The 112,780-nt window shown below is 65.1% G+C and carries 103 protein-coding genes, 4 tRNA genes, 2 pseudogenes and 1 riboswitch; of the genes and pseudogenes, 53 read left to right on the plus strand and 56 right to left on the minus strand.

Translation table 11 applies throughout. The features are described 5' to 3' along the window. Both GKC28_RS13140 and GKC28_RS13145 read right to left on the minus strand, forming a co-directional pair. A pseudogene (locus tag GKC28_RS13140) lies at window positions 1-220 on the minus strand (NAD(P)(+) transhydrogenase (Re/Si-specific) subunit alpha); the annotation flags it as partial. Between the two features lie 137 nt (window positions 221-357). Further along, window positions 358-810 carry an isoprenylcysteine carboxylmethyltransferase family protein gene (locus GKC28_RS13145; protein ID WP_174147361.1) on the minus strand — a complete coding sequence of 151 codons (453 nt, stop codon included), beginning with the start codon at window positions 808-810 and terminating at the stop codon, window positions 358-360. A gap of 351 nt (window positions 811-1,161) precedes the next feature. Between GKC28_RS13145 and GKC28_RS13150 the strand changes: the two genes are divergently transcribed. From GKC28_RS13150 to kynA, 4 genes are all read left to right on the plus strand, one after another. Further along, the gene (locus tag GKC28_RS13150; RefSeq protein ID WP_174147362.1) at window positions 1,162-1,914 is read left to right on the plus strand and encodes an SDR family NAD(P)-dependent oxidoreductase; all 753 of its coding nucleotides are present in this window, start codon (window positions 1,162-1,164) and stop codon (window positions 1,912-1,914) included. Further along, complete coding sequence (locus tag GKC28_RS13155; protein ID WP_174147363.1) at window positions 1,914-2,291, plus strand: MmcQ/YjbR family DNA-binding protein; 378 nt, start codon at window positions 1,914-1,916, stop codon at window positions 2,289-2,291. Before GKC28_RS13150 ends, GKC28_RS13155 begins: the two co-directional genes overlap by 1 nt. A gap of 81 nt (window positions 2,292-2,372) precedes the next feature. Continuing rightward, the gene (kynU, locus tag GKC28_RS13160; protein ID WP_174147364.1) at window positions 2,373-3,566 is read left to right on the plus strand and encodes a kynureninase; all 1,194 of its coding nucleotides are present in this window, start codon (window positions 2,373-2,375) and stop codon (window positions 3,564-3,566) included. A 148-nt stretch (window positions 3,567-3,714) separates the two neighbouring features. Continuing rightward, window positions 3,715-4,548 (plus strand): tryptophan 2,3-dioxygenase, encoded by an 834-nt coding sequence (gene kynA, locus GKC28_RS13165; RefSeq protein ID WP_174147365.1) that lies wholly within the window; start codon window positions 3,715-3,717, stop codon window positions 4,546-4,548. Window positions 4,549-4,581: 33 nt separating this feature from the next. Here the strand turns inward: kynA and GKC28_RS13170 are convergent, their stop codons facing one another. Further along, entirely contained in the window at window positions 4,582-5,163 is a 582-nt protein-coding gene (locus tag GKC28_RS13170; protein WP_174147366.1) for a TetR/AcrR family transcriptional regulator, read from the minus strand. 92 nt (window positions 5,164-5,255) lie between these two features. Between GKC28_RS13170 and GKC28_RS13175 the strand changes: the two genes are divergently transcribed. The 4 genes from GKC28_RS13175 (at window position 5,256) to GKC28_RS13190 (ending at window position 8,913) form a co-directional block, all read left to right on the plus strand. Further along, a complete protein-coding gene (locus tag GKC28_RS13175) occupies window positions 5,256-5,720 on the plus strand; it encodes a (2Fe-2S)-binding protein (protein WP_174147367.1) in 465 nt (154 codons plus the stop codon). Window positions 5,721-5,723: 3 nt separating this feature from the next. Continuing rightward, window positions 5,724-7,964 (plus strand): molybdopterin cofactor-binding domain-containing protein, encoded by a 2,241-nt coding sequence (locus GKC28_RS13180; protein ID WP_174147368.1) that lies wholly within the window; start codon window positions 5,724-5,726, stop codon window positions 7,962-7,964. 141 nt (window positions 7,965-8,105) lie between these two features. After that, window positions 8,106-8,465 (plus strand): metalloregulator ArsR/SmtB family transcription factor, encoded by a 360-nt coding sequence (locus GKC28_RS13185; protein WP_174147369.1) that lies wholly within the window; start codon window positions 8,106-8,108, stop codon window positions 8,463-8,465. Continuing rightward, complete coding sequence (locus GKC28_RS13190; protein WP_174147370.1) at window positions 8,443-8,913, plus strand: SRPBCC family protein; 471 nt, start codon at window positions 8,443-8,445, stop codon at window positions 8,911-8,913. Before GKC28_RS13185 ends, GKC28_RS13190 begins: the two co-directional genes overlap by 23 nt. Before the next feature lie 61 nt (window positions 8,914-8,974). Here GKC28_RS13190 and GKC28_RS13195 read toward each other — a convergent pair whose 3' ends face one another. The 3 genes from GKC28_RS13195 to GKC28_RS13205 form a co-directional block, all read right to left on the minus strand. Continuing rightward, complete coding sequence (locus GKC28_RS13195; protein ID WP_174147371.1) at window positions 8,975-9,754, minus strand: gamma-glutamyl-gamma-aminobutyrate hydrolase family protein; 780 nt, start codon at window positions 9,752-9,754, stop codon at window positions 8,975-8,977. A 102-nt stretch (window positions 9,755-9,856) separates the two neighbouring features. Next, entirely contained in the window at window positions 9,857-10,285 is a 429-nt protein-coding gene (locus GKC28_RS13200) for a heme-binding protein (RefSeq protein ID WP_174147372.1), read from the minus strand. A 114-nt stretch (window positions 10,286-10,399) separates the two neighbouring features. Beyond that, window positions 10,400-12,547: a malate synthase G gene (locus GKC28_RS13205; protein WP_174147373.1), complete on the minus strand. Its 2,148-nt coding sequence runs from the start codon at window positions 12,545-12,547 to the stop codon at window positions 10,400-10,402. A gap of 222 nt (window positions 12,548-12,769) precedes the next feature. On the opposite strand from GKC28_RS13205, the gene pepN reads away from it, so the two are divergent. From pepN to GKC28_RS13220, 3 genes are all read left to right on the plus strand, one after another. After that, a complete protein-coding gene (gene pepN, locus GKC28_RS13210) occupies window positions 12,770-15,322 on the plus strand; it encodes an aminopeptidase N (RefSeq protein WP_174147374.1) in 2,553 nt (850 codons plus the stop codon). Then, window positions 15,315-15,773: a hypothetical protein gene (locus GKC28_RS13215; RefSeq protein WP_174147375.1), complete on the plus strand. Its 459-nt coding sequence runs from the start codon at window positions 15,315-15,317 to the stop codon at window positions 15,771-15,773. The genes pepN and GKC28_RS13215 overlap by 8 nt, the downstream gene beginning before the upstream one ends. A 160-nt stretch (window positions 15,774-15,933) precedes the next feature. Further along, window positions 15,934-17,205 carry a hypothetical protein gene (locus tag GKC28_RS13220; protein WP_174147376.1) on the plus strand — a complete coding sequence of 424 codons (1,272 nt, stop codon included), beginning with the start codon at window positions 15,934-15,936 and terminating at the stop codon, window positions 17,203-17,205. 29 nt (window positions 17,206-17,234) lie between these two features. Here the strand turns inward: GKC28_RS13220 and GKC28_RS13225 are convergent, their stop codons facing one another. Then, window positions 17,235-19,592 carry a Tex family protein gene (locus tag GKC28_RS13225; RefSeq protein ID WP_174147377.1) on the minus strand — a complete coding sequence of 786 codons (2,358 nt, stop codon included), beginning with the start codon at window positions 19,590-19,592 and terminating at the stop codon, window positions 17,235-17,237. Window positions 19,593-19,877: 285 nt separating this feature from the next. On the opposite strand from GKC28_RS13225, the gene gatB reads away from it, so the two are divergent. The 3 genes from gatB (at window position 19,878) to GKC28_RS13240 (ending at window position 23,494) form a co-directional block, all read left to right on the plus strand. Continuing rightward, complete coding sequence (gene gatB, locus GKC28_RS13230) at window positions 19,878-21,389, plus strand: Asp-tRNA(Asn)/Glu-tRNA(Gln) amidotransferase subunit GatB (protein ID WP_174147378.1); 1,512 nt, start codon at window positions 19,878-19,880, stop codon at window positions 21,387-21,389. 197 nt (window positions 21,390-21,586) lie between these two features. Further along, window positions 21,587-22,828: a peptidase T gene (gene pepT, locus GKC28_RS13235; RefSeq protein ID WP_174147379.1), complete on the plus strand. Its 1,242-nt coding sequence runs from the start codon at window positions 21,587-21,589 to the stop codon at window positions 22,826-22,828. Window positions 22,829-22,996: 168 nt separating this feature from the next. Next, window positions 22,997-23,494 carry a DUF4177 domain-containing protein gene (locus GKC28_RS13240; protein ID WP_174147380.1) on the plus strand — a complete coding sequence of 166 codons (498 nt, stop codon included), beginning with the start codon at window positions 22,997-22,999 and terminating at the stop codon, window positions 23,492-23,494. Between the two features lie 41 nt (window positions 23,495-23,535). Here GKC28_RS13240 and GKC28_RS13245 read toward each other — a convergent pair whose 3' ends face one another. Further along, window positions 23,536-23,790: a BolA family transcriptional regulator gene (locus GKC28_RS13245; protein ID WP_174147381.1), complete on the minus strand. Its 255-nt coding sequence runs from the start codon at window positions 23,788-23,790 to the stop codon at window positions 23,536-23,538. A gap of 106 nt (window positions 23,791-23,896) precedes the next feature. On the opposite strand from GKC28_RS13245, the gene GKC28_RS13250 reads away from it, so the two are divergent. From GKC28_RS13250 to GKC28_RS13270, 5 genes are all read left to right on the plus strand, one after another. After that, window positions 23,897-24,520 carry a DnaJ domain-containing protein gene (locus tag GKC28_RS13250; protein WP_174147382.1) on the plus strand — a complete coding sequence of 208 codons (624 nt, stop codon included), beginning with the start codon at window positions 23,897-23,899 and terminating at the stop codon, window positions 24,518-24,520. A 409-nt stretch (window positions 24,521-24,929) separates the two neighbouring features. After that, complete coding sequence (gene cobS / locus GKC28_RS13255) at window positions 24,930-25,916, plus strand: cobaltochelatase subunit CobS (RefSeq protein WP_174147383.1); 987 nt, start codon at window positions 24,930-24,932, stop codon at window positions 25,914-25,916. 166 nt (window positions 25,917-26,082) lie between these two features. Next, complete coding sequence (gene cobT / locus GKC28_RS13260; protein ID WP_174147384.1) at window positions 26,083-27,960, plus strand: cobaltochelatase subunit CobT; 1,878 nt, start codon at window positions 26,083-26,085, stop codon at window positions 27,958-27,960. A 367-nt stretch (window positions 27,961-28,327) separates the two neighbouring features. Further along, window positions 28,328-30,118: an aminopeptidase P family protein gene (locus GKC28_RS13265; protein ID WP_174147385.1), complete on the plus strand. Its 1,791-nt coding sequence runs from the start codon at window positions 28,328-28,330 to the stop codon at window positions 30,116-30,118. A gap of 62 nt (window positions 30,119-30,180) precedes the next feature. Beyond that, window positions 30,181-30,522, plus strand: a complete 342-nt coding sequence (locus tag GKC28_RS13270) for a DUF427 domain-containing protein (protein WP_174147386.1) — start codon at window positions 30,181-30,183, stop codon at window positions 30,520-30,522. Between the two features lie 177 nt (window positions 30,523-30,699). Here the strand turns inward: GKC28_RS13270 and GKC28_RS13275 are convergent, their stop codons facing one another. From GKC28_RS13275 to ftsW, 14 genes are all read right to left on the minus strand, one after another. Continuing rightward, window positions 30,700-30,891, minus strand: a complete 192-nt coding sequence (locus GKC28_RS13275; protein WP_174147387.1) for a hypothetical protein — start codon at window positions 30,889-30,891, stop codon at window positions 30,700-30,702. Window positions 30,892-31,086: 195 nt separating this feature from the next. Then, complete coding sequence (locus tag GKC28_RS13280; protein WP_174147388.1) at window positions 31,087-32,769, minus strand: chloride channel protein; 1,683 nt, start codon at window positions 32,767-32,769, stop codon at window positions 31,087-31,089. Window positions 32,770-32,857: 88 nt separating this feature from the next. Then, the gene (gene recN / locus GKC28_RS13285; RefSeq protein ID WP_174147389.1) at window positions 32,858-34,507 is read right to left on the minus strand and encodes a DNA repair protein RecN; all 1,650 of its coding nucleotides are present in this window, start codon (window positions 34,505-34,507) and stop codon (window positions 32,858-32,860) included. Between the two features lie 27 nt (window positions 34,508-34,534). Then, window positions 34,535-35,383, minus strand: coding sequence for an outer membrane protein assembly factor BamD (locus GKC28_RS13290; protein ID WP_174147390.1), 849 nt, complete (start codon window positions 35,381-35,383; stop codon window positions 34,535-34,537). A gap of 239 nt (window positions 35,384-35,622) precedes the next feature. After that, window positions 35,623-36,558 (minus strand): UDP-3-O-acyl-N-acetylglucosamine deacetylase, encoded by a 936-nt coding sequence (lpxC, locus tag GKC28_RS13295; RefSeq protein WP_174147391.1) that lies wholly within the window; start codon window positions 36,556-36,558, stop codon window positions 35,623-35,625. A 211-nt stretch (window positions 36,559-36,769) separates the two neighbouring features. Continuing rightward, window positions 36,770-38,506: a cell division protein FtsZ gene (gene ftsZ, locus GKC28_RS13300; RefSeq protein ID WP_174147392.1), complete on the minus strand. Its 1,737-nt coding sequence runs from the start codon at window positions 38,504-38,506 to the stop codon at window positions 36,770-36,772. A gap of 386 nt (window positions 38,507-38,892) precedes the next feature. Beyond that, a complete protein-coding gene (ftsA, locus tag GKC28_RS13305; protein ID WP_174147393.1) occupies window positions 38,893-40,227 on the minus strand; it encodes a cell division protein FtsA in 1,335 nt (444 codons plus the stop codon). A gap of 1 nt (window position 40,228) precedes the next feature. Further along, a complete protein-coding gene (locus tag GKC28_RS13310) occupies window positions 40,229-41,122 on the minus strand; it encodes a cell division protein FtsQ/DivIB (protein WP_174147394.1) in 894 nt (297 codons plus the stop codon). Then, a complete protein-coding gene (locus tag GKC28_RS13315) occupies window positions 41,110-42,030 on the minus strand; it encodes a D-alanine--D-alanine ligase (protein WP_174147395.1) in 921 nt (306 codons plus the stop codon). The genes GKC28_RS13310 and GKC28_RS13315 overlap by 13 nt, the downstream gene beginning before the upstream one ends. Window positions 42,031-42,324: 294 nt before the next feature. Then, complete coding sequence (murB, locus tag GKC28_RS13320; RefSeq protein WP_174147396.1) at window positions 42,325-43,248, minus strand: UDP-N-acetylmuramate dehydrogenase; 924 nt, start codon at window positions 43,246-43,248, stop codon at window positions 42,325-42,327. 126 nt (window positions 43,249-43,374) lie between these two features. Then, complete coding sequence (locus tag GKC28_RS13325; protein WP_174147397.1) at window positions 43,375-43,629, minus strand: DUF2484 family protein; 255 nt, start codon at window positions 43,627-43,629, stop codon at window positions 43,375-43,377. Window positions 43,630-43,633: 4 nt separating this feature from the next. Then, entirely contained in the window at window positions 43,634-45,031 is a 1,398-nt protein-coding gene (murC, locus tag GKC28_RS13330; RefSeq protein ID WP_174147398.1) for a UDP-N-acetylmuramate--L-alanine ligase, read from the minus strand. 5 nt (window positions 45,032-45,036) lie between these two features. Next, the gene (locus tag GKC28_RS13335; protein ID WP_174147399.1) at window positions 45,037-46,128 is read right to left on the minus strand and encodes a UDP-N-acetylglucosamine--N-acetylmuramyl-(pentapeptide) pyrophosphoryl-undecaprenol N-acetylglucosamine transferase; all 1,092 of its coding nucleotides are present in this window, start codon (window positions 46,126-46,128) and stop codon (window positions 45,037-45,039) included. 25 nt (window positions 46,129-46,153) lie between these two features. Beyond that, complete coding sequence (gene ftsW, locus GKC28_RS13340) at window positions 46,154-47,320, minus strand: putative lipid II flippase FtsW (RefSeq protein ID WP_174147400.1); 1,167 nt, start codon at window positions 47,318-47,320, stop codon at window positions 46,154-46,156. Window positions 47,321-47,556: 236 nt separating this feature from the next. Here ftsW and GKC28_RS13345 point away from each other — a divergent pair, with 236 nt between their 5' ends. The 3 genes from GKC28_RS13345 (at window position 47,557) to GKC28_RS13355 (ending at window position 49,553) form a co-directional block, all read left to right on the plus strand. Then, on the plus strand, window positions 47,557-48,738 hold the full coding sequence (locus tag GKC28_RS13345; RefSeq protein WP_174147401.1) for an NAD(P)/FAD-dependent oxidoreductase: 1,182 nt from the start codon (window positions 47,557-47,559) through the stop codon (window positions 48,736-48,738). 66 nt (window positions 48,739-48,804) lie between these two features. After that, window positions 48,805-49,098, plus strand: a complete 294-nt coding sequence (locus GKC28_RS13350; RefSeq protein ID WP_174147402.1) for a putative quinol monooxygenase — start codon at window positions 48,805-48,807, stop codon at window positions 49,096-49,098. A gap of 5 nt (window positions 49,099-49,103) precedes the next feature. Beyond that, entirely contained in the window at window positions 49,104-49,553 is a 450-nt protein-coding gene (locus GKC28_RS13355) for a MarR family winged helix-turn-helix transcriptional regulator (RefSeq protein ID WP_174147403.1), read from the plus strand. A 237-nt stretch (window positions 49,554-49,790) separates the two neighbouring features. Here GKC28_RS13355 and GKC28_RS13360 read toward each other — a convergent pair whose 3' ends face one another. Next, window positions 49,791-50,687 carry a LysR substrate-binding domain-containing protein gene (locus tag GKC28_RS13360; RefSeq protein WP_174147404.1) on the minus strand — a complete coding sequence of 299 codons (897 nt, stop codon included), beginning with the start codon at window positions 50,685-50,687 and terminating at the stop codon, window positions 49,791-49,793. 92 nt (window positions 50,688-50,779) lie between these two features. On the opposite strand from GKC28_RS13360, the gene GKC28_RS13365 reads away from it, so the two are divergent. Beyond that, window positions 50,780-50,944, plus strand: a complete 165-nt coding sequence (locus GKC28_RS13365) for a hypothetical protein (protein WP_174147405.1) — start codon at window positions 50,780-50,782, stop codon at window positions 50,942-50,944. Window positions 50,945-50,951: 7 nt separating this feature from the next. On the opposite strand, the gene murD is transcribed toward GKC28_RS13365, so the two are convergent. Beyond that, window positions 50,952-52,352, minus strand: coding sequence for a UDP-N-acetylmuramoyl-L-alanine--D-glutamate ligase (gene murD, locus GKC28_RS13370; RefSeq protein WP_174147406.1), 1,401 nt, complete (start codon window positions 52,350-52,352; stop codon window positions 50,952-50,954). Between the two features lie 130 nt (window positions 52,353-52,482). On the opposite strand from murD, the gene GKC28_RS13375 reads away from it, so the two are divergent. Next, entirely contained in the window at window positions 52,483-53,397 is a 915-nt protein-coding gene (locus tag GKC28_RS13375) for a glutaminase (protein WP_174147407.1), read from the plus strand. A gap of 486 nt (window positions 53,398-53,883) precedes the next feature. Here the strand turns inward: GKC28_RS13375 and mraY are convergent, their stop codons facing one another. The 8 genes from mraY to GKC28_RS13415 form a co-directional block, all read right to left on the minus strand. Beyond that, entirely contained in the window at window positions 53,884-54,966 is a 1,083-nt protein-coding gene (mraY, locus tag GKC28_RS13380; RefSeq protein ID WP_174147408.1) for a phospho-N-acetylmuramoyl-pentapeptide-transferase, read from the minus strand. A 21-nt stretch (window positions 54,967-54,987) separates the two neighbouring features. After that, window positions 54,988-56,388 (minus strand): UDP-N-acetylmuramoyl-tripeptide--D-alanyl-D-alanine ligase, encoded by a 1,401-nt coding sequence (gene murF, locus GKC28_RS13385; RefSeq protein ID WP_174147409.1) that lies wholly within the window; start codon window positions 56,386-56,388, stop codon window positions 54,988-54,990. Then, a complete protein-coding gene (locus GKC28_RS13390) occupies window positions 56,385-57,872 on the minus strand; it encodes a UDP-N-acetylmuramoyl-L-alanyl-D-glutamate--2,6-diaminopimelate ligase (protein ID WP_174147410.1) in 1,488 nt (495 codons plus the stop codon). Before GKC28_RS13390 ends, murF begins: the two co-directional genes overlap by 4 nt. Window positions 57,873-57,889: 17 nt before the next feature. After that, on the minus strand, window positions 57,890-59,674 hold the full coding sequence (locus GKC28_RS13395; RefSeq protein ID WP_174147411.1) for a penicillin-binding protein 2: 1,785 nt from the start codon (window positions 59,672-59,674) through the stop codon (window positions 57,890-57,892). Continuing rightward, a complete protein-coding gene (locus tag GKC28_RS13400) occupies window positions 59,671-60,036 on the minus strand; it encodes a cell division protein FtsL (protein WP_174147412.1) in 366 nt (121 codons plus the stop codon). The genes GKC28_RS13395 and GKC28_RS13400 overlap by 4 nt, the downstream gene beginning before the upstream one ends. Further along, entirely contained in the window at window positions 60,033-61,025 is a 993-nt protein-coding gene (gene rsmH, locus GKC28_RS13405) for a 16S rRNA (cytosine(1402)-N(4))-methyltransferase RsmH (protein WP_174147413.1), read from the minus strand. The genes GKC28_RS13400 and rsmH overlap by 4 nt, the downstream gene beginning before the upstream one ends. Window positions 61,026-61,028: 3 nt before the next feature. After that, entirely contained in the window at window positions 61,029-61,532 is a 504-nt protein-coding gene (gene mraZ, locus GKC28_RS13410) for a division/cell wall cluster transcriptional repressor MraZ (RefSeq protein ID WP_174147414.1), read from the minus strand. Between the two features lie 845 nt (window positions 61,533-62,377). Continuing rightward, window positions 62,378-63,442: an Mrp/NBP35 family ATP-binding protein gene (locus GKC28_RS13415; protein WP_174147415.1), complete on the minus strand. Its 1,065-nt coding sequence runs from the start codon at window positions 63,440-63,442 to the stop codon at window positions 62,378-62,380. A 342-nt stretch (window positions 63,443-63,784) separates the two neighbouring features. Here GKC28_RS13415 and GKC28_RS13420 point away from each other — a divergent pair, with 342 nt between their 5' ends. Beyond that, entirely contained in the window at window positions 63,785-63,994 is a 210-nt protein-coding gene (locus tag GKC28_RS13420; protein ID WP_174147416.1) for a DUF1127 domain-containing protein, read from the plus strand. 396 nt (window positions 63,995-64,390) lie between these two features. On the opposite strand, the gene GKC28_RS13425 is transcribed toward GKC28_RS13420, so the two are convergent. Beyond that, entirely contained in the window at window positions 64,391-66,748 is a 2,358-nt protein-coding gene (locus tag GKC28_RS13425; RefSeq protein WP_174147417.1) for an ATP-dependent helicase, read from the minus strand. Window positions 66,749-66,951: 203 nt separating this feature from the next. Here GKC28_RS13425 and GKC28_RS13430 point away from each other — a divergent pair, with 203 nt between their 5' ends. From GKC28_RS13430 to GKC28_RS13440, 3 genes are all read left to right on the plus strand, one after another. Then, window positions 66,952-68,742, plus strand: a complete 1,791-nt coding sequence (locus tag GKC28_RS13430; protein WP_174147418.1) for a sensor domain-containing diguanylate cyclase — start codon at window positions 66,952-66,954, stop codon at window positions 68,740-68,742. 81 nt (window positions 68,743-68,823) lie between these two features. After that, entirely contained in the window at window positions 68,824-69,969 is a 1,146-nt protein-coding gene (locus GKC28_RS13435) for an alpha-hydroxy acid oxidase (RefSeq protein WP_174147419.1), read from the plus strand. 323 nt (window positions 69,970-70,292) lie between these two features. Further along, complete coding sequence (locus tag GKC28_RS13440; protein ID WP_174147420.1) at window positions 70,293-73,685, plus strand: pyruvate carboxylase; 3,393 nt, start codon at window positions 70,293-70,295, stop codon at window positions 73,683-73,685. Between the two features lie 128 nt (window positions 73,686-73,813). On the opposite strand, the gene GKC28_RS13445 is transcribed toward GKC28_RS13440, so the two are convergent. Beyond that, window positions 73,814-73,999, minus strand: a complete 186-nt coding sequence (locus GKC28_RS13445) for a hypothetical protein (RefSeq protein WP_174147421.1) — start codon at window positions 73,997-73,999, stop codon at window positions 73,814-73,816. A gap of 156 nt (window positions 74,000-74,155) precedes the next feature. Between GKC28_RS13445 and GKC28_RS13450 the strand changes: the two genes are divergently transcribed. The 7 genes from GKC28_RS13450 to GKC28_RS13480 all read left to right on the plus strand — a co-directional run bounded on the left by GKC28_RS13450 (window position 74,156) and on the right by GKC28_RS13480 (window position 78,667). Further along, a tRNA-Gly gene (locus tag GKC28_RS13450) sits at window positions 74,156-74,230 on the plus strand. Between the two features lie 143 nt (window positions 74,231-74,373). Beyond that, on the plus strand, window positions 74,374-75,333 hold the full coding sequence (locus GKC28_RS13455) for a DNA cytosine methyltransferase (protein WP_174147422.1): 960 nt from the start codon (window positions 74,374-74,376) through the stop codon (window positions 75,331-75,333). A 144-nt stretch (window positions 75,334-75,477) separates the two neighbouring features. Beyond that, complete coding sequence (locus tag GKC28_RS13460) at window positions 75,478-76,380, plus strand: NaeI family type II restriction endonuclease (RefSeq protein ID WP_174147423.1); 903 nt, start codon at window positions 75,478-75,480, stop codon at window positions 76,378-76,380. Then, window positions 76,365-76,778, plus strand: a complete 414-nt coding sequence (locus GKC28_RS13465; RefSeq protein ID WP_174147424.1) for a very short patch repair endonuclease — start codon at window positions 76,365-76,367, stop codon at window positions 76,776-76,778. Before GKC28_RS13460 ends, GKC28_RS13465 begins: the two co-directional genes overlap by 16 nt. 90 nt (window positions 76,779-76,868) lie before the next feature. Continuing rightward, a tRNA-Gly gene (locus tag GKC28_RS13470) sits at window positions 76,869-76,943 on the plus strand. Between the two features lie 144 nt (window positions 76,944-77,087). Further along, a tRNA-Gly gene (locus tag GKC28_RS13475) sits at window positions 77,088-77,162 on the plus strand. A 152-nt stretch (window positions 77,163-77,314) separates the two neighbouring features. After that, window positions 77,315-78,667, plus strand: coding sequence for an aminotransferase (locus GKC28_RS13480; RefSeq protein ID WP_174147425.1), 1,353 nt, complete (start codon window positions 77,315-77,317; stop codon window positions 78,665-78,667). A 79-nt stretch (window positions 78,668-78,746) separates the two neighbouring features. On the opposite strand, the gene GKC28_RS13485 is transcribed toward GKC28_RS13480, so the two are convergent. Further along, window positions 78,747-78,986, minus strand: coding sequence for an Lrp/AsnC family transcriptional regulator (locus tag GKC28_RS13485; protein WP_174147426.1), 240 nt, complete (start codon window positions 78,984-78,986; stop codon window positions 78,747-78,749). Between the two features lie 173 nt (window positions 78,987-79,159). Between GKC28_RS13485 and hisB the strand changes: the two genes are divergently transcribed. Continuing rightward, complete coding sequence (gene hisB / locus GKC28_RS13490) at window positions 79,160-79,747, plus strand: imidazoleglycerol-phosphate dehydratase HisB (protein ID WP_174147427.1); 588 nt, start codon at window positions 79,160-79,162, stop codon at window positions 79,745-79,747. 1 nt (window position 79,748) lies between these two features. Continuing rightward, window positions 79,749-80,387: an imidazole glycerol phosphate synthase subunit HisH gene (hisH, locus tag GKC28_RS13495; protein ID WP_174147428.1), complete on the plus strand. Its 639-nt coding sequence runs from the start codon at window positions 79,749-79,751 to the stop codon at window positions 80,385-80,387. Window positions 80,388-80,452: 65 nt separating this feature from the next. On the opposite strand, the gene GKC28_RS13500 is transcribed toward hisH, so the two are convergent. Next, complete coding sequence (locus GKC28_RS13500) at window positions 80,453-81,184, minus strand: AraC family transcriptional regulator (RefSeq protein WP_174147429.1); 732 nt, start codon at window positions 81,182-81,184, stop codon at window positions 80,453-80,455. 122 nt (window positions 81,185-81,306) lie between these two features. Between GKC28_RS13500 and GKC28_RS13505 the strand changes: the two genes are divergently transcribed. Both GKC28_RS13505 and GKC28_RS13510 read left to right on the plus strand, forming a co-directional pair. Then, window positions 81,307-81,843, plus strand: coding sequence for a peroxiredoxin-like family protein (locus GKC28_RS13505; RefSeq protein WP_174147430.1), 537 nt, complete (start codon window positions 81,307-81,309; stop codon window positions 81,841-81,843). Window positions 81,844-81,948: 105 nt separating this feature from the next. Beyond that, window positions 81,949-82,200 carry a WGR domain-containing protein gene (locus GKC28_RS13510; protein WP_174147431.1) on the plus strand — a complete coding sequence of 84 codons (252 nt, stop codon included), beginning with the start codon at window positions 81,949-81,951 and terminating at the stop codon, window positions 82,198-82,200. 19 nt (window positions 82,201-82,219) lie between these two features. On the opposite strand, the gene GKC28_RS13515 is transcribed toward GKC28_RS13510, so the two are convergent. Beyond that, entirely contained in the window at window positions 82,220-82,606 is a 387-nt protein-coding gene (locus GKC28_RS13515) for a DUF2147 domain-containing protein (protein WP_174147432.1), read from the minus strand. Between the two features lie 134 nt (window positions 82,607-82,740). Between GKC28_RS13515 and hisA the strand changes: the two genes are divergently transcribed. Continuing rightward, window positions 82,741-83,463: a 1-(5-phosphoribosyl)-5-[(5-phosphoribosylamino)methylideneamino]imidazole-4-carboxamide isomerase gene (hisA, locus tag GKC28_RS13520; RefSeq protein ID WP_174147433.1), complete on the plus strand. Its 723-nt coding sequence runs from the start codon at window positions 82,741-82,743 to the stop codon at window positions 83,461-83,463. A gap of 35 nt (window positions 83,464-83,498) precedes the next feature. Beyond that, a complete protein-coding gene (locus tag GKC28_RS13525; RefSeq protein WP_174147434.1) occupies window positions 83,499-83,789 on the plus strand; it encodes a hypothetical protein in 291 nt (96 codons plus the stop codon). A gap of 30 nt (window positions 83,790-83,819) precedes the next feature. On the opposite strand, the gene GKC28_RS13530 is transcribed toward GKC28_RS13525, so the two are convergent. Next, complete coding sequence (locus tag GKC28_RS13530; RefSeq protein WP_174147435.1) at window positions 83,820-84,266, minus strand: DUF302 domain-containing protein; 447 nt, start codon at window positions 84,264-84,266, stop codon at window positions 83,820-83,822. Between the two features lie 210 nt (window positions 84,267-84,476). Between GKC28_RS13530 and hisF the strand changes: the two genes are divergently transcribed. Further along, window positions 84,477-85,238, plus strand: coding sequence for an imidazole glycerol phosphate synthase subunit HisF (gene hisF / locus GKC28_RS13535; RefSeq protein ID WP_174147436.1), 762 nt, complete (start codon window positions 84,477-84,479; stop codon window positions 85,236-85,238). Window positions 85,239-85,249: 11 nt separating this feature from the next. Then, window positions 85,250-85,567 (plus strand): phosphoribosyl-ATP diphosphatase, encoded by a 318-nt coding sequence (locus GKC28_RS13540; protein WP_174147437.1) that lies wholly within the window; start codon window positions 85,250-85,252, stop codon window positions 85,565-85,567. A gap of 332 nt (window positions 85,568-85,899) precedes the next feature. Here the strand turns inward: GKC28_RS13540 and GKC28_RS13545 are convergent, their stop codons facing one another. The 3 genes from GKC28_RS13545 to rlmB form a co-directional block, all read right to left on the minus strand. Beyond that, window positions 85,900-86,370 carry a CoA-binding protein gene (locus GKC28_RS13545; protein ID WP_174147438.1) on the minus strand — a complete coding sequence of 157 codons (471 nt, stop codon included), beginning with the start codon at window positions 86,368-86,370 and terminating at the stop codon, window positions 85,900-85,902. Window positions 86,371-86,575: 205 nt separating this feature from the next. Next, entirely contained in the window at window positions 86,576-87,037 is a 462-nt protein-coding gene (locus tag GKC28_RS13550) for a YHS domain-containing (seleno)protein (protein WP_174147439.1), read from the minus strand. Window positions 87,038-87,131: 94 nt separating this feature from the next. Beyond that, window positions 87,132-87,908 carry a 23S rRNA (guanosine(2251)-2'-O)-methyltransferase RlmB gene (gene rlmB / locus GKC28_RS13555; RefSeq protein WP_174147440.1) on the minus strand — a complete coding sequence of 259 codons (777 nt, stop codon included), beginning with the start codon at window positions 87,906-87,908 and terminating at the stop codon, window positions 87,132-87,134. Between the two features lie 120 nt (window positions 87,909-88,028). On the opposite strand from rlmB, the gene GKC28_RS13560 reads away from it, so the two are divergent. Further along, window positions 88,029-88,112 (plus strand) — tRNA-Tyr (locus GKC28_RS13560). 131 nt (window positions 88,113-88,243) lie between these two features. On the opposite strand, the gene GKC28_RS13565 is transcribed toward GKC28_RS13560, so the two are convergent. The 12 genes from GKC28_RS13565 to bioB form a co-directional block, all read right to left on the minus strand. Further along, on the minus strand, window positions 88,244-88,762 hold the full coding sequence (locus tag GKC28_RS13565; RefSeq protein WP_174147464.1) for a DUF2478 domain-containing protein: 519 nt from the start codon (window positions 88,760-88,762) through the stop codon (window positions 88,244-88,246). A 62-nt stretch (window positions 88,763-88,824) separates the two neighbouring features. Beyond that, on the minus strand, window positions 88,825-89,487 hold the full coding sequence (locus tag GKC28_RS13570) for an NnrU family protein (RefSeq protein WP_174147465.1): 663 nt from the start codon (window positions 89,485-89,487) through the stop codon (window positions 88,825-88,827). Between the two features lie 123 nt (window positions 89,488-89,610). Further along, on the minus strand, window positions 89,611-91,647 hold the full coding sequence (locus GKC28_RS13575; RefSeq protein ID WP_174147441.1) for a proline/glycine betaine ABC transporter permease: 2,037 nt from the start codon (window positions 91,645-91,647) through the stop codon (window positions 89,611-89,613). After that, window positions 91,647-92,699, minus strand: a complete 1,053-nt coding sequence (locus GKC28_RS13580; RefSeq protein ID WP_174147442.1) for a betaine/proline/choline family ABC transporter ATP-binding protein — start codon at window positions 92,697-92,699, stop codon at window positions 91,647-91,649. Before GKC28_RS13580 ends, GKC28_RS13575 begins: the two co-directional genes overlap by 1 nt. Before the next feature lie 10 nt (window positions 92,700-92,709). After that, the gene (locus tag GKC28_RS13585; protein WP_174147443.1) at window positions 92,710-93,675 is read right to left on the minus strand and encodes an ABC transporter substrate-binding protein; all 966 of its coding nucleotides are present in this window, start codon (window positions 93,673-93,675) and stop codon (window positions 92,710-92,712) included. Between the two features lie 382 nt (window positions 93,676-94,057). Beyond that, the gene (locus tag GKC28_RS13590) at window positions 94,058-95,026 is read right to left on the minus strand and encodes an ABC transporter substrate-binding protein (RefSeq protein WP_174147444.1); all 969 of its coding nucleotides are present in this window, start codon (window positions 95,024-95,026) and stop codon (window positions 94,058-94,060) included. Window positions 95,027-95,188: 162 nt separating this feature from the next. Next, window positions 95,189-95,980 carry a malonyl-ACP O-methyltransferase BioC gene (gene bioC, locus GKC28_RS13595; RefSeq protein WP_174147445.1) on the minus strand — a complete coding sequence of 264 codons (792 nt, stop codon included), beginning with the start codon at window positions 95,978-95,980 and terminating at the stop codon, window positions 95,189-95,191. Next, window positions 95,980-96,594 carry a pimeloyl-ACP methyl esterase BioG family protein gene (locus GKC28_RS13600; RefSeq protein ID WP_174147446.1) on the minus strand — a complete coding sequence of 205 codons (615 nt, stop codon included), beginning with the start codon at window positions 96,592-96,594 and terminating at the stop codon, window positions 95,980-95,982. Before GKC28_RS13600 ends, bioC begins: the two co-directional genes overlap by 1 nt. Window positions 96,595-96,597: 3 nt before the next feature. Further along, entirely contained in the window at window positions 96,598-97,896 is a 1,299-nt protein-coding gene (gene bioA, locus GKC28_RS13605) for an adenosylmethionine--8-amino-7-oxononanoate transaminase (RefSeq protein WP_174147447.1), read from the minus strand. After that, entirely contained in the window at window positions 97,893-98,519 is a 627-nt protein-coding gene (gene bioD / locus GKC28_RS13610) for a dethiobiotin synthase (RefSeq protein ID WP_174147448.1), read from the minus strand. The genes bioA and bioD overlap by 4 nt, the downstream gene beginning before the upstream one ends. Continuing rightward, a complete protein-coding gene (locus tag GKC28_RS13615) occupies window positions 98,516-99,655 on the minus strand; it encodes an 8-amino-7-oxononanoate synthase (protein WP_174147449.1) in 1,140 nt (379 codons plus the stop codon). The genes bioD and GKC28_RS13615 overlap by 4 nt, the downstream gene beginning before the upstream one ends. Next, window positions 99,655-100,632, minus strand: a complete 978-nt coding sequence (gene bioB / locus GKC28_RS13620) for a biotin synthase BioB (protein ID WP_174147450.1) — start codon at window positions 100,630-100,632, stop codon at window positions 99,655-99,657. Before bioB ends, GKC28_RS13615 begins: the two co-directional genes overlap by 1 nt. A 213-nt stretch (window positions 100,633-100,845) precedes the next feature. Next, window positions 100,846-100,974, plus strand: a riboswitch (TPP riboswitch). A 137-nt stretch (window positions 100,975-101,111) separates the two neighbouring features. Between bioB and thiC the strand changes: the two genes are divergently transcribed. The 8 genes from thiC (at window position 101,112) to GKC28_RS13660 (ending at window position 108,571) form a co-directional block, all read left to right on the plus strand. Then, window positions 101,112-102,926, plus strand: a complete 1,815-nt coding sequence (gene thiC, locus GKC28_RS13625; RefSeq protein ID WP_174147451.1) for a phosphomethylpyrimidine synthase ThiC — start codon at window positions 101,112-101,114, stop codon at window positions 102,924-102,926. Continuing rightward, window positions 102,923-103,891 (plus strand): FAD-dependent oxidoreductase, encoded by a 969-nt coding sequence (locus GKC28_RS13630; RefSeq protein ID WP_174147452.1) that lies wholly within the window; start codon window positions 102,923-102,925, stop codon window positions 103,889-103,891. Before thiC ends, GKC28_RS13630 begins: the two co-directional genes overlap by 4 nt. After that, window positions 103,860-104,057 (plus strand): sulfur carrier protein ThiS, encoded by a 198-nt coding sequence (thiS, locus tag GKC28_RS13635; RefSeq protein WP_174147453.1) that lies wholly within the window; start codon window positions 103,860-103,862, stop codon window positions 104,055-104,057. The genes GKC28_RS13630 and thiS overlap by 32 nt, the downstream gene beginning before the upstream one ends. 1 nt (window position 104,058) lies before the next feature. Further along, window positions 104,059-104,826, plus strand: a complete 768-nt coding sequence (locus tag GKC28_RS13640) for a thiazole synthase (protein ID WP_174147454.1) — start codon at window positions 104,059-104,061, stop codon at window positions 104,824-104,826. Continuing rightward, window positions 104,826-105,431, plus strand: coding sequence for a thiamine phosphate synthase (locus GKC28_RS13645; protein ID WP_174147466.1), 606 nt, complete (start codon window positions 104,826-104,828; stop codon window positions 105,429-105,431). The genes GKC28_RS13640 and GKC28_RS13645 overlap by 1 nt, the downstream gene beginning before the upstream one ends. Further along, window positions 105,428-106,396, plus strand: a complete 969-nt coding sequence (locus GKC28_RS13650; protein ID WP_174147455.1) for a HesA/MoeB/ThiF family protein — start codon at window positions 105,428-105,430, stop codon at window positions 106,394-106,396. Before GKC28_RS13645 ends, GKC28_RS13650 begins: the two co-directional genes overlap by 4 nt. After that, window positions 106,393-107,097 carry a hydroxymethylpyrimidine/phosphomethylpyrimidine kinase gene (locus tag GKC28_RS13655; protein ID WP_174147456.1) on the plus strand — a complete coding sequence of 235 codons (705 nt, stop codon included), beginning with the start codon at window positions 106,393-106,395 and terminating at the stop codon, window positions 107,095-107,097. Before GKC28_RS13650 ends, GKC28_RS13655 begins: the two co-directional genes overlap by 4 nt. Before the next feature lie 115 nt (window positions 107,098-107,212). Continuing rightward, complete coding sequence (locus tag GKC28_RS13660; protein ID WP_174147457.1) at window positions 107,213-108,571, plus strand: amidase; 1,359 nt, start codon at window positions 107,213-107,215, stop codon at window positions 108,569-108,571. A gap of 6 nt (window positions 108,572-108,577) precedes the next feature. Here GKC28_RS13660 and GKC28_RS13665 read toward each other — a convergent pair whose 3' ends face one another. Then, a complete protein-coding gene (locus GKC28_RS13665) occupies window positions 108,578-109,567 on the minus strand; it encodes a hypothetical protein (protein WP_174147458.1) in 990 nt (329 codons plus the stop codon). 167 nt (window positions 109,568-109,734) lie between these two features. Here GKC28_RS13665 and GKC28_RS13670 point away from each other — a divergent pair, with 167 nt between their 5' ends. Beyond that, window positions 109,735-110,226: a hypothetical protein gene (locus tag GKC28_RS13670; RefSeq protein WP_174147459.1), complete on the plus strand. Its 492-nt coding sequence runs from the start codon at window positions 109,735-109,737 to the stop codon at window positions 110,224-110,226. A gap of 378 nt (window positions 110,227-110,604) precedes the next feature. Here GKC28_RS13670 and istB read toward each other — a convergent pair whose 3' ends face one another. Both istB and istA read right to left on the minus strand, forming a co-directional pair. Further along, window positions 110,605-111,333, minus strand: coding sequence for an IS21-like element ISPkr1 family helper ATPase IstB (gene istB / locus GKC28_RS13675; RefSeq protein ID WP_174147460.1), 729 nt, complete (start codon window positions 111,331-111,333; stop codon window positions 110,605-110,607). Beyond that, window positions 111,263-112,623, minus strand: a pseudogene (istA, locus tag GKC28_RS13680) (IS21 family transposase); the annotation flags it as partial. The gene istB and the pseudogene istA, both read right to left, overlap by 71 nt. Between the last annotated feature and the right edge of the window lie 157 nt (window positions 112,624-112,780).

A 112,780-nucleotide genomic window follows, 5' to 3' on the forward strand; every position in this document is an offset into this window, starting at 1 on the left:
CCTGGGCGACGATATCGCAGGCTTTCCACAGCGCCGCCGGGGTCTGGATGATCTCCACCCCCGCGGCCTCATAGGCGGCATCGGAAAACCCCGCCGCCGCCCCCGCCCCGGTCTCCACCGCGCATTCATAGCCCAGTTTCTGCAGCTGCACCGCAGACTCCGGCGTCATCGCAACCCGGTTTTCACCCGGGAATGTTTCTTTTGGTGTACCTATTTTCACCTTTTGGTTCCCCTCGTCTTGCCCGCGCCAGCAACGCCCGGGTTCGGATCACAATAATTCTCTCTACATTGCGCAATTTTATTGCGCAAGGATTTTGCCGCATTGCCGCAAAGTCATGCCGCATTGCCGCATTGACGTCACATCCAGCGACGCACCTTTTGCTCGTACCGGGCCCAGTCCACCCGGAATTCACGCCGCATCCTGTTTTCCTCCGGGATGACAAAGCGCTTCTCGAGCAGCCACAGGAAGACCGGGATCAGCGGCAGCGACAGGACCGCATCGAACCACAGGATGAGGCCTGCCAGGATCAGAACGTCGCCCAGGTAGATCGGGTTGCGGCTGCGGCTGAAGATCCCCGATTGCACCAGGCGGCTGGGTGTCCGATGCGGGATAACAGTGGTGTTCTGGCGCCGCATCTCAGAGATTGCCAGCAGCGCCAGAAGGATGCCGCCGCCGGTCAGAATACCTGCCAGAAATTCCGCCCAGGCCCCGCCGAAGGAAAGGCCGAAGGAGAAACGGTCCGCCTGAAGCCAAGCCGCCGCAACAAACACGGCCAGCCAGACCGGCGGCACATCCAGCCACCGTGTCATGCCCTGCCCTCTTGCAGAATTCTGTTTGCATCAACACGCATCGCGGGCAACTTTCCCTTATCCGGCCTGCTCGTCCAGCCCGCTTCGGCCGGGATTGAAAGAAAAGGACAATTTGCCCCACATGCCGCGAAAACGGCGAATCCGTTCCCGCATGCGGCATGATCCTGCATAGTTTCGTCCGGATGCCTATGTATTTCTTTGTGTACTGAGCAGAGCCCCGGCCGCGCTCAACGCAGCTGCTGCCGCTGAAACGCGCCTTTCCCCGTGCCAATGGCACCGTAACGGCACGGCGGGCTTGCCACACGACGGTGCCCGTATAGGCTGAACGGTAAAACAGGGAGGCCGGACTTCATGGCATTGCAAGGCAAACACGCGCTGGTCACCGGCGGCGGAACAGGGATCGGGCTGGCCATCGCCCGGGGCTTGGCCGCAGAGGGAGCACAGGTCACCATCACAGGCCGCAGGCAGGAGGTGCTGGACGAAGCTGCAACCGAAGGGCTGCATCCGCTGGCAATGGATGTGCGCAGCGAAGAAGACGTGGCGGTCAAGGTGGGCGCAGCGATGTCGGCCCGCGGCCCCATCCAGATCTGCGTTGCCAATGCCGGCGTTGCCGAGGGCGCCGCGCTGCACAAGACCTCGATGGAATTCTGGCGCAACATGATGGCAACAAACCTGGACGGCGCCTTTCTGACCATCCGGGAGTGCTTCAAGTCGATGCGCCAGACCGATTGGGGGCGGGTTATCAGCGTCTCCTCCGTCGCGGGCATCAGAGGGCTGAAGGGGGCGTCCTGCTATTCCGCCACCAAACACGGGCTGATCGGCCTGACCCGGGCGCTGAGCGAGGATTACCTGGGTACGCCGTTCACCTTCAATGCGCTGTGTCCTGGCTATGTGGACACCCCGATTGTCGAGCGCAACATCACCTCGATCGCCCAGCGCGCAGGCCTCAGCGCGGTAGAAGCGCTGGATGTGATGGTCAATGCCAACCGCCACAAGCGGCTGATCGAGCCGGAGGAAGTCGCCGCCGCCGCCTTGTGGCTGTGCGGGCCGGGATCCGGGTCAGTGAATGGACAATGCATCGAAATCTCGGGCGGACAGATGTGATGGACCGCAAGGCATTCAATGAATTCTGCGCCACCTTCCCCGCCGCAGAGCATGTGGTGCAATGGGGCAATTCTGACGTCTGGAAGGCGGGCGGCAAGCTGTTTGCGGTCTGCGGCTGGGCCGATGGCAAGGACGCCTTCACCTTCAAGGCCGGAGAGATTGCCTATGAGGTGCTGCAGGAGCGCCCCGGGGTCCGCCCGGCGCCCTATCTGGCGTCGCGGGGCATGCAATGGCTGCAGCAGTTTGATGTCGACGGCCTGACGGATGCGGAGCTGAAAGAACAGATCACCCTGTCCTATCAGATGGTCACTGCGAAGCTTTCGAAGAAGAAGCGCGCCGAGTTCGGGATACCGGACCCGCAGCCCGCGGGCGGCTAAGCACTGGACAGAACGGCCCGGATGCGGTAGCAAACCGGAAAAGCTTCAAGCTTAAAATACCCATCAGACGTGAGGCCCTCCATGACCGATTTTGCTGCGACCAAGGCGACGTTCGACCTGCCCGAAGGCGTGATCTACCTGGACGGCAACTCGCTGGGCCCCCTGCCCCGCGCCGCCAAGGAGCGGGTCGGAGCGATGATGCAGGACGAATGGGGCCAGATGCTGATCACCGGCTGGAACAAGGCCGGCTGGATGGACAAGCCCAAGGCGCTGGGGGACCGGATCGGGCGGCTGATCGGGGCGGAGCCCGGCCACGTTGTGATGGGTGACACGCTGTCGATCAAGGTCTATCAGGCGGTCGCCTCGGCGCTGGAGCTGAATCCGGGCCGCAAGGTGGTGCTGTCGGACAACGGCAACTTCCCCACCGACCTGTATATGGCAGACGGGCTGCTGAAGTCGCTGGGGCCGGACTACGAGCTGCGGGTCGTCGACCCGGAGGCGGTCGAGGACGCCATCACCGACGAGATCGCGGTGCTGATGATCACCGAGGTGGACTACCGCACCGGCCGCAAGCACGACATGAAGGCGCTGACCGAGAAGGCCCACGCCCTTGGCGTGCTGACGGTCTGGGATCTGGCCCATTCCGCGGGCGCCATTCCGGTGGATCTGGCCGGGTGCAAGGCGGATTTCGCGGTGGGCTGCACTTACAAATACCTGAACGGCGGCCCCGGCGCGCCGGCCTTCATCTATGTCTCGCCGCGCCACGCGGAGACCGCCCGCCCCGCCCTGTCGGGCTGGCTGGGCCATGAGGCGCCCTTTGCCTTTGACCTGGATTACCGGCCGGGCCAGGGCATCGACCGGATGCGCGTCGGCACCCCGCCGATCCTGCAGCTGACCGCGCTGGAGGCGGCGATGGATATCTGGGACATGGCGGATATGGATAGCGTGCGCGCCAAGTCCATCGCGCTGTGCGACCTGTTCATCGCCGAAGTTGAGAAGAGCTGCCCGCAGCTGGAGCTGGCCTCACCCCGCGATCCGGCCTTCCGCGGCAGCCAGGTGTCGTTCAAGTTCGACGAGGGCTATGCCGCAATGCAGGCGCTGATTGCCCGCGGCGTGATCGGCGACTTCCGGGCGCCGGATATCATGCGGTTCGGCTTCACCCCGCTGTATATTGACGAGGGCGACGTGCGCGCCGCGGTCGAGATCATTGCAGATGTCATGACAAACGCCCTGTGGGACCGGCCGGAATACATGGTCCGCCACGCGGTCACCTGATGCGCCGATCCCGCTCATACCATCTGCCGCTTTGCCGCCCGGCGGGCTGGGTCGCGCTGTGGCGCCGCCTGGCCCAATGCGGCACCCTGAACCGGAGGACGGCTTCCTTTCCCTGACTTATGCTACATTTAGGAAAAGGAAAGATCCGATGACCCAACCCTACGATCCCGCCGACGACGGCGCCCAGATGTCCTTTGACGGGCGCATGTCCTATGGCGATTACCTGTCGCTCGACATGCTGCTGAACGCGCAGAAGACATGGACCAATACCCATGACGAGATGCTGTTCATCATCCAGCACCAGACCTCAGAACTGTGGATGCGGCTGGCCATTCACGAAATCAGCGCCGCCCGAGAACGGCTGCTGGGCGGCCAGGCGCGGCAGGCCTTCAAGATGCTGGCGCGGGTGGCGCGCATCTTTGAGCAGCTGAATTCCGCATGGGACGTGCTGCGCACCATGACTCCCTCAGACTACACCGCCTTCCGCGATGAGCTGGGCCAAAGCTCCGGCTTTCAGTCGCATCAGTACCGGCTGATCGAATTCATGCTGGGCAACCGCAACAAGGCGATGCTGCGCCCGCATGCCCACCGCCCGGACATTCTGGAGCTGCTGGAGGCAGAACTTAAGCAGCCCTCGCTTTATGATGTTGCGCTGAAGGCGCTGGCGCAGAGCTTTGCGCTGCCGGAGGAGGTGCTGAACCGCGATGTGTCGGAAGCCTATCAGCCGCACGAGGCGGTGCAGGCCGCCTGGACCGAGGTATACCGCGACACAGAGGCCCATTGGGAGCTGTATGAGCTGGCAGAAAAGCTGGTGGATTTCGAGGACTACTTCCGCCGCTGGCGCTTCAACCATGTGACCACGGTGGAGCGCGTCATTGGCTTCAAGCGCGGCACCGGCGGCACCGGCGGCGTCAGCTATCTGAAACGGATGCTGGAAGTGGAGCTGTTCCCCGAGCTCTGGCACCTGCGCACCGAGCTGTGAAATAGTTGACGGGCCGCACTGACGGCCCGTTCATCACCGGGGCGTCAGCCCGGCCCCGGCCAGGGCTGCCAGCTGGCGCACCCCGGCTTGATACTCGGCATAGTCGCCGGCCGTTTGCTTGATCCCTTTCAGGGAGGCGCAGATGGTGCGGGCGACTTCTACGGCATCGCCGCTCAGAACCGCCCGGCCTGCCTGGGCCTCCTTCTGCAGCCAATCGGCATAGATCCCGCTCAGGTCGGCTTCACCCTCCGCAATCACCTCGCCCGCGACGCTCTTGGTGATCTCGAACAGCTCCATCCCGTGCGGCGAGGACATCATCATTTGCACGCCCTCCCCGGCCTGGCCCTGGAACGCCGCCAGCAGCCGCTCCGGCAGCGGCCCCGGCTCCGCCAGCGCCGCCCGCACCCCGGCAGCCGCGGTGCCGTAATAGGCGGCTACCAGCGCCCGGAAAATCGCGTCCTTGTTCTTGAAATGCAGATACAGCGCCGGCCGCGACATGCCCGCGCCCTTGGCGATGTCATCCATCGAGGTCTTGCGGAATCCATAGGTGGAGAACGCCGCCCAGGCGGCCTCCAGGATTGCCTGCTGTTTCGGATCAATGCCTGCCATGTTCATGTTTCCGCTTCTGACATTGTTTGTAAAAAATGTCAATTGACACCCTGACAAAACCCGTTATTTTGTCAGGAGCACAGCTAGGGAGCCCCGCCATGCCAACAGACCTGCGCATCAATGGAAAAACCCACCAGGTGGACCTGCCTGATGATGTTCCCCTCCTCTGGGTTCTGCGGGATGAGGTTGGCCTCACCGGCACCAAATTCGGCTGCGGCGTGGCCGCCTGCGGCGCCTGCACCGTGCATATTGACGGCGAGGCGGTACGCTCCTGCCAGGTGGCACTGTCGGACGTCTGGGGAGAGGTGACGACGATCGAGGGCCTTGGCACACCTGAGGCGATGACTGTCCTCCAGCAGGCCTGGGTCGAGCACCAGGTGGCCCAGTGCGGCTATTGCCAGTCCGGCCAGATCATGCAGGCGGCGAGCCTGCTGGCGGCGAACCCGGCACCCTCGGACGCGGAGATTGACGAGGCGATGCAGGGCAACCTGTGCCGCTGCGGCACCTACCCGCGCATCCGTGCCGCCATCCATTCCGCCGCCCAGAAGATGCAGGAGGCGTAACCGATGGCCAGCTTCAAGAAAATCGCCCGCCGCAGCTTCCTGATCGGCTCTGCCGCCATTGTCGGCGGGGTTGCCTTTGGCGCCTATTACGTCAGCCGCCCGGCCCCGAACCCGCTGAAACCGGCAGAAGGCGAAGCGGCGTTCAACCCGTTTGTGATGATCTCAAGCGAAAAGATCACCCTGATCGCCCCACGCGCCGAGATGGGCCAGGGCGTGCACACCACTTGGGCCGCGCTGATCGCCGAGGAACTGGACGTGACTCTGGATCAGGTGGAGGTCATCCACGGGCCTGCCGCCACGGCCTATTACAACTCTGCCCTGCTGGGGGAGGTGATCCCCTCCAAGGGCTACGACAAGTCCCGCTTCATGCATTCGCTGGGCGAGGCGCTTGGCCATGCAGGCAAGCTGATGGACATGCAGGTGACCGGCGGCTCCTCCTCGATGAAGGACGGGTATGAACGGATGCGGGCCGCGGGCGCCTCTGCCCGGGAAACGCTGAAACTTGCAGCGGCCAACCGGCTGGGCATTGCCAGCAGCCAGCTGTCCACCAAGGACGGCAAGGTGATTGCGCCCGGCAACATCGAGATTGCTTATACCGATCTGGCTGCTGAGGCCGCCGGGCTGGAACCGGTCGAGGCCCTGTTGCGCCACCGCAGCGAATGGAAACTGCTGGGCAAGGCGCAGCCGCGTGTGGACATGCCCGGCAAGGCCACCGGCACCGCAGAGTTCGGTATCGACGTCCGCCTGCCGGGGATGAAGTTCGCAGCCCTCAAGGCGAACCCGCACCTTGGCGGCACCATGAACGGCTTTGATGCCAGCGAAGCGCTGCAGATGCCGGGCGTTGAAAAAGTTGTGGACCTGGGCAATGGCTATGCCGTTGTCGCGAACAACACATGGCTCGCCATCCAAGCCGCCGAGGCAGTAGTGGCAGACTGGGTCCCCGCGCCCATTCCGGCGACGCAGGGCGAAATCCAGGATGCCATCCGCGCCGCCTTTGACGCCGAGCCGAACTCCACCCTGCGCGATGATGGCGATGTCTCGGCACTTCCCCAGGGCGCGCAGGAAGTCTCCGCCGAATACGAGGCGCCTTTCCTAGCCCACGCGACGATGGAGCCGCTGAACGCCACTGCCCTGTTCGATGGCGGCAAACTGCAGCTCTGGAGCGGCAACCAAGGGCCGCTTCTCACCCGCAACCACTGCGCCGATGCTTTGGGGATTGATGCGGAGCAGGTCGAGGTGAACACTCCGCTGATGGGCGGCGGCTTCGGGCGGCGCGGCGAGATGGACTTCTCAGTCTACGCCGCCAGGCTGGCGCGGCAGATGCCGGGCACCCCGGTGCAGCTCACCTGGAGCCGGGAAGAGGACATGACCCACGACTTCTACCGCCCCGGCGCCATGGCCCGGATGCGGGGCGCGGTGAAGGACGGCAGCGCGGTGCTGCTGGACGGCCAGATCGCCAGCCAGGCGCTGACCCCGCAGCTGATGAACCGCTGGTTCGGCATGACCCCTGCCGGCCCGGACACAACGCTGGTCGACGGCGCCTTCAACCAGCCCTACGGCATCCCCAACTTCCGCATCCGCGGCCACGCCGCGGAGCTGCAGGTCCCGGTTGGCGCCTGGCGGTCTGTCGGGGCGTCCTTCAACGGCTTCTTCATGGAGAGCTTCCTGGACGAGATGGCCCATGCGGCCGGCGCCGACCCGCTGGAGTTCCGGCTGGCCCTCACCCGCCAGGAATGGGCGCCAGCAGCCGCGGTGCTGGAAGCGGTCAAGGAGATGTCCGGCTGGACCGGCAAGACGCCTGACGGCGTGGGCCGAGGCGTCGCCATGACCTACAGCTTCGGCACCCCGGTCGCCCAGGTGATCGAGGTGGCAGAGGAAGACGGGCTGATCCGCCTCAGGAAGGCCTGGATCGCCGCCGACCTGGGGGTCGCGCTCGACCCGCAGAACTTGGAAGCACAGATGTTCGGCGGCATGGCCTATGGGCTGTCAGCGGCGATGTTCGGAGAAATCACCTTTGCCGAAGGTGCTGCGGAGCAAGGCAACTTCCCCGATTACGACGCCATCCGCATGCACACCATGCCGCAAGTGGAGGTGCGCATTCTGGAAGAGCAGACCCATATCAGCGGCGCGGGCGAACCCGGCACCCCGCCGGCCGCCCCGGCCCTGGCAAATGCGCTGTTCGACCTCACCGGCAAGCGCGCGCGGCGGCCGCCGCTGATGCATGATTTCGATCTGCTCATCTGACCCGTTTCCACTCACCAAGCAGCAGCTGCGGCCCGCCTTTGCGCGGGCCGCAACCGTTCCGGATGCCGGCTCCGGAATAAAAGATAGCCGGCCACCTAAGTTTCTCTTGACCGGAACCGCGCGCTGATAATACTTAGGCGCATGGCTAAGCATGATCCGGACCTCGATCTCCTGTTCACCGCGCTTGGCGACCCGACCCGGCGCGCGATCCTGTCGCGGCTGGCGCGCGGCCCCGCCAGCGTGAGCGAACTTGCCGCGCCGCACGACATGGCGCTGCCCTCCTTTCTGGGCCACCTGAAGAAACTTGAGGACGCCGGCCTGATCGCAACTGCCAAATCCGGGCGCGTCCGAACCTGCACACTTCTGCCGTGGGCATTGCGCCCCGCCCGGAACTGGCTGGATGAGCAGAAGGCTGTCTGGGAAGAGCGGCTGGACCAGTTCGACGACTACGTAATGCAACTCATGAAGGAACGCCAACATGGACCTGGATCCGAAGACTGACCTCAGCTTTACCCGCAGCCTGGCGGCGCCGGCGCCGCTGCTGTGGGAGTGCTGGACCACACCCAAGCACATCTTGCAGTTTTTCATCCCCGCGCCGCACAAGGTGACTGCCTGCGACATCGACCTGCGGGTTGGCGGCCGGTTCAACACGACCTTTGAGGTCGAAGGCAACGAGATGCAGAACACCGGTGTCTTCCTGGAGATCATCGACCAGAGAAAACTTGTCTTCACAGACAACTACAGCGAAGGGTGGAAGCCCGCGCCGGACCCGTTCATGACCGCGATGTTGCTGTTCGAGGATGACGGCAAAGGCGGCACAACCTATACCGCAATTGCCCGCCACAGGTCCGCGGAGGCGCGGGAAACACATGAGAAGATGGGCTTCTACGATGGTTGGGGCACAGTTGCGGAGCAGCTCGAAGCCTACGCCAGAACACTTATCCGGTAACGCCGCCAGGGCCTGGTCCCTGCCGAACGGCGCCTGCGGGCAATCGCCGCGGCAGCGGTCTTCAGGCTGACTTCTGCAAACCGGCCTGCGGACCGCCTTGTGCCCAGGCCCTGACAGCCGTGCCAAAGGCTTCGAACAGCGGCCGAGACACCGGGTCTGCGGCTGCTTCCCACTCCGGGTGCCATTGCACCGACAGGGTGAAGCCCGGTGCATCCTTGATATAGACAGCCTCCGGCGTGCCGTCCGGTGCGTGGCCGTCGATGACAACCCGCGCGCCGGGGCGCTTGATACCCTGGCCGTGCAGGGTGTTAGTCATCACTTCTTCGGCGCCGAACAGGCGGTGGAACACCCCGCCGGAGTTGAATTTGACGGTGTGGCGCAGGGCGAATTTTTCCTCCAGCGTGCCGTCCGGCGGCATCCGGTGGTTCATCCGCCCCGGCAGGTCGCGGATTTCCGGGTGCAGCGTGCCGCCCATTGCCACGTTCACCTCCTGAAAACCGCGGCAGATGCCTAGGAACGGCTGGCCGCGCTCGACGCAGGCGCGTACTAGCGGCAGGGTGATAGCATCGCGCGCCCGGTCAAAGGCGCCATGCGCCTCGGTCTCGGCCTCGCCGTATTCGTTGGGATGCACATTGGGCCGCCCGCCGGTCAGCAGGAAACCGTCGAATGTATCCAGCAGTTCCGCCACCGTCACAAAGCGCGGGTCCGAGGGGATCATCAGCGGCATGCACCCCGCCACCTCGGCAATCGCCTCGGAATTCATCGTCCCGCCCGCATGCACGGGATACTGATCGTTCAGCAGATAGGAATTGCCGATAATGCCAACCTTGGGTCGCGCCATGTGCTGCTTGTCTCCGTTTCCTGACAGAAAACCTAGCTCTGCCAGTGGCCGGGTTCAACCGCAGTGACGGCGCAACAGATTGTTCACAGGCGCACGGGAGGGTCAGATTTCGCCTTGCAGGCCAGCAGCTTCGATGCCTGCCATTGCAGCAACCGCATCATTGTCGGAGGTGTCGCCGGTGACGCCGACCGCGCCGATCACCGCCCCCTCCGCGCCGCGCACCAGCACGCCGCCCGGCACCGGCACCACCTGGCCGCCGTATACGCCATTCACCGCCGCCATGAAATAGGCCTGCGCCTCTGCCCGCGCCATCTGGGCGCTGCCCGCCATGCCCAGCATCACCGAGCCGTAGGCCTTGCCATGCGCAATCGGGAAACGGCCCGGCGCGGCGCCGTCCTCGCGCTCGAACGCCTGCACATGGCCGCCGGCATCCAGCACCACCACCGACAGCGGCTTCAGGTTCAGTTCGCGCCCTTTCTTCAAGGCCACCCGGATAATGGTGCGCGCCTGTTCCAGTGAAATATCAGCCATGGGTCCTGCCCCTTCCGTTCGCGTGACGTTACGGAACAGAAAAGGAGGCCAAAAGGCCCCCTTTGACTACCCCTTTCTGCGGGGAAACTGTTTCATCCGGTCAGTTTGCCGCGGTCAGCCTGCGGCTTCCCGGGCCTTCAGCTCCAGGCGGCGGGCGTGCAGCACCGGCTCGGTATAGCCCGACGGCTGCACCCGGCCCTTGAACACCAGATCGCAGGCCGCCTTGAAGGCAATGGTGTCATAGCCCGGCGCCATCGGGCGGTAAGTATTGTCGCCGCGGTTCTGCTCGTCCACCACCTTTGCCATCTTGCGCAGAGAGCCCATCACCTCCTCCTCGGAAACAACGCCATGGTGCAGCCAATTGGCGATGTGCTGGGCGGAAATCCGGCAGGTGGCGCGGTCTTCCATCAGGCCGACGTCGTTGATGTCCGGCACCTTGGAGCAGCCGACGCCCTGGTCGATCCAGCGCACCACATAACCCAGGATCCCTTGCGCGTTGTTGTCCACCTCGCGGGCAATCTGGCGCGGAGTCCACTTGCGGTAGGTCGCCAGCGGGATTTCCAGGATGCCATCCACATGGGCGCGGCGGCCGACCTCTTTCAGCTTGGCCTGCACCGCCAGCACATCCACCTTGTGGTAATGCAGCGCGTGCAGGGTTGCAGCGGTCGGGCTCGGCACCCAGGCGCAGTTGGCACCGGATTTCGGGTGTTCGATCTTCTGCTCCAGCATCGCCGCCATCATGTCGGGCATTGCCCACATGCCCTTGCCGATCTGCGCCTTGCCGGACAGGCCGCATTCCAGGCCGATATCCACATTCAGGTTCTCATAGGCGCCGATCCAGGCCTTGCGCTTGATGAAGTCCTTGCGGGAGAACGGCCCCGCCTCCATCGAGGTGTGGATCTCGTCGCCGGTGCGGTCCAGGAAGCCGGTGTTGATGAAGGCCACCCGGTGCTTGGCGGCGCGGATGCATTCCTTGAGGTTCACCGAGGTGCGGCGCTCCTCATCCATGATGCCGATTTTCACCGTGTGGCGCGGCAGGCCCAGGATATCCTCGACCTTGCCGAAGATCCGGTCGGTAAACGCGACCTCTTCCGGCCCGTGCATCTTGGGCTTCACCACATAGACTGAACCAAGGGCCGAATTGCCGCCGTCGCGTTTCAGGTCGTGCTTGGCGATCAGGACGGTGATAAGCGCGTCCAGAAGCCCCTCGTAGGCCTCATTGCCGTCTTTATCCAGCACCGCCGGGTTGGTCATCAGGTGGCCGACGTTGCGCACCCACAACAGGGCGCGGCCCTTCACGGTCTTGGCAGTGCCATCCGGCGCGGTGAAACCGAAATCGGGGTTCAGGCGGCGGGTGATGATCTTGCCGCCCTTTTCCAGGTTGGTCTCCAGGTCGCCCTTCATCAGGCCCAGCCAGTTGGAATAGGCCAGCACCTTGTCTTCGGCATCGACGCAGGCGACCGAGTCCTCGCAGTCCATGATCGCCGACATCGCGCTTTCCAGCCGCACATCGGCCAGACCGGCCTGATCGCGGGCGCCGATCGCATGGGCGCGGTCAAAGACCAGCTCCACGTGCAGCCCGTTATTGCGCAGCAGCACGGATTCCGGCGCCTTGGGGTTGCCGCGGTAGCCTGCAAATTTCTCCGGCTGCGCCAGCGGCAGGTCGTCGACCAGCAGCTGACCGTCCTGCACATGGTAGCGCCGCACGTCGGCGTGGCTGGCACCGTTGACCGGGAAGGCCTCATCCAGGAACACCCGCGCCCGCGCCACAACGCGCGCACCGCGGCCCTTGTCATAGCCGCCCTTGGGGGCCGGAGAGCCCATGGCGTCAGTGCCATAGAACCCGTCATAGAGGCTGCCCCAGCGCGCATTGGCCGCGTTCAGCGCATAGCGGGCGTTGGTGATCGGCACCACCAGCTGCGGCCCAGGCACCGATGCGATCTCGGGGTCCACATTCTGCGTTTCGATCTCGAAATCGCCGCCTTCCGGCAGCAGATAACCAATATCGCTCAGGAACGACTTATAGGCCTCGTGGTCGTGCGGCTTGTCGCGGTTGGCGATGTGCCAGGCGTCGATCTTGGCCTGGATCTCTTCCCGCTTGGCCAGCAGCGCGCGGTTTTCCGGGCCAAAGCCGTTCACCAGTTCCGCCAGCCCCCTCCAGAATGCCTCGGCCTCGATCCCGGTGCCCGGCAGCGCCTGTTTCTCGATGAACTCCGCCAGCTCCGGCGCAACCTGAATTCCCTGTTTTTCGACCCGGCTCATGACTTGCTCCTTCCGGCGGTACACCACTGTATGCTGACATCTAACTAGGGCAGAAGTTTCCGGTCAGCAACAAAACACCCCATCGGCGAAACCGAACTCAATTTCTTGATTTTCAAGAAAGTGCTGCGGATTTTCCTGAACCCGCAATTCTGCCGCCAATCCGCTTGCAGTCCCGCCCCCATCCTCTACACCTGAACAGAAGCAGTGCAGAGGAGAACGAGAATGGCCAAAGACACGCCCCAGACCTTCTACCTGAAAGACTACACCCCCTTCGGGTTCGACGTCGAAAGCGTTCACCTGACCTTCCGCCTGGCGCCGGAAACAACGCGCGTCCTCAGCAGGATCCGCTTTGCACCGAAACCGGACGCGGCGGACAAGACGTTCTTCCTGTACGGCGAGGAACTGCAGCTGATCTCGGCCAAAATCGACGGCCAGGCGGTGACGCCGGAACTGGTGGACGGCGGCCTCAAATGCGCGGTGCCCAGCGCTCCCTTCACCTGGGAGGCCGAGGTTGAGATCAACCCGGCCGGCAATACCGCGCTGGAGGGGCTTTACATGTCAAACCGCATGTACTGCACCCAATGCGAGGCCGAGGGCTTCCGCAAGATCACCTATTACCCCGACCGGCCCGACGTGATGTCCACTTTTACCGTGCGGATCGAAGGTGACGAGCCGGTGATGCTGTCAAACGGCAACCCCGTGGGCGCGGGCGAAGGCTGGGCCGAGTGGCACGATCCCTGGCCGAAACCGGCCTATCTGTTTGCGCTGGTGGCGGGCGACCTAGTGAACCACCCCGGTTCCTTCACCACCAAATCCGGCAAGGAGGTGGAGCTGAACATCTGGGTCCGTCCGGGTGATGAGAACAAATGCGCCTTTGGCATGGAAGCGCTGAAGAAGTCGATGAAATGGGACGAGGACGTCTACGGGCTGGAGTACGACCTGGAGCTGTTCAACATCGTTGCCGTCGATGACTTCAACATGGGCGCGATGGAGAACAAGGGCTTGAACATTTTCAACTCCTCCTGCGTTCTGGCGTCGCCTGAAACCTCCACAGATGCCAATTTCGAACGTATTGAGGCGATCATCGCCCATGAATACTTCCACAACTGGACCGGCAACCGCATCACCTGCCGCGACTGGTTCCAGCTCTGCCTGAAGGAAGGCCTGACCGTCTTCCGCGACGCCCAGTTCACTGCTGACATGCGCTCTGAACCGGTGAAGCGGATCGACGATGTGATCACCCTGCGCGCCCGCCAGTTCCCGGAGGACAACGGCCCCCTCGCCCATCCGCCGCGCCCGGAAGCCTTCCAGGAGATCAACAACTTTTACACCGCCACCGTCTATGAAAAGGGTGCCGAGGTGATCGGGATGCTGAAGCGGCTGGTGGGGGATGAGAGCTACTACAAGGCGCTGAAGCTCTATTTCGAACGCCACGACGGCCAGGCCTGCACTATCGAGGACTGGCTGAAGGTGTTCGAGGACGCAACCGGGCGCGACCTCAGCCAGTTCAAGCTGTGGTACAGCCAGGCCGGCACCCCGCGGGTCAAGGTTACTGAAGACTATGCCGGCGGCACCTATACCCTGACATTCGAGCAATCGACACCTCCGACGCCCGGCCAGCCCGACAAGGCACCGCGGGTCATTCCGATGGCGGTGGGCCTGCTGTCGCCCAACGGCGACGAAGTCCGCGCGACTGAGGTGCTGGAACTGACAGAAGCCAAGCAGAGCTTCACCTTCGAGGGGCTCGCCTCCAAACCTGTGCCCTCGATCCTGCGTGAATTCTCCGCCCCGGTGATCCTGGAGCGCGAGACCAGCAACGCCGAGCGCGCGTTCCTGCTGGCCCATGACACCGACCCGTTCAACCGCTGGGAGGCCGGCAACGCGTTGGCCAAGGAAACCCGCGTGGCGATGGTGCTGGACGGGGCTGCGCCTGATGCCGCCTATCTGGATGCGCTGGAGAAACTGGTGCGCGACGACGAACAGGACCCGGCCTTCCGCGCCCTGGTGCTGTCGCCGCCCAGCCAGTCGGACATCGCCCAGACCCTGTATGAACGCGGCTATACCCCAGATCCGCAGAAGATCTACGACGCGGCTGAAACCTTCACCCAGACCTTGGCGCAGCAGCTGGAAACCAGCCTGCCCAGGCTGTATGCGGCGACCACGGTCGAAGGCTCTTACTCCCCGGATGCCGAAAGCGCCGGCAAGCGCGCCCTCAACGGCCGCATCCTGTCGCTGCTGACCCGTCTGGACGGCGGCGAGCAGGCCGCGCGCCAATACGCTGCCGCGGACAACATGACCCAGCAGTATGCCGCCCTTGCCGCGCTGATGAAGGCTGAGAAGGGCGAGGTGCAAAGCCGGGCCTTCTTTGAGCAATGGCAGGACGACCGGCTGGTGATGGACAAATGGTTTGCCCTGCAGATCGCCTGCGCCGCGCCAGAGAAGACCGCCGCCACCGCAAAGGCCCTCACTCAACACGCGCTGTTTGACATGAAGAACCCCAACCGCTTCCGCGCCGTCTTTGGCGCGCTGGCGGGCAACCATGCGGGCTTCCACCATGCCAGCGGCGAGGGCTACCAGCTGCTGGCGGACAACCTGATTGCGCTGGACAAGCTGAACCCGCAGACCACCGCCCGCATGTGCGCGGCTTTCCAGACCTGGAAGCGCTACGACGCGGGCCGCCAGTCGCTGATCCGCGCCCAGCTCAGCCGGATTGCAGGCACCGAAGGCCTCAGCCGCGACACCAATGAAATGGTCACCCGGATCCTGGATGCCTGAGGCCCCCGGCACACAAGTCCCGGCGGAGGACTACAGCTTCTCCCGCCGGGGCCGCTCTGCCGCCGTCATCATGGCGGCGGGCGGCTGGCTGGCTGCGCTTCTGGTGCTCTGGCTGGTTCTGGATGCGGCCCTGTGGCTGGTGGTCATCCTGGCCCTGCCCGTTCTGCCCGCCATTGCCGACCTGATCCGCAACCCGTTGTCCGGGCTGAAAATTTCCCGGCACCGGATCGATTGGTTCAGCGGCAAGCTGACCGGACAGGCACAGCTGGACGAGATAGACCGGGTGCGGTTCGACACCCGCTGGGACTTTTCCGTGCGCGCCACGCTGATCCTGAAGAGCGGCAAACGAATCCGCCTGCCGCAAGAAGCCACCCCGCCGCATGACGAGGCTGACGCGGAGTTTCAGTTGCGCGGTATCCGCACCGAACGCCACCATTTCACTGCGTTCTGAGTCCGGCCGTCAAAACCCCGCGAATTCCAATTCGGATTTTAAACAGCCTTGCGCGATTAACCGCCCGCAGGCGTTAACTTCCTCAGTGCCGCCATCTTTGCGCCCCATTGCCTGACGAAACTGGCAGCAACGATAAGCTGCCACCCATCAGGAAGCACAAATGCTCACACAGTCTCGACAGGCACTGGATCTTTTCTCCCGGATTTCAAGCCTGGTTTCCAGCCGGTCCCGGCCTGGTGCACGCCAGGCTCCAGCCCCTGCGGAACAGCCTTTCTCCCGGCGCCCCGAAGACAGCCTGTCCATTCCGGTGCTGCGCGCGCAGGACGCCCCCGAAGGCACCCAGGCCCAGGATCGCGGCCAGTTTCTGGCCCGTCAGGAACGCTGGGACGACCTGTCACGGCAAATCCGCGAGGCCGACGAAACCCGCGCCGCCACCCGCTGCGGAATGCCGCTGGCGGATCTCATCGCCTATGGCGCCCGCGCCGATGTGGTGACCGCCACAGAACACGCGCTGGCCGAACATCAGGACGCCCGCAGCCGCGCCCTGATCCGCGGGCTGATGGCCTTTGAAACGCTGCGCGCGGAGAACCGGCACGACCCGTATCTGACAGCCCTGGTGGCACTCGCCCACATTGACATCGGCTGGGCCTGGCGCGGAACCGGCGGCCAGGATACGCCGCCATCGAACCAGCGCCGCTGCGCTGCCCATTTCGACCGTGCCGCCGCGCTGCTGGAGCCCATTGCCGGGGACAGCCGGCGCAGCCCGTTCCTGCTGGCAGCACAGTGCGCGCTTTTTGCAGGCCGCAGCGGCGGCACCCTGCAGGTGGCGGACACCTACAGCGCGCTGATTGACCTGGCCCCCGCCAACCACCGCCACATGCGGGCGCTAGGCACCCATATGCTGCCGCGCGGTTCCGGCTCTTACGCCGCGCTGGAGCTGGAGGCGCGCCGCGCCGCTGCCCGCACTGAAGACACCTGGGGCGCGGGCGGCTACACATGGGTTTACTTCGATGCCATCACCATCGACAGCCAGGCCTGCGCCCGTGTCGATACCCGTTTCTTCCTGGATGGGCTCCGCGACATCGTCCAGGCCGACTCCTCGCAGGAAATGATCAATCTGCTGGCCGCCTATTGCACCGTTGCCCTGCCCAAGGAGACGGGGCAGGATCTGCAGGCCGACGAGCCGCGGCTGCAGATTTCCGCGGCCGCTGACTGGCTGATCCGCGATCACCTGACAGAGCTTCACCCGCTGGTCTGGGCGCACGCCGAGGAAGGCTTTGACAACAGCGCTCTGGTCCGCTCCGTCAGCCGCTTTGCCGCCCGCGGGCACGCAGGCGCGCTGCAAGCCATCGCCAACCAGTTCCGGCAAGAGATCGAAAGCGGCCAGAAGGTCGCCTTCACCGAACAGGGGCTGCACCTCAGCCCCGCCTGAAACGGAAAACGGGGCCTCCGCCCTGCCCCTCACTTCTTCTTGAAGGCATCCATCAGCGCGGCGCCCAGCGCACCGGTGCCTTGATCGCGGCTTTGGCCACCCTTTGGCCCGGCGGAGGCCCGGCCCTTGCCGGGCCCTTGACGTCCGCCCGGTTTGCCGCCGCGGCGCGGGCCTGCTCCCTTGGCCGGACCGCGCGCATCGCGGTCCTCCTTGGCGGAGGCACCGCCGTCCTTCTTCATGGTGAGCCCGATCCGCTTGCGCGGCACGTCCACCTCGGTAACGGTGACCTTCACCACCTGGCCGGTCTTCACCACTTCATGCGGGTCCCTCACGAAGCGGTCTGCCAGCTGGCTCACATGCACCAGCCCGTCCTGATGCACGCCGATGTCAACGAACGCGCCAAAGGCCGCGACGTTGGTCACGGTGCCCTCCAGCACCATGCCGGGCTTCAGGTCGGTGATCTCCTCCACCCCGTCCTTGAAGGCGGCGGTCACAAAGGACGGGCGCGGGTCGCGGCCCGGCTTTTCCAGTTCCTGGAAAATGTCGCGCACGGTGGGCAGGCCGACCCCGCCGCCGGCGAAATCCTCTGCCCGCAGGGATTTCAGCGCGGCGCCATCGCCCATGATCTGGCGGATATCGCGCCCGCAGGCGGCCACGATCTTGCGCGCCACATCATAGCTTTCAGGGTGGACCGAGGACGCATCCAGCGGCTCCTTGCCGTCCCGGATGCGCAGAAAGCCAGCGCATTGCTCAAACGCCTTGGGACCCAGCCGGGAGACCTTCAGCAGCTCCTTGCGTGACTTGAACGCGCCGTTCACATCCCGGTGCGCCACAATCGCCTCTGCCAGCCCGGGGCCAAGGCCCGAGACATGGCTCAGCAGCGGCGCCGACGCCATGTTCAGGTCCACACCCACCGCGTTCACCACATCCTCGATCACCGCTTCCAGAGATTTCGACAGTTTGTGCTGGTCCACGTCGTGCTGGTACTGGCCGACGCCGATGCTCTTGGGTTCGATTTTCACCAGCTCGGCCAGCGGGTCCTGCAGGCGGCGGGCAATCGACACCGCGCCGCGCAGGGACACGTCCAGATCGGGGAACTCCCGTGCCGCCAGCTCGGAGGCGGAATAGACCGAGGCACCGGCCTCGGACACCACCACCTTGGCCGGCGCCTTGATCTTGGCCGGCAGGTGTTTCAGCACCTCAGCCACCATCCGCTCCGTCTCGCGGCTGGCGGTGCCGTTGCCGATGGCGATCAGCTCCACCCCGTGTTCCGCGATCAGTTTCACGATCGACACCTGCGCCCCGCGCAGATCGTTCTTCGGCTGGAACGGGTACAGGGTCTCGGTGGCCACCAATTTCCCGGTTGCATCCACCACTGCCGCCTTGACGCCGGTGCGGATGCCCGGGTCCAGCCCGAGGGTCGGCCGTGCACCGGCCGGAGCTGCAAACAGCAGATCCTTGAGGTTGCGGGCAAAGACCTGAATGGCGTCTTCCTGTGCCCGCCCGCGCAGATCGCCCATCAGCTCCAGCATCATCGACAACGACAGCTTCACCCGCCAGCACCAGCCCGCCACCTTGCGCAGCCACTTGTCGCCCGGCCCCTGGCCGCCCGCGCCCAGCTCCGCCGCAACCATGGCCTCAGCCTTGGCGGCGCCCTCTTCCGGCTCCGGCCCCACGTCCAGCGTCAGCACGCCCTCGTTTGAGCCGCGCAGCATCGCCAGCGCCCGGTGCGAGGGCACATCCGCCCAGCGCTCGGAATGCTCGAAATAGTCGGAGAACTTGGCGCCCTCCTGCTCCTTGCCCTCAACCACCTTGGCGGTGAGCACCGCCTCCCGCTGCAGGAATTCCCGCAGCCGGCCCAACAGCGTGGCGTTTTCGGTCAGCCGCTCGGTCAGGATATCCCGCGCGCCATTCAGCGCGTCCTTCACCGTGGCCACCGCCTCGGTAATATACCCTTCGGCCAGCTTCTCCGGGTCGGCGCTGCGGTCGGCCAGGATGGCATCTGCCAGCGGCTCCAGCCCGTTTTCGCGGGCGATCATCGCCTTGGTGCGCCGCTTGGGCTTGTAGGGCAGATAGATGTCCTCCAGCTGCGCCTTGGTCTCCGCCTTGGCGATCGAGGCCGCCAGATCGTCGGTCAGCTTGTCCTGCCCCTTGATCGACTCAAGGATTGCCGCCCGCCGCTTTTCCAGCTCGCGCAGGTACTCCAGCCGCTCCGCCAGGGTGCGCAGCTGAGTGTCGTCCAACCCCCCGGTCGCCTCCTTCCGGTAGCGCGCGACAAAGGGCACGGTGGCGCCTTCATCCAGCAGCGCAACCGCGGCGCTGACCTGCTTGGCGGCGGCACCGATTTCCGTGGCAATGGTCTGGCTGATGCGGGCGGATGTGTCCAAGGCGGCCTCCTTAAATTCTGCTCGGGCTGCCAGTTCTAGCCCCGCTGGTGCGCGCCGCCAAGAGGCACAATCAAGACCAGGCGACCAATCGCTAAGGGCAGCGCCCGTCCCGAGGGTGGGCGTGAAGCGCCCGCCCATGGGGGCGGGACGGGCGCTGCCCGGGCCTGCGGCCCGCGCAAAGGGGGTATCGATGTGCCCTCCGGTACTTCATTGCCCCCTTGCCCCTGCCCGCGCACGGGCCTAGAACGCTTGCCAACCAAGGACATTCGGATACGGCGGAAAACCATGCTCGACCTGACATATGAACTCCCCAAGCCCAAGGTGATCGCGGGCGCCAAGCATGACTGGGAACTGGTCATCGGCATGGAGGTGCATGCCCAGGTCAGCTCCAATGCCAAGCTGTTCTCCGGCGCCTCCACCAAGTTCGGCGCCGAGCCGAACTCCAACGTGGCCTTCGTGGACGCGGCGATGCCCGGCATGCTGCCGGTGATCAACGAATACTGCGTCGAGCAGGCGGTGCGCACCGGCCTGGGCCTGAAGGCGGACATCAACCTGTGGTCGGCCTTTGACCGCAAGAACTATTTCTACCCCGACCTGCCGCAGGGCTACCAGATTTCCCAGCTTTATCATCCCATTGTGGGCGAAGGCGAAGTGCTGGTGGAACTGGGCGACGGCACCGCGCGCACCGTGCGGATCGAGCGCATCCACATGGAGCAGGACGCGGGCAAATCGATCCACGACATGGACCCGCATATGTCCTTTGTCGACCTGAACCGCACCGGCGTCTGCCTGATGGAAATTGTCTCCCGCCCCGACATCCGCGGGCCGGAGGAAGCCGCCGCCTATATCGCCAAGCTGCGCCAGATCATGCAGTATCTCGGCACCTGCGACGGCAACATGCAGAACGGCAACCTGCGCGCCGACGTGAACGTCTCGGTCTGCCTGCCGGGCCAGTACGAGAAGTACCAGGAAACCCAGGACTTCTCGCATCTCGGCACCCGCTGCGAGATCAAGAACATGAACTCGATGCGCTTCATCCAGCAGGCGATCGAGGTGGAGGCCCGCCGCCAGATCGCCATCCTCGAAGCTGGCGGCGAGATCGTGCAGGAAACCCGCCTCTATGATCCCGACAAGGGCGAGACCCGCTCCATGCGTTCCAAGGAAGAGGCGCATGACTACCGCTATTTCCCCGACCCGGATCTGCTGCCGCTGGAAATCGAGCAGGCCTGGGTCGATGACATCGCCGCCAATCTGCCGGAGCTGCCGGACGAGAAAAAGGCGCGGTTCATCAACGACTTCGGCCTCTCCGACTATGACGCGTCGGTACTGACCGCGGATGTGGAATCGGCGGCATTCTTCGAGGAAACCGCCAAGGGCCGCAGCGGCAAGCTGGCTGCAAACTGGGTCATCAACGAGCTGTTCGGCCGCCTGAAGAAAGAAGACCACGCGATCACCGAATCCCCGGTTTCCCCGGCCCAGCTGGGCGGCATCATCGACCTGATCGCCTCCGACGCCATTTCCGGCAAGATCGCCAAGGACCTCTTTGAGATCGTCTACACCGAAGGCGGCGACCCGGCGCAGATCGTCGAAGAGCGCGGCATGAAGCAGGTGACCGACACCGGCGCCATCGAGACCGCTCTGGACGAGATCATCGCCGCCAACCCGGCGCAGGTGGAGAAGGCCAAGGTGAACCCGAAGCTGGCGGGCTGGTTTGTCGGCCAGGTGATGAAGGCCACCGGCGGCAAGGCCAACCCCAAGGCGGTGAACGAGCTGGTCGCCAAGAAACTGGGCGGCTGATTCCCGCGGGACAGGAATTTCGAAAGGGCGCCCCTCGCGGCGCCCTTTTTTGTGCCGGAAACGGGGGTGACATGCGTGCACCCCCTGTACACCCCCTGTGCACCAAGCGGTGCCTATTCCCGCCGCTGCAGCGGATTTCCCCGCCTTGACCTTCCCCGCGACAGCGGCTTTGCTCCTGCCAAAATCCCGGAGGTTTCATGCAGACCAATTTCGATCAGGAACTCGAGGACCGTCTGGTGCGCTACGCCGCCATAGACAGCCAGAGCGACGAGACATCCGCCGCCACTCCCAGCACCGAAATCCAGTTCGATATGCTGAACCTGCTGGTGGCGGAGCTGCAGGAGATTGGTGCCGCCGACGTGACGCTGACGGAATACGGCGTGGTGCTGGCGACCATCCCCGCCACCGCGCCGGGACCGGCCATCGGCCTGCTGGCCCATGTCGACACCGCACCGCAGTTCAACGCCACCGGCGTCAAGCCGCGGGTGATTAAGGGCTACGATGGCGGCGACATCACCTACCCCGACAACCCGGACCTGGTGCTGTCGCCGCAGAAATCGCCCTACCTCGCCTCAAAGCAGGGTGACGATCTGATCACCGCCTCCGGCCTGACCCTGCTGGGCGCCGATGACAAGGCGGGCGTCGCCATCGTGATGACACTGGCCCGGCATCTGCTGGCAAACCCGGGCAGCAGGCACCCGAAGATTCGCCTCGCCTTCACCCCGGACGAGGAAATCGGCCGCGGCGTCGGCGAACAGCTGCCCAAGGATTTGGGCGTCGATTTTGCTTATACGCTGGACGGCGGCGAGGCAGGCGAGATCGTCTATGAGAGCTTCTCTGCCGACCGCGCTGTGGTCACTGTCAAGGGCGTGTCGATCCACCCCGGCTGGGCCAAGGAAAAGATGGTCAACGCCGCGCATCTGGCAGCGAAGATCGTGCAAACGCTGCCGCAGGCCACGATGACTCCTGAGACGACGGACGGGCGCGAAGGCTTCCTCCATATCACCGACATGAACGGCGGCTCCTCGGAGATGGAGATCAAGCTGATCCTGCGCGACTTTGAACTCGACGGGCTGGCCGCCAAGGGCGATCTGCTGCGCAAGGTCTGCGAGGCCGTGCAGGCCTCGGAACCGCGGGCCAAGATCACGTGCGAAATCTTCCCGCAATACCGCAACATGCGGTACTGGCTGGAAAATGACATGACCCCGGTGGAGCTAGCCCTTGCGGCCTGCAAGGCGCATGGGATCGCCCCCATCTCCGCCCCGATCCGCGGCGGCACCGATGGCTCGCGGCTGACCGAGTTCGGGGTGCCAACACCCAATATCTTCACCGGCATGCAGAACGTGCACGGCCCGCTGGAGTGGATTTCGGTGCAGGACATGGCCAAGGCCACGGAAGTCTGCCTGACGCTGGTTCAGTTGGCGGCGGCAGAGGGGTGAAACAGCCGGGGAACCGGCATTTTGCGTATGTCCCGGTCGGGAAACGCGTGATTTCCGGACTGTTTGCCGCAACCGGAAACGGCGAACGGCCGCGCATTGGCAGTGCCCCCGGCCCCTTGACCGTTCCCCCCATTCCGCTAAACCTGCGGCCTCAGACAGGAGACGTTCATGCAAGCATTTGAGTATAAGGTTGTCCCCGCCCCGGCCAAGGGCACCAAGGCCAAGGGGGTGAAGACACCGGAGGCGCGCTTTGCCAATTCGATCGAGATCCTGCTGAACGAAATGGCCGCCGAAGGCTGGGAGTTCCAGCGCGCCGAGCTGCTGCCGAGCGAGGAGCGCTCCGGCATGATGGGCTCTGCCACCAACTGGCGCAACGTGATGGTGTTCCGCCGTGCGCTGGCAGCGGAGAAAAAGCCCGCCAAGGCGCCGGAAACAGGCCGCAAGGAGCCCGCCGCGCCGTCGGTGGAATTCCGTCACAGCGAACCGGAAACACCGCGGCTGACGGCCGCCGCAGGCGATCCCGAGGCGCCGCCGGAAGCGGAACAGGTGCCCGGCCCCGGCGCGGCAAAAATGCAGGCCGATGACGGGGTCGAGGAGCTGAGCCCGGTCTCCGGCATGACCGCAGCGCTGAAGGCGCGGGCCGGTCTGAAAGACGGCGACAAGTAACCCCGGCAAACGGCGGGCGCTTCCGCCCGCCGCAGCACGCCTCAGACGCCGATATCCAGCGCCAGCGCATGGATGCGCGGCACGATATCGCCCAGCGCCTTGTGCACTGCGCGGTGCTGCTGCACCCGGTTCATGCCCTGAAAGGCGCCCGCGCGGATCATCACTGCAAAGTGGCTTTCGCCGGAGCCGTCATCGCCGGCATGGCCCGCGTGTTTGTGGCTTTCATTGACCACCTCAAGCGCGGTTGGCTCAAACGCCGCTTGCAGCGCCGCTTCCATTTCCTGCTTCATGCTCATTTTCTGCTCATCCCCATCTTTTTTGCCTGCGCCCCCTTCAATCTGGCGCCCCTTAGACTAAACTGCTGCCTCCGAGTCGAACAGATGCGTCTAGAAGGTGCGCCCCATGAGCAAATCCGATCCCTTTGGCTTCGATATGTCCGTCCGCTCCGCCAAGAAGAAGAACCCGCGCGGGCGGCGCGCAGCCACCGGTGCCTCCGAGACGTCCCAGCGCGTGTGCGACAAGGACGGCTGCCAGGAAGCCGGCAAATTCCGCGCGCCCAAGGCGCCGGATGTGCTGGATGACTTCTACTGGTTCTGCCAGGAGCACGTGCGCGAGTACAACAACCAGTGGAACTTCTTCGAAGGCACCACCGAGGCGGAGCTGAACGCGCAGCGCTCCAAGGACAAGGTCTGGGAGCGCGAAACCAAGCCGATGGGCGACCCGGAAGCGCGCGCCTGGGCGCGGCTGGGCATCGAGGACCCGCACCAGGTGCTGGGCGCCAACGCGACGCAGAACCCGGGCCGGGCCGCTAAGACGGGCCGCCGCCTGCCCCCCACCGAACGCCGCGCCATCGAGATCCTGGAGGCCAAGGACGACTGGTCCAAGGCCGACATCCGCAAGGCCTACAAGAAGCTTATCAAGGTGCTGCATCCCGACATGAACGGCGGCGACCGCAGCCAGGAGGAGCAGCTGCAGGAGGTCCGCTGGGCCTGGGACCAGATCAAGGACAGCCGCAGCTTCAAGTGAGCCAGGGGCAGATCAGCGGAAGGACGGGCGGCAGCAGCCGCCCTTTTTCTTTGTGATTTCAGCGGTTGCGATGCGCGGTCTTTTGCCGAAAGTTTATGATAGAAACTTTATTTCTTTGACGCATGCCGCCCCGACCGGTTACGCAAGGACATGCCGGATGCAGCTGTCCCCCCAAAAGCTCGACATAACCGGCAAAATGCGCCCCCTGCTGCCCGGCTGGGGGCGCTTTGACGCCGGTGGGCCGGCGATGATCCGGCCTGCCTGCGCCGCTCAGCCTGTCCAGTTCCGCACCAATCGCTGTCTCAGCTGGTTTGCCGCGACGGTTTCCCTTGCCCTTGGCCGCCAGATCAGGCACCAATCCCGCGAATTGGCCCCTGAGACCAGGGAAGAGGGATAAGGACCGACTGCGATGACCGATGGCTTTGTGGATATGAATGCGAAACCGACCGAAGCGATTTCGGTGCGCGATGTGTTCGGGATCGACACCGACATGACGGTCAAGGGCTTTGCCGAGGGCTCCGAGCGGGTGCCGGCCATGGACCACACCTACAAGTTCGACCCGGAAACCACGCTGGCGATTCTGGCCGGCTTCAGCCACAACCGCCGCGTGATGATCCAGGGCTACCACGGCACCGGCAAGTCGACCCATATCGAACAGGTCGCGGCGCGGCTGAACTGGCCCTCCGTGCGGGTGAACCTCGACAGCCACATCTCCCGGATCGACCTGATCGGCAAGGACGCGATCAAGCTGCGCGACGGCAAGCAGGTCACTGAATTCCACGAGGGCATCCTGCCCTGGGCGCTGCGCAACCCGGTTGCGATCGTGTTCGACGAATACGACGCGGGCCGCGCCGACGTGATGTTCGTGATCCAGCGGGTGCTGGAGCATGACGGCAAGCTGACCCTCTTGGACCAGAACGAGATCATCACCCCGAACCCGTTCTTCCGCCTGTTTGCCACCGCCAACACCGTCGGCCTGGGTGACACCACCGGCCTCTATCACGGCACCCAGCAGATCAACCAGGCGCAGATGGACCGCTGGTCTCTGGTCTCGACCCTGAACTACCTGAGCCACGACGCCGAAAGCGCCATCGTGCTGTCCAAGGCGCCGCATTACAACACCGAGAAAGGCCGCAAGACCATTTCCCAGATGGTGACCGTTGCCGACCTGACCCGGACCGCCTTCATGAACGGCGACCTGTCGACCGTGATGTCGCCGCGGACAGTGATCAACTGGGCCCAGAACGCCGAGATCTTCCGCAACGTGGGCTATGCCTTCCGCCTGTCGTTCCTGAACAAATGCGACGAGCTGGAGCGCCAGACCGTGGCCGAGTTCTACCAGCGCTGCTTCGACGAGGAGCTGCCGGAGAGCGCCGCAAGCGTTTCGCTGGGCTAACTGGTAAAATGCCGCCCGGCCGCAGGCCGGGCAGCGCCCGACCCGCCCCCCACGGGGCGGGCGCTTCTCGCCCACCCCGCCGGGCCGGCCGCTGCCCTATCCGCAGCACACTCGCTGGACTTTCAATCAGGCAAGGGCGATGCTGACTGGCGGAAAAGGTGCGACCATGAAAAAGCCGAACGATAACCCAGCCGATCCGTTCAAGAAGGCCCTGTCTGAGGCCACCAAGGTGATGGCCAATGACCCGGAGCTGACGGTCAGCTACACGGTCGACCCCTCGGGCCTGTCGGGTGACACCATGCGGCTGCCGCAGGTCTCCCGCCGGATGACCCGCGAGGAAGTGCTGCTGGCCCGCGGCACCGCCGACGCGCTGGCGCTGCGCCACAAGTTCCACGACGACGCCACCCACGCCAAATACGTGCCGCAGGGCGAAATGGCCCGCGATCTGTATGAGGCGATGGAAACCGCCCGCTGCGAGGCGATGGGCGCCCGCCACATGCCCGGCACCGCGTCCAACATCGACGTGAAGATCCGCAACGAGTCGATCCGCCGCGGCTATGACCAGATGAAGTCCTCCTCCGAGGCGCCGCTGGCGGCGGCCGCGGGATATCTGGTGCGCCATCTGGCAACCGGGCGCGAGCTGCCCGAGGGCGCGGGCAACATCATGGAGCTGTGGCGCGGCTTCATCGAATCCCAGGCCGGCGGCACGCTGGAGAACCTGGACGAAACCATTGCCGATCAGGCCGCCTTCGCCAAGCTGGCGCGGCAGGTGATCTCTGATCTGGGCTATGGCGACCAGCTGGGCGACGACCCGGATGAGCTGGACGACGACGCGGGCGACGAGGCTGAGGACAGCGCCGAGGAGCAGCAGGACCCGGACAGCACCGGCCAGGACGATAGCGAGGAGGAGCAGGCCGACGCTTCCCCCGAGCAGAGCCAGGAGCAGCAGCAGGACGAAAGCCAGGCCCAGGTCTCAATGGACGAGATGGCTGATGATGATCTGGCCGAGGACACCGAGATGCCCGACGGCGAGGCGCCGCTGGAACCGCCTGCCCCGCCGCCGGTCTCCGACGCCGACCCGGACTACAAGGTGTTCCTGGATGCCCATGACGAGGAAATCAACGCCGAGGAGCTGGCCGAGCCGGCCGAGCTGGAGCGCTTGCGCGCCTATCTCGACCAGCAGCTGGAGCCGCTGAAGGGCGCAGTCTCGCGGCTGGCGAACAAATTGCAGCGCCGCCTGCAGGCGCAGCAGAACCGCAGCTGGGAGTTCGACCGCGAGGAAGGCATCCTGGATGCCGGCCGTCTGGCGCGGGTGGTTGCCAACCCGACCACGCCGCTCAGCTTCAAGGTCGAAAAGGACACCGAGTTCCGCGACACCGTGGTGACGCTGCTGCTCGACAACTCCGGCTCGATGCGCGGCCGCCCGATCTCCATCGCGGCGATCTGCGCCGATGTTCTGGCCCGCACGCTCGAGCGCTGCAACGTGAAGGTTGAGGTTCTCGGCTTCACCACCCGCGCCTGGAAAGGCGGCATGGCGCGCGAGGCCTGGCTGAACGACGGCCGTCCGCAGCAGCCCGGCCGCCTCAATGACCTGCGCCACATCATCTACAAGGCCGCCGACGCCCCGATGCGCCGCACACGCACCAATCTGGGCCTGATGATGAAAGAGGGCCTGCTGAAGGAGAACATCGACGGCGAGGCGCTGGAATGGGCGCACCGGCGGATGGTGGCGCGGCGCGAGGCCCGCAAGATCCTGATGGTGATTTCCGACGGCGCGCCGGTGGATGATTCGACGCTGTCGGTGAACCCGGCGAACTATCTGGAGAAACACCTGCGCGACGTGATTGCCATGGTGGAAAAGCGCAAGCAGGTGGAACTGCTGGCGATCGGCATCGGCCACGACGTTACCCGCTATTACCAGCGCGCGGTGACGATCACCGATGTTGAGCAGCTGGCCGGGGCGATGACAGAGCAGCTGGCCGCCCTCTTTGACAGCGACCCGCGCGCCCGCGCCCGCGTCATGGGCATCAAGCGCGCCAGCTGATCCCGCACCGGAAACGGCCAGGGCGCGCTCCCGCGCTTTCAGCCTGCATCAATGATGCCGCCCTCAGCCTTGGGCGCCGCCGCGCGCTGATGCGCGCGGCGGCGCCGGATGCCTGTATCCGGCGCTTGGCCCAACGGGCCGCAGGGCATCTTGGATGCGCCAAGGCCGGGCGGGAGCGCGCCCCGGGTTAAGCGTCTCCTGTTCGTTCCGTCAGGTCCCGGCAAATCTCTCTGCCGCCGCCCTTGCCAGCAGCAGGGCGATTTGGGACAAGAAGGGGCGCGCGGCTGCTCAGCCCCGCGCCTTTTCTTTGCCGCGGCCACCGGGATTTCCCCTGCTGCCGCCCCGCCCTTCTGCAGGAGAGACGCCGATGTACCAGACCTTCGATGTGACTGCCCGCCCGGAACAGGGCCCGCCGTGGCTGGCCGCCCTGCGCAAGGAACTGGCGGCGGAAGGTCTCGACGGCTTCCTGGTGCCCCGCGCCGACGCGCATCAGGGCGAATACGTGGCGCCGCATGACGAGCGCCTGTCCTGGCTCACCGGTTTCACCGGCTCCGCGGGCTTTTGCGCAGTGCTGCAGGGCATTGCCGGCGTCTTCATCGACGGCCGCTACCGCACCCAGGTGAAACGTCAGGTGGCGGCGGACTACACGCCGGTGCCCTGGCCCGATGTGCAGCTGGCGGACTGGCTGAAGGAACAGCTGCCCAGTGGCGGCAAAGTGGGCTTTGACCCCTGGCTGCATGCCGCCGGACAGATCACCTCGCTTGAAAAGGAGCTGAAGGGCAGCGGCATCACCCTGGCGCAATGCGAGAACCTTGTGGACCGGATCTGGGAAGACCAGCCCGCCCCGCCGATGCAGCCGGTGGCGGCACACCCGCTGGACTACGCAGGCGAAAGCGCCGCAGACAAATGCGCGCGGCTGGCCAAGGACCTGCGTGAAGCCGGACAGGCGGCAGCGGTCATCACCCTGCCCGACAGCATCATGTGGCTGTTGAACATCCGCGGCAGCGACGTGGCCCGCAATCCGGTGGCGCATGGCTTTGCCATCCTGCACGGCGACGCGCGGGTGGACCTGTTCATGGCGGCGGAGAAGCTGGCAGGGCTGCAGGGCCATTTCGACAGCTCCGTCACCGTGCACCCTCCCGAGGACTTCCTCAAGGCCGCCGGGGCGCTCAACGGCTCCGTCGCCGCTGATTCCGGCACCGTGCCGCAGATCGTGGCCGATGCGCTTGGCGAACGGCTGGTGCCCGCAGGCGACCCCTGCGCCCTGCCCAAGGCCCGCAAGAACGCAGCCGAGATCGAAGGCAGCGCGGCTGCCCATCTGCGCGACGGTGCCGCCATCGTGGAGATGCTGGCCTGGCTGGATGCGCAGGCCCCCGGCACCATCACTGAGATAGATGTGGTGAAGAAGCTGGAAGGCCTGCGCAGCGAAGATCCGGCCCTGCGCGATATCAGCTTTGAAACCATCGCAGGCACCGGCGAGAACGGCGCCGTCATGCACTACCGCGTGACCGAGGAGACGGATACACGGCTGGAGGACGGCCACCTGCTGGTGATGGACAGCGGCGGCCAGTATCTGGACGGCACCACCGACATCACCCGCACCATCGCCATCGGCCCCCCCGGCGCGGAGGAGCGCGCCGCCTTCACCCGCGTGCTGCAGGGCATGATCGCCATGTCCCGCCTGCGCTGGCCCAAGGGGCTGGCGGGCCGCGACATCGAATGCATCGGCCGGATGCCGCTGTGGCTGGCCGGGCAGGATTTCAACCACGGGCTCGGCCACGGCGTCGGTGCCTACCTCAGCGTTCATGAAGGACCGCAGCGGCTCGCCCGCACCAGCCATGTGCCGCTGGAGCCCGGGATGATCCTGTCGAATGAGCCCGGATACTACCGGGAGGGCGCATTCGGCATCCGCATCGAGAACCTTCTGGTTGTTGAGACCGCCCCGGCCCTTGACACCAGCGACCCGGAGCGCGACATGCTGTGCTGGCGCACGCTCACCTTTGCCCCGGTCGACCGGCGGCTGGTGAATGCCTCCATGCTGACAACAGACGAAAAAGACTGGCTCAACAGCTATCACCAGGAGGTTCTGGCAAAAATCGGCCCGCTGCTCAGCCCCGCCGCAAAGGCGTGGCTTGATGCCGCAACCGCCCCCTTGTGACACGGCAGTGTTACATAGGCTGAACACAAGACGACACGAACGAAGAGAATGGGAAAACACGCATGACCACTATCCGCATCCGCAAGGCCGAAGGCACCTGGACTGTCCGCTCTGGCGGCGCCGTATTGGGGGAGACCGCCAATGCACTGGAGCTGTCCGAGGGCGATCTGGATCCGGTCATCTATTTCCCGCGCGAAGACATTGCGATGGCGTTCCTGGACCGCACCAGCAAGACCACCCATTGCCCGCACAAGGGCGACGCCAGCTACTTCTCGATCGCCAACAAGTCTTCGGTGACGGAAAACGCCGCCTGGAGCTATGAGGATCCCCAGGGAGAGGTGGCGGAGATCAAGGGCCACCTGGCTTTTGTGCTCAGCGATTCCGTCAAGGTGGAGCAGGTCTGAGCAAGCCCGCCGGCTGCGGTGCCGCCCCTGCGGCGCCCCGCCAGAGGGCGGGCAGTCTGAAACATCCCGCACCGGCGCCCTGGCGCCGGTGTTTTATTTGCGGGGCCGCGCAGAACAGCAGCGGCTATCTGCCGCTGCAAGCAGCGCCCGCTTATTGCTGCAAAAGGCTTGGGAGCGTCAGGTGAGCACGGCCCGGCTGAGGTTCTGTCTGGCTTGCTCCAGAGAGTCGCCTGCGCCGAGAATGTCCGTTTCCCGCGCGCACTGAATCGCGTAGTTGATCACCGCTTCCAGTGCCGCCCGCTCGTTTTCCCGCTCTTCTGCCTTGTGTTTCGCACCAGCCTCTTGCGGGCCAGTTTCGAAGTTTCGCATTTTGTTGCCTGCCGATGTGAGTGTTTTTGCGGTCTTCTCACGTAATGTGCAGCCAGACTTTGATGCAGGGCAATGCACAGATTAATTAAACCTTAACCTGTAGCGGAAATCTCACATATCCGGGGAGCGCCGGGGAAAGTTTCCCCTAAACCGCCACGGGTTTGCGCGGGCAGAATCGCAACCCTGCCGCCAGCCCTACCGGTGCTCCTCAGCTGCGGTGGCAGCCAGGGCGCGGTTGTAGGCCTTCAGCGCATCCACATGATACAGCGCGCCAATGACCTGCTCCCTGCCGCCGTCCTCCATCACCACTGGCAGATAGGCCGTGTCCGCCCGGTCGAACACCGGCATCGCCGCCTCCAGCGAGGCGGCGGCGCGGACGCAAAGCCCCTCCTCCGCCAGCGCCTCGCAATCCTCCAGGCTGGCGCAGCGGCTGTCGCCCATCGGCCGCATCACCGCGCCTGCCCGGATCATCCCCAGCAAATAGGCCTGCGGCCCGGCGGCGCAGTGGATGTCGCGCCGCTCCAGCTGGGTCAGGAAGAAGGAGCGGTCCACCATGCGCGACGCCAGCGCGGTGGACATGGAGACCGATACCATCACCGCCAGGCCAATCTGCCAGTCGCCGGTCAGCTCGAACACGATGAGCGTGGTGGAGATCGGCGCCCCCAGAACCGCGGCGGCTACCGCCCCCATGCCGGCAAAGGCATAAAGCGTGTGGGTGCCCGACACATCCGGCAGCACCGAGGTCGCAATCAGCCCGAACGCCAGCCCGGTCAGCGCCCCGATCATCAGAGAGGGCGAAAACACCCCGCCGCCCATGCGCCCGCCCATGGTGATTGCCACGGCCGCAGTCTTGACCACGGTGAACACCACCGCCTGCCCCAGCAGCAGCCCGCCGGTCAGCGCCAGCACGGTGGTTTCATAGCCGACGCCGATGACATGCGGGAACCACACCGCAATCATGCCCAGCATGGCGCCGGACACCGCAGGGCGCAGCCAGCGCGGCAGCGACAGGCGCTGCTGCACCGCGTTGCCCACCTTGTCGGCAAAGAAGATCGCCCGCATCAGCGCCACTGCCACCAGGCCGCAGATCAGGCCGAGGATCAGGAAGGCGGGCAGCTCCACATAGAACTGCAGCGCGCCTGGCGTGTTGAGAGTAAATTCGGTCACGTCGCCGTATTCCAGCCGGTTGATCACGGTGCCAGCAACCGAGGCCACCACGATCGGTGCAAAGGCGTTGACGGAGAAATGCCGCAGCACCACCTCCATCGCAAACAGCGCCCCCGCGATGGGGGCGTTGAAGCTGGCAGAGACACCCGCGGCCACCGCACAGCCCAAGAGGTCGCGCCCGGTGATGCCGTCAGCGTTGATCCGGTTGCTGACCCAGGTGGAAATCACACCCGCCAGATGCACCACCGGCCCTTCCCGCCCGGTAGAGCCGCCGGTCGACAGCGTGATGAAGGATGCCAGCGCCGAGGCCAGGCCCTCCTTGTGCTCAACCCGGCCGTCATGCAGCGCAGCGCCTTCGATCACGTCGGCGACCGAGCGCACCCGCGCATCCGGCGTGAACCGGTCGAGGATCACCCCCACCACCAGCCCGCCGCCGGCAGCGATGCTGACCAGCACATACCAGGGCAGCCCTTGCGCATAGGAATGCAGGTAATTGACATCCGGCGCGCCATAGACCCAGGCCTGCAGCGCCGCGATCCCCTTGCGGAAGAACAGCGCGGCAAAGCCCGCGGCGATGCCGATCAGCAGCGCGATCAGCCAGAACTGGAACTGGCTGGGGCCGCGGTGGCGCAGCACCCGCCAGATGTCCTTGAGGCCGGCCAGCCATTGCAGGAGCATTGCGGAAAGGGATCTGCGGATTTCTTCTACCATACTTGTCAGCGGGTCTTTTTGTCTTTTGCGGCTCCTTGCTGCCACATCCCGGTTAAAGAACCCTCACCCAAGCCATGGAAGCGGCGGATCATCCGGCCAGCAATGCGCGGGCCGCGGCACGGGCCTCTTCGGTGACGGTATCTCCGGACACCATCCGGGCAAGCTCGTCCACCCGCTCGGCTTCGGCCAGCGGCACCACCTGCGACAGGGTCATGCCGTCAACCACCTGCTTGCGCACCTGCCAGTGATGGCCGCCAAGGGCTGCAACCTGCGGCGAGTGAGTCACCACCAGCACCTGTCCGCCGCCCGCAAGACTGCGCAGACGGCGGCCGACGGCATCCGCGGTGGCGCCGCCGACTCCGCGGTCAATCTCGTCAAAGATCAGCGTCTTGCTGGAATCTTCGCCCCGCAAGCAGACCTTCAGCGCCAGAAGGAACCGGCTCAACTCGCCGCCGGAGGCAATCTTGTTCAACGGGCCTGCCGGCGCGCCGGGGTTGGTGGCAACGGTAAAGGCCACCGCATCCATGCCTTCCGGGCCCGGCTCTGCCGTGGTGATGCGGGTCTCGAACACCGCCCGCTCCATCTTCAGCGGCGCCAGTTCCGCCATCACCGCCTGGTCCAGCGCCGCGGCGCTTTGGCGGCGCACCGCGCCCAGTTGCTTGGCGGCCTCCGCATAGGCCGCTTCCGCCGCTTTCAGCGCAGCTTCCTGATCGGCCAGTTCCTGGTCTCCCGCATCCAGTGCCGCCAGCTTGGCGCGCAGGGTTTCCGCATAGCCTGCCAGCTCATCCGGCTGGACATCATGCTTGCGCGCGAGGCCCCGGATCGCAAACAGGCGCTCCTCGCAGTCCTCCAGTTCACCGGGATTGAAGTCGAGGCTGTCCAGCACCCGTTCGACCCCGTCCTGGGCTTCGCCCAGTTCGATCATCGCCCGGCTGAGGGCCGCCAGCGGCTCATCCAGCCCGCCCTCGGCCTCCTGTCCCGCAACCCCTTCCAGCCAGCGCTGCGCCTCGCCCATGGCGCTCTCGGCGCCCTCGCTGAGGAGCGCATGGGCGCGGGCGATGTCGCCGCGGATGCGCTCTGCCGCCTGCATCTGGCGGCGGCGGGTATCCAGCGCCTCATCCTCGCCGGGCTGCGGGTCCAGCTTGTCCAGCTCCCCGACCGCGTGGCGCAGGAATTCCTCCTCTGCCCGCACCGCCTCCAGCGCGGCCCGGGTCGCCGCCACCGTCTTGCGTGCCTTCGCGGCCGCGCTCCAGGCGCTGCGCACCTGTGCAAGCAGGTCCTGCACTCCGGCATACTGATCCAGCAGCGCCAGGTGCCCGCGCGGATTGAGCAGCCCCCGGTCGTCATGCTGGCCGTGCAGCTCCACCAATGTCTCCGACAGCGCCCGCAGCACCTCGCCCGAGCAGCGGCGGTCGTTGACCCAGGCGGTCTTGCGCCCCTCAGCGGTGTTCACCCGGCGCAGGATCAGCTCATTGCCGCCCGGCAGCCCGGCTTCCTCGAGGATGGCATGGGCCGGATGGCCCTCGCCCAGTTCGAACTCGGCCAGCACCTCGCCCTGCTTGGCGCCCTGGCGCACCAGCTCAGCACGGCCGCGCCAGCCCAGCACAAAGCCAAGACTGTCGAGAAGAATGGATTTCCCTGCCCCGGTCTCGCCGGTCAGCACATTCAGGCCGGGCTGAAAGTTCAGCTCCAGGTGATCGATGATCAGGATATCGCGGATATCAAGCGCGCGCAGCATAGCCCCGCCCCATTGCCGCGGCGGCCGTTACAGCCACCGCCCCTTGATCGTCTGACGGTAAATCTGGCTCAGCCAGTTGTTGCCGCGGTCCTTGGGCTTGAGCCCGTTTGCGGTCAGCAGCCTGTAGCTGTCCTCATACCAGTCGGTGGACTGGAAGTTATGGCCAAGAATGGCCCCGGCGGTCTGCGCTTCTGCGGTCAGACCCAGCGACAGATAAGCCTCGACCAGGCGGTGCAGCGCCTCCGGCGTGTGGCTGGTGGTCTGGAAATCCTCCACCACCACCCGGAATCGGTTGATCGCAGAGGTGTAATGGCCGCGGCGCAGATAGTAGCGGCCGATCTCCATCTCTTTGCCCGCCAGATGGTCAAAGGCCAGGTCGAATTTCAGGATCGCCGAGTTGGCGTATTCGCTGTCCGGGTAGACCTCGATCACGGTGCGCAGCGCCTGCAGCGCCTGGAAAGTCAGCCCCTGATCGCGGCCGACTTCGTCGATCTGGTCGTAATAGCTCAGCGCCAGCAGATACTGGGCATAGGCCGCATCCTCATCCGCCGGGTAGAAGTCGATGAACCGCTGCGCCGCGGCGCGGCTGTTTTCGTAGTCCTTGATCTGATGATAGGAAAAGGCCTGCATGATCACCGATTGCTTGGCCCATTCGGAATAGGGGTACAGGCGCTCGATCTCGGCGAAGTAATAGACCGCATCCTTGGGACGCCGGTTGGCCAGTTCGAACTCGGCCCGCTCATAGATCTGATCGGGCGGGAAGGCTTCGACAGACTCGCCGCGCTTCACCGCGCCGCCGTCGCCGCCGCAGCCAGCAAGGGCCGCCATCAAAAGCACCGCGCCGAGGGTTTTGGCTCCCGCCCAGATGCCGTTCATTATGCCTCACCTCACCGTCGTTGCCTTACGGGTGTCCGCCCCGGTTATGCCGTCTCTAGCATATTCAAATGGCGCGCAAAACGCCTTTCGCCACTTCCGTCCTCACTTGGCAGAGAAAGCCGGCAATGGTCAAGACCGGCCGGCAGCGCGGGACCGCATCTGCGGTCATACCCGCGGTAAAAGACCCGGGACAATCACGTCCCGGGCCAGTCTGTCCGCTCGTTCTTTGGTTTTCTGCCTTATGCCACGCGGCGCTGCTCGGCCGGGATTTCCGACCAGATCAGCCCCTGCCCCGGCAGCCGTGCGGTCATCGCTGCATCGCAAGCGACGGCCCGGACCGCACCCGGCTCCGCAAACAGGGCCCGCAGCAAGGTGTTGGTCAGCGCGTGCCCCGCGCGCTCGCCAACATAGCGCCCCAAGATCGGCCCCCCGGCCAGCGCCAGATCGCCCAGCGCGTCCAGCATCTTGTGGCGTACAGGCTCGTCCGAGTGGCGCAGGCCCGCGCCGCTCTCGACCCGTTCTCCGTCAAACACAACGGCGTTCTCGCCGGGCACACCGCCCAGGGCCAGGCCGTTGGCCTGCATTGCCTCGACATCTGCCTGGCGGCAGAAGGTGCGGCTGTCGCACAGCTCACGCGCAAAGCTGCCGTTGCGCATGTCCAAGGACTTGCTCTGGCGGCCGATGGCCGCCTCGGCAAAGTCGATGTGGAATTCAATGGTCAGCCGGTCGCTGGGCAGCAGGGTGGCGCGGGCGCCGTCCTTCTCGACCGTTACCGGCTTCAGAATTTCGTAGGCAATGATCGGCGCATCCTGGCGCTGCACGCCGTGCTGCATGATGCCGCGCACGAACGGGGCGGAGGAGCCATCCGCGATCGGCACTTCCGGGCCGTCGATTTCAATCAGCGCGTTGTGCACGCCGCAGCCGGCCAGCGCCGCCATGATGTGTTCGACAGTGGAGACGCTGACGCCGGCCTCATTGACCAGACGGGTGCAGAGCGGGCTGCGCTCAACCAGGTCCCAGCGGGCCGGAACCAGGGTATTGCCCAAGGCGATGTCGGTGCGCTTGAACACGATGCCATGCCCGGCCGGAGCTGGGATCAGTACCATGCGTGCGGGTTTGCCGGAATGCAGGCCGGCCCCTTCGAATGCCACCGATGCTTTGAGCGTGTTCTGCACGTTGCGCCTCGTCTCACTGTTTCCGGCCTCGGGGGCCGTGTTGCGGATGAGAGTTAAGGTTTTGCTCAAAAACGCACAACTCAATCTTTGTAACGGATTGAAACATGGTTGTAACAGCTCGGCAAAACACCGCTCAGAACACACCAAGCACCTGTAAACAAAAAAGAAAAAGCCGCCCGAAGGCGGCTTTTGAAGCGTGATATGTGAAGCGTCAGTTGGCCTGGCGGCGCAGGAACGCGGGGATTTCGATGCGCTCCTGGTCTGGATCGGCCTGCTGCTGCTGCGCCGGCTGCGGCTGGGCCGCCGGTGCATGCGCGTGCATGGACGGCTGCTGGCGCACCGCCTGCGGCTGCTGTTTGGCGGCAGGGGCGTCGTTGCTGCCGGTCATCCGGTGGATCAGCGAGTTGAGGCCGAAACGGCGCTGCCCTTCGGGCTGCTGCTGGGCCTGTTGCTGATGTTGTTGCTGCGGAGCCTGGGCAGCAGGCGCCGCCGGGCGCATCGGCTGCTGGGCCTGCGGCTGCTGAGCCTGGGGCTGCTGCACCCGCTGGGCTGCAGCCTGCAGACGCTCCAGCGCTTGCGGCGACGGGGTGCCCGGTGCCGGCGCCTTGGGGGCAACGAAGGCAGCTTGCGGGGTTTCCGCGACATCCGCCTGCGGGCGGAATTCCGGCACCTGCGGCTGGTACGCCGGGGGCGGCAGGCCGTCGTCGGCCATCCGCTCCACGGGTTCCACGACGTCTGCCACCAGATCCTGATCCGCAGCCTGCTGCGTGTTCATCTCTTCGAACAGCGACGGTTCTTCCAGAGCCGCGGCGGCGGCAGGCGCCTCTGCTGCGGTGGCAGGAGCCGCGGCCTCTGCGGCTGCGGGCTGCTGGACCGGGGTTTCCAGCTCCAGCGGCGCGGCGCGGTTTTCCTCGACGCTGACGGTCTGGCGCAGCGGTGCCGACATCGGGCGGCGCGGCACCGGCATATCAGTGTTCACGTCGGTTGCGTCGATGCCCGTGGCCACGACGGAGACCCGCATCTTGCCTTCCATGCCGGTATCAAGGGTGGAGCCGACGATGATGTTGGCATCCGGATCCACTTCCTCGCGGATGCGGTTGGCGGCTTCGTCCAGTTCGAACAGGGTCAGGTCGTGGCTGCCGGTGATGTTGATCAGCACGCCCTTGGCGCCCTTGAGGCTGATTTCGTCCAGCAGCGGGTTGGCAATCGCCTTCTCGGCGGCCTGGACCGCGCGGTCCTCGCCCTCGCCCTCGCCGGTGCCCATCATCGCCTTGCCCATCTCGTCCATCACCGCCCGGACGTCGGCAAAGTCGAGGTTGATCAGGCCCGGGCGGACCATCAGGTCGGTCACGCCTTTGACGCCCTGGTACAGCACGTCATCGGCCATCGAGAACGCCTCGGTGAAGGTGGTCTTCTCGTTGGCGAGGCGGAACAGGTTCTGGTTCGGGATGATGATCAGCGTGTCGACCACCTTCTGCAGCGCTTCGACGCCGGCCTCGGCCTGGCGCATCCGCTTCAGGCCCTCGAACTGGAACGGCTTGGTGACAACACCCACGGTGAGCACGCCAAGTTCGCGTGCGGCCTGCGCGATGATCGGCGCCGCGCCGGTGCCGGTGCCGCCGCCCATGCCCGCTGTGATAAAGCACATATGCGCGCCCGCCAGGTGATCGACGATCTGCTCGATGCTTTCCTCGGCGGCGGCGGAGCCCACCTGCGGACGGGCGCCTGCGCCCAGGCCTTCGGTGACCTTGATGCCCAGCTGCACCCGGCTCTTGGCCGAGCTTTGCTGCAGCGCCTGTGCGTCGGTATTGGCCACGACGAATTCGACGCCATCCAATTCCTTGGCGATCATGTTGTTGACGGCATTGCCGCCCGCGCCGCCGACACCGAACACGGTGATCTTCGGCTTCAACTCTTCATTCCCGGGCATTGAAAGGTTCAACGTCATGCTCATACCGCCTGTGTTACCTGCCCTTCCCGCAAAGGGCTTATTCCTGTCCTATTCACCATAATCTACCGCGGAGAGGGTGTTTCGTCATCCCAAAAAGCACGACGACCCACAAAATAAGGCCTCATTCTAAGGCAAAAACCGCGGTATTTCGCCGTCCCTAGCAGATATTGCGGATTGAGCACAAGCCACACACAACAAATCCTCCCCAGCCGCAAAATCGCTCTGCGGAGAGGGTCGGTTCCGAGATTTGGCTGGCCACTGCCCGGCCTGCTGAATCGCCGCGTTTGCCGCGGGCGTTAACGGCAGACTAACGGGTCAGGAGGGCGCTGTCACGCCCTCTTTGCCCGTTCCGGCTGAATTGATTTGCCCGCTTGCGCCCTGCTCTACCAGTTTTCGCGGAACCAGCGCACGGCGCGGCCCAGGGTGCCCGCCGGATGGCGGCTGGCGGGCATGTCGAAGTCCCACCACTCATCCTGCGGATGGGCCGCGAACAGGCACAGGCCCACGGCTGACGCAAAGCCCGGCCCGGTTGCCGACTGCGGCAGGCCGTGAACGCGCAGCGGGCGGCCCAGGCGCACCTGCTGGCCCAGGATCCGGCTCGCCAAGCCATCCAGCCCCATGATCTGGCTGGAGCCGCCGGTCAGCACGATCTGCTGGCTGGGCAGGTATTCGAACCCGGCCGCATCCAGCCGCGCCCGCACCTCTTCCAGGATCTCCTCGACACGGGGGCGCATGATGCCGATCAGCTCGGCCCGGCTGACGGTGCGCCGGTCGTGCTCCCAGTCGCCGGTGTCGCCGCCGATGTCGATGATTTCGCGGTCGTCGGCGCCGGTGGCATGCACCCCGCCGTTGAAGGTCTTGATCCGCTCCGCATTGGCCATCGGAATGCCCAGCCCCATCGAGATGTCGCTGGTGATATGGTCGCCGCCCAGGCGCACCGCGTCGGCATAGATCATGTGCTTCTTCATGAAGATCGAGATCGAGGTGGCGCCGCCGCCCATGTCGATGCAAGCCGCGCCCAGCTCCTGCTCATCCTCGACCAGCGCCGAAAAGCCGGAGGCATAGGCCGAGGAGGCAATCCCCGCCAGCTCCAGATCGCAGCGCTGGATGCAGCGCACCAGGTTCTGCACCGCGATGGCATCCACCGTCAGCATGTGCATGTCGACTGCCAGCGTCTGCCCCATCTGGCCGCGCGGATCGCCCAGGCCGGAGCGGTTGTCGAGCGCGAAATTCACCGGCTGCGCATGCAGCACCTCGCGGCCCGCCCCGTATTCCGGCACTTCGCAGGAGGCCAGCACCTGCGCCACCTCATGCTCGGAGACCACCTGACCCTCCAGGTCCAGCTTGGCATCCAGCCCGTAAGAGCGCGGATTGGCACCGGAGAAACAGGCGATCACGTGATCGACCCGCACCTCCGCCATCTTCTGCGCCGCCTGCACCGCAGTGCGGATCGCACGCTCGGTCTCCTGCATGGCGTTGATTTCGCCGAACTGCACCCCGCGCGAGCGGGTTGTCGCGGCGCCGATCACCCGGAACCCCGACTGCCCGGCCAGGGCGCCGATGGAGCCGTCCTCGCTGAGCCGCCCGGTGCCGTCAAAGCGCAGCACCAGGCAGGCGATCTTGGAACTGCCCACGTCCAGGATCGCGACCACGCCGCGCTGCATCGCCTGGCGCCGCATCTGCCGCATCGCCCGCTGCGATTGATAAAGATCTGTCATGTTACTGCCCGCCCCCGTTCAACTGCCGGATCCGCCACCAGTTTTCCACTGAGTTCTCGGTCATCCGCACGGTGGGGCGCCCAGCCAGACGCATATCCACCGCTGCCACATCGCGTTCCAGCAAATCCTGTACTTCACTGACCGCCAGCACCCGCTCCAGCGCCCGGACCGGATTCTGCGCGGGCAGCATGATGCGCTGCTTGCGGTCCAGCACCACGTCCCAGCGCCGTTCGCCGACACGCACCAGCCCGCGCAACCGCGGTCCCAGCGGTTTTGCCGCCGCAAACAGCCGCAGCGCCTGCTCCGCATGCTTGGCCGCCCCCTTGCCCGCGATCAGCGGCAGGTCCGGGTGCAGGCTGCGGCGGCCCAGCTCGGCCACGTGAATGCCGTTTTCGTCCAGCAGCGCCAGCCCCTCGCGGCTGCGCCAGATCAGCGCCGGCTCGCGCTCCTCGACATCGACCTGCAGGATGCCGCCGGGGCGGATCCTGACGCTGGCGGTCTTCACCGGGTCCAGGCCGGTGATCACGTCGCGGATCTGCTCCAGATCCAGATCGAAGGAGCTGACCGGGAAATCCACCGGCACCACCTCGCGGATGTCGCGCGCCACGCTGGCGCCGGCGCCGTCCACCGCCATCACCTTGACCATGAACTCCGGCCGCTCCTGGATCGCGGCGCGGGCGTCATTGTAAAGCCCCACCAGACCCGCGCGCCGGGTCTCGTCGGCCAGATAGGCGCTGCCCGCGGCAAAGATCAGGCAGAACGGCACCCCGAAGCGCAGGCCGAAGCGGATGCCCGGCGTCAGCATCCAGCGCTGCAGACGGTACTTCAGCCGCGACGGCGCCGGGTCGCACCGACCCTCCTCCGGCTTGCGGAACCAGCCTCTCAGCGGTTGCATGAGGCATCCTCCACCATCCAGGCGCAGAGCTGGCCGAAAGTCATCCCGCAATGGGCCGCCTGTTCCGGCGCCAGCGAGGTCGGCGTCATGCCGGGCTGGGTGTTGGTCTCCAGGAGCACCAGACCGCTGGCGCCGCGGGCCTCATCCCAGCGGAAATCGGTGCGGCTGACACCGCGGCAGCCCAGCACCTCATGCGCCCTCAGCGCGTACTCCAGGCACAGGTCGAAGATTTCCCGCGGCACGTCGGCGGGCAGCACATGGCGCGAGCCGCCCGGCTTGTACTTGGCGTCGTAGTCATACCAGCCGTCGGTCAGGATATCCGTGACGGTCAGCGCCCGGTCGCCAACCACGGTGGTGGTCAGCTCGCGCCCCGGCGCATAGGTCTCCACCATTACCTGCTGCGGCATTTCCTCCGACAGCTGCGGCGGGCCGTTGGCGGCCTCATGCACGATATAGATACCAACGCTGGAGCCCTCGTTGTTGGGCTTCACCACATAGGGCGGCGCCATCACATGGCCGGCGCTCACCTCGTCCTTGGCAAACAACCCGCTCTCGACCACCGGCAATCCGGCGGCGCGGTAGACCTCCTTGGAGCGCTGCTTGTCCATCGCCAGCGCCGAGGCCAGCACCCCGGAGTGGGTATAGGGGATCTGCAGCCATTCCAGCACGCCCTGAGCGCAGCCGTCCTCGCCCCAGCGCCCGTGCAGCGCGTTGAACGCCACATCCGGTTTGATTTCCAGAAGGCGCGCATGCAGGTCGGCGCCTGCATCCACTTCAACAACCTCGAACCCCTCACCGCGCAGCGCCGCCGCGCATTCACGGCCGCTGGACAGCGATACCTCGCGTTCGGCTGACGGTCCGCCCATCAGCACCGCGACTTTCGGGAGTGCCCTGCTCGACTTACTCACCACGAAGCGCCTCAATATATGCGGGGCTTTGCGCCCCTGTTTCTTAGGGCCTGCAACAGACCCGTTTTATCTCTTTGCGCCGGCTTGCCGCCGGCTGATGCGTGCAGGGCGTTGCGCCCCTTAATCCGGCAGTGCATTGCCGCCTCTCCGGCACCCTAACGCCCGAAGTCTTACCGGGATGTTAACAATGCCTTTACCACGGTTAAGTAATCACGCTTCCCAAGCCCGCTCCGGGGCGACAGTCCACCTCAGGCTGCGGCCGGACAAACCTTTGTCAGCGCAGGGGTTTTCCGGTCATTCGGGAAGCGGATCACCAATCCGCATGATTTCCCACTCTAGCGTGATGCCGGAATCTTCGTAAACCTTTTTCCGCACATCTTCGCCCAGCCCCTCCAGATCTGCGGCAGTTGCGCCACCGGTGTTGATCATGAAGTTGGAATGCTTCTCGCTCATCTGGGCGCCGCCGCGGCGGGCGCCGCGCATGCCGGCATTGTCGATCACCTTCCACGCCTTCAGGTCATGCACGTCATCGGCACGGCCGGTGGAGGAAAACCCCGCCGGGTTGCGGAAGGTGGATCCGGCCGAGCGGTCCTTGGTCGGCTGGGTCTCGTCCCGCTTCTGCAGCTGCGCTTCCATGCGCGCGTGCAGCTCCGCCGGGTCGCCCTTCGGCCCGCGCAGGGTGGCAGAGACCAGCACCGCGCCCTCCGGGAACGCCGTCTGGCGGTACTGAAAATTCAGCTCCTCAGCGGTGATCTCGCGGACCTCGCCCTCGCGGGTGACGATGGTGGCCGACACGAATACATCAGCGGTATAGCTGCCGTAGCAGCCCGCGTTCATCCGCACCGCGCCGCCGATGGAGCCGGGAATGGTGCGCAGGAAAGTGAGGTCTATCCCTGCATCCGCTGCGCGTTTCGCAACATGCGCGTCCAGCGCCGCTGCACCCGCAGTCACGGTGCCGCCGTCTGCCTCGATACTGTTGAAGCCGCGGCCCAGCCGGATCACCACCGCCCGCATGCCGCCGTCGCGCACGATCAGGTTGGACCCCACGCCCATCGGGAACACCGGCACCGCCGGGTCGAGCTGGCGCAGGAAATCCGCCAGGTCATCAATGTCGGCAGGCTGGAACAGATGCTCCGCAGGCCCGCCGACCCGCAGCCAGGTCAGATCCGCAAGATCGCGGTTGGGAGTCACCTTCCCCCGGATACCATTCAAGTTCATGTCGCCCGTCCCTCGCAGCTTTGCCGCAAGCCTCTAGCAAGGAAGCATACAGCAAGACAATGCGTCAGTCGCTATTGCTAACGGTGGTATTTTGCCATCCCGCCCGGAATTTCCGGATCGGCACGATCACTTCCCCGCGCTTGCAACCCGCCGCAGCCAGCGCCCGAAGTACAGCACCGGCCAGCGCAGCACCGACATCCCCGCCACGAGCACCGCCAGCCCCCACCAGGGGCCGTTTTCATAGGTGACATATCCCAGCAGCGGGATGCCCAGCGCAATCAGCACATAGGCGCGCCGCCAGTGATTGTCGCGGCTGGGCAGCATCGCCAGCACGTTTGCTGCCAGCGCCCAGACGGCGGCGAGGGTCAGCGACAGCGTCATCGCCCTAGCGCTCCAGCCGTTCCGGCAGGCCGTTGGCCCAGGTGCTGATGGTGCCGGCGCCGAGGCAGACAACCATGTCGCCGGGCCTTGCCTGCTCGCGCACCAGGCGCTCCAGGTCTTCTTCGTTCAGGATGGCGCGGGCATGGCGGTGGCCGTGGCGGATCAGCCCCTCGACCAGATCATCGCGGCTGGCGCCCTCGATCGGCTCCTCGCCGGCGGCAAACACTTCGGCAATCGCCACCACGTCGGCCTCGTTGAAACAGGCGCAGAAATCGTCGAACAGGTTGGACAGGCGCGAGTAGCGGTGCGGCTGATGCACCGCGATCACCCGGCCCTCGCAGGCCTGGCGCGCCGCCTTCAGCACCGCGGCGATTTCCACCGGGTGGTGGCCGTAGTCGTCGATTATGGTGACGCCATTCACTTCGCCCACCTTGGTGAAGCGGCGGTTCACGCCGCCGAAGTTGGCCAGCGCCTCGCGGATTTCGGTGCTGTTCATGCCCAGGTGCCGCGCCACCGCAACGGCGGACAGGGCGTTGGAGACATTGTGGTCCCCCGGCATCGGCAGGGTGCAGCCCTCGATCACCCGGTCCTCGGCCTGAAGCACCACGTCGAAATGGGCGACCCCCGCCTTGTAGGTCAGGTTCACCGCCCGCACGTCAGCCTGGGCGTTGAAGCCATAGGTCACCACGCGGCGGTCGGAGATCCGGCCCACCAGCGCCTGAACCTCGGGATGGTCGGTGCAGCAGACCGCGACACCGTAGAACGGGATGTTGGAGACAAACTCCAGGAAGCCGTCGCGCAGCGTGTCGAAATCGCCCCAGTGCTCCATATGCTCCGGGTCGATATTGGTCACCACGGCGATGGTCGCGGGCAGCCGGTTGAAGGAGCCATCGCTCTCATCCGCCTCGACCACCATCCATTCGCCCTGCCCCATCCGCGCGTTGGAGCCATAGGCGTGAATGATGCCGCCGTTAACGATGGTCGGATCAAAGCCGCCGGCCACCATCAGTTCGGCCATCATGGTGGTGGTGGTGGTCTTGCCGTGGGTGCCGGCGATGGCGACGTTGGACTTGAGCCGCATCAGCTCCGCCAGCATGTCGGCCCGGCGCACCACCGGCAGGCCGCGCAGGCGGGCCTCGTCCAGTTCCGGGTTGCCCGGTTTGATCGCCGAGGAGATCACCACAACCGCGGCCTCCTCCAGGTTCTCCGCCTTCTGGCCCACGAAGATGCGCGCGCCCAGCTTCTCCAGCCGCTGAGTGATCTTGGAGGATTTCAGGTCCGAGCCCTGCACCATGTAGCCGAGGTTCAAGAGCACCTCGGCGATGCCCGACATGCCGATGCCTCCGATACCCACAAAATGGATCGGGCCGACGTCACCGGGCAGTTTGGTTGCAGGGTTCATAACGTTTATCCTTCCTCGGCCAGCTGTTCCACCAGTGCCGCCAGACGTTCGGCGGCATCGGGAACCCCGGCGCTCAGTGCAGCGGTTGCCATCTGCGCGGCAGCCTGCGGGTTACTCAGAATCGCGCCCATATGCTCTGCCAGCACCGGGATATCAAGGGCGCTTTCGGGAATCATCACGGCAGCATTGGCATCCACCAGCCCGCGGGCATTGGCGGTCTGGTGGTCGCCTGCGGCAGCAGCAAAGGGGATCAGGATCGACGGCCGTCCGATGATCGAGATATCGGCGACCGAAGACGCGCCGGAGCGCGAGATCACCAGCTGCGCCTCCGACATGCGGGCGGGCACATCGGTAAAGAACGTCTGCACATCGGCGTTGATGCCGTGCTCGGCGTAGAAGGAACTGACCCGCTCCAGGTCATCCTCGCGCGCCTGATGCGACACCCGCAGGTGCCGGCGGATATTCTCCGGCAGCACCGCCACCGCGGCGGGCACCACGTCGGACAGGATGCGCGCGCCCTGGCTGCCGCCCATCACCAGCAGCGACATCGGGTAATCCCCCGGCGGAATATAACCGGCACCGGCCCGCTCCTTCACAGCACCCCGCACCGGGTTGCCCACATGCTCATGCGCGACCCCGTCCGGCAGGGTGGTCGGCCAGGTGCCGCAGGCGACGCCCGCGACGCGGGTGGCAAAGATCTGATTGACGCGCCCCAGCACGCCGTTCTGCTCATGGATCATCCGCGGCAGTTTCAGAAGCGTCGCCGCCCCCAGCGCCGGGATCGACGGGTAGCCGCCGAAACCGATGACCGCATCGGGGCGATCACTGCGCATCTGCATCGCCATCGACAGGACCCCGCCAGCAATCTTCGGCGCCACCAGCGCCTTGGCCAGCAGCCCGCCGCGGGCAAAGGTGGCAGAGGACACCTGCGAGATTTCAACCGCGCTGGGGAAGGAGGCTGTGTAGCGCGCACCGCGCGCATCGGTCGACAGCTTCACCCGCCAGCCGCGCGCCAGCATCATCTCGGCCAGCGCCTGTGCAGGAAACATATGGCCGCCGGTTCCGCCGGCAGCCATCAAGAGCAATTTCTGTGCCATCGCAGCGGGTCTCTTTTCTCTCTCGTCAGCGGCCGCGGCCGTTCAGGTAATCGGCAATCCCGCCCTGCGGGCGCGTCCGGGTAAAGGCCAGGAGCATACCTACCGCGATCCCGGTGGCAATCAGCGAGGATCCGCCGTAGCTGACAAACGGCAGGGTCATGCCCTTGGCGGGCAACAGCCGCACCGCAACACCCATGTTGATCATCGCCTGGACGCCGAACATGCACACGAGGCCAGTGCCTGCGAGGCGGATAAAAGTATCGCGCTCGCGCATCAGCCTAAACAGCGAGCGCACCACGATCGAGGCGTAAAGCACGATCAGCACCGCCACCAGCACCAGCCCGTATTCCTCTGCCGCCACGGCGACGATGAAATCGGTGTGGGCATCCGGCAGCGACCATTTCACCTGCCCTTCGCCGACGCCGACCCCGAACAGCCCGCCCTCGCGGATCGCGTTGGTGGCATAGCCCAGCTGGGTGGTCGGATCGACATCGGGGTTAAGGAAGCCGTCGATGCGGCGGGCGAAATGCTCCGAACTGTTATAGGCAAAGACGCCGCCCATCACGACCACAGCCGCCATGCACACAAGCAAAAGCATCGGCGCCCCGGCCACAAAATACATCACCCCCCAGCCGAACAGGATCAGACTCGCCTGGCCGAAATCCGGCTGCAGAACCAGCATCATCACCACCATCATGCACAGCGCGAAGGACATCAGCGTGCCCGGCGGGCCGTTGATCTGCTGGCTGGCGGCGATCATCCAGGCGGCAACCACGATGAAACCGGGCTTCAGAAACTCCGAAGGCTGCAGCGAGGCAAAGCCCAAGCTGTACCAGCGCACCGCGCCCTTGCCGAAATCGGTGCCGAAAATCGGCAGGAAGGCCAGCGCGACAAAGGCCACGGCAAAGCCCAGCACCGCCAGCCGCCGCACCAGCGTGGGCGACATCACCGAGGTCATCAGCATCGCGACCAACGCCGTCAGCCCGAACACCGCCTGCCGCTGCACATAGTGGAAATTGCCAAACCCGTTGCGCTCTGCCAGCGGAACCGAGGCCGCCAGCCCCAGCAAGAGCCCGATCACGAACAGCATCAGGATGCAGGACATCGTCCATTTATCCAGCGTCCGCCACCACTTGGGAAGAATCGGCTCACCAGCCTGCACGGGAACCGCGCCATAGACCATCTCAGTCATGGGAATACCGCCACTATATGCCTCGTTCCGCCCCATTTTTCGGGGTCTCAAGGAAACTGTAACGAAACGTGAGCCGCGGCGCCAGAAAAAGAACACAGTTCGGCAAGAATCCACCGCCCGCGCCGCGGTCTGTCTTGACAGGCGGGAAGCTGCCCGCGTGGCGGCGGCCTTCCGCCAGCCGGTGCCTGTCCGGGCTTCCCCTTGCGCCGCCGGCGGTTCCGTGGTGGATGCGCGCCATGCGGATAAACACCCTGATTCTCGGCGCCGGCGCGGCCGGCATGATGTGCGCGCGCTACTCCGGCGGCAGCACTTTGGTTATCGACCACGCCAAGGCGCCGGGCGAGAAGATCCGCATCTCCGGCGGCGGCCGCTGCAATTTCACCAACATGTATGCGGAGGCGAAGAACTTCCTCTCCGCCAATCCGCATTTCTGCAAGTCGGCGCTGGCCCGCTACACCCAGTGGGACTTCATCGGATTGGTGGACCGCCACGGCATCGCCTGGCACGAGAAAACCCTGGGCCAGCTGTTCTGCGACGGCTCCTCCAAGCAGATCATCGCCATGCTGGTTGAGGAGATGGCGCAGGCCGGCGCGGACCTCTGGCTGCACACCTCCGTCGAGGCGGTGGAGCGGACCGCGGACGGCTACATGGTCAAGCTCCTGCGCGAGGGCAAGCCGCAGAGTGTCACCTGCCGCAACCTGGTGCTGGCCACCGGCGGCAAGTCGATCCCCAAAATGGGCGCCACCGGCCTTGCCTATGACCTCGCCCGCCAGTTCGGGCTGGAGCTGACCGAGACCCGCCCGGCGCTGGTGCCCTTCACCTTCCCGGACGGGCGTTTCCAGCCGCTAGCCGGCGTCTCCCTGCCCGCGCGGCTGTCGAACACCCGCACCTCGTTTGACGAGGCGCTGCTGTTCACCCACCGCGGCCTCTCCGGCCCGTCGGTGCTGCAGCTTTCCTCCTACTGGCGCGAGGGAGAGGAGATCACCGTGAACCTGATCCCGGAAACGCCGCTCTTCGATCTCCTGCGCGAACAGCGCCAGGCCGAGGGCCGCCGCGACCTGACCACCGAGCTCTCCCGCCACCTGCCAGGCAAGCTGGTGGACTTCCTTGCCCCGCAACTGGGCCTCAAGGGCCGTCTCGCCGACCAGTCCGACGCCGCGCTATCCGCGCTGTGTGAGGCGCTGCAGACCTGGCATCTGCTGCCCGCAGGCACCGAGGGCTACCGCACGGCGGAAGTCACCCTGGGCGGCATCTGCACCGATGGCCTGTCCTCCAAGACCATGGAGGCCAAGGCCGCCCCCGGGCTTTATGCGATCGGTGAAGCAGTGGATGTGACCGGCTGGCTCGGCGGCTTCAATTTCCAATGGGCCTGGGCGTCGGGCCATGCCGCGGGCACAGCAATCGCCGCCGGCAGATGACGCCGGCTTGACTTTGGACGCGGGACCGCCCATTTAGTTACCATGATAACATAAATGGAGCCTATGATGACCAGCCCCTTTCAACTCGTCGCCAAGATCACCCCGAAACCCGAGCACATGCAGGATGTCCGCCAAAGCCTGCTGGATGTTCTGGAGCCGACCCGCGCTGAAGCCGGCTGTCTGAAGTTCCGCCTTCTCGAAAGCCGCGACGGCACTTGCTTTTACTTGGACGAAGAATGGGCCAGCGACGACGCCTTGGCAGCGCATTACGCAACAGATTACATCACCCCGATCTTTGCCAAATACGAGGACTGGCTGGCGGAACCGGTAGAGATCCACAAGATGACTGCCCTGGCCTGACCCTTATGTTCTTCCTCAAGGAACTGCCATCGCAGCAGATGGTCGGCACTTACGCCGAAATCTACGGCGCCGATCCTGCACATATCACCAGCGCGCTCTTGATGATGCGCCGTGCCAGCCTGCTGATCCGCAGGCTTGATGCCTATTTTGCCGCGCATGGCCTGTCGCAGCTGCGCTTTCTGGTGCTGATCGTTATTGACCGGGAACCTGAACGCAAGTCGCTGACGCCGAATGAGATAGCCAGCCGCATTGATGTGTCAAAACCGGTCATGACACGCACCCTGCAATCCCTGCAGCAGGACGGGCTGATCAGCCTTGCGGCCAGCCAGACCGACAAGAGATCCAAAGAAGCCGCGCTGACAGCGGAAGGGCGGCAGCAGCTGCAAGATGCCCTCCCCGGTTATTTCAGGATTCTGTCGGAAGAAATGGCCCGGCCGCCCGACGCCGGGGGTTGAGCCTCCAGCCTGCTGCCTGGGGATTTTCCGCTTCGGAGCCGCCTTCGCTTGGGCACAGACGGCCGGGGAGGACGGGCGGGGCCAAGGGAAATCGCGGAGGCTCAGCCGCAGGCGGATACCGCTGTTTCGCTTGGGCGCGCGCGGCAGCCCTGGCAGGCCAAGACCAAGTGAAGGCGGGTCAGAGGCGGAAGTTCCGCTTGGGTGAGCCTGAAGCCCTCCACCCTCACCTGCCGGACCTTACCCCGCCAGTTCCGCCACCTCCGCCAGCAGCCAGCTGCGGAAGGCGGCTATGGCCGGCGCGGCGCGGCGCGACTCCGGGTAGACCAGCCAGACAGAGATATCATCCTCCGTCACCAGATCGAACGGCTGCACCAGCGCCCCGCTGGCAATCAGGCCGCGGGCATAGGCCGGTGTCAGCAGGCAGGCGCCCTGGCCCGCCAGCGCGGCCTGCACTTCCAGCATCTGGGTGCCAAGGCTGTGCTGCTCCGCCCGCTTCGGCGGCTCCACCCCGGCCGCGCGGAACCACAGGGCCCAGGCCGGATCGCCGGCGTCCACCAGCGGCACCCGCAGCAGGTCGGCAGGTTCCTTGAAGGGGCCATAGGCCTCCATCAGCGCCGGCGTCAGCAGCGGCGTGTAGCTGCCGCGGATCAGCAGGTCCGCCGCCAGTCCCGGCCAGCTCCCCCGGCCGGCCCGGATCGCCACGCTGGCCTCCCCCGCCAGCAGGTCCGCAACCCGCGGATTGACATCGACCCGGGTGGTGATGCCGGGATGCGCCACCTGGAACAACCCCAGCCGGGGTGCCAGGATGAAGGCGGCAAAGCTGGTGATGGTGCTGATCACCAGCTCCTCGCCGCCGCTGCCGCGCACCTCCGCCCAGCCCTGGCGCAGCATATCCAGCGCCTCGCTGGCATGGCGCTGGAATGCCTTGCCGGCCGCGGTCGGCGCCACCCCGCGCGGCAGCCTGTTGAACAGGGGCTGGCCCGCCCGGTCCTCCAGCAGCTTGATCTGGTAGCTGACCGCCGCCTGCGTCATCGCTAGCTCCTCCGCCGCGCGGCTGAAACTGCCCAGCCGGGCCGCCGCCTCAAAGACGCGCACCGCCGGCAGCGGCGGCAGGGGATTTACAGAACGATCCATCAACACAGCTTATACCAGAGCCGCTGAGATTCAATTGGTCATTGGCGCGGCAAGCGCCCACATCTTGCTCACACAGAACAAGGATCGCCCCCATGGCTGAAATGCTTTCGCAGATGAACCTCTGGCACGTCATCAATGGAATTTTTACCTCGCACCGGCACAGGGGCGACCGGGCCAGCCAGGCTGCTGGGCAGCAGCTGGCCCGCAGGCGGCTGAGCCACCTGCCCGAGCACCTGCTGCGCGACATCGGGCTTTGAGCCTGGGCTAGGTATTCAGCCGCTTTGCAACTTCGGCCACGAAATCATCGCCGCGCTGCTCGAAGTTGTCGTACTGGTCAAAGCTCGCGGCGGCCGGCGCCAGCAGCACGGTGTCGCCCTCCTGTGCCTCGGCCACGGCACGCTCCACCGCGGCCGCCATGGTGGTGCAGACCTCGGCTTCCACGTCCAGCTGCAGCGCAAAACCCGCCGCCTCGCGGCCGATCACATAGGCCTTCACCACATTGCCGGTCTGCCCTTTCAGGGCCTCCAGCCCGCCGTCCTTTTCCAGCCCGCCGCAGATCCAGCGGATGTTCCTGAACGCGCTCAGCGCCTTCACCGCGCTGTCCAGGTTGGTCGCCTTGCTGTCATTCACATAGCGCACCCCGCCCGACTCGGCGATGGTCTGGCTGCGGTGCGGCAGGCCCGGGAAAGTGGCCATCGCCTCGCCGATCAGCCGCGGCGCCAGCCCCAGGGTGCGCGCCGTCGCATAGGCCGCGCAGGCGTTCTGGTGATTGTGCGCGCCCGGCAGGCCCATCATCTCCCGCAGGTCGATGGAGGCCGCCTGCCGCCCCTTGCGGTATTCGCTCAGGAAGCCCTTCTTTGCAAAGACCTGCCAGCCCGGCCCGGTCAGCTTTTGCGCCGCGGAAATGCGGATCACCCGGTCGTCGCTGGCGCCCTCGGACAGCTGGCCAGCCAGAAACAGCCCCTCGTCCTCATCAATGCCGATAACGGCGCGGTCGGGCCCGCCCTCGGCAAACAGGCGGCGCTTGGCGGCGAAATAGCCCCCCATGCCGCCGTGCCGGTCCAGATGGTCGGGCGACAGGTTGGTGAACACCGCCACATCCGGCGTCAGCGCGCGCGCCAATTCGGTCTGGTAGCTGGACAGCTCCAGCACCACCACACCGCCCTCGCCCGGCGGGTCGATGTCCAGCACGCCGCGGCCGATGTTGCCCGCCAGCTGGCTCTCGCGGCCCGCCTCCTGCAGGATGTGGTGCAGCAGCGCCACCGTGGTCGATTTGCCGTTTGAGCCGGTGACCGCCACCACCCGCGGCGGCTGGTCGTGCATTTGCCAGTCGGCATCGGCAAAGGAGCGGAAGAACAGGCCGATGTCATTGTCCACCGGCACCCCACCCTCCATCGCGGCGCGGATCACGGGGTTGGGCTTGGGATAGAGATGCGGAATGCCGGGCGAGGTGATCAGCGCCGCCACATCGTCAAAGGCGCCGGCTTTATGCAGATCGCGGCAGGCGAAGCCTTCCGCCTCGGCCGCCTCGCGCGCCGCCGGGTTGTCATCCCAGCACAGCGGCTCCGCACCGCCTGCGTGCAGGGCCCGTGCGGTTGCCAGACCGGACCGCCCCAGCCCCAGCACCGCCACCTTGGCGCCCTCATATCCTTTGACCGGGATCATCACCTGCCCTCCCTTAGACCTGTTGCCAGAACCGCTAACCGATCCCGCCGGCCTTTGCCAGAGCCGTCAGATTGACAAGCCCCGGCCCATGCCGGAGATTCCGCGCAAATCAATAAGGAAGGATCGCCCCGTGGCCGCGGATATGCAGGTTTTGCTCGACCGTATCAGTGCTGAAATGCAGGGCCGCAGCGACCGCGGCGCCGTCGCCAGTTACATCCCGGAACTGGGGCAGGTTGATCCCAACCAGTTCGCCATCTCGGTGGCCACTGCCGAGGGCGGACTGTTCCACGCGGGCGATGCGCTGACCCGGTTCTCCGCGCAAAGCATCACCAAAGTGTTCACCCTCGCCATCGCGCTTGGCCGCGCGGGCGACCAGCTGTGGAGCCGTGTCGGGCGGGAGCCCTCGGGCACCGCCTTCAATTCCATCGTCCAGCTGGAGCATGAACGCGGCCGCCCCCGTAACCCTTTTGTCAACGCAGGCGCCATCGTCACCACGGATGAGCTGCTGGCCGGCCGCGCGCCGAAGGAGGCGCTGGCGGAAATCCTCGCCTTCATCCGCGCCGCCGCAGGGGACGAGGACATCCACATCAACAAGGCGGTGGCCAGTTCTGAGACCCGCCACGGGCACCGCAACTTTGCTCTTGCCAATTTCCTGGCCTCCTTCGGCAACCTGAAGAACACGCCAGAGAAAACACTGGGCACCTATTTCCACCAATGCGCCACCGAACTGACCACGGTGCAGCTCGCCAGGGCCGGGCGCTTCCTGATCGGCGGCGGCGCCAAGCCGGCGCTGGTGTCGCAAGGCAGGGTGCGGCGGCTCAATGCGCTGATGCTGACCTGCGGCCATTACGACGGGTCGGGCGAGTTCGCCTACCGCGTCGGCCTGCCCGCCAAGAGCGGGGTCGGCGGCGGCATCCTGGCCATCGTGCCGGGCAAGGCCAGCATTGCGGTCTGGTCGCCGGGGCTGGACCACAATGGCAACTCCAAGCTGGGCACCGAAGCGATGGAAGTGCTGGCGCGGGAGATGGACTGGTCGGTGTTCTGAACCCGGTTGCACCGAGCCCCCTGAACAGCCTGTACAGAGCGGTGGAGGGAAGGCGCCAAAACGTCCCTGGCACCTTCCATTTCAATCCGGTCTAAGGCCTTAATTAAACCGGGCACCAAATCGCATAGAGTTTGAAACCCCGCGTCCACCACCGAGGGCGGAAGGCTTTTGAAAGGTGTTGCGCACCCACCGTACGCTGTACTCACCACATCTTCACCCGGCCGCGCTACGGTCAATCCGTTGCAACGAGAAGACCAGGAGACCGGCCCCCTCAAACCACCTCCTCATTGGGTGCAGGGCGGGTCCGAACAGGCCGCTAGACGGACATGGCTGCTGACAACAGCCATCCGATGCTCCGCCCCTCCGGCGGCGCCGCCTTCTTCTAAATGAAAAACCGCCCGAAGCAGCAGCCCCGGGCGGTTCCATGAAAAAGAGAATTCAAACCGCCCCGCCAAAGACATGGCGCGGCAGCCAAAACGGCGTGCTCTACCGCACCTTCAGCGTCGCCAGCCCGATCATCGCCAGGATCAGCGAGATGATCCAGAAGCGGATCACGATCTGCGGCTCGGCCCAGCCCTTCTTCTCATAGTGGTGATGGATCGGCGCCATCAGGAACACCCGCCGGCCGGTGCGCTTGAAGTACAGGACCTGGATGATCACCGACAGCGCCTCGACCACGAACAGACCGCCGACGATGGCCAGCACCAGCTCGTGCTTGGTGGCAATGGCGATGGCGCCCAGCGCGCCGCCCAGGGCCAGCGAGCCGGTGTCGCCCATGAACACCGCCGCGGGCGGCGCGTTGTACCACAGGAACCCCAGACCCGCGCCGAACAGCGCCGAGCAGAAGATCAGGATCTCGCCGGTGCCAGGCACGTAATGCACGTCCAGATATTCGGTGAAGTCGACGCGGCCCACTGCATATGCGATGACGCCCAGGGTGCCTGCCGCGATCATCACCGGCATGATCGCCAGACCGTCCAGGCCATCTGTCAGGTTCACCGCATTGGCAGCACCGACGATGACGCAAATCGAGAACGGCACGTAGAAGATCCCGAGGTTGATCAGCGTGTCCTTGAACACCGGCAGCGCCAGATGGTTCTGCAAGGGCGCCGGGTGATAGGCCGCGGCCCAGACTGCCGCAATCACCGCAATCATGATCCCCAGCGCCAGCCGCACCTTGCCCGGCACACCCGCGGTGTTCTGCTTGGAGACCTTGGCGTAATCATCGGCAAAACCGATCAGGCCGTAGGCCAGCGTCACAAACAGCACCAGCCAGACAAAGGGATTGTCCCAACGCGCCCACATCAGGGTTGCGGTCAGCAGCGCGCCCACCACCAGCAGGCCGCCCATGGTGGGGGTGCCCGCCTTGGAAAAATGCCCCTCCGGCCCGTCATCGCGGATCGGCTGGCCCTTGCCCTGGCGCTTGCGCAGCACGTTGATCAGCGGCTTGCCGAACAGGAAGCCGAAGATCAGCGCAGTCATAAAGGCGCCGCCTGCGCGGAATGTGATGTAGCGGAAGAGGTTGAAAACATCCCCCCCGTCCGACAAAGCGGTCAGCCAATAGAGCATCTGAGCCCTTCCCTCGTTCTCTTATGCGTTTTCTTGTGTGGGGGTGGAGTGACCCATTTCGCGGATGCCGTCAACGATCTTGGCCAGCGCCATGCTGAGCGAGCCCTTGGCCAGCACGATGTCGCCGCCGTGGATCTCGCCCGCCAGATCGGGCACCGCCTCGGCGCTGGTCCGGTACCAGCCGCCGCGTTTCCCCTCCGGCAGGGCGTCGTGCAGCGCCTGCATCAGCGGGCCGATGCAGTGGATCCTGTCGATGCCCTGTACCGCGTCCAGAGCCGCCAGCCCGGCGTGCAGTTGCACCTCCTGCGGCCCCAGTTCCTTCATGTCGCCGACATAGGCGATCCGGCGCCCCTGCCCCGGCGTCGCCGCCAGCACCGCCAGCGCTGCCGCCATCGAGGTCGGGTTGGCGTTGTAGCTGTCGTCCAGCAGGGTGATGTCGCCGCCCGCCAGCCGGACCGTCTCGCGCACGCCGCGGCCCTTGACCGGCGACCACAGGGCGAGGCTTTCGACGGCTTTAACCGGATCAGCACCCAGCGCCTCGACACAGGCCAGCGCACCCAGCGCATTCATTGCAAAATGGGCGCCAAGCGATTGAATGTGCAACTCAACCTCGCGGCCATTGGCGGTGGCGCGGGCGACGGTTTCCTCGCATTCGATCCCGGCGGACTGCAGAGTGTAGTCTGCGGCGCTTTCGCCAAACCAGCGGGCGGTTGCGCCCAGATCCGCGGCCACGTCCCTCAGCACATGGGCCTCGGCAATATCGGCGTTCAGGACCGCGACGCCGCCAGGCTCCAGCCCTTCCATGATCGAGGCTTTTTCTCGGGCGATGCCCTCGACGTTGTCAAACGCCTCCAGGTGTACTGCCGCGACGGTAGTCACCATCGCCACATGCGGGCGCGCCTGTTTCGCCAGAGGCGCAATCTCGCCGGGATGGTTCATGCCGATCTCGATCACCGCGTATTCGGTGCCGCGCGGCATCCGTGCCAGCGTCAGCGGCACGCCCCAATGGTTGTTGTAGCTGGCAACGGCGGCATGAGTGCGGCCCTGATCGCTGAGCATCCTCGCCAGCATTTCCTTGGTCGAAGTTTTGCCAACCGAGCCGGTGACGGCAACAACCTTGGCCTGCGTGCGGGCGCGCGACGCGCGGCCCAGGGCCTCCAGCCCCGCCTGCACATCGTCGACGATCAAAATCGGCGCATCCGCAGGCACTCCATCCGGAATGCGGGATACCAGCGCGGCGCCTGCCCCCTTTTCCAGCGCCTGCGCCACGAAGTCATGGCCGTCGCGCGCGGCCTTCAACGCCACGAACATGTCGCCGGATTCGATGGTGCGGGTGTCGATCGACAAGCCGGAGACAGCCCAGTCCCCCTGCGCCCGCCCGCCGGTGGCCGCGGCGGCCTCAGATGCGGTCCAGAGCGTCATGCGATCCTCCCGTCCAGCGCGGCCACGGCAATGCTGGCCTGCTCCACATCGTCAAACGGCAGCACCGTGTCGCCGACGGTCTGGCCGGTCTCATGACCCTTGCCGCAGACAATCAGCGCATCACCCGCCTGCAGCATGTCAGCGCCGCGCAGGATCGCCTCGGCGCGGTCTCCGATCTCAATACAGTCCGGCGCGCCGCCCTTGACCGCGGCGCGGATGATGGCTGGGTCCTCGCTGCGGGGGTTATCGTCGGTGACAATCACCACATCGGCGTTCTTGTGTGCCGCCTGCCCCATCAGCGGGCGTTTGGTGGTGTCGCGGTCGCCGCCGGCGCCCACAATGGCAATCAGCCGCCCCAGCACATGCGGGCGCAGCGCCTTGATGGCACTGGCCACCGCATCCGGCGTATGGGCGTAGTCGACAAACACCGCCGAGCCATTGTCGCGCGATGCCGCCAGCTGCATCCGGCCGCGCACGGTGGTCAGATGCGGCAAGGTTTCAAACACCCGCTCCGGGTCCTCGCCACCGGCAATCACCAGCCCGCAGGCCAAGAGCACGTTTTCTGCTTGGAAGCCGCCGATCAGATTGAGCCGCACCTGGTACGGCTTGTCATGCCAGGCGAACCGCACATCCTGGCCGGTGCCGTCATAACGCATGCCCATCAGGTTCAGATCGCCCAGGCCGCGGCCCACAGAAATCACTTCCTGCCCGCGGGCAGCGGCCACCGCGCGCATCTCGGCGCCGCGGGGGTCGTTCATGTTGATGACGGCGACACCCTCGTCCGGCAGCACCCGGCGGAACAGGCCTGCCTTGGCGGCGAAATAGGCGTCAAAGGTCTCGTGATAATCCAGGTGGTCCTGGGTGAAGTTGGTGAAGCCCGCGGCTGCCAATTGCACCCCGTCCAGGCGGCGTTGGTCCAACCCGTGCGAGGAGGCCTCCATCGCCGCATGTGTCACACCTGCCGCCGCGGCCTCTGCCAGCGCGCGGTGCAGGGTGATCGGCTCCGGCGTGGTATGGGCCAGCGGGTAGCTCCAGGCGCCCTCGATGCCGGTGGTGCCCATGTTGACGGCCTCATGGCCCAGCTCGGACCAGATCTGGCGCACGAAGGTCGCCACGGAGGTCTTGCCATTGGTGCCGGTGACCGCCACCACGGTCTGCGGCTGGCCGCCGAACCACAAGGCGGCGGCGTAGGCCAGCGTCTGGCGCGGGTCCTCGACCACCACCAGCGCGGCATGGCTTTCGTCCAGAACCTTGGCGGCAATTTCTGCCCCTGCGGCGTCCGTCAGGATGGCGGTTGCGCCTTTCTCCAGTGCTCCGGGAATGAACTTGGCGCCATGCACCTGTCTGCCCGGTAGGGCGGCAAACAGGAACCCGTCGCGCACCTCGCGGCTGTCCACCGCCAGTCCGGAAATCTGCGGGTCGGCGCCGCCGCGGGCAGTGAGCCCCAATTGGCTCAGAGGCTGGTCTGGTCTGCTGCTGCTCATGGCGGCCCTCACCTGTGTCAGTTCGAGGTGAGGGTTATACCAGTCACCTCTGCGGGTTCAACTTGCGGACGCAGGCCCAGGAGCGGCGCGACACGGCCGATCATCTCAGCCGCCACCGGGGTGGCGGTCCAGCCTGCGGTGCGGCGCTCCTCGCCGTGGGCGATGATGGAGGGTTCGTCCAGCGTCACGATCAGCACGTATTTCGGGTCATGTGCCGGGAAAATCGAGGCAAAAGTGGCAATCACCTTGTCATCATAATAGCCGCCGCGGGGCTTGGGCTTGTCGGCGGTGCCCGTCTTGCCGCCCACCTGATAGCCCTCGACCTCGGCAAAAGACGCAGTGCCCTCGCTCACGACTTTGCGCAACATCTTGCGCGCGGCGGCGGCGGAGGCCTCGCTCATCACCCGCGCGCCCAGCTGCGGCGCGGTCTGTTTCAGAATCGTTGGCGCCACGTAACGGCCGCCATTGGCCACCGCCGCATAGCCCGCCGCCAGATGCATCGGCGTGGTGGAGATGCCGTGGCCGTAGGAGATGGTCATCGCCGACAGCTCCGACCAGTTGGCGGGCAGCAGCGGCTTGCCGCCTGCGGCCTCGGAAATCTCGAACGGGGTCGGCTCCAGCATGCCAAGGGTGTCGAGGAAGCTTTTCTGCCGCTCCACACCGATCTGCTGCGCCAGCCGCGCGGTGCCGATGTTTGAGGATTTGACGATGATCTTGGTCACCGACATCTCGTTGCCGTAGTTTCGGAAATCGCGGATCGCAAAGCGGCCCCAGCGCAGCGGGCCGCGGGTGTCGATGACGGTGTCGGCGTTGACCAGGCCCAGGTCCATCGCCTGCGCGGCGGTGAAAATCTTGAAGGTCGAGCCCAGCTCATACACCCCCTGCACCGCGCGGTTGAACAGCGGGCTGTCGGAGGGGTCGAAGCCGGAAGTCGGCGGCCGCGGCCGGTCGTTGGGGTCGAAATCCGGGAAGGACACCACCGAGATCACCTCGCCGGTATGGACGTCCATCAGGATCGAGGTGGCGCCCTTGGCGTTCATCAGCTTCATGCCGCCATAAAGCACCTGCTCCGCCGCTGCCTGCACGGTGAGGTCCAGCGACAGCTGCAGCGGCTTGCCGGCATTGGCCGGGTCGCGCAGGTAGTCGTCGAACTGGCGTTCGACACCGGCAACGCCGATCACCTCTGCCGCGTTCACGCCTTCCTTGCCGAAACCGGCCCCGCCCAGCACATGGGCGGCCAGGCTGCCGTTCGGGTAAAGCCGCATTTCGCGCGGGCCGAACAAGAGGCCGGGGTCGCCGATATCATGCACCGCCTGGAGCTGCTCGGGGCTGATTTTCTTCTTCACCCACAGGAACTTGCGCTTGCCGGTGAAGTCCTTGATCAGGCGCTCGCGGTCGAGGTCGGGGAAGATCTCCACCAGCTTTTCCGCGGCACCGACGGGGTCGATCATCTGCGGCGGCTGGGCATAGAGCGAATGGGTTTCGAAATTGGTGGCCAGCAGGCTGCCGTTGCGGTCGACGATGTCGGCGCGCTGCGCGGCAATGGCAGCGCCGGGAACGCTGGCCACGGGTTCCGCCGGTTCAGACACCGCGGTCATGCCCATGCGGGCGATGATCGCCCCGAAGGCGCAGACGAAAAACAGGCCCAGCACCAGAAGCCGGCCCTCGGCGCGCTGGCGGGCCTGCACCTGCATCTCATGGTGGCGCAGGCTGATGTTTTCCTCTTCGATCACATCCGGGTTTTCGCCGCTTGCGCGGGCGTGCAGGATGCGGGCCAGCGGGCGGAGCGGCGTGCGGATCATGGCTGGCTGCCCCCCGTGGCCCGGCCGGCATTCAAACCGGAGACTTCGATTTCGTTTTCGATCTCCAGCTCCGGCGGCGCCGGGTAGGAGACCTCATCGACGCGGCCGAACTGGTCGGGGCGCAGCGGCAGCAGGCCGAGGCTATCGAAGTTGATGTCGGCCAGGTCGCGCAGGCGCTGCGGGCGGTTGAGATAGGCCCATTCGGCGCGCAGCACGCTGAGGCGCACCTGGGCGGCGCCGATTTCGCGCTGCAGCGCGCGGGTGTCTTTCAGCACCTGCTGGGTGGCGTAGTTTTCGCGGTAGGCCCAGAAGGCGAGGCCGAAGACGGCCAGGCAGGTTGCGGCATACAGCAAAGTCTTCATTTACGCGCCTCTTTCAACTGCGGCATTCCAAGCTCCTTGGCCGAGATCGGCCCCGGTGCGGCGTCCGTCCGGCGCCCGACCCGCAGGCGGGCGGAGCGGGAGCGCGGGTTTTCGGCCAGCTCCTGCTCGTCCGGGCCCACCGCCTTGCGGGTGACCAGTTCGAACTGTGACGGCGCCTCTTCCTGCTCCGGCGCCCAGCGGTTGGCACGGCCGGTCTTGCCCGCGCGGTGCTGGAAGAAGCGCTTGACCATGCGGTCCTCGACCGAGTGGAAGGTCACGACGGCCAGCAGGCCGCCGGGCTTCAGCGCCCGTTCGGCGGCCAGCAGGCCCTCGAACAGCTCGTCATATTCGGCGTTCACCGCGATGCGCAGGCCCTGGAAGCTGCGGGTCGCCGGGTGCGACTGGCCGGGCTTGGGGCGCGGCAGGCAGCTCTCGATGATGCCTGCAAGGCGCAGGGTGGTGGTGATCGGCTCGATTGCGCGCTCCCGGACAATCGCCTTGGCAATGCGGCGGCTGGCGCGTTCCTCGCCGTAGTGGAACAGGATGTCGGCGATCTGCGCCTCGGTGAGTTCCGCGATCAGATCGGCGGCGGAAGGGCCGGACTGGGACATCCGCATGTCCAGCGGGCCGTCCTTCATGAAGGAGAAGCCGCGTTCGGCCAGGTCCAGCTGCATCGAGGAGACGCCAAGGTCCAGCACCACGCCGTCGAGGTCCTGGGCGTATTCATCCATGCGGGAAAAGACGCCCGGCTGCAGGATCAGGCGGTCGCCGTACTCCCCAGCCCAGGGTTTTGCCAATTCAAAGGCCAGCGGGTCGCGGTCGACGCCGATCACCTGCTCGGCGCCCGCCTCCAACAGGCCGCGGGTATAGCCGCCGGCGCCGAAGGTGCCGTCCAGCCAGCGGCCCGCGACCGGGGCCACGGCCGCAAGCAGCGGGCGGAGGAGAACCGGGATGTGGGGACCATTGGCAGCTGTTTGGTCCTGGGTCATGTCTTAAGCGCCCCCGGCGCCGTCTAGGAATTCCATCGGATCGAAGCCTTCGGGCAGGTCTTCCATCCATTCTTCGGCCTGGGCCAGTTCTTCCTGCTCGTAGGTTTCCGGCTTCCAGATCTGGAAGGTGTCGCCCGCAGCGATGAAAAAGGCCTCTGCCTCAAGGTCGATCTTCTGGCGCAGTTTTGCAGGCAGCACCAGGCGGCCGGTTTCATCCACGTTGGTCGGGAACGACTGGCCGTGGAACATGCGCTGCAGCATCTTGCGCTGCATCGAGCCGCGCGGGAGCTGGTCGATCTTGGCGTCGACCTCCTCGATCGCCTCTATAGTATAGCATTCCAGGAAGTTGCGGCGCTGGTCGCCGTAGACGATCACCAGTTCCGGGTTCTGGCCGGGCTGCCAGTTGGGATCGGCGGCCTCCAGCACACGGCGAAAGGAGGCAGGAATTGACACCCGCCCCTTGCTGTCCACCTTGTGGTGGCTTTCGCCTCTGAACCTGCGGCCCAATTTCCCGTCCTTTTCGCGCGTCCCTCGCGTTGATCCGTCCCCCAGAATGAAAAGGGGCGGGTTGATCTGCTGCCACTGATCAACCCGCCGCCTTGGCCCGCTTTGCGGGATGTCCGACTGCACGCGCCACCTGGGGGGATGTCTGCTCGCCCGCGCGCCGGATCTCTTGTTCGATGAAAGCGAAGGCCTGTATGAAACCTGCTTGTTTTGTTTTTGGCTCTGGGGTCGTTTGGCGCCCCGTCCCTCGTCTCATCTGATGAACTAGGGATACTATGGGAATTGATGGTCCCGCAACTGTTTTTTGCGGGAAGCCGCCGAAGCCTTGACAGGGAATCCGAAGATTCGGACCAGATTCGCGATTGATTCAGCGGAGGTTTCGGAACTTGTTGTGAGAAAACCCCATACAAACACCAGATATAGAGGTGAGTTGCGGCCGCAATTTTTTTCCCATAGTTTCCCGCGATTCCGCCTGCCCGGCGCCAGAATTCCGAAAAGTTCCCCTTACGTTCGCACACTCCAGCCCGCGGAAGCGCCGGAAATGCCCCGCAACAGCGTTTCAACACCGGGTGATTCGCGTCTGCAAGAGGGATTGGGCGGAAAACGGACCATGATTTCCCATGCCGCCCATGAAATCCCGCCGATCCCATGATTTCCCGGCTGTCCCATGGTTTCCCGGCCGCCCCATAAGATCCCACGCGGTGCTGCAGGTGCCATGCAGTCCCATTTGCAGCAGGCAATCTCATCCGCGCCCGAATTGCAGCGCGGTTGGCCGTGCTGACTCACAAGGCCCGCCGGAATGGCAGGCCTTTCAGTGCTCTCTCTATATTTAGGGGCGGATGAGCGCCTCAGGCCATGCCGCCGCCGATCAGGCCTTCGGCGATGCGGGCGTAGGCCCGGGCCATCGGCCCCTCCCCCGCCGCGATGGGCGTGCCGCCGTCTCCGGCCAGGCGGGTTTCCAGATCAATCGGCAGCGCGCCCAAAAGCGGCAGCCCCAGCGTCTCGGCCTCTGCCGCGACGCCGCCGTGGCCGAAGATGTGATGCTCGCCGCCGCAGTCCGGGCAGGTGAAGAAGGACATGTTCTCGATCAGCCCCAGTACCGGGGTCTTCAGCGTCTTGAACATGTCCATCGCCTTGCGCGCATCCAGCAGCGCCACGTCCTGCGGGGTGGAGACGACGATGGCGCCGGACAGCTCCGCCTTGGTGCAGAGCGTCAGCTGCACGTCACCGGTGCCGGGCGGCAGGTCGACGATCAGCACGTCCAGCTCGCCCCAGTTCACCTGGCCCAGCATCTGCTGCAGCGCGCCCATCAGCATCGGGCCGCGCCAGACCACCGCCTTGCCCTCCTCCAGCATGAAGCCGATCGACATCAGGGTGACGCCATGGGCGTGCAGCGGCTCGATGATCTTGCCGTCGGGGCTGGCAGGCCGCCCCTTGGCGCCCATCATGCGGGGCTGGGAGGGGCCGTAGATATCGGCGTCCAGCAGCCCTACCTTGCGCCCCTGTTTGGCCAGCGCCACGGCGAGGTTCGACGCAACGGTGGATTTGCCCACCCCGCCCTTGCCGGAGGCAATCGCCAGGATGCGCTTGACGCCTGCCGGCTTCAGCGGCTCCGCCTGCGGTTTCGGGTGGCCGCCGACCTTGAGGCTGGGGGCGGGCTGCTGCGGCGCATGGGCGGTCAGGGCAGCGGAGACGGTTTCAACACCTTCCAGCGACAGCACCGCCGCCTCCGCGGCCTTTCGCAGCGGCTCCATCAGCTTGGCGATCTCGGGGCTTGGCGCCTCGATCACAAAGCTTACCTTACTGCCCTCGATGCGCAGCGCCCGCAGCATGTCGCGCGACACCAGGGTGCCGCCATCCGGCAGCGCCAGCCGCTCCAGCACCGCGCGAATCTGTTCCTGTGTGACGGTCATGGCTGCTCCCCTGTGTCAAATCCGGCCTATATATATGCGCGGGCCGGCGCGCAGGAAACCCGGCTAGCGCGTTTGCCGCAATTAAGGGGAGGCGGATGTGTCAATCCGCTGCCGCCCAAGCCATGCACGGCCCGCAGCGGCATGCCCGGAAACTATACAGCTGCGCAACAAACTGCTGAAAATCTTGGCCGATTACAAAGACCTACCCCGCGTCACCCATGCACATGCCGCATAGCAGCAATGACGAAGCACGGGATTGTGCATCTGCAGCATATCCTTAAATTGTCATTCAAGAAATGCCACAGCGGCAGACGACGAGACGATAGACGAAGGAACAGAACGATGGCAGCAGCACAACAGATCTCCGCGGTGAGCATTGCATCCCCGGTAGGCTTCCTGGATGCCCTGCTGGTCAAGTTCGTTCGCTACCGCCTGTACCGCCAGACCGTCAACGAGCTGTCCGCGCTGACCAACCGCGATCTGGCAGACCTGGGCCTGAACCGGTCCGAAATCAAACGCGTCGCCTATCAGGCGGCCTACGAGAACAACTGAATAGAGATCAGGTCCTTTCTCCTCCTCCCTTGAAGGGCCTGTCTTTTGCGGTGGCATCCTCCTCCTCCCTGATGCCGCCGCACCCTATACCGGCCGAAGGCCGGGCTTGGATCACCGGGATCTCCTCCTCCCTGATACCCGGTGTTTGACAGAACGGCGGTGCCCCTCCTCCTCCCTGGGCGCCGCCGTTTCTTGTTTGGGAGTTCCGAAAAAATCACGCCGCACCGCAGGCATGCGGCTGCAGCCGGGCTTAGCCCGGGGCAGATCGCGCGGTTCTTCGGGCAATGGAGGGTGGCGCAGGCGCGGCGGGCAGCATAGCTGCCCGCCGCGCCTGCGCCCGGATCGGATCGCTGCGCGATCCGATCCGCCGGCCAAGCCGGTACAGAACAGGAAAGATCAGAACGGAACGTCGTCCGGGGCGGTGACGAACTTGGCCACCACCTTCTTGGGGCCCGCCTTCTCGAAATCAATTTCCAGCTTGTCGCCCTCGATACCGGTAATGGCGCCATAGCCGAACTTCTGGTGGAACACCCTTTCCCCCAGGGTGAAGCTGGAGGTGGCGGTGAGGTCGATCACCGTGTTCCTGCTCTCCTTCGGCTGCGACATGCCGTACTGGCCCGCACGGGCCTGCATCCGTTTCCAGCCGGGGGAGTTATAGCCGTCCGCCTGCGCCACCTTTTCTTCGATGGAGGACCTCACCTGCCCTGCCCCCGGCGCTGCCGCGCCGTAGCCGCCGCCGTAAAGACCCGGCGGGGTCAGCACCTCGACATGCTCCTCGGGCAGTTCGTCGATGAAGCGCGAGGGCAGCTGCGATTGCCATTGGCCGAAGACCCGGCGGTTGCCGGCAAAGGAAATGGTGCAGATCTGCTCCGCCCTTGTGATGCCGACATAGGCCAGGCGGCGTTCCTCCTCGAGCCCCTTGAGGCCACTTTCGTCCATCGAGCGCTGCGAGGGAAACAGACCGTCCTCCCAGCCCGGCAGGAAGACCGCGGGAAACTCCAGGCCCTTGGCGGCGTGCAGGGTCATGATCGAGACCTTCTCATCCGCGTCCTGCTTGTCGTTGTCCATCACCAGGCTGACGTGCTCGAGGAAGCCCTGGAGGTTCTCGAAGCTCTCCAGCGCCTTCACCAGTTCCTTGAGGTTTTCCAGTCGGCCGGGCGAATCCGGGTTCTTGTCGTTCTGCCACATGGCCGTATAGCCCGACTCGTCCAGGATGATCTCGGCCAGCTCCATATGGGTGATGTCCGCGTCGCCGGCCATGCGGCCCCAGCGGGCGATGCCCTCGACCAGCTGGCGCAGAGCGCCGCCGCCCTTACCCTTGATCTGGCCGGTTTCCACCGCGATGCGCGCGCCCTCCACCAAGGAGACGCCGTTTTCACGCGCCAGCCCCTGAATGGTCTGCTGCGCCTTGTCGCCAAGGCCACGCTTGGGCGTGTTGACGATGCGCTCGAACGCCAGATCGTCCTCGGGCGAGGTCACGACGCGGAAATAGGCCATGGCATCGCGAATCTCGAGCCGCTCATAGAAGCGCGGGCCGCCGATCACCCGGTACGGCAGGCCGATGGTGAGGAAGCGATCCTCGAACGCGCGCATCTGGTGAGAGGCGCGGACCAGGATCGCCATGCTGTTGAGACCGATGGGCGCCTGCCCGCGGGTGCCGCGCTGCATCGCCTCGATCTCCTCGCCGATCCAGCGGGCCTCTTCCTCGCCGTCCCAGTGGCCGATCAGCCGGACCTTCTCGCCGTCGCCGGCATCGGTCCACAGCTCCTTGCCCAAACGGCCGGCATTGCCGCGGATGATGTTGGAGGCGGCAGCCAGAATATGGCCGGTGGAGCGGTAGTTCTGCTCCAGCCGGACCACCATGGCGCCGGGGAAATCCTTCTCGAACCGCAGGATGTTGCCGACCTCGGCACCGCGCCAGCCGTAGATCGACTGGTCGTCGTCGCCGACGCAGCAGATATTCTTGTGCGCCCCCGCCAAGAGCCGCAGCCAGAGGTACTGGGCGACGTTGGTATCCTGGTATTCGTCCACCATGATGTAGCGGAACCAGCGCTGGTACTGCTCCAGCACGTCGGGGTGGTTCTGGAAGATCGTGACCATGTGCAGGAGCAGGTCGCCGAAATCGACCGCGTTCAGCTCTCGCAGGCGGGTCTGGTACTGAGCATAAAATTCGATGCCGCGGTTGTTGTAGGCGCTGGCGTCACCTGCAGGCACCTTGTCCGGTGTCAGGGCGCGGTTTTTCCAATCGTCAATGATGTTTGCCAGCATCCGCGCGGGCCAGCGTTTGTCGTCGATACCCGCGGCCTGGATCAGCTGCTTCAGCAGGCGGATCTGGTCATCGGTGTCGAGGATGGTGAAATTCGATTTCAGCCCGACCAGCTCTGCGTGGCGGCGCAGCTGCTTGACGCAGATGGAGTGGAAGGTGCCGAGCCAGGGCATCCCCTCGACCGCCTGGCCGAGCATGCCCGCCACCCGCTCCTTCATCTCGCGCGCGGCCTTGTTGGTGAAGGTCACTGACAGGATCTCGTTCGGGCGGGCCCTGCCGGTGCTGAGAAGATGCACGATGCGGGTGGTCAGCGCCTTGGTCTTGCCGGTGCCGGCGCCGGCCAGCATCAGCACCGGGCCGTCGAGGCATTCCACCGCCTCCCGCTGGGCCGGGTTCAGCGTGTCCAGATAGGGCATCGGCCGCGCAGCCATGGCGCGGGACGACAGCGATGCGCCCTCAAAGGCGTCCATTTCGTCAAAACTGCTCATGGCCGCGATCCTAGACTGATTCAGGCCCGGCGGAAAGAGGACGTTCACAGTCTGTTCACTTGGGCAGCAGTATATTCCGCCCCCGGAAACATATCCTACTGGTGGCATTTTTTACATTATTAGCAAGCAAAAGGTGATTTTTTCACATTCTGTAAAGGCAGCCAGGCAATTCTTGCTCAAATGCAGATTGACTGAGGACCGACATGACACACGGGCCTGCCCGGAAATTGGCTGCCAAGCTCAAATCCTTTTCGCTTCTTCCGCTGCTGCTGGCAGCGGCAGCCCTGGCGGCCCGGGCGGTCTACTCTGTCCCCGCGCCCATTGTTGACCGGATGCTGGAGGCGGATCTGCGCAAACAGGCCGACACCTGGCGGCGGTCGGTTCTGCTGCATCTGTCAAGCAGCAAGGACGCCTTTATCGTGGGCGATCTGAATGACCATGACGAAGAGTATCTGAGCCTGGTGCCGGAAACCTCGGACGTTTACCGGCTGAAGCTGTTTGCGGCGGACGGCACGATTTTCTGGTCAACGCGGCGCGAGAATATTGGCGAGAGGAACACCAAACCCTATTTCCAGTCCGTCGTTGCGCAGGGCCTGATCTACTACAAACACGAAGAAAGGCCTGCGACCGAGGTGGACGGGCTGGAGGCCGCGGTCAATGCGGATGGCTCGATTCCGTACCGCGAGGTGGCCGAAGTGTACTCCCCCGTCATGCATGACGGGATTTTCATCGGGGCAATCGAGTTCTACTCGGACATTACCGATGTGCGGAACACCTTCATCACCCGTGTCCGCATCTCGCTGGCACTGATTTCGCTGGTGACGGTTGCGGCGGTGACCATTGTCTCTGTTGTTGTCTACAGAACCAACCGCCGCAGCCTGCGCCAGATCGAGGAACGGTCCGCCAAGGACCAGGAAATTATGGCAAACCAGCTGCAGCTGGCGCGGGAGGTGAAACTGCTGGGGGAGCTGAACGAGTGGCTGCAGTCCTGCCGCTCGCTGGATGAGCTGTTCGGCATGGTGTCGGAGTTCATGGGCCATCTGCTTCCGGATTCGGAGGGCAGCATCTATGTGTTCTCCAATTCGCGCGACGTGCTGGATGGCTGTTCCAGCTGGAACGGCGGCAGCCACAAGGACCACATCCAGCCGGGCGAATGCTGGGGCCTGCGCCGCGGCCGGACTTATGAGTTCGGAGCCTCGGAGGTGGAGTTCACCTGCGAGCACGCCAAGCCGCATGACGGGCGGCCCTATTTCTGCTTTCCGATCCTTGCCCATGGCGAGACCGTTGGCCTGATGCATCTGCGGGCACGGCCCGGCCGCGCTGGTGATTTCTCCGGCTGCAAGCCGCTGGCGCAGATGTGCGCCGAGCAGATCAGCATGGCGATTGCCAACGTGCGGATGCGCGACCAGCTGCATGACCAGTCGGTGCGGGATCCGCTGACCGGGCTGTTCAACCGCCGCCACATGACCGAGACGCTGCGCAAGTTCGTCGGCGCCAGCCAGAACAGCGGCAAGCCGCTGAGCGTGGTGTCGATCGACGTGGACCATTTCAAGAAGTTCAACGACAACCACGGCCACGATGCCGGCGACATGGTGCTGCGCGCGGTCGGCGCGGCGATGGCGCAGGCCTGCGACGGCGACGAGGTGGCCTGCCGCCCCGGCGGCGAGGAATTCGCGCTGCTGCTGCCGGGCGTGTGCCCGGAAGATGCCGTCACCAAGGCCGAACTGCTGCGCCAGGCGATCGAGGATGTGGCGGTGCGCTATGGCGAAAAGGCGCTGCCGCGGATCTCGATCTCCCTGGGGGTGGCCCATTACCCGGCGCATGGCACCATGCCGCAGGATCTGCTGCGCGCCTCGGATGAGGCGCTCTATGAGGCGAAGGCCAAGGGGCGCAACCAGGTTTGCGTCGCCGATGGCACCAGCCCCCTGCCCCGGGACCCTGCCGCCCTGCCGGATCCCGGCAGGGTCCAGGCCAAGAAGAAAGGCGCGGCCTGAGCCGCGCAGGGCCGTTGGCGCCGCTGACCGGCAGCGGCGCTTTCCCTTGCACAAACCTCCAGTCCGCGTACCAATGCCCGCATGGATCTGCATCAGACATACCCGGGAATTGACGACCTGAAACAGCGCGCGCGCAGGCGCCTGCCCCGGTTTGTCTGGGAGTATCTGGACAGCGGCACCGGAACTGAGGCGGCCAAGGCGCGGAACCGTGCCGGGCTGGACCGGATCGGAATGCTGCCCTCGGTGCTGCACGGGCCGGTGGAGACGGATCTGTCCGTTGAACTGCTGGGCACGCGGCACGCCTGCCCGTTCGGGGTCGCTCCGGTCGGCATGTCCGGGCTGATCTGGCCGGATGCGGAGGGCATCCTGGCCCGCAGCGCAAGAGCGGCCGGCATTCCCTACTGCCTGTCCACGGTGGCCAGCCAGTCGCCAGAGGATCTGGCGCCGCATTTGGGGTCAGACGCCTGGTTTCAATTGTATCCGCCCAAGGATGAAAGCATCCGCGCCGATCTGCTGGCGCGGGCGCGGGACGCTGGGTTCCGCACCCTGGTTCTGACAGTGGATGTGCCGGTTGCTTCGCGCCGGGAACGGCAGACGCGCTCCGGCCTGACGCAGCCGCCGCGGCTGACCCTCCGCCTGCTGGCGCAGATCGCCATGCGGCCCGCCTGGGCGCTGGCAATGGCACGGGCGGGAATGCCGCATATGCGGACGCTGGACAAATACATCAGCGGCGAACAGGCCAACCTGCCGCCGACGGCCCATATCGGTTACCTGCTGCGCACCTCCCCCGACTGGGAATATGTGCATTGGCTGCGGCGCCACTGGGACGGGCCGCTGATCCTCAAAGGCGTGCAGCGGGCGGCGGATGCGCAGCGGCTGCAGGAGGCGGGCGCGGATGCGATCTGGCTGTCCAACCACGGCGGCCGCCAGTTCGACGGCTGCCCGCCCGCCATCAGCCTGCTGCCTGAGGTGCGTGACGCAGTCAGCGTGCCGGTGATCTTTGACAGCGGTATCGGGGGCGGGCTGGACATCCTGCGGGCGCTGGCACTGGGGGCGGATTTCGTCATGCTTGGACGCGCCTTCCACTATGCGCTGGCCGCCCTGGGGGAGGCCGGGCCAGCACATCTGATCAGCATCCTGGCCAAGGACATGGAGGCCAACATGGGCCAGCTGGGCCTGTCCGGCCTGGCAGAGGCCCGCAACCTGCAGCTGCGCCAACTGGACTGAACGCGCGCGCAGCCGGCGCATTTTGCGCAAAACCCGGAAAATTGCGCCAAAATGACGCATCCGCAGCGTCACTTTTCCGCTGCACCGCAGCAAAAATAGTTACAAAAACATGCCGCAGATGCAAAATTTCAGCGGATTCTGCAATTGTTAGCGGAACCCGGAACTGCGCAGTACGGATGCATGATCGGGCAGAAGGCGGATCAGGAATGGAAAAACAGGCCGCTTGAGAGCGCAATCATGCCGGAAATACCCAGAACTACTGTTGTGCGGTCCGATAATATCCGCCTAACACTGCACCAACTTGCACGGACCCCGAGGGTGACATGACCGACTTCAAAAAAATCCTGATTGCCAACCGTGGCGAGATCGCGATCCGCGTGATGCGCGCCGCCAACGAAATGGGCAAACGCACCGTCGCCGTCTATGCCGAGGAGGACAAGCTCGGCCTGCACCGGTTCAAGGCGGACGAAGCCTACCGGATCGGCGAGGGCATGGGCCCGGTGGCGGCCTATCTGTCGATCGACGAGATCATCCGCGTCGCCAAGGAAAGCGGCGCCGATGCGATCCACCCCGGTTACGGCCTGCTGTCGGAAAACCCGGATTTCGTCGATGCCTGCGCCCGCAACGGCATCACCTTTATCGGCCCCAAGGCCGAAACCATGCGCGCCCTTGGCGACAAGGCCTCGGCCCGCAAGGTGGCGATCGCAGCCGGCGTCCCGGTCATTCCGGCGACCGAAGTGCTGGGCGAAGCCGCATTCGGCAACGGCGAGGGCTACCTGGAGAAGATGATCACCCGCGCCCGCCACGTCGAGGTGCAGATCCTCGGCGACAAGCACGGTGAGATCTACCACCTGTTCGAGCGCGACTGCTCGGTGCAGCGCCGCAACCAGAAAGTGGTCGAGCGCGCCCCGGCCCCCTATCTGTCCGAAGAACAGCGCGCGGAACTGTGCGACCTGGGCCGCAAGATCTGCCAGCACGTGAACTATGAATGCGCGGGCACCGTCGAATTCCTTATGGATATGAACGACGGCAAGTTCTACTTCATCGAAGTGAACCCGCGGGTGCAGGTAGAGCATACCGTGACCGAAGAGGTCACCGGCATCGACATCGTGCAGGCGCAGATTCTGATCGCCGAGGGCAAGACCATTGCCGAGGCCACCGGCAAGGCCAGCCAGAACGACATCCGCCTGAACGGCCACGCGCTGCAGACCCGCGTGACCACCGAAGACCCGCTGAACAACTTCATCCCGGACTACGGCCGCATCACCGCCTACCGTTCCGCCACCGGCATGGGCATCCGCCTGGACGGCGGCACCGCATATGCGGGCGGCGTGATCACCCGTTATTATGACTCGCTGCTGACCAAGGTGACCGCCTGGGCGCCGACCCCGGAAAAGGCGATTGCCCGCATGGACCGCGCGCTGCGCGAATTCCGGGTCCGCGGTGTTTCCACCAACATCGCCTTTGTCGAGAACCTGCTGAAGCACCCGACCTTCCTGTCGAACGAATACACCACCAAGTTCATCGACGAGACCCCGGACCTGTTCCAGTTCAAGAAGCGCCGCGACCGCGGCACCAAGGTGCTGACCTATATCGCGGACATCACCGTCAACGGCCACCCGGAGACCGAAGGCCGCGCGGCCCCCGCCGCCGACCTGAAAGAGCCGCGCGCGCCGAAGGCGGACGTGGGCAACCTGCCCTATGGCACCCGCAACCTGCTGGAGCAGAAGGGCGCCCAGGCGGTGGCCGACTGGATGAAGGCGCAGCGGCAGCTCTTGCTGACCGACACCACCATGCGCGACGGCCACCAGTCGCTGCTGGCAACCCGGATGCGTTCGATCGACATGATCAAGGTGGCGCCGGCATACGCCCAGAACCTCAGCCAGCTGTTCTCGGTCGAGTGCTGGGGCGGTGCGACCTTTGACGTGGCCTACCGCTTTTTGCAGGAATGCCCCTGGCAGCGCCTGCGCGACCTGCGCGAGCGGATGCCGAACCTGATGACCCAGATGCTGCTGCGCGCTTCCAACGGCGTTGGCTACACCAACTATCCGGACAACGTGGTGCAGGAATTCGTGCGCCAGGCGGCGAAAACCGGCGTTGACGTGTTCCGCGTTTTCGACTCCCTGAACTGGGTCGAGAACATGCGCGTCGCCATGGACGCGGTGGTCGAGAGCGGCAAGGTCTGCGAAGGCACCATCTGCTACACCGGCGACATCCTGGACCCGAACCGCGCCAAGTACGACCTGAAGTACTACGTCGGCATGGCCAAGGAGATGGAGGCCGCCGGCGCCCACATCCTTGGCCTGAAGGACATGGCAGGCCTGTTGAAGCCCGCCGCCGCCCGCCAGCTGGTCAAGGCGCTGAAGGAAGAGGTCGGCCTGCCGGTCCATTTCCACACCCATGACACCTCCGGCGTGGCCGGGGCCACCATCCTGGCGGCGGCGGATGCCGGCGTGGATGCGGTGGACGCGGCAATGGACGCGTTCTCCGGCGGCACCTCGCAGCCCTGCCTGGGCTCCATCGTGGAGGCGCTGCGCAATACCGACCGCGACACCGGCATCGACATCGCCAAGGTGCGCGAGATCTCCRGYTACTGGGAGCAGGTACGGGCGCAGTATGCGGCCTTCGAAAGCGGCCTGCAGGCCCCGGCCTCGGAGGTCTACCTGCACGAGATGCCGGGCGGCCAGTTCACCAACCTGAAGGCGCAGGCGCGCTCCTTGGGTCTGGAAGAGAAATGGGCCGATGTGGCGCAGACCTATGCTGACGTGAACCAGATGTTCGGCGACATCGTCAAGGTGACCCCGTCCTCCAAGGTGGTTGGCGACATGGCGCTGATGATGGTCTCCCAAGGCCTGACCCGTGCGCAGGTCGAGGATCCCAAGACCGACGTCGCCTTCCCCGACTCGGTGGTCGACATGATGCGCGGCAACCTGGGCCAGCCCCCGGGCGGCTTCCCGGAARGCATCGTGTCCAAGGTGCTGAAGGGCGAAGCGCCGAACACCGAACGCCCCGGCGCGCACCTGGAGCCGGTCGACCTGGAAGCGGTCCGCGCGGATCTGTCCAAGCAGCTGGAAGGCTTCACCGTCGATGACGAGGACCTGAACGGCTACTTGATGTACCCCAAGGTGTTCCTGGACTACATGGGCCGCCACCGCCAGTACGGCCCGGTGCGCACCCTGCCGACCAAAACCTTCTTTTATGGCATGGAGCNGATGTACCCCAAGGTGTTCCTGGACTACATGGGCCGCCACCGCCAGTACGGCCCGGTGCGCACCCTGCCGACCAAAACCTTCTTTTATGGCATGGAGCCGGGCGAGGAGATCACCGCCGAGATCGATCCGGGCAAGACCCTGGAAATCCGCCTGCAGGCGATTTCCGAGACCGACGAGAAGGGCGAGGTGAAGGTGTTCTTCGAACTGAACGGCCAGCCCCGCGTGATCCGGGTGCCGAACCGCCTGGTCAAGGCCTCAACCCAGGCCAACCCCAAGGCGGAAGCCGGCAACCCGAACCACGTTGGTGCGCCGATGCCGGGTGTTGTGGCGTCTGTCGCGGTGCAGGTGGGCCAGCAGGTGCACGAGGGCGACATGCTGCTGACCATCGAAGCAATGAAGATGGAAACCGGCATCCACGCCGAACGCGACGCGGTGGTGAAAGCCGTGCATGTTCAGGCCGGCGGCCAGATCGACGCCAAGGACCTGCTGGTCGAGCTGGAATAAGCCGCACGGTCCATTCGAGTAAAACCAGGGCGCCCTGCCGGCCGGCAGGGCGCCTTTTTCATTGGCTCTTGCGGACCGGCTGACGCGGTCTTCAGCTCGCGTCCCGGTCCGGGACAGGCCTTGCCCGATCAGGCGTTGAATTCCACCGGAGCCGGCAGTTCAACCGTGTCTACCCGCACCGGGGCGATGCCTTCGATCTGCTGTTTCCAGCCGTCACCCTGCGCTGTGCCCGGCTGTTGCGCGCCCGGCAGGACGCAGGCCAAGGCGATCGCCGCCGCGAGGCCGCCGATCCGCACATAATCTTTCCACAGCATGGCTCCAAACTCCCTCTGAAATCCGGCGGTGTGCCAGTGACACGCAGCCCTGAGTCTGTTCCGTCGGAGCGCAGGCACTTTTTTTCGGCTGCAGGCTGATTTTTTGCTTGCAGCCCAGCGCCGGAATACCTATTTCACCGCTCACCGGATGGCAGCGCGGGCGTAGCTCAGGGGTAGAGCATTACCTTGCCAAGGTAAGGGTCGTGAGTTCGAATCTCATCGCCCGCTCCATCGGGAAACGGACAGGCCGCCCTTAGGGCGGCCTTTCGCTTTTAGGCATTTCCGCATAGTCTGGCCGGGTGCAGAAAACCTTGTGCGGAATCGCTTTACCGCCTAGGAACAGAGCAAGAACAGAAACGGGCGGACAGAGCAGAATGCTGACATCGGTAGAACTATGCGCAGGTGCGGGCGGCCAGGCCCTCGGTCTCGAGGCGGCGGGCTTTGACCACACGGCGCTGGTTGAGATCGACAAGCACTGCTGCGCCACCCTGCGCCACAACCGCCCCACCTGGAACGTGCTGGAAGAAGACGTGCGCAAGTTCAAGGAGGTTGCGGGCGATTACAAGGGCATCGACCTGCTGGCCGGCGGCCTGCCCTGCCCTCCGTTCTCTGTCGCGGGCAAGCAGCTGGGCGAGAAGGACGAGCGCAACCTGTTCGACGATGCGATCGAGATCGTCGATGCCACCCGCCCCCGCGCGGTGATGATCGAGAACGTGCGCGGCTTTCTGGATGCGGTGTTCCATGACTACCGCGAGAAGCTCAAGAAGCAGCTCTCGAAGCTGGGGTATGAGACCGACTGGCGGTTGCTGAATGCGTCGGATTTCGGGGTACCGCAGCTGCGGCCGCGGGTTGCAATCGTTGCCCTGCGCAAGGAATTCGCAGGCCAGTTCAACTGGCCTGAGCCGCTGCCGCACAACCCGCCGACCGTGGGTGCGACCCTAGTGGACCTGATGAAGGAGCGCGGCTGGCGCGGCGCCGATGACTGGGCGGCCAAGGCAGACGAGATTGCGCCGACCATCGTTGGCGGCTCCAAGAAACACGGCGGCCCGGACCTGGGCCCGACCCGCGCGCGGCGCGCCTGGGCGGCCTTGGGGGTTGAGGGGCGCACCATCGCCAATGAGGCGCCGGATCCCTTCCACAACGACATGCCGCGCCTCACTGTGCGGATGGTCGCGCGCATTCAGGGTTTCCCGGACGCCTGGCATTTCACCGGCGCCAAGACCAATGCCTACCGTCAGGTCGGCAATGCCTTCCCGCCGCCGGTAGCCGAGGCCGTGGCGCGTGAGTTGAAGGCGGCGATTGCGAAGCCGAAACTGCATGCTGTGCGGGCTTAAAGCCTACTCCCTTTCAAAACGCCCTCCCTTGACACACGGAGGGCAGCGCGCAACCGCGGGTGGAAGCGTAGCGCCCGCCCGTGGGGACGGTTGGGCGCTGCCCGGCCTGTCGGCCGGGCGGGATTTCTCGAAATTTCTCTCACTATGAAACAAAAACTCCCCGACAGTCTTGTCCTGCCTGGCCATCCGGATTTCGGCGTCCTCTTTCCGCTGGCGGAGGAGATCACCACCCGTGCCGGCGGCGCGCTGGCGCTGGAATACGATGTGCCGCAGATGCTTCGCCAATGCATCGACGATGTGATCATGACGCCCAAGACCGGGCGGCGCGCCTATGAAGAGCTGGAGAAGACCGAGAAGACCTATATCGGCACAAGGGTCGAGATCGAGCTGCGGGCGCTGCTGAAACTGCGCAAGGGGCGACTGGATACCGAGATCCTGGGCCAGGATGTCGACATCAAGCACACCATGGGCGGCAACTGGATGATTCCAACCGAGGCGATTGACTGCGCCTGCCTGCTGGTCGCCGCCGATGAGGTCCGGGCGCGCTGCTACCTCGGCCTGATCATCGCCCGGTCCGAGTACCTGACGCACGGCCAGAACAAGGATGCCAAGCGCAGTATCTCCGCCGAGGGGTTCGGCCATATCCTATGGCTCTTGAAGGATCAGCCCTATCCCGCCAACTTCTGGCGCACCGCCGATGAAGCGGCGGTGGAGCGGATTTTCGCAGGCGAGACCGGCAATGAGCGGATGGCGCAATTGTTCCGGCTGATCCAGGGACGGCCTATTCCGCGCGACGTGGTCGAAGCCGTGGCGCAGCAGAAGGATTTCATGCGCCGCATCCGCGCCGATGGCGGCCATGGGACCCGTGACATGCTGGCCCGCGAGCGGATAGTGCTGCTGGAAGGCCAGAAGGACGCCCAGCTGATCAAGGCGCTGGGGCTGCCGCCCTGCCCGGCCAGCGCCTTCATTTCCTGCCGGATTGAAACCAGCTACCATGCCCGCATGGTGGAACAATCCAGGCACAAGGTGGAATGGCCGACAAGCTGACACCAGAACGGCGCAGCGCCAATATGGCGAAGATCCGCGCCAAGCACACCAAGCCGGAAATGCTGGTGCGGCGGATGGTGCATGGCATGGGCTTCCGCTACCGGCTGCACCGCAAGGACCTGCCCGGCAAACCCGACCTCGTCTTTGGGCCGCGGCGCAAGGTGATCTTCGTGCATGGCTGTTTCTGGCATCTGCATGACTGCCGCGCCGGGCGCATCCCGTCCTCGCGCCGCAATTACTGGGAGCCGAAACTGCTGCGCAATGTTGAGCGCGACGCCGAACACCTGGCCGCGCTGCGGGGCGCGGGCTGGCAGGTTCTGACCATCTGGGAATGTGAGACCAAGGATCTTGCCGCGTTGGAAAACCGCCTCGCGGAGTTCCTCAAGGCGGCAGAATAATGCTTATCCACAGTTACTTGCGAGGTTCTGAAATTTTCCTCTTGCGGCCCGTTTGGGAAAACCCTAAACACCGCCTCACCGAATGGCAGCGCGGGCGTAGCTCAGGGGTAGAGCATTACCTTGCCAAGGTAAGGGTCGTGAGTTCGAATCTCATCGCCCGCTCCATTCGAAAGCCGAAAAGGCCGTCCTCCGGGGCGGCCTTTCGCTTTTCCAGACCGCTGCGCCGGCCGGACTTTCTTCACCTTCCTGTCATTTTCCGCTTGCAGCCTCCTGCCGGATTTCCTATTCACCGCGTCACCGGATGGCAGCGCGGGCGTAGCTCAGGGGTAGAGCATTACCTTGCCAAGGTAAGGGTCGTGAGTTCGAATCTCATCGCCCGCTCCATCGGGAAACGAAAAGGCCGCCCTCCGGGGCGGCCTTTCGCTTTTTAAAACGCCCTCGTAAAATTTGATCAAATTCCTTTGACGCGGGCTGAAAAACAGGCCAATGCTACTGCCAAACAATGCTCACGGGCAGATCATCGCAGGAGTTTGGCCATGGCCCCAGTCATCTATCCCACCACCAATTTCACCGCGACAGAGCAGCTGTGCCTGGACCGCGGCGAAGGCATCTATGTTTATGACACGGACGGCAACAAATACATCGAAGGGCTGGCAGGCCTGTGGTGCACCTCGCTGGGCTACAGCAACACCGAGGTGATGGATGCAATCACCGAGCAGCTGCACAAGCTGCCGTTCACCCACACCTTTGGCGGCAAGACCCACAAGCCGATCATGGAACTGGCCGAGAAGCTGAAAGCGATGGTGCCGGTGGAGGATGCCTATATCTTCTTTGGCAACTCCGGCTCGGATGCCAACGACACCCACTACAAGATGCTGCGCTATTACTTCAACGCCATCGGCAAGCCGGAGAAGCGCAAGATCATCACCCGCGAGCGCGGCTATCACGGGGTGACGGTTGCGGCGGGCTCGCTGACCTCGCTGCCCGCGAATCTGGCGCATTTCGATGCACCGCTGGAGGCGCTGCACATCCTGCGCTCGGACGCGCCGCATTACTATACGGGCCGCCAGGGCAACGAGACCGAAGAACAGTTCGTCGACCGCATCATCAACAACCTGGAACAGCAGATTCTGGCGGAAGACCCCGACACCATCGCCGCGATGATCGTCGAGCCGATCACCGGCGCGTCGGGCGTGATCGTGCCGCCGGAGGGGTATTACGAGAAACTGCAGGCGCTGTTGCGCAAGCACGGCATCCTGATCTGGGCGGATGAGGTGATCTGCGGCTTCGGGCGCACCGGCGCGGATTTCGGCTGCACCACCATGGGCATCAAGCCGGACCTGATGACCTTCGCCAAGCAGCTGTCCTCGGCCTATTTCCCTATCTCGGCCTCGGTCATTCCCGGCTGGATGTACGAGGCGATGATCGACCAGACCAACGAGGTCGGCGTATTTGGCCACGGCTACACCTATTCCGGCCACCCGGCGGCCTGCGCCGCGGCGCTGAAGACGCTGGAAATCTACGAGCGCGACAACCTGTTCGAGCACGCCGCTGAGGTGGGCGCCTACATGCAGGCGCAGCTGCGCGAGATCTTCACCGACCACCCGCTGGTGGGCGAAGTGCGCGGCAAGGGACTGATCGCGGCGCTGGAGCTGGTGTCGAACAAGACCACCGGCGCGAGCTTCGAGAAGGGCGCGGCGGGCGCGGCCGCACAGAAGGCCTGCGAGGCCAACGGGCTGATCCTGCGCGCGGTGGCGGGCAATGCGCTGGCCCTGTGCCCGCCGATCATCATCACCAAGGATGAGGTCGACGAGATGCTGAAGCGGATGAAGGCCGGCGTCGACACAGCCTATCAGGAGCTGAAAGACCGCGGACTGATCGCCGCCTGATCCGGCCTCAGCCCCGTGAAACGAAAAACGCCCCGCAGTGCGGGGCGTTTTGCTGTCGGCTGCGACGCCGGAGCGTGGCCTAGAAGACCTTGTAGGTCATGGTGGTCAGCGAGCGTTCGATCCCTTCGATCTGAAGCAGCTTGTCGTTGATGTATTTTCCGACGTCCTCGCCGCTGGGGATGTAGAGCTTCATCAGCAGGTCGAAATTGCCGCTGGTGGAATAGAGTTCGGAGTGGATTTCGCGCAGGGCGATCTCCTCGGCCACCTTGTAGGTGGTGCCGGGTTTGCAGCGGATCTGGACAAAGACGCAGGTGGACATGGTCGGCTCTCATGGCTGATCAGGAAATTACGCCCAAGCTCGCACGGGGCGCCGGCGGGCGCAAGGGACCGGAATTGCGCAACAGGTTGCACCCCATGCATAATGCCGCACTTGAGCCATGCCCCCTGCCCGCCCTATAAGCGCCCGTGCAGCATGACGAAGGACAGCCGCTGATGCGTACCGCCAAAGTGACCCGCAAAACCGCGGAAACCGAGATTTCCGTGGAGATCAACCTGGATGGCTCCGGGGCTTACGACAACCAGACCGGGGTTGGCTTCTTCGACCACATGCTGGACCAGCTGGCGCGCCATTCGCTGATCGACATGACGATCCGCGCCAAGGGCGACTATCACATCGACGACCACCACACGGTTGAGGACACCGGCATCGCGCTGGGTCAGGCGCTGGTGCAGGCGCTGGGGGACAAGAAGGGCATCCGCCGTTACGGCGAGTGCCACCTGCCGATGGATGACGCCCAGGTGCGCTGCGCGCTGGATCTGTCGGCGCGCCCCTTCCTGATCTGGAACCTGGAGCTGCCGACCCAGAAGATCGGCGCCTTTGACACCGAGCTGGTGCGCGAGTTCTTCCAGGCGCTCAGCACCCATGGCGGCATCACCCTGCATATCGACCAGCTGCACGGGTTCAACAGCCACCACATCGCCGAGGCGGCCTTCAAGGCGCTCGCCCGCGCGCTGCGGCTGGCGGTGGAGACCGACCCGCGCAAGGCGGATGCGATTCCCTCCACCAAGGGCGCACTCTGACATGCTGACCGCGATCATTGACTACGAATCCGGCAACCTGCACTCCGCCGAGAAAGCCTTTCAGCGCATGGCGCGGGAAATGGACGCGGGCGAGGTTGTAGTGACTTCGGATGCCGAGGTTGTGGCGCGTGCCGACCGGCTGGTCCTGCCTGGCGACGGCGCCTTCCCCGCCTGCGCGGCAGAGCTGCGCGGCCATAAAGGCATCTATGACGCCATGGTCGAGGCGGTGGAGCAGAAGGGCCGGCCGTTCCTGGGCATCTGCGTCGGCATGCAGCTGATGGCGGCCACCGGGCATGAGTATGAAGAAACCCCCGGCCTCGGCTGGGTCGGCGGCGACGTGGTGAAGATCGCGCCGGCGGATCCGGAGCTGAAGGTGCCGCACATGGGCTGGAACGATCTGGTGATCGACCACGCGCACCCGGTGTTTGACGGCATCCAGAGCGGCGATCACGTGTATTTTGTGCACTCCTACCATTTCCGTGTGGCCAATCCGGCGGAACGTCTGGCGCATGTGGATTATGCCGGCGACGTGACCGCCGTCATTGGCCGCGACACGATGGTGGGCATGCAGTTCCACCCGGAGAAAAGCCAGGCCACCGGGCTGCGGATGATCGGCAACTTCCTGACCTGGAAACCGTAAGGGGACGGCGCTGATGCGCCGTTGCCTCCGGCGGGAGTATTTGAGCAAAGATGAAGTTAGGGGCGCTATGCAGCAGCCGCCCTCAGCGAAACCGGCGCGACGCCATAGGCCTTGCGGAAGGCGCGGGTAAAGCCCTCGGGGCTGGTATAGGCATAGCGGCGCGCCACCGCCTCCACCCTATCGCCGCGCGCAAGGTCCTGGTGCGCCAGGATCAGCCGCCAGCGGCGCAGGTAGCCGATCGGGGTTTCGCCCACCTCTGCCGCGAAGAGTTCCGCAAAGCGCGAAAGCGACAATCCCGCCTCCTGCGCCAGATCGGCATTGGTCCAAAGCCTGCCGGGGTGATCATGCATCGCCACGATGGCGCGGCTGAGGCGCGGATCGGCGAGGCCCGCCAAGAGCCCTGGCTCTGTCGCGCCTTTCTGGATCTGGTTGCGCAACAGGCGCACCATCAGAACCTCGCCCAACCGGTTGATCACCGATTGCGCGCCGCAGTGCTGGCCCTCGGCTTCCTCCTGCATCAGCCGCACCAGCCCCTGCGCTTCGGCGTTGCTGGTGATGTCGTACTCCACCAGTTGCGGCAAAGCGGCCAGAAACGGGTTGCTCTGCCCCGACCACTCCACCCGCGCCGACCACATCACGGTGGCCGGATCCAGCTCCTGCATCGCCCCCCGGGTGCAATAGAGGATGCGCACCGGCGCGCCGGTGCTGTCCGCCAATGCGATCAGATTGGCCTCCCCCGGCCCGGCAGCCTGCACGGCCAGCTGAAAGCGGTCCATCAATGTGGTGAGGCGGTCCATATTTCCGGTGTTCTCGTCAGGTTTTTCGGATTTATACGACATTAAACTGCGCAATACAGTTAGGCAAGCACCACCACTCACACCACTCACAGCACTCACATCACTCAAAACGGAGCGTTCTAATGCTGATCCCCCGCCAGAAGACCCCGGACCTGACCCTGCCGACGCTGGACCACGGCCAGTTTGACCTGTCCGCGGAAAATGCCGAGCGCGGCACCGTGATCTGCTTCTACCGCGGTCTGCACTGCCCGATCTGCGCCACCTATCTGAAGGAATTCGAGAAGAAGGTCGCCGCCTTTGCCGAGCGCGGCGTCAACTGCATCGCCATCAGCTCCGACGGCGAGGAGCGCACCCGCGCGATGGCGGACAAGATCGAGGCCAAGGAGCTGCGTTTCGGCTATGATCTGCCGCTATCTGTGGCCAAGGAATGGGGGCTTTACATCTCCACCTCGCGCGGCAAGACCTCGATCGGGATCGAGGAGCCGGCGCTGTTTTCCGAGCCCGGCCTGTTCCTGGTGACGCCGGAGCAGACGCTGTATTACGGTTCGGTGCAGACCATGCCGTTTGTGCGCCCGCATTTCGCGGAACTGGTGGCAGCGCTGGATTTCGCCATCCCCAACAACTACCCGGCGCGCGGTGAATACACCGGTGATGTGTAACCGTCACGCTGACGCGGGGGCCGGTACAATTCACCGGTTTGAGCAATAGACAAGAGGTCCGCTTCGATGCATACGGGGCGGACCTTTTGTCACTGCGGCAGCCCCTTGCACATCCGTTTCGAGAAATACGACCACGCTGACGGCAAGCACCGTTATTGCCTGCTGAGCCTGACGCCGACGCTGTTCGGCGACTGGTGTGTTGAGCGTGTCTCGGGCCCGCTGAATGCACCGGGCGGCGCGCAGAAGCGGACCTATTTTGCCGCCCATGCCGAGGCGCTGGCGATCTTTGAAGGATTCCGGGACCGGCAGCTGAAGCGCGGCTATGCGCCGATCCCGGTGCAGCTGGGGCTGCTGTAGGAGCAGCCCCCAAAGGTGTTTACTGGATGCGGGACCAGGTTTGTTTCGAGCAGATCAGCCCGCCTGCCACGCAGCCGCGCAAGGCCAGGCTGTTGCCCGCTACTTCCATCTTGCCGATGTAGATCTTGTCATTCGACGGCCGCCAGACCTTGCCCTCGTATGAGCCGTCACCGTTCGGCACCATGTCGATCACCAGCGTCTTGCCGAGGTTCGGGGACTGGTATTCGCCGCCGCTGTTGAAGGTGCGGGCGATCTTGCCGCAAACCGCAGCGCCGCATTTGGCCATCTGGATATGGGCGTAGGAGCCATCGTCGGGCTGGGTCTTCCAGACACCCAGCACAGGGTCCGCCGCTGCGGCCCCTGCCAAACCCAGAGCCAGCGCCACGCCCGCAAAAAGATGTTTCATTCCATTTCCTCCCTGTTTTCAGGCAGCCTGTCCCTGATGCGTGCTTCGAGGCAAGGTTGACTTCGGGTCGCGTTGCAATCTGCCCTCGCGTTGTGCAAAACACCGCCAGCTTGATTTCACGAAGGACCGCCCGGATGATCCTCTACCCCGCAATTGACCTCAAAGACGGCCAGGCCGTGCGCCTGCTGCATGGCGAGATGGACAAGACCACCGTGTTCAACGACAACCCCGCCGCGCAGGCGCTGGAGTTTGTCGAGGCGGGCTGCGAGTGGCTGCATCTGGTGGACCTCAATGGCGCCTTCGCCGGCGAGCCGGTGAACGCCGCGCCGGTCGAGGAAATCCTGAAGCAGACCAAGGTGCCCGCGCAGCTGGGCGGCGGCATCCGCGACATGGCCACCATCGAGCGCTGGATTGAGAAGGGCCTGGCGCGGGTGATCCTGGGCACCGTTGCAGTGGAGAACCCGGACCTTGTGCGCGAGGCGGCGCGGGAATTCCCCGGCAAGGTCGCGGTCGGCATCGACGCCCGCAACGGCAAGGTAGCCACCAAGGGCTGGGCCGAGGAAACCGACGTGATGGTCACCGACCTCGCCAAATCCTTTGAAGACGCAGGCGTTGCCGCGATCATCTATACCGACATTCTGCGCGACGGCGCGATGAAGGGCCCGAACGTCGAGGCAACCGCCGATCTGGCCAACGCAGTCAGCATCCCGGTGATTGCCTCTGGCGGCGTCTCCTCGCTGGACGATCTGCAGGCGCTGAAATCCTGCGGCGCGCCGCTGAACGGTGCGATTTCGGGCCGGGCGCTCTATGATGGCGCCATTGACCTGAAAGAGGCGCTGGCGGTTCTGAAAGCCTGACGCCATCCCCGCCAGCCCCGGCGAAGGGATCCCTCATGTGCCTTGTCCGCCGAATCCTTGCAACCCTCACCATAGGACCTATCGTTCTGTGGCTGATGTGCATTGCCCTGGTGATGCTGCTGGGGTTCGGCTTTGATTGCGAAATCCACGAAGGCTTTGCCAACCCCTGCATAGTGCTGGGCCAGGACCTGGGCGAGACCGCTTATACCCTAGGCGTCTTTGCCGCCTGGGGTCCGCTGATCTTTGGCCCGGTCACGATGGGCGCAGGTCTGCTGTGGGCCATTGCGATCGTAATTGACCGCTACCGGTCCCGCCCGCGCAGCTAAGGCACGGGGGCCCGCATATAATTTCCGGGGTTATTCCGCAGCAGCGGCCGTCAGCTTGCCCAAGGCGCCCTGCATCTTGGCAATGAACGTTGCATCTGCCGGAACGTCGAGGCCCGAGAGCATCTCTGCCGGGTCCTCGTAGGTCAGCCAGACCTGACCCTCCGCATCCTCATAGGCCAGCACCTTTAGCGGCAGATATAGCCCTGCCCGCATGTCGGCCTGCATCTCCGGGGTGCCCAGCTTGGGATTGCCGAAGATCAGAAGCTGGGACGGGCTCAGCTCCAGCGCAGCGTTCTGCGCGCCTGCGGCATGGTCCACCCGGGCAAAGACGGTGGCACCCGCGCCCTCCACCGCGGCCTGAAGCGCGTCCATGGTTTCCGCCACGGGTTTCTGGCTTGGCACGGTCACCAGTTCGGCTGCGGCGGGGAGGGCTGAGGCGAGCGCGATGGCGCCTGCAAGGGGAAGAGATTTTTTCATAACGGATACTCCGGAAATCAGGGACATCTGCACATGATCGGGGCTGTCATCCCGCAGGGGCAATTCACTTCTGCGAGACCACCCGGTTCCGGCGGTTCCGTGCGGACCGCGCAAGAAGGCCGGACCAAAACGCGCAGCATCTGCCATATCTGTTGCGCTTGCCGCAGGCTTTGCGTACCCACGGGGCAAGCAGCTTGAAAGGCACGATCCATGCTGAAAACCCGTATCATTCCCTGTCTCGACGTCGCTGACGGGCGCGTGGTCAAGGGTGTCAACTTTGTCGGCCTGCGCGATGCGGGCGATCCGGTGGAATGCGCCAAGGCCTATGATGCGGCCGGCGCCGACGAGATCTGCTTTCTCGACATTCACGCGACCCATGAAAACCGGGGCACCATGTTCGACATGGTGCAGCGCACCGCCGAGCAGTGCTTTGTGCCGCTGACCGTGGGCGGCGGGGTACGCACCAAGGAGGACGTGCGGGCATTGCTGCTGGCGGGTGCTGACAAGGTCTCCTTCAACTCAGCCGCGGTAGCAAATCCGGACGTGATCGCCGAGGCCGCGGATCAGTTCGGCAGCCAGTGCATCGTCTGTGCCATCGACGCCAAGACCGTGGAGCCGGGCCGCTGGGAGATTTTCACCCACGGCGGCCGCAAGCCGACCGGTATCGACGCGGTGGAGTTTGCCAAGCTGGTGACGGCCAAGGGGGCGGGGGAAATCCTGCTCACCTCGATGGACCGCGACGGCACCAAATCGGGCTTCAACCTGCCTCTGACCAAGGCCATTTCGGACGAGGTGGACGTGCCGGTGATCGCCTCCGGCGGCGTCGGCAATCTGGATCACCTGGTGGAAGGCGTCACCAAAGGCGGCGCCAGCGCGGTGCTGGCGGCCTCGATCTTCCACTTCGGCGAGTACACCATCCTGGAAGCCAAGGAACACATGGCCGCTGCCGGCATTCCGATGCGGCTGAACTGAAGGGGTATGTGATGAGCCTGCTGCACGATCTCGAAGCCACCATCCTGTCCCGCAAAGGCGCCGATCCGGACAGCAGCTGGACCGCCAAACTGCTGGCCAAGGGGCCGGAGAAATGCGCCGAGAAGTTCGGCGAGGAAGCCATTGAGGCGATCATCGAAGCGGTGAAGGGAGACAAGGCGGGGCTCGCCTCTGAGGGCGCCGACGTGCTTTACCATTTCCTGGTGATGCTGGCCGCCCGGGACGTGGCGCTGGACGACGTGCTGCAGGTGCTGGCCAAGCGCCAGGGCCTCAGCGGCATTGCCGAGAAAGCCAGCCGCCCCAAGGGCTGATCCCAGCGCTCGGCCGGCCTGCTTGCGGCGGGTCAAGGGAGGCGCAGCCTCCGCGCGGCACGCGCGGCTTGCCCTTGACGCGCCAATAAACAACACAACCGGCAAGGCCATTGAGGGCATTGAGGGCATTGAGGGCATTGAGGGCATTGAGGGCATTGAGGGCATTGAGGGCATTGAGGGCATTGAGGGCATTGAGGGCATTGAGGGCATTTCTGCCCCTAAATGGCTTCTCAGCAAGTCCTTTGCGCCGCGCAGCGGCGCCCGGCCCAACCGCGAAGGCCGCCCTGCAGGGCGGCGGGAACGGGCGGGAGCGCCCCGCCCAGCCACAGGCATCAGAGTTTCGAGGAAATAATCCCGGTGGCAAAACCGCCCATGCGCAGCTCGCCGAACAGCCGCTGGTATTCGATCTTGGGGCAGCGGTTCTGGATCACCGTCACGCCGCGCGCCTCTGCCTTGGCGGCGGCTTCGGCGTGTTCCACCCCGATCTGCATCCAGATGGTTTTAAGCTTTGGAAACACCTCCAGCGCCTCTTCCACGATCGGCGGCACTGCCTCGGACCGGCGGAAGATGTCGACCATGTCCACAGGCAGATCAATCTCTGACAGGCTGGCCCGCACCGTCTCGCCGAACAGCATCTTGCCCACATGGCCCGGGTTCACCGGAATCACCCGGTAGCCCTTGAGGCCCAGATAGCGCGCCACATAGTAGCTTGGCCGCACCGGGTTCATCGAGACGCCGACCACAGCCACCACCTTGGTGCGCTGCAGGACCTTTTTCAGATGCTCATCGCTGTAATCTGTCATGCCGCGCACCCTAGCCTTGCCGCGCACCGCCGCAAAGCCGGATTCGCCGCGCGCCAATAAAAATGCGCCCGGACGAACCGGGCGCGAGGTATGGAACGAGGGACAGTGAAAAAGATCTGCGGTGGTTCCACTCCGCAGTCTGTATTGAATATGGGCCACAGTTTGAAAAATAAAAGTGCCCCTCACGCATTTGTGAGGTGACAAGCTATTTCTGCAACACAGCAGGCCAATGGCTACGGCCGACAGTGATCAAATTTGCGGTGTCAGCCTGCCACAGCACATACACCCGCCTGTTATTCAACAGATAAAGCTCACCATCAACTATAGCCCACAGTTGCGGGTTGCCTTCGTGCAGAAGCCCCATCGACATGGCATAGGCGCAGTAGCCGCCGAAGGCAGGGGCATAGGCGCGCGGATTGGCTTCGAATCGCGCCTGATTGCTGGCGGAGGCAAAGCGCCAGACAACGCCCTTCCACATTACCGCATGGCTGCGGCGCCCATGCTCTGCGGCGCCATGCTCGAAAAACGCAACCGCGTCATATCCGCCGATGGCCACCCCCGACCGGGAGGAAAACACCGCCTGTTCAGCCCGTGCCCTCTCCGGCAAAGACAGGAACAGCACCGCGGCCGCCATCAGGATCAGGCGCAGGATCACATTGTTCTCCATTCGATGCTTGCAACTGGCCTGCCAGTCTGCCGCACAGCCCCGGCTTTGCAAAGGCAGCATACGCAGATGTGAACAGGACGTGACACCAGGGGCGTCAGCGGGCGATGGAGGCGTACAGCGCGATGGCTGCTGCGTTGGAAACATTGAGCGAGCCGAAGCCGCCCGCGGCATCGATTTTGACCAGCCCGTCAACGGTCTCCTTGGTCTTCTGACGCAGCCCAGGCCCCTCGGCGCCCAGCACCAGAGCCACCGGCAGGTGCTGCTTGCCCTCCAGCGCGGATTCGATGGTCTCATCCGCCTCGCCATCCAGCCCCAGCACGATGAACCCCATGCCCTGCAGTTCGGTGATGGCATCGGCAAGGTTGCGCATCCGAAGATAGGGCTGACGCTCCAGCGCGCCGCTGGCGGTCTTGGCCAGCGCGCCGGTCTCCGGGGCGGAGTGGTGCCGGGTGCCGATCACCGCACTGGCGCCCAGCACCTCGGCGGAGCGCAGGATGGCGCCGACATTGTGCGGATCGGTCACCCGGTCCAGCAGCAGCACCCGCGGGGCTTCCCGGCCAATGCAGTTCTCGGCCAGCCCGCCCCAGTTCAACGGCTTCACCTCCAGCGCCGCGCCCTGGTGCACAGACTGCGGGTCGATCGGCGGATTGAACTTGCGCGGGTCGATGACCTCTGCCTCGATGCCGGACTCTTCAATTGCGTCCGCCAGTTTCGCCTGCGCGTTCATGGTCACCATCAGGCGCAGTTTTTCGCGCTTGGGATTGAGCAGTGCATCGCGCACCGCATGCAGCCCGAACAGCCATACGGTTTCCGCTGCGGCGGCCTTCTTGGCCTGCTCTTTTTCGACGACCCATTTGGGCTTCTTGGACATTTTGCACTCCGGCAGAAAGAATTTGCGAGGCGCGCGAAAAACTTGCGTTTTTCCGGTTGACGCCCCTTTGGCCTGCTTGTAATCACGCCTCCACATCAGGTGCAACACGCAACTGACAGTGGGCGACAGGCCGCAAGGTGTGGCAGGGGACTGTAACTCCCTCGCGGAGACGCACGCCTGGTTCGATTCCAGGGTCGCCCACCATCTTCTCTCTTTTCCAGATATGACGATGGTGGTTCAGCAGGAGGCTGGACGGGCCGCGCGTTGTGTGAACACCCAAAAAGCCCGCATCGATATGCGGGCTTACTGTTTGATTTAAAATGGCAATCCGCTCCTTACACAGTTTCGGCCACGGCCTGTTCCGCCCAGGCCACCAGCGAATCCAGATCCGGGCCTGCAGCGACCGCCATGCCGTCGGCAAAGGCTTGGAACGGCTCCACGTTCATCTTGTTGACTCCGGATATCACCGGGATGCCCAGCGCCAGAGCCTCGCCGATGATGGGGCGCATGCCGCGCCCGTCGGCCTCGTGCTTGCCGAATTTGTTGACGATCAGCAGCTGCGGCGCAGGGTCCGTATGCAGCGTCGCAGTGACCTGTCCGACCGCCTGCTCCAGCGCCTCGGGGTTCAGGCGGCAGCCACGGGCGCCCGCGCCCAGGGATTGCGAAATGCGGATGGTCTCGCCGTCCGGCAGCACCCGCACATCCATGTCGCAAAGTTCCTTGTCGTAGCATTCCACGTTGGTCTGCACGATGCCGGCCAGGCGGAGGCCCTTGGCCTGCAGCCGTTCGGCCAGTTCGCTCAGCAGGCGGTCGGTGGCGCCGCGCTCTTCGGTCATCACATAGGCCAGGTGCATTTGTCGGTCTCTCCAGTCTCGTGTCGTTTCATAGGTGGTCATGCGGCCGCCGGGGTCAAGCCCTACCAGGGCAGCGGGCTGTAGCCGATGATGGGGGCGTGCAGAAGCAGAAGAGCCAGGAACACTGCCGCGGCCAGCGCGGCCTCGCTGCCCGAGGGCCGCAGCCGGGCGAGGTTCAGCCGCGCGGTGTTGCGGCTGAGGCGGCGCCATTCGCCCTGCCCCATCTGGCGCTGCTTGCGCTTGTCGATCAGCGCCATGCCCATCCAGGCAAAGCCCGCGAAAAGGCCGAACAGGATCACATGCGCCAGGTCGCCGTTTGCCAGCAAGTGCGCCCCGGCCCAGAGCGCCATTGCCGCCAGCAGCGGGTGGCGGCTGACAGCCAGGATGCCGGGGTCCGCCGGGTCAAAAGCGCGCAGCCCCAGGCCGCCAAAGCTGAACGGATTCTGCCGCATCATGCCGGCCACCGCCAGCAGGCAGGCCAGCGGCATCACCAGCAGCGGCACCCAGCGGAAGCCCTCCCAATAGGGCAGCACGCCGACATAAGGCGCGCGGGCGGCGGCCACGACCAGCCAGGCCAGGATAGCCAGCGACAGCAGGCTGTAAGCGATGATATAGCCGCGCAGGCCCAGGCGGCTGACCAGCCAGGGCCGCACCGGCGGGCGCACAGGGATGGCGTGGCTGGCCAGGAACAAGAGCAGCGCAGCGGTGAATTCAAGCCAGCCCATCGGGGTCTCTCCGGTCATAGATCAGTCTTCTGTGCAGCTATAGGCGGGCGGGCAGTGTATAACGTTGCCCCAAATCAAAAAAGGGCGCCGCGCGGGCGCCCTTTTCAGTGTTATGCCAGAAGTTCACAAACCCAGGGCCTTGCGCCGCTCTTCTGCAAAGCCCTGCACCATGCGGTCGGCGATCAGGGCAAGGATCGCCATCGCCGCGCCAGCCGAGATGCCCAGCCCCACATCCGCCTGCCCCAGCGCCAGATAGATCGACTGGCCAAGGCCGGTGGTGCCGATCAGCGCCGCAATGACCAGCATTGCAAAGGCATAGAGGATGGTCTGGTTCAGCCCCAGCAGGATCGACGGCGCCGCGTAAGGCGCGCGGATGTCCTTGAGCATCTGCCATTTGGTGGCGCCGGAGGCAGTGGCGGCCTCGATCATCTCGTCCGGCGTCGAGACCAGCCCGTGCCGGGTGTAGCGGATCATCGGCACGATGGCATAGGCGATGATCGCCAGGAAGGCGGAGAACTCGCCGATCTGGAACACCATCAGCACCGGGATCAGGAACACGAACAGCGGAATGGTCTGCAGCATGTCGCAGATGGGACGCACCACCCGCCAGACACCGGGCGAGACCGCCGAGGCCAAGCCGATGGCACCGCCCATCACCGCGCAGGCAAAGACCGCTGCACCGGACAGATAGAGCGACAGGAGCGCCCGCTCCCACAGGCCGGAGAGCAGGATGGTGCCCAGCAGCACGACGGTCAGGATCGCCAGCCCGCGCCCGCCCGCAACCCAGGCCAGCGCGCCTGCGCCCACCAGCACAAACGGCCAGGGCAGTTGCGAAATGCCGGTTTCCAGCATGCCGGCGGCAATCAGCAGCATTACACCAAGCGCCATCTGTCCGCGCAGTGCAAAGACCACGCCCGCCGCGGCACCCGCCGCAAACAGCGCTGCACTCATCATCGGGGTCCAGGCAAAGCCCCAGGTGAAGGGCAGCACCGCCTGATCCAGTCCGATTCGCATTGGCAGCAGCACGTAGAACAGCACGTTGTTCTTGAGCGCGGTCAGGAATTCCGCATTGGCGCTGGTGAAGGACGACAGACCCCGGTCGACGCTATCCGCCACTGGGTTGAACAGCGCATAGGTGCCGGGCTGCTGAACGCTGCCCCAGAAGGCCACGCTGACCACGACGCCCAGCGCCAGAATGCCCCAGGCAACGCGCGGGTCGTGCCTGTCGCGCCGGTCCTGGGTCAGAGTGCCGCTCATCCGGTCGATCAGGATTGCAAAGATCACAATCACCAGGCCCGCCAGCAGGCTCTGGCCGAACTGCGCCTTGCGCATGGTCAGCAGGACCTCCCAGCCGATGTCGTCAAAACCGCCGATCACCGCGGCGATGATCACCATCGACAGCGCCGCCATCAGGCATTGATTGACGCCGACCATGATCTGCTGCCCGGCCGACGGGATCTCGCACTGGAACAGCTGCTGCAGTCGGGTGCCGCCGGACATGATGGCGGCCTCCTTGATCTCCGGTTCCACGCGTTCGAGACCCAAGAGCACGTTGCGCGCCATCGGCGGCGCGGCGTAGATGGCGGAGGCAATCAGCCCCACCACCGGGCCGAAACCGAACAGCACCAGCAAGGGCGTGAGATAGGCAAAGGTCGGCACCGTCTGCATGATGTCCAGCACCGCCTGCACCGGCTGGCGGATGCGGGGGTATTCATTGGCAAGGATGCCGATGCCGCCGCCAATGATCAGCGCCAAGGGGACCGAGACGGCAACAAGCGCCAGGGTGTTCATGCTTTCGGGCCAGTAGCCGGAGGCGAGCACAAAGCCGAGGCCCACCACCGCCATCAGCGCCATCCGCACCCCGCCCAGGGACCAGGCCAGCGCCGTGGTGGCGCAGATGACCAGCGGCCAGGGCGTATGGCTCAGCACGTAGTTCGCCGCTTCCATCGGATAGAACATCAGCGCCGAGAAACTGCGCGCGGCGGGTTTGATCAGCGCCAGGAACCATTCCATGGCGGCCCCGACCCAGTCAGTGGCAGGCAGCACCCAGGCGGCAGGGAATTTCACCAGCCACGGCACGCTGCTTTCCAGAGCCAAGCACAGGGCGCCCACCACGGCTGCGATCAGCGCCGCAATCGAGCCTTTCGAAAGAGACGCCATCAGCCCTGCTCCACCTGCAGCGCGGCAGCGAGGTCTGCAGGGTTCACCACGCCAACCAGCTTGCCGTCATCCGTGCGGACGGGCACGGGTTCGTACAGCTCCATGCAGCGCGCCAGGGCGGCATCCAGCGTCATATCCTGGCGCAGGCCGGGATCGTCGGCGCCGTAGACATGATGTTCACCTTCCTGCATCACCGAGGCGACACGGGCGTGCCGGCCCTTGGCCACATCCTTGGAAAACTCGCGCACATAGTCATCGACCGGGCGCAGCACGATGTCTGCGGGGGTTCCGATCTGCACCACCTTGCCGTCGCGCATGATGGCGATGCGGTCGGCGAGCTTCAGCGCCTCATTAATGTCATGGGTAATGAAAACGATGGTGGTCTTCAGCTTGGCCTGGATTTCCAGGAACTCATCCTGCAACTGCCGCCGGATCAGCGGGTCGAGCGCCGAGAACGGCTCATCCAGGAACCAGACCGAGCAATCCGCCACCAGCGAGCGGGCGATGCCGACACGCTGGCGCTGGCCGCCGGATAATTCGCGCGGGAAGTTCTTTTCGCGCCCGCCGAGGCCGACCAGCTCGATCACTTCCTGCGCCTTGGCCAGCCGCTGCTTCTTCTTCACCCCCTGCACTCGCAGCGGGTAGGCGACGTTTTCGGCAACAGTCATATGCGGAAACAGTCCGAAGTGCTGGAACACCATACCCAGCTTCTTGCGGCGCAGCTCGATCAGCCGCTTGGGGCTGGCCTCCACGATGTCCTCGCCGTCGATGCGGATTTCGCCGCCGGTGGCGTGCAGAAGGTGCGAGATGCAGCGGATCAGGGTGGACTTGCCGGAGCCCGACAGCCCCATGATCACAAAGAGCTCCCCCTCTTTCACGTCAAAAGAGGCGTCCTGCACCGCCGGGACCAGCCCCTTGCCGCGCAACTCCTGTGCTGCCGCTTCTGGTGTTTCGTGCCGCGACAGCGCCTCTTTCAGGGCGCTGTCTGCGTTGTTGCCAAACACCTGCCAGACATTCCGGCAGGTGATGGCAGGCGTCTCCGAGCCGCTCACTGGGCTGAGCTCAGTTGATTGCGGCGTCGACAACCGGGCGCCACTTGTCTTCGTTGGCGGCCATCCATTCAGCAACCACCTCTTCGACCTTGCCGCCATCCACATCGATTGCACCCATCATCGGCTGCTGGTCCTCAACGGCCAGGGTGTAGTTCGACAGGATCTCAAACGCTGCAGGCCAGGTTTCCGCGGTGCCGGACCAGGCGGCCTTGAAGATGCGCGAGGGGGAGAAGTCGCAGTCGTTCACCGCGTCCGGGTTCGGGCCCCAGGCCGGATCGCTGAAGCAGGCGTCCTCGCCCGGCGGCAGATCGACGAATTTCACGTCATAGGCCGACATCGCCCAATGCGGCTGCCAGAAGGTGATCAAAAGCGGCGTCTTGCGTTCGGTCGCTGCGCGCAGCTCAACGATCAGCGCCGCCTCGGAACCCGCAGGCACGGCCTTGAACGGCAGCGCCAGGCCGGTCATGCGGTCGGCGCCCGGGGTGCCCCAGTCGGCCGGATAGTCAACCAAGCGGCCTTCGGGCAGTGTTTCAGCGGTAGCGAACTGCGCAGCGCAGTCCTTCAGCGCCTCCCAGGCCGGCAAGCCGGGGCAGATCTCGGCCACATGCGCCGGGTAAGCGATGCCCTCGCGGGCGTTCAATTCCAGGTCGCCAAGCTCAACCACGGTGCCCTCTTCGACTTTCTTGGCGTATTCATCGGACACGTTGGAGGACCAGATTTCCAGTGTCGCGTGGATGTCGCCATCGGCAATGGCCTGGAACTGGTTCATCATTCCGGCAGAGACATATTCCACGTCGTAGCCTGCGGCCTTGAGCATTTCGCCCGCGATGTGAGTGGTCACATGCTGGCCCGTCCACTCGTTCACAGCCAGCTTGATCGGCTTGCTGGTGTCGCCCAGCTCTGCGGCAGAGGCGATGCCCGCGGCAACCGTCAGTGTAGCAGCGCCCAGCGCCAGCGCATATCCCTTGAAGTGCATCTCAATACTCCCTGTCATTGTTGCTGCGCCGCCGGTTGTCCGGCTTGGCGCATCTTTGGAACCCGGCGGTCCATGGCTCCTGCCTGACCTTTTGGCAGTCCGTTCTCTTACTTGCAGGAGCCGGTGCTCTAAGTGTGGCCGGGGATAATGCAAGTATTGGAACATATTACGACCGCTTGTCGAGCAAATGCGACGCAAATCGTGAAATATTTTAATTGACGGTTTAAGTTTTTGTGCAAACAGACAAGTTCCGGAATCAACCATTGCCCGCCCGGGCCGGGCTTACGCGGCTGCGCATCCGGCAGCAAGCCGCATCCAGAACAGAAAACAGCGCCCCCGTTTACGGGCGCGCTGCTGAAGGGTACAGAGGCATTGGGGCGGCTCAAGAGCGGCCCTTGCCGGTGGCCTCCTCGACAATGGGCATCCACTTGGCGCGGTTCACGGCCATCCAGCCGCGCGCCGCCCCTTGCGGGGTCTCGCCGCGGACATCCACCAGACCGATAAGCGGCTGCTGATCCCAGATGCTGAGCTCGTAATTCTTCAGGATTTCATAAGCAGCAGGCCAGCGCTCCTTGAGACCGGGCCAGCTCGCCTTGACCACGCCGCCGCGGTAGAAATCGCAATCACCGGTGGCCTTGGGGTTCGGCCCCCAGGACGGGTCGGTGTAGCAGGCGGGCTCCGGCTTGGGCAGGCGAACGAATTGCAGCGCGTACGACGACATCGCCCAATGCGGCGCCCAGAAGGTGGAGATCACCGGACGCTTCTCGCGGTAGGCGGTCTGGAAGGCCTCGATCATCGCCGCCTCGGATTCGGCCGCGACCACGTCAAACGGCAGTTCCAGTGCCAGAATGCGGTCCGCCCCAGGCGATCCCCAGGATTCCGGATAGGCCAGATAGATGCCGCGTTTGCCTTTTCCATCCTCGGAGAAGATACCTGCACAGTCGCGCAGTGCCTCCCAGTTGGGCAGGCCCGGGCACATCTGCGCCACATAGGGCGGGAAGACCACCCCGTTGCGCGCGTCCAGGCCCATGTCGCCCAGGTTTTCCAGACGGCCCGCCTCCACGAGATCAAAGTATTCCGCCGGGTCGCTGCTGGTCCAAACCTCGACCATCGCGTGCACATCGCCGGTTGCGATTTCCTCGTACAGGGCACTTTGGTCCGCCTCGACATACTCGACGGTATATCCGGCCTCTTCCAACAAGCCCCCTGCGATATAGGTGGACAGGTGCTGGCCGGTCCAGTTGTTCAGCGATAGCCGGATCGGTGTCCCCACATCTCCCATGTCAGCTGCTTCGGCGGCCCCCGAAACCGCCAGTGCCGCAAATGCCGCGGCAATCACATTTATTTTCATTGGCGCAACTCCCGTTCTGCCAGTCGTCCCACGCGCCGCGCCTCGGCGCAGCTCCGCGAACCGGCATAGCAGGCGGGAGTTGACAAAGATTAACGGCGCCCGGAAACGGCCGCGCCATAAGATAGGAAAACACCTAAAACTTGCCTCAAACAGGCGCCCGGGTCAGCCAGTGCGCCGCGCCACCAGCAGCACCGGCTCGTAGGTCAGCGGCAGCTTGCCGCCCCGGCCAAACCGTTCGCGGTACGCGTCCTCGAACGACCTCAGCTGCCTGCGGCTCCAACCGTGCTGGGCGTTGCCGTTCACCCCGGTCTGGCGCAGGTGTGTGAGCAGCTGCAGCGCAGAGGCGAATTMAAGCACCACAGGGCACTGCTCGACTTGCAGGATCTCCAAGCCATCCGGCAGGACAGACGGCCATTCATCCGCATCAAGGTAACTGGGGGCTGCGGCGGCGGACCCCAGTGCCGCCAGTTCGCGGAACTGACTGCGGCCGAAGCCAGACAGCGCCAGCCAGCCACCCGGCTTCATATGCAGTGCCAGCCGGGCCATCAGTGCCGGCAGGTCAGCTATCCATTGCACGGTCGAGGCGGAGGCTATCAGGTCCAGCTGCTGCGGCAGCGGCAGGTTTTCGACCGGGCCGCCATCGAACCGGGCGTTCCGCCGGGTCGCTTCCCCCAGCGCCTGCAGCACCTGGGATGCCTCCGGCACCAGATCATTCAGGATCAGGCTGTCCGCCCCGAACCGCTGAAAAAGATGCCGGGTCAGATGGCCGGTGCCGCAACCGAATTCCAGTACACTGCCGAAGTGCCGCGGCGCGCCCAGCCCTTGCAGCATCTGCGCCAGCCGACGGGCTGTTTCCGCCTGCACCGAGGCCGCGCCATGATAGTTCTCAAGACCGCGCCGGAAGCTTTGCTGAACGCGGGACTGATCGAGATGCGGGGGCTGCATATCCTTCATCAGAACAGCTCCTCCCACTGCGCAAACCGGTCGAACGGCGCGTGCGGCGCATCCAGATTCGAAACGTTCTGCCCGGCCCAGGCGCGGGCCAGATTGGCAGGCGGGAAGATCTTGTCTGCAGAACTGATCCAAATGCGGTCAAAGCGCATTTGCGGCGCATCCCCGCGGCGCTCCACCGCCAGCAGCTCTGCCCGGCGCGCCTCCACGTCCAGCGCCTCGGCCTCCTGCGGGGTGCCGAATACCCGGCCCAGGAACTGCTGATAGCTGTCCAGGCTCAATGTCTCGACTGTGCGGCGGAACACGGCGGGGGGAATGCCTGCACCGCGGTTCACCGGCTCGAGGCTTCCGTTTACCGCCGCCTTTCGATGGAACGGATCGGGCCGCCCCTGCTGCCAATGAGAGTAAGAAGCCACACCGAAGGACCAGGCCAGCAGGCTGACACACCCGTAGCCGGACAGGTCCGGCAGATCTGCTTCCAGATCGGTGTATTCGCCGGCAAACAGGATGTCCTGCGGGCCATCCAGGTGCCAGAACACCTCCGGCCCCACCGCCCAGCCGCCGAAGACCACGATGGCCTCGGCTGCACTGTCCTGTTTAAGCCAGCGGAACTCCATGGCTTACAGCTCCCGCGCCAGCCGCAGCATGCCCGCGGTGATTTGGCTCAGCTGGTCCGGCGCGGTGATGAACGGGGGCATGGTATAGATGTTGCAGCCGAAGGGGCGCAGGAACACGCCCATTTCATGCGCCCGGGCATGCGCCTCGTCGGCTGAGACGCGGTGTTTCATCTCGATGACGCCAATGGCGCCCAGCACCCGCACATCGGCCACATTGGGCAGGTCGCGCGCCGGGGCCAGTTCGGCCTGCATCTGTTCGCTGATGGCCGCCACAGTGCCGCGCCAGTCCTGCCCGATAAGAAGGTCCAGCGACGCCTTGGCGGCCGCACAGGCCAGCGGGTTGCCCATATAGGTCGGCCCGTGCATGAACAGGCCGGGATTGCCGCCGCCGATGCCCTCGGCCACGCGGTCATTGGTCATGGTGCAGGCAAAGGAAATATGCCCGCCCGTCAGCCCCTTGCCGAGGCAGATGATATCCGGCTCGACAGAGCAGAAACCGGTGGCAAACAGCTCGCCGGTGCGGCCGAACCCAGTGGCGATCTCGTCGAAGATCAAGAGGATGCCCAGTTCGTCGCAGAGCGCACGCGCCTGGTTCAGGTATTCCGGGTGATAGAAATACATGCCGCCGGTGCCCTGCACCACGGGCTCCAGGATGAAGGCCGCGATCTTCTGCGCATTGGCTTCCAGCACCGCGCGCAGCTCGCCCAGGCCGTTCCGGGCCGGGTCGTCATTCCAGTCTTCATGAATGCGGATGGGCGGGCGGGCGACGAAATGCTGCACGCTCAGCGCGCCCTGGAACAGGTGGTGCATGCCGGTGTCCGGGTCGCAGACGCTCATCGCCTTCCAGGTGTCGCCGTGATAGCCGGAGCGGATGGTGGCAAATTCCTTGCGATCCGGCTGGCCGATGGCGTGCTGGTACTGCACCGCCATTTTCATCGCCACCTCAACCGATACCGAGCCGCTGTCGCAGTAGAAGATCCGGGTTAGGCTGTCGGGCGTGACCTCCAAGAGCTTGCGGCCCAGGTCGATGGCCGGGTCATGGGTCAGCCCGCCGAACATCACATGCGGCAGGGTGTCGAGCTGGTCGTGGATTGCCTTGGTGATCGCCGGGTTCTTGTGTCCGTGCATCATGCACCACCAGGACGACATGGCGTCGATCAACCGGGTGCCGTCATCCAGCGTGATGTACATGCCTTCGCTTTCTTTCACCACAAAGGTCGGGCCGGGCTTGGCGACATTGGTGTAAGGATGCCAGAGATGCTGCTGGTCGAATTCCAGCTGGGTGAGGCTGGATGCGCTCATGCCAAGGCCTCCTTGATCAGGGCCACCCGGATGCTCGCTTGAAACGCTACCGCCAAAGCGTCAGAGGTCAGCTCGCCCAGAACCGGCAAACGGCCCAGATGCGCCACCTGGCCGAACTGGCAGATGGTTTCCTCCACCGCCGGTTCAGCGTCACCGATGAAGGCCACGCCCACCACCGCACAGCCCGCATCCCGCAGCGCCTTCAGCGACAGCAGCGTGTGGTTGATCGTGCCCAGCTGCGTCCGCGCACAGAGGATCACCGGCGCGCGCCAGCGGGCGAACAGGTCGAGATACAGCACCTTGCGGTTCAGAGGCACCATCAGCCCGCCTGCCCCCTCAGCGATGAGCGTACCGTTCACCTCAGGCAAAGACAGCATATCCGGGTCGATCTCCACCCCCTCGGCTTCCGCCGACAGATGCGGCGAGGCGGGCAGTTGCAGCAGGTAGCCCTCGGGCAGCGCCGGGCGGCCCGACAGGCGGGACACGGTCTGGCTGTCCGTCTCCTCCTCCAGCCCCGATTGCACCGGCTTCCAATAGGTGGCGCCCAGCGCCTGCACCAGGCCGGCCGAGAAGATGGTCTTGCCGATGCCGGTATCGGTTCCGGTCACGATCAGCGCGCTCATTGGGCAGTCTCCATTTCCCGAGCGAGGTCTTCGAACATCCGGGTGATGACCTCTGCCCCCGTATTCAGTGTGATCGACAGCCGCAGCCGCGAGGTGCCGCGGGGCACCGTCGGCGGGCGGATGCCGCGGATGTCATAGCCGCGGGTTTGCATCCACGAAGCCAGCGCCATGGTGCGCTTGTCGTCGCCGATCACCACCGGCAGGATCTGGCTTTGGAACCCTTCCAGCCCGCACAGGCGCTTGGCCTCGCCTTGAGCATGGGTGATCCCGCGCCAAGCCTGTTCACGGCGGTCCGGGTTTTGCTTCAGTTCCTGCAAAGCTGCGCGCACCAGGGCCGCGTTCAGCGGCGACGGGGCGGTGGCAAAGATGAAGCCGCGTGCCTTGTTTATCAGCGTTTCGATCAGAATTTTCTGGCCACAGATAAGCGCACCCGAGGCGCCCAGCGCCTTGCCGCAAGTGTGCAGGGACAGGACATTCGGGCGGTGCGCAATATCATGCGCCAGTCCCCGGCCCAGATCGCCGAACACGCCCGTCGAATGCGCCTCATCCACAACCAGTACGGCACCATCTGCATCCGCCAGCGCCATCAGCGCTTCCAGCGGCGCCAAGTCGCCATCCATGGAGTAAACCGCCTCAACCGCAATCCAGACTTGGCCGGAACCGCCAGCCGAGCGCCAGTCCTTCAGCACCCGTGCCGCGTCCTCCGCGTCGCTATGGGCAAAGCTGCGGGTCTCCGCCCGGCCCAGCCGCATCCCGTCATGAGTGCTGGCATGGATCAGCGCGTCATACAGCACCAGATCGCCCTGCTGCGGCAGAGTGGAGAAAATCGCCTGGTTAGCGTTGAAACCGCCGCCCATGAACAGCGCCGCCTCGGTGCCGAAGAAGTCCGCGGCCTCCGCCTCCAGCAGCTGATGCTCCGCGTCATTGCCGCGCAAGAGGCGCGAGCCCCCTGCCCCCACCGGCACGCCGCGCGCCAGCGCGTCAGCGGCGGCGGCACGCAGCACGTCGCTGCCCGCCAGCCCGAGGTAGTCGTTGGAGGCAAAGTCATGCCCTTCCCGCGGCATCAGCTGCCGGTAGCGTCCGCGCGTGCGCAGCGCTTCCAGCGATTTCTCATGCCTCGGGAAGGCGCCCGCCATCAGCGGCTGCCGTCGCAGCCTGCCGCCATCGCGGTGATGCCCAGACGGTCGAACAGCTGCTGGTCCTTGTCCTCTTCGGGGTTGTCCGCGGTCAGCAGCGTGTCGCCCACAAAGATCGAGTTGGCACCGGCAAAGAAGCACATCGCCTGCATCTCGTCCGACATATCTGTGCGGCCCGCGGACAGGCGCACATGCGATTTCGGCATCAGGATGCGGGCCAGCGCCACGGAGCGGACGAATTCGATCGGGTCCAGCTTCTCGACATTGGCCAGCGGCGTGTCGGCGATCGGGATCAGCATGTTCACCGGCACCGAGTCGGGGTGCACCTCCAACGTGGCCAGCGCCAGCATCATGTCGATGCGGTCCAGCTGCTGCTCGCCCATGCCGACGATACCGCCGGAGCACACCTTGATGCCCGCTTCGCGCACCCGGTTCAGGGTGTCGATCCGGTCGGCAAAGGTGCGGGTGGTGATGATTTCGGAGTAGTAGCGCTCCGAGGTGTCGATGTTGTGGTTGTAGTAATCGAGACCCGCATCGCGCAGGCGGAACACCTGCTCCTCGTCGAGCATGCCCAGGGTCATGCAGGTTTCCATGCCCAGTTCCTTGACGCCCTGCACCATCGCCTCCAGTGCCGCCATGTCGCGGTCCTTGGGCGAGCGCCAGGCGGCGCCCATGCAATAGCGGGTGGCGCCGCCTTCCTTGGCTTTCTTGGCCTCGGCGATCACCCGCTGCACCTCGATCAGCTTGGACGCCGACAGCTGGGCGCCGTTGCGGGCCGACTGCGAGCAATAGGCGCAATCCTCGGCGCAGCCGCCGGTCTTGATGCTGAGCAGCTTGGATTTCTGCACCTGATTGGGGTCGAAATACTGCCGGTGCACGGTGTGCGCCTGGAACAGCAAGTCCATGAAAGGCTTGTTGTAAATCGCTTCCGCTTCCTCGCGGGTCCAGTCGGTGCGGATGGGTGCAGCGTCCAGCATGCTGTCTCCTGTTCTCTATACCTGTTGGCCATGCGCGGATGGCGTTTCCGGGTTTTATAGATAACTTTGAGTGCACCGATCAAGCATCAAAGCTGCGCTGCAGCGATTTGCCTCAAATACCCGCCCATAAGGCCAATATCAGACTGATATTAATGCCAAAAAATAATCTACAAAGATTCCGGTTGACGCAAACCCCGCACCTCCCCTAGCCCTATAGGCACGCAGGGGAGTCCCGCCCAAGGGACTGAGAGGCGTCATGGTGCGGGGCATCCCGGACCGGCGGCGCGACCCTTTGAACCTGACCCAGTTGATACTGGCGTAGGAAGCTAGGAGCATGGCGCGGCGCCCCAGCGGCAACCTGTGTTCCGAGCAGGCAGCATGCGTGCACCGGCCGTACACCGGCTGTACACCCCCCTGCCCGTTTTCCTCCGTCCCGGCTCAACTGGTGTTTTTGAACCGAAGGCCCGGAGGAACACCAGATGAACGTCCCCAACCCCAAGATTACCACGGGCGCATTGCCCGCATCGCGCAAGATCTATGTCAGCGGCGAGGTCCACCAGGATATCCGCGTGCCGATGCGCGAGATCTCCACTCACCCCACCGCGGGCGAGGCGCCGCTGCCGGTCTATGACAGCTCCGGCCCCTACACCGACCCCGATGTGCTGACCGACATCCGCGAGGGTCTGCCAGCACTGCGCCGCCAGTGGATCGAGGCGCGCGGCGACGTCGAGAGCTATCAGGGCCGCGATGTGAAGCCCGAGGACAACGGCTTTGTCGAGGGCGACCGGCTGACGCCGGAGTTCCCGGTGAAGCCCGCCACGCTGCGCGGCAAGGACGGCAAGGCCCCGACCCAGCTGGCCTATGCGCGAGCCGGCATCATCACACCGGAGATGGAGTTCGTGGCGATCCGCGAAAACCAGCTGCGCGAGTTGTCGCCGTGCCATGCGAACCGCGATGGCAATGACTTCGGCGCCAACATTCCCGACTACGTCACACCGGAATTCGTGCGCCAGGAAATCGCCGCCGGCCGCGCCATCATCCCCGCCAATATCAACCACCCGGAAATCGAGCCGATGATCATCGGCCGCAATTTCAAGGTGAAGATCAACGCCAACATGGGCACCTCGGCCGTCACCTCCTCGATGGAGGAAGAGGTCGACAAGCTGGTCTGGGCGATCCGCTGGGGCGCCGACACGGTGATGGACCTGTCCACGGGCCGCAACATCCACAACACCCGCGAATGGATCGTGCGCAACTCGCCGGTTCCGATCGGCACCGTGCCGATCTACCAGGCGCTGGAGAAGGTGAACGGCATCGCCGAGGACCTGACCTGGGAAGTGTTCCGCGACACGCTGATCGAGCAGGCGGAACAGGGCGTCGATTATTTCACCATCCACGCGGGCGTGCGGCTGCATATGGTGCCGATGACGGTGAACCGGGTGACGGGGATTGTCTCGCGCGGCGGCTCGATCATGGCCAAGTGGTGCCTGCATCACCACAAAGAGTCGTTCCTCTATGAGCATTTTGAGGAAATCTGCGACATCTGCCGCCAGTATGACGTGAGCTTCTCGTTGGGCGATGGCTTGCGCCCCGGCTCGATAGCGGACGCCAATGACGAGGCGCAGTTTGCAGAGCTGGAGACCCTGGGCGAGCTGACCAAGATCGCTTGGGCCAAGGATTGCCAGGTGATGATCGAGGGGCCGGGCCATGTCGCCATGCACAAGATCAAGGAGAACATGGACAAGCAGCTGGAGTGCTGCCACGAGGCGCCCTTCTACACGCTTGGCCCGCTGACCACCGACATCGCGCCGGGCTATGACCACATCACCTCCGGCATCGGGGCTGCGATGATCGGCTGGTTCGGCTGCGCAATGCTGTGTTACGTGACACCCAAGGAGCACCTGGGCCTGCCCGACCGCGACGATGTGAAAACCGGCGTCATCACCTACAAGATCGCGGCCCATGCTGCCGATCTAGCCAAGGGGCTGCCGGGGGCGCAGCGCCGCGACGATGCGCTGTCCCGTGCGCGCTTCGAATTCCGCTGGGAGGATCAGTTCAACCTGTCGCTGGACCCCGACACCGCGCGGGAGTTCCACGACCAGACCCTGCCGAAGCAGGCCCATAAGGTCGCCCATTTCTGCTCCATGTGCGGGCCGAAGTTCTGCTCGATGCGTATTTCGCACGACATCCGCTCCGAGGCGCAGAAGGAGGGCATGGAGGCCATGGCCGCCAAGTTCCGCGAGGGCGGCGAGCTGTATGTGCCTGCCGCCGGGGCTGCGGAGCCCGCGGAATGATCACCATCGCCGGTGCGGGCCTTGCCGGCCTCGCCTGCGCCTATGAACTGGCGCAGCGCGGGGCGCAGGTCACCGTCTATGAGCGGGGCGAAACCCCAGGGACCGGCAGCGTCGCGCGCTTTGCGGGCGGCATGCTGGCGCCCTGGTGCGAACGCGAAAGCGCCGAGGCGGAGGTGATCACCCTCGGCAGCCGCGCCTTCGGCTGGTGGGCCAAGGTCACCCCGGTGCACAGGCGCGGCACGCTGGTGATTGCGCCGGCCCGCGACCGGGCCGAGCTGATCCGGTTTGCCCGCCGCACCACCACCCACCGCGGCGTGGACGGGGTGGAAATTGGCGAGCTGGAACCGGCACTGGCGGGGCGGTTTGCGCAGGGGCTGTTCTTTGAGCAGGAGGCGCATCTGAACCCGCGCCGCGCGCTGCGGGACTTGAGCGCCAAGGTGCAGCAGATGGGGGTGGAAATCCGTTACGGCACCCCTGCCCCGGCCCGCGTCGCGCTGGATTGCACCGGGATGGCGGCGCCGCTGCCCGGCTTGCGCCCGGTGCGCGGCGAGATGGCGATCCTGCACTGCCCGGAGGTGGAGATCAGCCGCGCCCTGCGCCTGCTGCACCCGCGGATGCCGCTCTATCTGGTGCCCCGCGGCGACGGGTATTTCATGATTGGCGGCACCATGATCGAGAGCAGCTCGGACCGTGCCATCACCCTGCGCTCGCTCAGTGACCTGCTGAGTGCTGCCTTTGCCCTGCACCCGGGTTTTGCGGAGGCCAGCGTGGTGGAGACCGGCGCTGGCCTGCGCCCGGCCTTCCCGGACAACCTGCCGCGGCTGAGCGAACAGGGCGGCACGCTTTACGTCAATGGCCTTTACCGGCACGGCTTTCTGCTTGCGCCCGCGATGGCGGAAGCCGCGGCCCGCCGCCTGTTACAGGAGACATCAGATGAAGATCATCGTGAACGCCGAACCGCGTGACGTATCCGCAACCGATCTGAAGACGGCTTTGCACGAGCTTGGCTTTGTTTGCTCGGCCGTTGCCACCGCTTTGAACGGCACCTTTGTGGCCCGCGGCAAGCGGGAGGAGGTGCAGCTGTCCGAGGGCGACCGGCTGGAAGTGCTGGCCCCGATGCAGGGAGGATGAGATGAAAGTCTACGGAACAGAGATCGCCTCGCGGCTGCTTTTGGGCACGGCGCAATACCCCTCGCCCGCGGTTCTGGCGGAGGCGGTGCACTCCAGCGGCACGGAGATCATCACCGTGTCCTTGCGCCGCGAGACCGCCGATGGCTCCGGCGCCGGGTTCTGGGAGAGCTTGCGGGAGACCGGCTGCCGGATCCTGCCCAACACGGCGGGCTGCCATTCGGTGCAGGAGGCGGTGACCACCGCCCGTATGGCGCGGGAGCTGTTCGGAACGCCCTGGATCAAGCTGGAGGTGATCGGCCATTCCGACACGCTGCAGCCGGATGTGTTCGGGCTGGTGGAGGCGGCGCGGGTGCTCAGCGCCGAGGGGTTCCAGGTGTTTCCCTATACCACCGACGATCTGGTGGTGGGGGAGAAGCTGCTGGAAGCGGGCTGCGAGGTGCTGATGCCCTGGGGGGCGCCGATCGGCTCCGGCCAGGGGTTGCGGAACCCTGATGCCTTGCGGGCGATGCGGGCGCATTTTCCTGACGTGCCGCTGATCGTCGATGCCGGCATCGGGCGGCCCTCGGACGCGGCACAGGCGATGGAGCTGGGCATGGACGCGGTGCTGCTGAACACCGCGGTGGCCAAGGCTGGCGATCCGGCAGGCATGGCTAGCGCGATGGCGCTGGCGGTTGAAGCAGGGCGTGCGGGGTATGAGGCCGACCCGATGGAGCGGCGCGATATGGCGGTGCCTTCCACCCCGGTTCTGGGACTGGCGGAGTTTGCATGATGGACCGTTTCTATCTGATCGTGGGCCATGTCGGCCGTCTGGAGCTGCTTGTCCCTCAGGGGGCGAATCTGGTTCAGCTGCGCATCAAGGATGAGCCGGAGGCCGAAGTGCGCCGCCAGATTGCCCGGGCCCGCGACTTCTGCGCGGTGCATGATGCCCAGCTGGTGGTGAATGACTACTGGCAGGCGGCTTTGGACCTGAACTGCAGCTTCGTGCATCTGGGTCAGGAGGACATGGACACCGCCGACTTTGCCGCGCTGCGCCGCAAGGGGGTGCGGTTCGGCCTGTCGACCCACGATGAGGCGGAGCTGGACCGTGCGCTGTCCTTTGGGCCGGAGTATGTGGCGCTGGGGCCGGTCTATCCGACGCTGCTGAAAAAGATGAAATGGGGGCCGCAGGGGCTGGAGCAGGTGACGCGCTGGAAGCAGATGGCGGGAAAGACGCCGCTGGTGGCCATCGGCGGGCTGACACCGGAGCGGCTGCCGGGGGTCTTTGCCGCAGGCGCCGACAGCGCGGCGGTGGTGACCGATATCCAGCTGGCGGAGGATCCCGAGGCCCGCACCCGGGAATGGGTGCAGGCTTGCCGCGCCAAGGTGCACGCATGAGCCGCTATGCGCGCCAGATGATTCTGCCGGAGGTGGGTGCGGAGGGCCAGGCGCGGCTGGCCCGCGCCCATGTGCTGGTGGTTGGCGCCGGGGGCCTCGGTAGCCCGGTGCTGCAATACCTGGGTGGCGCCGGCGTGGGCCGGATCACGGTGATGGATGGCGACGTGGTGGAAGAGAGCAACCTGCACCGGCAGGTGCTCTACTCCACCGCAGACATCGGTTTGCCCAAGGCGGAGGCGGCCCGGCGGCACCTGCTGGCCGCCAACCCGGGTTTGCAGGTCACAGCGCATGCCCGGCGCCTCGATGCGGCCAATGCGGTGCAGATGGTGGCAGCAGCCGATCTGGTGGTGGATGCCGCGGACAGTTTTGCGGTGTCCTATATCCTCTCGGATGAATGCCTGCGTCAGGGCAAGGTGCTGATTTCCGCCTCGGCGCTGGGGCAGTCCGGCTATGCCGGCGGTTTCTGCGGCGGCGCGCCGTCGCTGCGTGCCGTTTTCCCGGACCTGCCCGCACAGGCCGCGACCTGTGCTACCGCCGGGGTGATGGGGCCGCTGGTGGGCATGATCGGTGCCCTGCAGGCGCAACTGGCGCTGAAGGCACTGCTGGGGCATCAGCCCTCCCCGCTGGGGCAGCTGTTTGTCTTCCGGCTCGGAAAGCTGCAGGTGAGTACTTTCCGTTTTGACGATGCTGAAGAACCTCAGGACGCCCTGCCATTTGTTTCAGCCGCGCATATCCTGCCCGGGGACACGGTGGTCGAACTGCGGGACACGGCAGAGGCACCTCAACCGGCGGTGCCGCAGGCCCGGCGGATTGCCCGTGCGGACCTGGCGGCGGCAGGGCTGCCGCACGAGGGGCGGATCGTGCTGTGCTGCCGCAGCGGGCTGCGCGCCTGGGGGGCAGCGCAGGATCTGCGGCAGGCGGGGTACAGCGATCTGGCGTTGCTGGCGGCGGGAGATGGCTGGTGACGGTCATTCTGGCCATTGGCGGCACCGACAGCAGCGGCGGAGCGGGGCTGACGCGGGATACGGCGATGGCCGCGAACCTGGGCATCACCCTGCGCCCGGTGGTGACTGCCGTCACCGTGCAGACAGATGAGGCGGTTCTGGCCGTCCACCCCTGCGCGCCCCAGGCTGTTGCGGATCAAGCGTCCGCTGCCCTGGCAACACCCCCGCCACCGGAGGCTGCGAAGATCGGCATGCTTGGCTCTGCCGCAGTCGCGGAGGCTGTGGCGGCCACCCTGCCCGCCGGCCTTCCCGTCGTGCTGGACCCGGTGCTGAAGGCAACCTCCGGCGGGACACTGATGGATGCGGACGGGTTTGGCGCCTTGCTGCGCCGTGCGGCCCTGGTCACGCCGAACCTGGCAGAACTGGAGGTACTGACCGGTATTGGCGGCCCGGTCGAGGCGCAAGCGGCAGCGCTGCTGGCCCAAGGCGTGCAAGCCGTGCTGGTCAAGGGCGGGCACGGCACTGGCACCCGGAGCACCGACCTGCTGTTCACAGCGGATGGCGCGGTCACGCCCTTCTCCGCGCCGCGGCTGGCAGTCTCCAAACGCGGCACGGGATGCAGCCTGGCCACCGCCATCGCCTGCCAGCTGGCCAAGGGCGACAGCCTGCGGGAGGCCTGCCGCCACGGCAAGGACGCGGTGCACCGCTGGCTGCGCCGCTGACCGCGGCAAGGTCGCTGACGAGCGGTTTTCAGGCCGGTTTCAGGACGGAGTGAAGCGTTCAGTCTCCCTAGGGTCGCGGCAGCACCGCTGCCACATGGACCCGGAGACCCGCCGCATGACCGATATCACTGCGCTCAGCGCCGAGGAGATGGCCGCCAAGCTGCGCGCGCGTGAACTGAGCGCCCGCGAGGTGCTGGCAGCACACAAGACGCAGACCGAAGCGCAGGAAGGCACTGTGAACGCCTTTGTCACTCTGGACTGGGAGGCGGCGGAGGCACGCGCGGCAGAACTGGATGCGCTGGCGGCACGCGGTGAGTTTGCCGGCCCGCTGCACGGCCTGCCGGTTGCCATCAAGGATTGCTTTGAAACCAAGGGACTGCGCACCACCTGGGGCTCAAAGAGCTTTGAAGTCCATGTGCCGGATTATGACGCGCTGCATGTCGCCCGGCTGCGTGCAGCCGGTGCGGTGATAACCGGCAAGAGCAATACACCGGAGTTCACCCTGTCGGGCCAAACCGCCAACCTGGTCTCCGGCACCACCCGCAACCCGCTGAACCCGCAAAAATCCGTTGCGGGAAGCTCCGGCGGTGCGGCAGCGGTACTGGCGGCAAACATGGCGGCGCTGGCCGATGGATCGGACCTGGGCGGCAGCACCCGCACGCCTGCCGCCTGGTGCGGGGTTGCGGGGATGCGCCCGACCTCCGGCCTGATCCCCTATGGCCCGAATCCGTCCCCGTTTGACGGGCTGTCGGTGCCGGGCCCGATGGCACGGACGGTGCGGGACCTGGTGCTGATGCTGGAGGTGATGCAGGGCAATGCGGCCTGCCAGCCGCTGGGGTATTGGCAGGAGCTGCCGCGGCTGGCGGACCTGGAAGAGGCCCCTGGCCGGCGCACAGGCCGGGCGGCGCTGTCGCTGGCGCCGTTTGGTGCAAGCGTGGAGCCGTCTGTGCAAGCGGCGGTTGCCCCGGTTGAAAGGCTCTGCCTCGAGATGGGCTGGCAAGTGGCGGAAGACGCGCCGCCGCTGGAGCCGCTCCTGGCGCATGGCGACATCATCCGGGGCCAATGCGCGCTGCAGCTGCGCGCGGCGCTGGCGCCGGACATGGCGCTGGCAGGCGAAAGCTACCGCACCGCCTGCGCCCAGGCCGAGGGGCGCGGCCTGGCGGAGCTGATCGCCTATCAGACAACCCGTGCCAAGGTCTGGGTAGATGTTTGCACCTTCTTCGAGCGTTACGACTTTGCCCTCTGGCCCACGGCGACAGGGATGCCGTTCTCCGCAGACCTGCGCGACGGGGAGATCACCGAGGACTGGCGCACTGTGACGCTGACCCCGCCGATGGAGCTGCCCTCAATCTCGATCCCCTTTGGACGTTCTGCGGATAGGATGCCTGCCGGGCTGCATATCACCGGGCCGAAGGGCTCCGATGCGCGGCTGCTGCAGTTTGCCCGCAGTATCGAGCGGGCGCTTCAGGGCTGACCCGCCTCAGCGCATCCAGAAGCCCTCGGACTTGATCCTGTTGCGGATCGCCTGCTCGCGCCGGGGCAGGTTTTCGCGGTCAAACAGCGCCCGCACCTTTTCGCCGCGCCCCTGGTAGACCATGCGCTTGATCGGCTCGTAGCCCTTCAGCACCTTCTTGATCCGGTTCGGCGCAGCCACTTCGTGCAGCACCTCCACCACGCGGTCGCTTTCTCGCGCATAAAGCAGAGGGAACAGCCGGTAGTGGCAGCTGACCCCGCCGTCGAGATAGCCTGCGGGCAGCGCATCGCGCCCGCCGCCGAAGGAATGGATCACCAGCGGCAGCACGACCTGGTCCAGCCAGGGATCCAGGCTTTGGCCCACCAGTTCCGGCGGGGGATCGTTCCTGACAGACTGCGCAAAATCCAGGAACCGCTTGCCAAATGCCTGCGGGCAGGCACCGTAGAAGAAGCCCGCGTTGAAATAGAGGTAGCGCTTCCAGTATTCATCCGGCTGGCTGATGTCGAGGCTGGACTGGAAGTCGAGACCGAAGCGGTCATAGAGCGCCCGCCAGATGCCTGCATATCCCGGCCCGTACAGCGTCGGCTTCGGCCAGGTGCCCTCGACCCGCAGCGATGCCGAGGGACGGGAGAAGTCAAACGGCACCTCAGCCAGCTCACCGGTGATCAGCGTGTCGGTGTCGAAGAACACAAACGGCTCCCCTTCGGGCAGCGCCAGCAGCGCCTCGATCTTGTTGCCATAGGGGTATGCGGCGCCGAACACTTGGCTTTCGAACGGCAGGATCTCCGCATCCAAATCCGCAAGGGCCTGCAGGACATCCTGATTGCGGATGCCGGCATCCTTGTCCCACAGCGGCCCCGGCTGCGGCACTGCCACCAACAGGCGGCCGGTAAATCCCGGCGAGCAGCGGCGCAGCGAGGCCGCAAACAGCAGTGCCTCATACTGCAGCCGGCCCGCCTGGCCGACGATCATCACATTGAAGGGGGCATTTGCCATTGTTTTCCCCGTTTTCGGCCGCTGCCAGGCGGCTAGAACTGTGCGTTAAGGCCGCAAAGAGAATTGCCTGCTAAGCTAGCTATAAGCCGGCAAACTGCCGCGCAACCGGCCATTGGGAATTTCGGGACGCCTTGTGACGCAAAAGGCGCCGTGAGTGGAGAGAGATGATGTTTGATGTGATCCTGGCCATTATTGCCGCTTCCGCGCAGCCCGGAACGGACGCCGGAACGCCGGAAGCCGCAGCTGCGGCGCCAGCTCCCGCCGCCGTGCCAGCCGCCCTCGCCGCGGAACCGCAGGAGGCCACCGGCCGCTTCACCACCGCGCTGGAGGTCAAGCCGATCCTGGCCGCGACCCAGGCCAACTGGATCCATGTCCGCGAATTCGACGGCCAGGACCTGCTTTATGTGACCCACTTGTGGTCCTGGCGCTGCGGCCTGGCGCAGGTCAGGCTGGGTGTGAACGGCCAGGCGCCGGAAATCTGGCCGCTGCCGGACTGCCACCTGGAGGAGGGCTTTCCCAATATGATCAAAGAGGAAGACGGCCTGCCCTACCGCAGCTACCCCCTGGGCTCGATCGAGCAGATCGCTGTCGAGGTGACCTATGACGACCTGAGCACCGAAAGCCTGACCTTCAGCCGCAGCGGCCGGCCCCTGCAGTGATCCTGCGGCAGATGCCGCTCTCCCGCATGCTGCCTTCGGCAGCTTTAGGGAGGCCGTAAAGCTTTCCGGGCGCGCTGGACCAGCGGCACCGTCCGCCTTTCCCGCAGACTGCGCCTGTGTTTGACAGACCTCCCCGCCCCCCCCCCTTGGGCTTAAGGGGAAACCAGTCCTCAACCGGCTGGTCCGCAAGTTTCCCGGCCCCGGGCTTCCGCCACGCGGGCGGCCCTTGTTCACGGGGATGTCCAACCTGTCAATCGGCATGGAACTTTGACCCCCTATAGGCATCCAAAATTGACCCCCTGTTTGACGTGCGGTTAGCTGGCCCGATGCGGCGCAGTCTCCACAAAGCGAAGCCGTATCGGGCCAGCGTCGGCTCGACTATTCTCGGGTTTTGAAGCGCCAGCTCTCGTTGCCCGTTTCGACGAAGTCGCAATGGTGGGTAAGGCGGTCGAGCAGCGCGGTAGTCATCTTGGCGTCGCCGAAGACCGAGGGCCATTCGCCGAAGTCGAGGTTGGTCGTCACGATGATCGATGTGCGCTCGTAGAGGCGGCTGATGAGATGGAACAATAGCTGACCACCGGTTTGTGCGAAGGGGAGATAGCCAAGCTCGTCGAGGATCAGGAAGTCGAGACGGCACAGCAGATCTGCCGTGCGCCCCTGTCGGTCGGCGCGGGCTTCCGCATCGAGTTTGTTCACCAGGTCCACAACGTTGAAGAAGCGCCCCCGTCTGCCGCGGCGGATGCACGCCCGAGCGATGCTGACGGCCAGGTGGGATTTACCGGTCCCTGTGCCGCCGATCAGCACGGCATTGCGTTGCTGCGCCAGAAACTCTCCGGTCGCCAGATCACGGACCAGCGCCTCGTTGACCGGCGTGCCTTCGAAGCTGAACTCATCGACCTCTTTCGCCAGGGGCAGCTTGGCAATCGTCATCTGGTATTTGATCGAGCGCGCCTGCTTCTCACTGATCTCGGCGTTCAGCAGATCGCCGATGATCTGTTGCGGTTCGTGCTGACGCTTCACCGCCGTGGCGATGGTCTCATCGTAGGCGGCCTTCATGCCGTAGAGCTTCAGCTGGCTCATCGCGTCCAGCACCTGTGATCTTTCCATGGATGTGTCTCCTTAGGCTGTCATAGCGTTTGCAGTCGGCCACGGGCTCGCAGGTCAGTCGCAGCGCGTCGGGCGTATCGATGGTCAGCGGCGGCGGCGGCTCACGATGCCGGGCCAGAATGTTGATGACGACCGAGGCCGCGGGGGCCCCTTCGTTCAGCGCTTCGGCACAGGCAGCATCCACTGCATCCCGCCCATCGGTGGGGATCATGCTCAGGATCTGGACCATCTGCCGGTCGCCATTGGGCACCTTGCCCAGTTTGCGCTGAATGCGCCTGATCGCTGATGGCAGCTCCCAGTCCTTGAAGGGAGCCCCATTCCTGAGGGCGCCAGGCTTGCGGGCCAGCACCGGGATGTAGTGCAGCGGATCGTAGATGGCCTTGTCGCGCCCGAAGGCTCGTTCATGCCGCCCTACGATCTTGCCGTCCTGCCAGAACTCGACCCGCTCGGCATAGGCGCGGATCTCGACTGGCCGGCCGACGGCGCGGCCATCCACCGAGTAGCGGTTCTTGTCGAACCGGACGAGACAGGTCTTCGAGACTGATGCCGGAACAGCGTGGAAACCATCAAAGGGGCCGACGTATGGCACCAGACTCGCCCGCTCATCCTCGAAGACCTCCCAGATCGTGCGGTCTCGAAGCTCCTGGTGCGGATGAGATTTGGCCCAGGCAACGCAGCGATCCTCGAGCCAGGCGTTTAGTTCGGAGTAACTCTTAAACTTGGGCCTGGGCACGAAGAAGCGACGCCGGACAACGCCTACCTGGTTCTCGACCTGCCCCTTCTCCCAGCCCGATGCCGGTGTACAGGCAACGGGATCGACAAGATAATGCCCGCACATCTGCTGGAAGCGCCGATTGTAGGCCCGGTCGCGGCCAACGAAGATCGTGTCTACCGCCGTCTTCGCGTCCATTGTCCTCGGACCAATGGCGGACAATTCCCGCTGTCGTAGATCCCGCGCGTGCAGGCCCCGCCGAAGAAGGCGAAGGCCTTGTCATGGGCATCGAACACCATCTCCTGCGTCTCGCGCGGATAGGCCCGGACAAACAGCATGCGGCTGTGGCAGAGCCGGACATGCGCCACCTTCACAGTGGTGGTCGCACCGTCGATCACAACAATCTCGCGGCTCCAGTCAAATTGGTAGGCCTCGCCCGGATCGAAAATCAGCGGGACATAGGCGGCCGCGGAGGCCTCTTGTTCTTCCTTGGACCACGTGGCCGCGTAACGCCGGACAGCGTCATAGCCGCCGTCATATCCAAGGGCTCTCAGTTCTTCGAAGATCCGGATGCGGGTTCCGGCATCGGAGAGGCTGCGCAATGGGCGCTTGATGAATTGCCGACACAAGACGGGAAACCGGCCCGAAAGGCTTTCATGCGCTGGCACGAAACGCAGAACCCCCGCACAAAAACCGTGCATAGGCGTCACAGATCGGCTGACGGTAAGGACGAAA

It is taken from the genome of Leisingera sp. ANG59 (assembly GCF_013317235.1).
Classification (GTDB): domain Bacteria; phylum Pseudomonadota; class Alphaproteobacteria; order Rhodobacterales; family Rhodobacteraceae; genus Leisingera.

Excerpts from the sequence above, each read along its gene's own strand:
- GKC28_RS13145 (WP_174147361.1), bottom strand. The coding sequence starts at position 810 with ATGACACGGTGGCTGGATGTGCCGCCGGTCTGGCTGGCCGTGTTTGTT.
- GKC28_RS13150 (WP_174147362.1), top strand. The coding sequence starts at position 1,162 with ATGGCATTGCAAGGCAAACACGCGCTGGTCACCGGCGGCGGAACAGGG.
- GKC28_RS13155 (WP_174147363.1), top strand. The coding sequence starts at position 1,914 with ATGGACCGCAAGGCATTCAATGAATTCTGCGCCACCTTCCCCGCCGCA.
- kynU (WP_174147364.1), top strand. The coding sequence starts at position 2,373 with ATGACCGATTTTGCTGCGACCAAGGCGACGTTCGACCTGCCCGAAGGC.
- kynA (WP_174147365.1), top strand. The coding sequence starts at position 3,715 with ATGACCCAACCCTACGATCCCGCCGACGACGGCGCCCAGATGTCCTTT.
- GKC28_RS13170 (WP_174147366.1), bottom strand. The coding sequence starts at position 5,163 with ATGAACATGGCAGGCATTGATCCGAAACAGCAGGCAATCCTGGAGGCC.
- GKC28_RS13175 (WP_174147367.1), top strand. The coding sequence starts at position 5,256 with ATGCCAACAGACCTGCGCATCAATGGAAAAACCCACCAGGTGGACCTG.
- GKC28_RS13180 (WP_174147368.1), top strand. The coding sequence starts at position 5,724 with ATGGCCAGCTTCAAGAAAATCGCCCGCCGCAGCTTCCTGATCGGCTCT.
- GKC28_RS13185 (WP_174147369.1), top strand. The coding sequence starts at position 8,106 with ATGGCTAAGCATGATCCGGACCTCGATCTCCTGTTCACCGCGCTTGGC.
- GKC28_RS13190 (WP_174147370.1), top strand. The coding sequence starts at position 8,443 with ATGGACCTGGATCCGAAGACTGACCTCAGCTTTACCCGCAGCCTGGCG.
- GKC28_RS13195 (WP_174147371.1), bottom strand. The coding sequence starts at position 9,754 with ATGGCGCGACCCAAGGTTGGCATTATCGGCAATTCCTATCTGCTGAAC.
- GKC28_RS13200 (WP_174147372.1), bottom strand. The coding sequence starts at position 10,285 with ATGGCTGATATTTCACTGGAACAGGCGCGCACCATTATCCGGGTGGCC.
- GKC28_RS13205 (WP_174147373.1), bottom strand. The coding sequence starts at position 12,547 with ATGAGCCGGGTCGAAAAACAGGGAATTCAGGTTGCGCCGGAGCTGGCG.
- pepN (WP_174147374.1), top strand. The coding sequence starts at position 12,770 with ATGGCCAAAGACACGCCCCAGACCTTCTACCTGAAAGACTACACCCCC.
- GKC28_RS13215 (WP_174147375.1), top strand. The coding sequence starts at position 15,315 with ATGCCTGAGGCCCCCGGCACACAAGTCCCGGCGGAGGACTACAGCTTC.
- GKC28_RS13220 (WP_174147376.1), top strand. The coding sequence starts at position 15,934 with ATGCTCACACAGTCTCGACAGGCACTGGATCTTTTCTCCCGGATTTCA.
- gatB (WP_174147378.1), top strand. The coding sequence starts at position 19,878 with ATGCTCGACCTGACATATGAACTCCCCAAGCCCAAGGTGATCGCGGGC.
- pepT (WP_174147379.1), top strand. The coding sequence starts at position 21,587 with ATGCAGACCAATTTCGATCAGGAACTCGAGGACCGTCTGGTGCGCTAC.
- GKC28_RS13240 (WP_174147380.1), top strand. The coding sequence starts at position 22,997 with ATGCAAGCATTTGAGTATAAGGTTGTCCCCGCCCCGGCCAAGGGCACC.
- GKC28_RS13245 (WP_174147381.1), bottom strand. The coding sequence starts at position 23,790 with ATGAGCATGAAGCAGGAAATGGAAGCGGCGCTGCAAGCGGCGTTTGAG.
- GKC28_RS13250 (WP_174147382.1), top strand. The coding sequence starts at position 23,897 with ATGAGCAAATCCGATCCCTTTGGCTTCGATATGTCCGTCCGCTCCGCC.
- cobS (WP_174147383.1), top strand. The coding sequence starts at position 24,930 with ATGACCGATGGCTTTGTGGATATGAATGCGAAACCGACCGAAGCGATT.
- cobT (WP_174147384.1), top strand. The coding sequence starts at position 26,083 with ATGAAAAAGCCGAACGATAACCCAGCCGATCCGTTCAAGAAGGCCCTG.
- GKC28_RS13265 (WP_174147385.1), top strand. The coding sequence starts at position 28,328 with ATGTACCAGACCTTCGATGTGACTGCCCGCCCGGAACAGGGCCCGCCG.
- GKC28_RS13270 (WP_174147386.1), top strand. The coding sequence starts at position 30,181 with ATGACCACTATCCGCATCCGCAAGGCCGAAGGCACCTGGACTGTCCGC.
- GKC28_RS13275 (WP_174147387.1), bottom strand. The coding sequence starts at position 30,891 with ATGCGAAACTTCGAAACTGGCCCGCAAGAGGCTGGTGCGAAACACAAG.
- GKC28_RS13280 (WP_174147388.1), bottom strand. The coding sequence starts at position 32,769 with ATGGTAGAAGAAATCCGCAGATCCCTTTCCGCAATGCTCCTGCAATGG.
- recN (WP_174147389.1), bottom strand. The coding sequence starts at position 34,507 with ATGCTGCGCGCGCTTGATATCCGCGATATCCTGATCATCGATCACCTG.
- GKC28_RS13290 (WP_174147390.1), bottom strand. The coding sequence starts at position 35,383 with ATGAACGGCATCTGGGCGGGAGCCAAAACCCTCGGCGCGGTGCTTTTG.
- ftsZ (WP_174147392.1), bottom strand. The coding sequence starts at position 38,506 with ATGACGTTGAACCTTTCAATGCCCGGGAATGAAGAGTTGAAGCCGAAG.
- ftsA (WP_174147393.1), bottom strand. The coding sequence starts at position 40,227 with ATGACAGATCTTTATCAATCGCAGCGGGCGATGCGGCAGATGCGGCGC.
- GKC28_RS13310 (WP_174147394.1), bottom strand. The coding sequence starts at position 41,122 with ATGCAACCGCTGAGAGGCTGGTTCCGCAAGCCGGAGGAGGGTCGGTGC.
- murB (WP_174147396.1), bottom strand. The coding sequence starts at position 43,248 with ATGAACTTGAATGGTATCCGGGGGAAGGTGACTCCCAACCGCGATCTT.
- GKC28_RS13325 (WP_174147397.1), bottom strand. The coding sequence starts at position 43,629 with ATGACGCTGTCGCTGACCCTCGCCGCCGTCTGGGCGCTGGCAGCAAAC.
- murC (WP_174147398.1), bottom strand. The coding sequence starts at position 45,031 with ATGAACCCTGCAACCAAACTGCCCGGTGACGTCGGCCCGATCCATTTT.
- GKC28_RS13335 (WP_174147399.1), bottom strand. The coding sequence starts at position 46,128 with ATGGCACAGAAATTGCTCTTGATGGCTGCCGGCGGAACCGGCGGCCAT.
- ftsW (WP_174147400.1), bottom strand. The coding sequence starts at position 47,320 with ATGACTGAGATGGTCTATGGCGCGGTTCCCGTGCAGGCTGGTGAGCCG.
- GKC28_RS13345 (WP_174147401.1), top strand. The coding sequence starts at position 47,557 with ATGCGGATAAACACCCTGATTCTCGGCGCCGGCGCGGCCGGCATGATG.
- GKC28_RS13350 (WP_174147402.1), top strand. The coding sequence starts at position 48,805 with ATGACCAGCCCCTTTCAACTCGTCGCCAAGATCACCCCGAAACCCGAG.
- GKC28_RS13355 (WP_174147403.1), top strand. The coding sequence starts at position 49,104 with ATGTTCTTCCTCAAGGAACTGCCATCGCAGCAGATGGTCGGCACTTAC.
- GKC28_RS13360 (WP_174147404.1), bottom strand. The coding sequence starts at position 50,687 with ATGGATCGTTCTGTAAATCCCCTGCCGCCGCTGCCGGCGGTGCGCGTC.
- GKC28_RS13365 (WP_174147405.1), top strand. The coding sequence starts at position 50,780 with ATGGCTGAAATGCTTTCGCAGATGAACCTCTGGCACGTCATCAATGGA.
- murD (WP_174147406.1), bottom strand. The coding sequence starts at position 52,352 with ATGATCCCGGTCAAAGGATATGAGGGCGCCAAGGTGGCGGTGCTGGGG.
- mraY (WP_174147408.1), bottom strand. The coding sequence starts at position 54,966 with ATGCTCTATTGGCTGACCGCTTTGTCGGACGGGGGGGATGTTTTCAAC.
- murF (WP_174147409.1), bottom strand. The coding sequence starts at position 56,388 with ATGACGCTCTGGACCGCATCTGAGGCCGCCGCGGCCACCGGCGGGCGG.
- GKC28_RS13390 (WP_174147410.1), bottom strand. The coding sequence starts at position 57,872 with ATGAGCAGCAGCAGACCAGACCAGCCTCTGAGCCAATTGGGGCTCACT.
- GKC28_RS13395 (WP_174147411.1), bottom strand. The coding sequence starts at position 59,674 with ATGATCCGCACGCCGCTCCGCCCGCTGGCCCGCATCCTGCACGCCCGC.
- GKC28_RS13400 (WP_174147412.1), bottom strand. The coding sequence starts at position 60,036 with ATGAAGACTTTGCTGTATGCCGCAACCTGCCTGGCCGTCTTCGGCCTC.
- rsmH (WP_174147413.1), bottom strand. The coding sequence starts at position 61,025 with ATGACCCAGGACCAAACAGCTGCCAATGGTCCCCACATCCCGGTTCTC.
- GKC28_RS13415 (WP_174147415.1), bottom strand. The coding sequence starts at position 63,442 with ATGACCGTCACACAGGAACAGATTCGCGCGGTGCTGGAGCGGCTGGCG.
- GKC28_RS13420 (WP_174147416.1), top strand. The coding sequence starts at position 63,785 with ATGGCAGCAGCACAACAGATCTCCGCGGTGAGCATTGCATCCCCGGTA.
- GKC28_RS13425 (WP_174147417.1), bottom strand. The coding sequence starts at position 66,748 with ATGAGCAGTTTTGACGAAATGGACGCCTTTGAGGGCGCATCGCTGTCG.
- GKC28_RS13430 (WP_174147418.1), top strand. The coding sequence starts at position 66,952 with ATGACACACGGGCCTGCCCGGAAATTGGCTGCCAAGCTCAAATCCTTT.
- GKC28_RS13435 (WP_174147419.1), top strand. The coding sequence starts at position 68,824 with ATGGATCTGCATCAGACATACCCGGGAATTGACGACCTGAAACAGCGC.
- GKC28_RS13445 (WP_174147421.1), bottom strand. The coding sequence starts at position 73,999 with ATGCTGTGGAAAGATTATGTGCGGATCGGCGGCCTCGCGGCGGCGATC.
- GKC28_RS13455 (WP_174147422.1), top strand. The coding sequence starts at position 74,374 with ATGCTGACATCGGTAGAACTATGCGCAGGTGCGGGCGGCCAGGCCCTC.
- GKC28_RS13460 (WP_174147423.1), top strand. The coding sequence starts at position 75,478 with ATGAAACAAAAACTCCCCGACAGTCTTGTCCTGCCTGGCCATCCGGAT.
- GKC28_RS13465 (WP_174147424.1), top strand. The coding sequence starts at position 76,365 with ATGGCCGACAAGCTGACACCAGAACGGCGCAGCGCCAATATGGCGAAG.
- GKC28_RS13480 (WP_174147425.1), top strand. The coding sequence starts at position 77,315 with ATGGCCCCAGTCATCTATCCCACCACCAATTTCACCGCGACAGAGCAG.
- GKC28_RS13485 (WP_174147426.1), bottom strand. The coding sequence starts at position 78,986 with ATGTCCACCTGCGTCTTTGTCCAGATCCGCTGCAAACCCGGCACCACC.
- hisB (WP_174147427.1), top strand. The coding sequence starts at position 79,160 with ATGCGTACCGCCAAAGTGACCCGCAAAACCGCGGAAACCGAGATTTCC.
- hisH (WP_174147428.1), top strand. The coding sequence starts at position 79,749 with ATGCTGACCGCGATCATTGACTACGAATCCGGCAACCTGCACTCCGCC.
- GKC28_RS13500 (WP_174147429.1), bottom strand. The coding sequence starts at position 81,184 with ATGGACCGCCTCACCACATTGATGGACCGCTTTCAGCTGGCCGTGCAG.
- GKC28_RS13505 (WP_174147430.1), top strand. The coding sequence starts at position 81,307 with ATGCTGATCCCCCGCCAGAAGACCCCGGACCTGACCCTGCCGACGCTG.
- GKC28_RS13515 (WP_174147432.1), bottom strand. The coding sequence starts at position 82,606 with ATGAAACATCTTTTTGCGGGCGTGGCGCTGGCTCTGGGTTTGGCAGGG.
- hisA (WP_174147433.1), top strand. The coding sequence starts at position 82,741 with ATGATCCTCTACCCCGCAATTGACCTCAAAGACGGCCAGGCCGTGCGC.
- GKC28_RS13525 (WP_174147434.1), top strand. The coding sequence starts at position 83,499 with ATGTGCCTTGTCCGCCGAATCCTTGCAACCCTCACCATAGGACCTATC.
- GKC28_RS13530 (WP_174147435.1), bottom strand. The coding sequence starts at position 84,266 with ATGAAAAAATCTCTTCCCCTTGCAGGCGCCATCGCGCTCGCCTCAGCC.
- hisF (WP_174147436.1), top strand. The coding sequence starts at position 84,477 with ATGCTGAAAACCCGTATCATTCCCTGTCTCGACGTCGCTGACGGGCGC.
- GKC28_RS13540 (WP_174147437.1), top strand. The coding sequence starts at position 85,250 with ATGAGCCTGCTGCACGATCTCGAAGCCACCATCCTGTCCCGCAAAGGC.
- GKC28_RS13545 (WP_174147438.1), bottom strand. The coding sequence starts at position 86,370 with ATGACAGATTACAGCGATGAGCATCTGAAAAAGGTCCTGCAGCGCACC.
- GKC28_RS13550 (WP_174147439.1), bottom strand. The coding sequence starts at position 87,037 with ATGGAGAACAATGTGATCCTGCGCCTGATCCTGATGGCGGCCGCGGTG.
- rlmB (WP_174147440.1), bottom strand. The coding sequence starts at position 87,908 with ATGTCCAAGAAGCCCAAATGGGTCGTCGAAAAAGAGCAGGCCAAGAAG.
- GKC28_RS13565 (WP_174147464.1), bottom strand. The coding sequence starts at position 88,762 with ATGCACCTGGCCTATGTGATGACCGAAGAGCGCGGCGCCACCGACCGC.
- GKC28_RS13570 (WP_174147465.1), bottom strand. The coding sequence starts at position 89,487 with ATGGGCTGGCTTGAATTCACCGCTGCGCTGCTCTTGTTCCTGGCCAGC.
- GKC28_RS13575 (WP_174147441.1), bottom strand. The coding sequence starts at position 91,647 with ATGGCGTCTCTTTCGAAAGGCTCGATTGCGGCGCTGATCGCAGCCGTG.
- GKC28_RS13585 (WP_174147443.1), bottom strand. The coding sequence starts at position 93,675 with ATGCACTTCAAGGGATATGCGCTGGCGCTGGGCGCTGCTACACTGACG.
- GKC28_RS13590 (WP_174147444.1), bottom strand. The coding sequence starts at position 95,026 with ATGAAAATAAATGTGATTGCCGCGGCATTTGCGGCACTGGCGGTTTCG.
- GKC28_RS13600 (WP_174147446.1), bottom strand. The coding sequence starts at position 96,594 with ATGGAGTTCCGCTGGCTTAAACAGGACAGTGCAGCCGAGGCCATCGTG.
- bioA (WP_174147447.1), bottom strand. The coding sequence starts at position 97,896 with ATGAGCGCATCCAGCCTCACCCAGCTGGAATTCGACCAGCAGCATCTC.
- bioD (WP_174147448.1), bottom strand. The coding sequence starts at position 98,519 with ATGAGCGCGCTGATCGTGACCGGAACCGATACCGGCATCGGCAAGACC.
- GKC28_RS13615 (WP_174147449.1), bottom strand. The coding sequence starts at position 99,655 with ATGGCGGGCGCCTTCCCGAGGCATGAGAAATCGCTGGAAGCGCTGCGC.
- bioB (WP_174147450.1), bottom strand. The coding sequence starts at position 100,632 with ATGCTGGACGCTGCACCCATCCGCACCGACTGGACCCGCGAGGAAGCG.
- thiC (WP_174147451.1), top strand. The coding sequence starts at position 101,112 with ATGAACGTCCCCAACCCCAAGATTACCACGGGCGCATTGCCCGCATCG.
- GKC28_RS13630 (WP_174147452.1), top strand. The coding sequence starts at position 102,923 with ATGATCACCATCGCCGGTGCGGGCCTTGCCGGCCTCGCCTGCGCCTAT.
- thiS (WP_174147453.1), top strand. The coding sequence starts at position 103,860 with ATGAAGATCATCGTGAACGCCGAACCGCGTGACGTATCCGCAACCGAT.
- GKC28_RS13640 (WP_174147454.1), top strand. The coding sequence starts at position 104,059 with ATGAAAGTCTACGGAACAGAGATCGCCTCGCGGCTGCTTTTGGGCACG.
- GKC28_RS13645 (WP_174147466.1), top strand. The coding sequence starts at position 104,826 with ATGGACCGTTTCTATCTGATCGTGGGCCATGTCGGCCGTCTGGAGCTG.
- GKC28_RS13650 (WP_174147455.1), top strand. The coding sequence starts at position 105,428 with ATGAGCCGCTATGCGCGCCAGATGATTCTGCCGGAGGTGGGTGCGGAG.
- GKC28_RS13660 (WP_174147457.1), top strand. The coding sequence starts at position 107,213 with ATGACCGATATCACTGCGCTCAGCGCCGAGGAGATGGCCGCCAAGCTG.
- GKC28_RS13665 (WP_174147458.1), bottom strand. The coding sequence starts at position 109,567 with ATGGCAAATGCCCCCTTCAATGTGATGATCGTCGGCCAGGCGGGCCGG.
- GKC28_RS13670 (WP_174147459.1), top strand. The coding sequence starts at position 109,735 with ATGTTTGATGTGATCCTGGCCATTATTGCCGCTTCCGCGCAGCCCGGA.
- istB (WP_174147460.1), bottom strand. The coding sequence starts at position 111,333 with ATGGAAAGATCACAGGTGCTGGACGCGATGAGCCAGCTGAAGCTCTAC.